Genomic DNA, 115343 nt, shown 5'->3' with positions numbered 1-115343 from the left:
CAGCCTGAGGCTGGACGGCGCGATCGTCGCCCCGCCCATCTGCGATTCTGCGGAACTGATCGACCTGTTCCGCGAATCCGGCGTGCCCCATGTGCTGATCGCTCCTTCCGCCGAGCCGCCCGATTCGGGCGCGGTGCGCATGGACGATTGCGGCGCGGCGCGGGAGATGACGGACTATCTGATCGGCCTGGGCCATCGCCATATCGGCCTGGTCCAGGGGCCGATCAGCCACAGCGCGTCCGCCCGGCGGGAGAAGGGCTTTCGCGCGGCGATGGCGCAGGCGGGGATTGCGGTCGATGAAGATGCGGTGCTGCGCGGCGACTTCAGTTTCCGTTCGGGGCTGGAACTGGGGGAAGCGTTGCTGGACCGCGCCGACCGCCCGAGCGCGATCTTCGCCTGCAATGACGACATGGCGCTGGGCGTCCTCATCACCGCGATGAAACTGGGCATTGCCGTGCCGCAATCGCTGTCCGTCGCTGGCTTCGACGATTCGGCCTCTTCGCGCGCGGCCTGGCCGCAGATCACGACCATCCGCCAGCCCAAGGCGGAAATGGCCGCCGCCGCGGTCGACATATTGGTCGACCCATCCTTCCGAAAGAAAAGCGCCGGGCCGGAATCCCGCCTGATGCTGCCCCACGCCCTGGTCGTGCGCGGCAGCACCGGGCCGGCATGACATCGGATCGCCCAGCTTAACCTTTGATAACAAAGCGGTTCAGCATTGGCGCATGCGCGGCATGGAATAAGGCGGTCAACGACAAGGCAAGAGGAGACCAGTCATGACCATTCGCAAGACCATGCTCGCCATCGCCGCCGCCGCCGCGACCCTTTCCGCGGCGGTTCCGGCCACTTCCTTCGCCCGCGACGGCGGCTGGCACCGCTATGACCGGCATGACCGGGTTCGCTATTCCGACCGCCGCGACTATCGCGACTATCGTTCCTATCGCGACGACCGGGGCTATCGCTGCCGCAAGTCGGGCGGCACGACCGGCCTGCTGCTGGGCGGCGTCGCCGGGGCTCTGCTGGGCCGCGCGATCGATACCCGCGGAGACCGGGCGCCCGGCACCATCATCGGCGCGGGCGCCGGCGCCCTGGCCGGCCGCGCCATCGACCGCAATTCCAGTTGCTGAACCAGCCCGAGGAAGGGACGGCGGCGCCATGGCGCTGCCGTCCCTTTCATTTCCTCGCCGCAATCTGAAGCCCTTATCGAGATTGCGCCTTGACGACCTGCAAATGGCGTTTATTCGCGCTTCCGGTGCTCACCTGCTTCCAATGCTCACGAAGAACCGCCAGCTTCGGTTTGTCATCTTCCCAATGTGGATACATGTCGGGGAGCCGGGCGACGAACGCTGAAGGAAAAGGCGGCCGGACTTGAGTTCGCAGATGCGGGCCTATGCCATGCTGGGCATGACCATGGCGCTGTGGGCGGGCAATGCGATAGTCGGCCGGGCCATGCGGGGAGAGATTCCGCCGCTGACCCTGGCCTTCAGCCGCTGGATGCTGGCTCTGCTGATCATCGCCCCCTTCGCATGGCGCCGCGTCATGGCGCAGCGCGCGTTGATCCGCCGCCATTGGGGCGCGATCCTGTTCCTGGGGCTGGCGGGCGTCGCCGCGTTCAACGGCTTCCTCTATTCGGGCCTGCGCCATACGACGGCGGCCAACGGCCTGCTGCTGCAGGGGCTGATCCCGACATTCGTCGTCATCATCAGCCGCATCGCCTTCGGCGACAGGGCGCCATTGCGCCAGGTCGCGGGCATAGCGCTGTCGACGCTGGGGGTGACGTTCATCGTGTTCAAGGGCGAGTTGGCGGAAATCCTGCGGCTGCGCCTGGGCATGGGGGATCTGCTGGTGCTGTGCGGCTGCGGCGCATGGGCGGTCTATACCGCCTGCCTGCGCCTGCGTCCGGCGATCGACCCCCTGGCCTTCCTATTCGTGACCTTCGCCATCGGTGCGCTGACGATGGGCATCGGCGCCCTGGGCGAGGCGCAGGCGATTGCGCGGATGCACTGGAGCGGAAGCGTGGCGTCCGCCATCGCCTATGTCGCGATCTTCCCCTCGATCATCGCCTATATGTCGTTCAACGCCGCGGTCAGCCATGCGGGCGCCGGCGCGGCCGGGCAGACGATCAGCCTGTTGCCGCTGTTCGGCGCCGTGCTGGCCGCCCTGATCCTGGGGGAACCGCTGTTCGGCTATCATCTGGCCGGCATGGCCCTGATCCTGGGCGGCGTGTTGCTGAGTTGGGGAGCGCGGGCGCAGGCAGGGGATCAGCGCCTCTCCGCCAGCGCCACCGCATCGGCTCCGGCCGGGAAGCGGAGCTGATCCGTCCTGTCGTGGACGGCGTTCCAGACGGCTTCGGCGACGTCGCTCTCCCTGGTCGTCAGCGCAGGCGCGGCGAAGGCCGCGAGGATCGGTTGCGCGAAATCGGCGTAGCGGCCGGGCAGCAGGTCGGTCACGGGAATGATGGCGTTCGCCCCGAAGCGGGTGGTCGGCGCATAGCCCGGCTCGACCAGTTTCACCCGGACGCCGAAATAGGCGAGTTCATGCGCAAGGGAGGCCGTGAATCCCTCCACGGCATGCTTGGTCGCGCTATAGGCCGCCGCGAGCGGGAAGGCGCCCAGCGCGACGGTGGAGGTCACGTTGACGATCGCGCCCGCCCCGCGCTCGCGCATCTGCGGTATGAATGCGCGGCACATTGCCATGGCGCCGATGCTGTTGGTTTCGAAAAGCTGGCGGATCAGGCTCATCGGCATGGCTTCGAAAGCGCCGACGCCGCCTATCCCCGCATTGTTGACCACAATGTCGACGGGTCCGGCGGCCTCCACCAGCGCGGCTATGCTGTCCTCGCTGGTGACGTCCAGCGGCAGCAGCCGCAGGCGTTCGGCATGCTGGCCGAACAGGGCGGGATCGGGCCGTCGCATGGTTGCGATGACATTCCATCCGCGAGAAAGGAAATGAAGCGCCGTGGCCTTGCCATAGCCCGACGAAGTGCCGGTGATCAGGATCGTCTTGCTCATTTGCCTGCTTCCTTGATGTCGATGCGCGTTTCATAGACAGCCGGGATCAGACGATCTATAATTCCTGATCCATATCTAATTACGGATCATCCAGAACATGGATCCCCTGAGCGACATCATCGCCCTGCTTCAGCCCAGCGCCGCCATCTCCAAGCCGATCACGGCGCGCGGGCAATGGGGCGTCCGCTATGACGCGCATGACGCGCCCGGCTTCACGATCATCCTTGCGGGGGAAGCATGGGTCGCTTTCGAAGGGCGCGCACCGCTTCGGCTCGCGCAGGGCGACTTCCTGCTGATGCCGAGCACCCCGCCCTTTTCCTTGAGCAGCGAACCGGGTCTTCCCTGCATTTTGGTGGAACCCCGCAGCGAAGCGGTGCGGCACGGGGATCGGTCAGGCGATCCGGACTTCGTCGCGCTGGGCGGCAGTTTCGCCTTCGAGCGGGCCAACGCCCCGCTCCTGCTGTCGCTGCTTCCCGATCTGATCCATATCCCCGCCGCGCAAGGCCGCGCCACGCGTTTCGGCCAGTTGGTCGACATGCTGTCCGACGAGTGCCTGTCCAGCCATCCCGGCAAGGAACTGATCACCCGCCGCCTGCTGGAGATGTTGCTGGTGGAGGCGCTTCGCTGGCGGCGCGTCGGTGGGGAATCAGGCCTGCTCGGCGCGATGCGCGATCCCGCGCTGGCCCGTGCCCTGCAGGCGATGCATCAGGATGTTCCCGCCCCCTGGACCGTGGCGCGGCTCGCAAGCGTGGCGGGCATGTCGCGTTCGGCCTTTGCCGCGCGCTTCGGCGAGGCGCTGGGTTGCGGGCCGATCGAATATCTTGCGCGATGGCGCATGGCGGTCGCCAAACAGGCCTTGCTGCGGGGCGACAAGTCCCTCGGCCGGATCGCGGAGGAAATCGGCTATGACTCCGCCAGCGCCTTCAGCACTGCCTTCCGCAAGCGAATGGGCTGTCCGCCCGGCAGCTTTGCGCGGCTCCACGGGCGCGGCGCACCGGACCCTGTCCCCCACATCCCGGCTTCACCGCATATAGGCCATGGCGCGACGGGATGAGGAGGAACCACCGCCGCCGCTAACGCCGCCCCTCCTCTCCCCCAATGGCGGGAAAGTATCGCATTTTGCTTGAAGCTGTCCGACCGATTCCGATATGTTAGCGCTATCGACTCCAACATGACGGTCGCCCCTTACCCGTTGCCGCGACCGCCGATGTTAATCCGCATTCACCCTCCAAAGGAAATGGGAGAGCCGCGTGACCACTTCCCGTCGTGAAATTCTGAGCGGCCTTGGCGCCGGAATGGTCCTGGCCGGCGTGGGAACGCGTGCCGGCGCCGCGCCGACGCGCAGGATCGGCTATGCCATTGTCGGGCTGGGCTCCTACGCCACGCGCCAGATCATGCCGAACTTCGCCGGTTGCGAGCATGCGAGGCTGGTGGCGCTGGTCAGCGGCACTCCGGCCAAGCTGGACCAATATGGCGCGCAATATGGCATCGCGGCGACCCACCGCTACAGCTATGCCGATTTCGACCGCATCCGGGACAATCCGGACATCGACGTCGTCTATGTGGTGCTGCCCAACAGCATGCATGCCGAATACAGCATCCGCGCCGCGCAGGCGGGCAAGCATGTGATGTGCGAGAAGCCGATGGCCGTGTCCGTCGCGGAGTGCGAGGCGATGATCGCCGCATGCCGCAAGGCGGGGACGAAGCTGATGATCGGCTATCGTTCGCGCTTCGAACCCTATAACCGGCTGGCCATCGAGCTGGCGCGCAGCGGCCATGTCGGCCCCACCCGCCTGATCACCGCCGAACATGGTTTCCCGGCCCGGCCGGGCCAGTGGCGGCTGGACCGGCCACTGTCGGGCGGCGGATCGTTGATGGACATCGGCATCTACAGCCTGAACGCGGCCCGTTACCTGACCGGGGAAGATCCGGTTTCGGTCAGCGCCGTCGAAACCACCGACAGATCCGATCCCCGCTTCAAGACCGTGGAGGACCGCATCGGCTTCCTGCTGCGCTTTCCTTCCGGCATCGTCGCCAACTGCATCTCCAGCTACAGCTCCTCCCATAACGGCTATCGCGTCATCGGCACGCAGGGCTGGATCGACATGGAACCGGCGACGCCCTATGAGGGGCAGCGCATGTCGATCCGCAAGGACGGCGTCACGACCCCGCGCACGCTGCCGGCCGCGGCCAAGAACCAGTTTGCCGGGCAGCTCGACCATATGGCCGAATGCATCGTCAGCGGCACGACCCCCATCGTGCCGGGCGAGGAAGGCCTGGCCGACATGCGCGTGATCGAAGCGATCTATCGCTCGGCGGCCGAGCGGAGAGAAGTCGTCATAAGGGCATGACTTCGCGGCACGTCGGATGGATTCCGGCGATGAGCGACGGGACTATCAGGTCGCGGCGCCTAGCCGCCCCAATTCTCCCTCCGCGCGCGCGCGTCTTCCATAGACTATCTCGAACAGCGGCCCGGCCATCATGGTGGTGACGATTGCCATCAACACCAACATGGAGAACAGGGCGGGTTCGATAATGCCCTTCTGGATGCCGATATTGATGATGATGAGTTCCATCAGCCCCCGCGAATTCATCAGCGCGCCGATTCCCAGGGCCGTCCGATTGTCCTCCCCCGACAGGCGCGCCGCGGCGTAGCAGGCGCCGAACTTGGCGAGGATGGACGCGACCAATATGCCGATCGCAATGAGCAGGAACGGAAGCGAGTTCACCATGTCGAGCCGCGTGTTCAACCCGGAATAGGTGAAGAACATCGGCAGCAATATGACGACGGCGAGCGGTTCGACCTTCCTCTTCAATTCCTCCACGAACAAGCCGCGCGGCATGAACACGCCCAGGATGAAGCCGCCGAATATGCCGTGAATGCCGATCGCGTCCATGATGAAGGCGGACAGGCAGAACAGGGCCAGCGTGATCGCCAGCACGGTCGCGCTCATCTCGCCCTGCATTTCCACCGCTCGGCCCAGCGGCGCGAACAGGCGCCGTCCGAACAGCAGCAGGAAACTGACATAGAGGAAGGCGCCGACGATCGCCAGCACCGCCACACCGCTGCCGCCGCCGAACAGGGCGAGGACCACGGCCAGCACGCACCAGGATGCCGCGTCGTCGAACGCCCCGGCCGTCAGCGAAAGCGTGCCGAGCGGACTGTCGGCAAGGCCGCGTTCGTTGATGATGCGCGCCAGCATCGGAAAGGCGGTCAGGGCAATGCATGCGCCCATGAAGAGGGTCGCGCCGCCACGGCCCAGGCCCTCCGCGAAAAGACCGGGCACGGTCAGGAGCCAGGGCGTGATCAGGATCGCCATGACGAAGGGGGCGAACAGTCCCGCGCCCGACACCATCGCCGCGTTCCGGACCTTCGACTGGAAATGATCCAGGCGCAGGGTCAGGCCCACGAGGAACATGTAGAGCGCCACGCCGAATTGCGCCCCGGCGTAAAGCACATTGCCGGTTTCCCTGGGGAAGACCATCGCCTGCAGGCCCGGCGCGAGGAGGCCGAAGAGCGAGGGCCCCAGGATCACGCCGGCGATCATTTCCCCGACCACCTGGGGTTGCGCCAGGAACTTGCGGCAGAACCAGCCCACCCCCCTGCACGCGACGACGATCAGCGCGAGTTGCAGGAAGAAATGAATGCTGTAGTCGCCCGGCGCGTAGCTCGACAATTTCGCGCCGACCGGCGGCCCGTGGGGCGCCAATATGCTCGTCAGCGAAGAAAGCACCTCCCCAACCATCCAACCCTCTCGCCTTTTGTTTTGGGAGCGCTACCACATTCTGCCCACGGAAGGAAGAGGCTGCCCGCCGTGGCGCCTCGCCCCCGCCGGATCGCAACAAAGACTCGACTGTTCGTTAGTTAGCGCTAACAATGCCGACATCGCGTCACCAATAACCCTGCAAGATTATCGGGAGAGGATGTTGCCTTCGAACCATGGACGCCGGCATTGCGCGGTGTCGAACGATGACCGTTCGGCCTTGCCTGCCCGAAAAACGCGGCGATTCCGTGACTTGCTGAGAAGCAGGGCGCCATGTTGACGCTGATCGGCAAATTCCGCTGGACGATTATCGGCCTGTTCGTGGGCGCGATGGTGATCAACTATCTCTCGCGTTCCGTGCTGGGCGTCGCCGCCCCCGTGATCCTTGCCGAACAGAAGATCAGCAGCGTCGAATATGGCTGGATCACCGGCGCGTTCCAGTTGGGCGTGATGCTCCAGCCGGCGGCCGGCTATTTCCTCGACAGCATTGGGCTGCGCGTCGGGTTCGCGATCTGCGTCGCGGCCTGGTCGATCATCACCATGGCGCACGGCCTGGTGAACGGCTGGTTCGGCTTCGCCGCGTTGCGCGGGCTGTTGGGCCTGGCGGAAGGATCGGCCCAGCCCGCCGGGCAGAAGCTGGTGGCGGAATGGTTCCCCGCCAGGGAGCGCGGCGTCGCGGGCGGCATCTACAATATCGGCGCTTCCTTCGGCGCGGTCTTCGCTCCGCCCCTCGTCGCCTGGGCGGTGATGGTGCATAGCTGGCGGCTGGCCTTCGTCGTGGCGGGCGGCATCGGACTCATCTGGGCGGTCCTCTGGTTCGTCCATTACAACAGCCCGACGCGGCACCGTCGCCTGGGCCAAGCGGAACGCGACTATATCCTGAACAATCAGGAAGCGCGCCTGGCCGCGCGCCCGGAGAAACCCTCCGTGCTTGCCCTTGCGCGGCGGCGCGACCTTTGGGGCATAGCGCTTCCCCGCCTGCTGGCCGATCCGGTCTGGGGCATGCTGTCCTTCTGGATGCCGCTCTACCTTGCCCGCGTGCGCGGCTTCGATCTGGGGCAGATCGCATTGTTCGCCTGGCTCCCCTTCCTGGCCGCGGACCTTGGATGCCTGTTCGGCCCGGCCGTCGTCGCCTTCCTCCAGCGCAGGGGGATCGACCTTGTCGATGCGCGCCGCGCGGCCTTCACGCTGGGCGCCGTGCTGATGACGGGCATGGCCTTTGTCGGCCTGGCCACCAATCCCTATGCCGCGATCGCCCTGCTCTGCCTTGGCGGCTTCGCCCATCAGACGCTGTCGGTGACCGTCATCACCATGGCGTCCGACCTGTTCGCCCGGAACGAGGTGGCGACCGCGGCGGGCATGGCCGGGCTGGCGGGAAATCTGGGCGTGCTGATCTTTTCCCTTTCGCTGGGGCAGATGGTCGACCGGGTCGGCTATGAACCCTTTTTCATCCTGCTCGGCGTGCTCGACCTGGTCGGCGCCGCCATTTTGTGGACAATGGTGCGCAAGCCGCGATGACGAACATTTCCAACCCCATTTTGCGGGGCTTCAATCCCGATCCCTCGATCCTGCGCGTGGGCGAGGATTTCTACATCGCGACGTCCACCTTCGAATGGTATCCGGGCGTGCAGATCCACCACAGCCGCGACCTGGTGAACTGGCGGCTCGTCGCCCGCCCGCTGGAACGCGCCGGGCAACTCGACATGCGCGGCGATCCCGACGGCTGCGGCGTCTGGGCCCCGGACCTCAGCCATGCCGATGGCCGGTTCTGGCTGGTCTTCACCGACGTCAAGCGTTACGGCGCAACCACGGTCCATGGGGCGAAGGGCATGTCGCTGCGCGACTTCCCCAATCATGTGGTCACCTGCGAGACGATCGACGGCATATGGTCGGACGCGGCGCACATCAACAGCAGCGGTTTCGACCCGGCGCTCTTTCACGACGATGACGGGCGTAGCTGGATGCTCAACATGCTGTGGGACCACCGGCCCGGCCGTGGCCGGTTCGCCGGCATCCAGGCGCAGCAACTGGACCGCGCCACTCTGAAACTGGTCGGCGAGCCGACGCTGATCTTCAAGGGCACGGAGCGCGGCTTTACCGAAGGACCGCATATCTACAAGCGGGGCGGCTTCTATCATCTGCTCGTCGCCGAAGGGGGAACGGGCTGGGACCATGCCGTGGTCATGGCCCGCTCGCCCGACCTGCTCGGCCCCTATGAAGTGCATCCGGACGGGGCGGTGCTGACCAGCGCGGGCCGCAGGGACGTGCCCATCGCCCGCGCCGGCCATGGCGATCTGGTGGAACTGGCGGACGGCAGCACCTGGCTCGCCTATCTGTGCGGCCGTCCCTTGCCGGGGCGCGAACGCTGCATCATGGGGCGCGAAACCGCGATACAGCCGATGCTGTGGGGCGAGGATGGCTGGTTGCGCACCGTTGCCGGGGACGCGCGGCCCGATCCGTCGCCGCCCGCGCCGAATCTGCCGCCCGCCCCCTGGAACGCCCCGCCCTGGGACGGCCGCTTCGACGATCCCCACCTGCCTCAGGATCTGCAATGGCTGCGCAGCCCGGCCCCCGAAAGGCTTTTCAGCCTGACGGAGCGGCCCGGCTTCCTGCGCCTCTATGGCCGCGAAACGGTGGGCAGCCTGTTCGAACAGGCGCTTGTGGCGCGACGGCAGACCGCTTTCCGCTTCACCGCGACGACTTCTCTCTCCTTCGCGCCGCGCAGCTTCCAGCAGGCGGCTGGCCTCATCCATTACTACAACAGCACCAAATTCTATTATCTGTGCGTCAGCGCGGAAGACGGCCGGCGGCAGCTTCAGCTCGTGAGCGCCTCGCCGGAAAATCCGGCCGGCAACAGCCTGGACATCATGGTGGACGCGTTGCCCCCCGGTCCGATCGATCTGCGCGCCGACGTGGACGGCGACCGGCTGACCTTCGCCTGGCGGGCCGATGGAGAGGCCGACTGGCATAGGCTTCCGGATGTCCACGACGCCAGCATCCTGTCGGACGAAGTGACCCTGCCCGGCCTGCCCAATTTCACCGGCGCGTTCATCGGCATGGCGTGCCAGGATCTGTCGGGCGGGGGCACTCCGGCGGACTTCGCCAGCTTCGTCTATCGGGAGGAGGAGTTCGACGCCCCGCCGGACTGAGGCTCCGCGATCCGACGGATTAGCGGGAAGGACGCGCGCCTTGGAAATTATTTGTGGGAGTTATTGACGAGCTGCCCGGATCGTATAGGATTTTGCCGCCGGTCAGAAAAATGCCGGCATCATAATCGACAAGGGGATGCAGGATGACCGGACGGGCCATGCTTTTCGATCGACGTCAGGCGCTGTTGGCGTCGTCGCTGGGCGGCACGGCCGCGCTGCTGGCCGGGGAAGCCGCTGCCGCCACGCGCGCGGCCGGCGCTTCGGGCAGTTCCGGAAGCTGCGCCACGCCGCGCAATGCCATTGCAAGGACGCGATACGGGCCGGTGCGCGGCTATGTCGCCGGGGACGTCTTCACCTTCAAGGGGATACCCTATGGCGATGATACCGGGGGCGAGAACCGCTGGCTGCCCGCCAGGCCGCCCAAGGCGTGGACCGATCCCTATCCCGCGCTCGCCTATGGCGCGAACTGTCCCCAGACGCTGCACAGCTTTCGCGCGAAGGAACACACCTTCCTCCAGCAATGGACGGACGGCTTCCTGGGCGAGGACATGCTGAAGCTCAATATCTGGACGCCCTCCTTGTCGGGCAATCGGCCCGTCATGGTCTATTTCCACGGCGGCGGCTTCGCCTTCGGTTCCTCCTACGAACTGGCATCGCATGACGGCGCGCAGATGGCGCGACACCATGATGTGGTGCAGGTGTCGATCAACCATCGCCTCAACGTGCTGGGCTTCCTCGACCTCACCGAAGTCGGGGGCGATCCCTATGCGGAGTCCGTCAATGTCAGCATGACCGACTGCATCGCCGCGCTGCGCTGGGTGCAGGAAAATATCGCGGCCTTCGGCGGCAATCCCGACCGGATCATGATCTATGGCCAGTCGGGCGGCGCGTCGAAGGTGACGACGCTGATGGGCATGCCGTCGGGCAAGGGCCTGATCCACCGCGCCGCGGCGCAGTCGGGCGGCGGCGGCAATATCCCCACGCTGGAACAATCGCGCGAATTCTCCCGCCGCGTCGTCAAGGAACTGGGGGTCGGCCCCCGCGACATCGGCGCCTTGCAGAAGATGGACTGGGCGACGCTGTTCGCCGCAGGCAACAAGGCGGCGGACCAGATCAACGGTCCCCGCGCGGCCGGCGGCCCTTCCGCCAGCCCCCGCGTCGGCTGGAACCCGACCCTGGACGGCCGGGTCATAACCGTCCGTTCCTTCTTCGACGCCGCGCCGGACGCGTCGCGCGACGTGCCGATGCTGATCGGCAACACCAGCGAGGAAGGCATGCGCTTCGGCCAGAACCCGACCGAGGCCGAATGGCGCGCCGAACTGGCCGGCCAATATGGTCCGCAAAGGGCCGACGCCCTCATCGCCCAGATGAAGCGCGACCATCCTGAGAAAGCGATCCGCACCCTGTCCTACGGCGTGGCTTCGCTCGGCTATCGCAACCGCATCCAGTCCATGGTCGCCCTGCGCGACAAGCAGCCGGGCAGCGCGCCCATGTTCCAATATCTGTTCCAGTGGCAATCGCCCCAACTGGACGGCGTCGCGGGCGCGTGGCACACCGCCGATCTCGCCTTCGTGTTCGACAATAGCGCGCTGTGCGACCAGGGCACGGGCAACACGCCCGAAGCGCGGAAGCTGGCCCGCACCATGGCCACCGCCTGGGCCAATTTCGCCCGAACCGGCAATCCCAGCCAGCCCGGACTTGCCTGGACGCCCACCGACGCCGTCCGGTGCCGGACGATGATCTTCGACAATCAATGCCGCATGGTCGACGATCCCGAAGGGACGGCGCGGCGCATCATCCTGGGCTGACGAAGGCGCGGCATGATGCAAGCGGCGATGCGCGAAGGCCGGCATTCCGCTCGACACATGTGTATGGTAGCGTTATCATAACTGGATGCACGCGACCGTGCCCCATGGCCGGCGCTTCGAGGAGAGATTGATCGTGACGCACCGGACCTCGCGCTTTTCGGCCCTGCCCTTCGCGCTGCTGTCCCTTTTCCCGGCCGCGCCCGCCGCCACCGCCGCCATGGCCGCCCCCGCCCGGTTCGACCGCTTCACCTATGAGGGGACATCGATGGAGCAGGTCGCGGTCAGGCCCGGCGAATATCGCAATCCGATCCTGACCGGCTATTATCCGGACCCTTCGGTCATGCGGGTGGGCGATGATTATTATCTCGTGAATTCGTCCTTCGCCCATTATCCGGGCCTGCCGATCTTCAAGTCGAAAGACCTGGTGAACTGGACGCAGATCGGCAACGCCATCGACCGGCCGGAACAATTGGACTTCAACGGCCGCCGCATTTCCCAGGCGGTGTTCGCGCCGGACATCAGCCATCATGACGGCACCTTCTACATCGTCAACACCTGCGTCGAATGCGGCGGCAATTTCGTCATCACGGCGAAAGACCCGGCGGGGCCCTGGTCTAACCCGGTCTGGCTGCCGTTCGAGGGCATAGACCCGTCCATCTACTGGGAAGGGGACAAGGCCTATATCGTCAACAACCGCGCCCCTGACGAGCCGCCCCGCTATGACGGGCATCGCGCCATCTGGATCCAGGAATTCGACTGGCGCGCCGGCAGGATGGTTGGGGAGAGCACGCAGATCGTCAACGGCGGCGTCGACATCGGCAAACAGCCCGTCTGGATCGAGGGGCCGCATATCTTCCGCAAGGACGGCTATTATTACCTGACCGCCGCCGAAGGCGGCACCAGCGTCAACCATTCTCAGGTCGTGTTCCGTGCAAAGGAACTTCGCGGCCCCTACATCCCCTATGAGGGCAACCCTATCCTGACCCAGCGCGACCTGGACCCCGCCCGGCCGGACATGATCGGATCGGCCGGCCATGCCGAACTGGTGCAAACGCAGAAGGGCGACTGGTGGGCGACGTTCCTTGCCGTGCGTCCCTATGACGCCGACGATCATTACAATATCGGGCGGGAGACTTTCCTGCTGCCGGTCGAATGGAAGGACGGCTGGCCGATCATCCTGCCCAGGGGCCAGGCGATCCCGCATGCGCTCAAGGCCCCCGCCCTGCCCGCCCAGCCGAAACCGCCGCTGCCCACCAGCGGCGACTTTTCCTATGTCGAGGAATTCGACGGCCAGTCGCTGCCCATGCAATGGATCGGCATTCGCACGCCGCGAAAGCCCTTCTACCGGCTAAGGGGCGGCGCGCTGGAACTGGAGAGCGGCGCGGCCATCGGCGACCTTGGCGGCATCCCCGCCTTCATCGGCCGCCGCCAGCAGCATTCCAACGCCACTTTTTCGACCACGCTGCGCTACAGGCCGACAAAGGACGGCGACCGCGCTGGCCTCGCCGCGGTGCAGAGCGACCGCAGCAACCTCTTCTTCGGCCTGACCCGCATCGCCGGCAAGCCGGCGGTCGCGCTCTACACCCGCGACGCCGCCGACGCCGACACGCTGGTCGCCTCCGCCCCCGTCGCCCCGAACGGACCCATCACCCTCACCATGCGCGTGACCGGCGGGACGATGGCGTTCGACTATGCCGTCGGCGGGCGGACGGCGACGCTCAAGGAGGGTCTCGACGCGACGCTGCTCAGCACCAGGAAAGCCGGCGGTTTCGTCGGAACGGTGGTCGGCCCCTATCGCTACACGCCGGCGTCGTGAGAGGGCCGGTCATGTTCCGTGCCGCCGCCCTGGCCCTTGCCGCCAGCCTCGCCGCCGCCGCGCCCGCGCAGGTCTGGCGGTCGGACCAGGGTGACGGCACCTATCGAAACCCGGTCCTCTTCGCCGATTATCCCGACCCCGACATCATCCGCGTGGGGGAGGATTTCTACTTCGTCTCGACGACGTTCGCCAATGCGCCGGGCGTCACCATCCTGCACTCGAAGGATCTGGTGAACTGGCGGATCGCCAGCCATGTCGTGGACCGGCTCGACGGCGACCCGCGCTATGACCTGAAGGATGGCGGCGACTATCGCCGCGGCTTCTATGCGGCGAGCCTGCGTCGCCACAACGGCATGTTCTACCTCGCGGTGACGCCTGTCGGGCACAGGACGCGGATCTACCGCTCGGCGAAGATCGAGGGCCCGTGGACCTACAGCGAACTCAACCGGGAGGCCTTCGATCCCGCCTTGTTCATCGACGCGGACGGCACCGCGTATCTCGGCACCTCCATCGGCAGCGACGGCACGGTGACGCTGCTGACGCTGAACGACGACCTGACGGCCGTTACCGCCGCGAAGGTCGCCTATTACAACAAGGGCGCGGAAGGATCGAAGATCGTCCGCCACGATGGCTGGTACTATCTGTTCAACGCCATTCCCGGCAAGCTGGCGATGACCGTATCGCGCTCGCGCAGCCTCTGGGGACCATGGGAGACCAAGGCCTCCATCGACGACAGGACCGGCGGCCACCAGGGGGCGATCGTGGATATGCCCGACGGCGGCTGGTACGGCTTCGTCATGGTGGACGCCGGCGCCATCGGCCGCATGACGAACATCAGCCCGATCTTCTGGAAGGACGGCTGGCCCTGGTGGGGCACGCCCGACCGGCCCGATCATGTCCCGGAACGCTCGCCCAAGCCGATCGCCGGCTACCCCTTCGCCGAACCGCCCTCTTCCGACGATTTCTCGTCCCGCAAGCTCGGCCTGCAGTGGCAGTGGAACCATAACCCCGACGACGGCAAATGGTCGTTGAAGGAACGTCCCGGCTTCCTGCGCCTCCACGCTACGCAGGCCGACGGCATCTGGACCGCGCGCAACACGCTGACGCAAAAGGCGCAGGGGCCCAAGATGCGCGCCGTCGCGAAGCTGGACACGGCCGGCATCAGGCCGGGCGACATTTGCGGCCTTGGCAGCTTCGGCAAATATAGCGCCCAGCTCTCCGTCGTCGGCGGCGCGAAAGGCGCTCGGTCGCTCCGCATGATGCTGACCGAAAGCACGACGGACGGTCCCCGGACGGAGGTGCGCGTTCCCTCCACATCCATCGCCGGCCGCATGCTCTGGCTGCGCACCGACATGGATTTCGACGCGAAAGTCGGCCGCGTCGCCTACAGCCTCGACAACCGGAAATGGACGGAGGTGGGCGGCAGCTTCCCGCTGGCCTTCGACTGGCGCACCGGCACCTTCCAGGGGCAGCAGATCGCGCTTTCCTGCTACAATCCCGCGCCGGCTGGCGGCTATCTCGATGTCGACAGCTTCACCCTCATGCCGCTTCCGCAGGGCGTGCGGCCATGAGCCTCAGCCGCCGCGAAACCATGATGGCGATGGCCGCCGGCACCGCCGCGCTTGCCGCCGCCCGACGGGCAGACGCCGAACCCGCAGCGCCGCATCCGCTGACGCTCTGGTATCGGCAGCCCGCCGCGGCGTGGACGGAGGCGCTCCCGATCGGGAACGGACGCCTTGGCGCGATGCTGTTCGGCGGAGTGGCGCGGGAAAGGCTGCAACTCAACGAAGGCACGCTCTGGGCTGGCCAACCCTATGATCCGGTCAATCCAGAGGCGAAGGCGAACCTGCCCCAGGTGCGCGAACTCATCTTCGCGGGCAGGATCGCGGAGGCCGAAGCGCTGGCCGACAAGACGCTGATGGCAAAGCCGCTGGCGCAAATGCCCTATCAGACGCTGGGCGACCTGATCCTCGACTTTCCGGGCGTTGGGCAGGCGACCGCCTATCACCGCGAACTCGATCTGGACAGCGCGACGGCGACCACCCGCTTCACCGCCGGCGGCGTCGCGCATGTCCGTCAGGCGATCGCCTCTCCCGCCGACAATGTGATTGCTGTCCACTTGTCCTCGACCGGCCGGCTCGACGTCGATATTTCCCTCCGCTCGTCCCAGATCGGCGTTCAGGTCGCGGCGGACGGCCCCAACGGCCTGCTGCTCACCGGCCGCAACGGCGCCTCCAGGGGGATAGATGGCAATCTCCGCTTCGCTGCCCGCCTGGCCGCCCGCGTGGAGGGCGGCCACGCCACCCACAGCGCCGACGGAAGCCTCAGCATCCGGGGTGCGAAGTCGGTCACTCTCCTCCTCGCGATGGCGACCGGCTTCAGGCGGTTCGACGATGTCGGCGGCGATCCCGTCGCCGGCACCGCCGCGACCCTGGCCAGGGCGAGGGACCGTTCCTTCGCAACCATTGCAACCGACGCCGCCGACGCGCACCGGCGCCTCTTCCGCCGCGTCACCCTCGACCTCGGCAGCACGCCGGCGGCGCAGCTTCCCACAGACAGGCGCATCGCCGATTCACAGACCAGCGACGATCCCGCGCTGGCCGCTCTCTATTTCCACTATGCCCGCTATCTGCTGATCTGCTCGTCGCGTCCCGGCGGCCAGCCGGCCAACCTGCAAGGGCTATGGAACGACAGCCTCGACCCGCCCTGGGGCTCCAAATATACGATCAACATCAACACCCAGATGAACTATTGGCCCGCCGAACCGGCCGCGCTCGGCGAATGCGTGGCCCCCTTGGTGGAAATGGTGCGCGACCTTGCCGTCACGGGCGCACGCACCGCGCGGAGCATGTATGGCGCGCGCGGCTGGGTCGCCCATCACAATACCGACCTGTGGCGCGCCACAGCGCCCATCGACGGCGCGCAATTCGGCCTGTGGCCCACCGGCGGCGCGTGGCTGTGCATGCATCTCTGGGACCATTATGACTATCATCGCGACCGCGCCTATCTCGCCTCCGTCTACCCGCTGATGGCGGGCGCGGCGCGCTTCTTCCTCGACACGCTCCAGCGCGACCCGGCCAGCGGCTTCCTCGTCACCAATCCGTCGATGAGTCCGGAAAACCCGCATGGCCATGGCGGCACGATCTGCGCCGGGCCGACGATGGACATGGCGATATTGCGCGATCTTTTCACCCGGACGATGGAAGCCGCGGCGATCCTGGACCGGGACGCTTCGCTCGTCGCCGAAATGCGGGCGGCGCGCGACCGGCTGGCCCCATACAGGATCGGGCGGCAGGGCCAGCTTCAGGAATGGCAGCAGGATTGGGACGCGGACGCGCCGGAGCAGAACCATCGGCACGTCTCCCACCTATACGGCCTCCACCCCTCGCGCCAGATCACGCCGGACGGCACGCCAGCCCTGGCCGCCGCGGCCCGCCGCACGCTGGAGATACGCGGCGACCGCGCCACCGGCTGGGCGACGGCCTGGCGCATCAACCTCTGGGCGCGGCTGCGCGAGGGGGACCGCGCGCATGACATATTGCGCTTCCTCCTGGGACCGGAACGCACCTATCCCAACATGTTCGACGCCCATCCGCCCTTCCAGATCGACGGCAATTTCGGCGGCGCGGCGGGGATCGTCGAAATACTGATGGACAGCCATGGCGACATCATCGACCTGCTCCCCGCGCTGCCCAGGGCCTGGCCTGCCGGCCGCGTCACCGGCCTGCGCGCGCGGGGCCGCTGCGCCGTCGACCTCCACTGGCGCGAAGGGCGGCTCGACCGCGCCATTCTTCGCCCCGAACTTGGCGGCCCCCGCACCCTTCGCCTCGGCGCCGGGAGCCGCACCCTTGTCCTGAAGGCCGGAACGCCGGTCACGCTGACGCCCAAGGATTTCGCATGACCCTGCACCGCTTCCTCCTGCCGCTCGCCGCGCTCTGCGCCGGCACCTCCCTCTCCGCCCAAATGGCGGACCCGCTCGCCCCCACCGGCCGCTGGAGCGCCTATCAGGCCGGCAGCGCGCAACTGCCGCCCATGGGCTGGAACAGTTGGAACGCCTTTTTCACCCATGTGGACGAGGAAAAGCTGATGGGATCGGCGCAGCGCATCCGCGACGCCGGACTCGCGCGCAAGGGCTATCGCTACATCAACATCGACGATGGATGGTGGATCAGGCGCCGGGCGAGCGACGGCAGGCTGATGATCCGCACCGACAAATTCCCCTCCGCGCGGGTCAAGGGCGACCCCAGTTTCCGCCCGCTGACAGACCGCCTGCACGCCATGGGGTTCAAGGCCGGCATCTATTCCGACCTCGGCCGCAACATCTGTTCACAGGCCTATGCCGACGGCAGCGAGCAGCTTCCCGAAGGCAGCGTGGCCGAGCGCGAAGTCGGCCTCTACGGCCATGCCGACCAGGACATCCGCCTCTTCTTCGCCGACTGGGGCTTCGACGCGATCAAGGTCGACGGTTGCGGCATCCGCGCCTATGCGCCAGACGCCGAACGGGTGCGCAGCGGGCAATATCGCGCCCTCGCGCCGCTGATCGACCAGCACAGCATCAGCCGTTCGAACATCCCGGCGGTCAAGGCGCTGTTCGCCGAGATCAACCAGTCGCTCGCCAGGCATAATCCCGATGGCGACTATATGCTCTCGCTCTGCATCTGGGGCAGCGCCAATGTTCGGAGCTGGGGCAAGGATGTCGGCAACATCTCGCGCACCAGCGACGACATTTCGCCGGACTGGGGACGAATGCTCACCAACTACGACAGCGCCGCCCGCCGTGCGCTGTACGCGCATCCGGGAAGCTGGAACGATCCCGACATGCTGTTCATCGGCAAGGGCGATTTCGACGCGAACCACCTGATCGAGGCGAAGTCCCATTTCTCGCTATGGGCGATGATGAACGCGCCGCTGCTGATCGGCGCGGACCTGCGCACCACGCCCCAGCCGCTGATCGACATTTTCGGCAATGCCGACATCATCGCGCTCAACCAGGACCAGGCCGGCAACCAGGCGGTCATGGCTTTCGACGCGGACGGCTTCCAGATCCTGGTCAAGACGCTGGCCAAGGGCGAAAAGGCGGTCGCCCTGTTCAATCGCGGCCTTGCGCCGGTGGACGCGATCCTGACCGCCGATCACCTGAAGTTCCGCGCCGACCGCCCCATCGCGCTCGCCAATCTCTGGACCGGGGAAAGGAGCAGCTTCATGCGCGACATGAAGCTGCGCGTCGCTCCCCGCGAAACGGTCGTGTTCCGGGCAAGGGGCGACCGGACGCTTGCCGACGGCCTCTACCTGTCCGAACAGCCCGGCATGGTGAATCCGGCGGTCGACGGCGTGGTCCAGCCCGAACCCGATCCCACCATCTATCATTCGATCCCCAACTGGCGCGGCACGCGCGGGATCGGGGAGCGGCCGATGTACGCCGGATGGGGCGGCGCGATGGCGGACTTCACCCCCTATAACCAGCCGCTGGTCATCGCGGGCAAGACCTATGGCTCCGGCATCGGCATTCTCGCCAACAGCCGGCTTGAAGTGCACAACGCCGGTTTCGCCCGTTTCGCGGCGCAGGTGGGCGTGGACGACAGCGCGCTCGACGGGGATCAGGCGGTGCGCTTCTTCCTCTATGGCGACGGCAGGCCGCTGGCCAGCACGCCGCCCATGCGCCGGGGCGCGCCGGCCCAGGCCATCGCCGCGGACGTGAAGGGGATCAAGCTGCTGGAACTGGTCGCCCGCGCCGACGGCGTGAGGGGCAATGCCGTGCCGGTGAGCTGGGGGGACGCGGCGTTGCTGCGCTGATCCCCCCTTCGCCCGTCACCGCGTGATCGGCAGCTCGAACGATCCGACCGGCAGCGGCGCTTCGTCATAGAGGTTGACGACCGGCGATTCCGCCCAGGCATGGCGGACCCGCGTCGCCGGACGGCCATCGCCCGCCAGCATGACGCGCTTCCCTTCCACCCGGCCGGGCACGAAGCGGCAGCTTCCCGCCTCCGTTCCGCACAGTTCGAAGCCGATCGCCTGACTCGCGCTGCGCATGTGCAGCCCGCCCGTCAGCCCGGTGAACTCCACCGCCGCGCCGCCGTCCGTCGTCGCCATTGCCCGCGCCGCCTGCGGGCCGGTGCGCGACACCGGATCGCCATAGGCGACGGCGCGCATTGCGCGGGCCAGGCGGCGGCCGACCTCCTGTTTCTCGCCCGGATGGATGTCGAACGGATCGCCCAGGTCGATGGCTGTGGCAAGGCCACCATGCGCATCCCGCGCCATCGCCTGATATTGCACCTGGCGCATCGCCGCCCAACCGCTTTCCACCGGCTGCGTCGCCGGCGGGCCGTAAGCGGCGAGCTGGACGGCGACGAAGGCAAGGTCCGGCGCGCCGAACTGCCGCCGCCAATCCTCCATCATCGCCTTCATGCGCTCGGCATAGCCGGGCAGGTCGACATCCGATTCGCCCTGGTACCAGGCGACGCCCTTCAGCCCTATCGACCCCAGCGGCGCGATCATGCCGTTATAGAGCGTGCCGGAGCCGGTCGTGTCGCCCCAGGGCACGCGCGGCGCGCCCGCGGGCGAACTCGCCGGGACCGCATAGCGCCATCCCCCGCCCAGCGGCAGTTCGCCGCCCTGCCCCAGCCCCAGTTTCATGGCCTCCGCCGGGCCGGACAGGCCGCCATTGGCATAATTGTCCTGCACATTGACGATCAGCACGTTGCGCCCTGCCTTCAGCACGCCGGGCGGCACGTCGAAGCTGCTCGGCTGCCAGCTTCGCGCGCTCATCGCCACCGGCTTGCCGTTGATCCACACCCGCCCTACATCGTCCAGCAGCCCCAGGGAAAGCGTGGCAGGCTGCTTCGCCTGCGCCGCCGTCAGTTCGATCTCCCGGCGGAACCAGACCATGCCATTATAGTCCGCCAGCGCTGGGACGCCCCATTCCTCCCAAGGGCCGATGCGGGGCACGTCCTGCCAGGCGATGGCGCTGCCGGGCTGCCAGGGTTCCTTGCCGACGGCATCGCCGGTCGCCCCGCGCCACCATTTTTCCCATTCGGCGCTCGCCGCCCGCTCCGCCGCGAAGGGATCGCGCCCGTGCAGCGATACCAGCGCGGACTGCGCCGCCTGGCCGACGGCTGCCTGCGCCCGCGCCCCCATCCACGGGCTGATCCGCGATCCGCCCCAACTGCTGGCGATGGCGCCGATGGGCACGCCCGCCGTCTTGCGCAATTCCCGCGCCATATAATAGCAGGCCGCCGAAAAATCAGCGACGCTGTCGGGTCCGGCCGGGCGCCAGGACGGCGCCTGCCGGAAATCGCGCAACGGATCGTCGGCGACGGCGCGCGGCACCAGCATCATGCGCAACTGATCGTCGGCCGAAGCGCGGATCTGGCCCACCGCGTCCTGCGCGTTGCGGACCTCCAGTTCCATGTTCGACTGGCCCGAACAGAGGAAGACATCGCCCACGGCGACATCCTGCGCAACCACGCTGCCTGAGGGAGCACGGGCGTCCAGCGTCACCGGCCCTGCGGTGGCGAGCGGGCCGAACTGCGCGGTGAAGCGGCCTTCCCTGTCGGCGCGGACCTGACGGACCTCACCGGCCAGCGTGACCGAAACGGCTTCGCCGGGATCGGACCTGCCCGTCACCGTCACCGGATGATCGCGCTGGATCACCGCATGATCGCCGAACATCGGGTCGAAACGCGGCGCTGCCGACGCCGGAACCGCGCCCAGCGCGGCCAGGCTGACGGTCAAGCCCAAATCGCGGATGATATGGCGGGAAAACATAGGCCGTTCGCTCCTCCCTGTCGCGGCCCTGTGCCGGACCGTTGGACGCAGGGATAATCCATTTTCCCGCGGCAGCAACCTATTTTGTTATCGCTACCATCATAAGGCCGTTCATTTCGCCGCTCCGGAAATCGAGACGGACGGGAAAGGGCGGGATCAGGTTCAGCCGCCGCGCAGCATCCGCATGACCAATGTGCGGATGCGGCCGTAATTGCCCTTCGCCAGCGGCCCCAGCACGCCATGGCGTTCCTCCGGCAGATGCGCCAGCGGATGCCCGCCCGGGCGGAAGACATAATGGTCGAAATAGGCCCGCCAGGCGGCGCGTTCGGGCCCTGGCCGCTCGGCAATGGCGATCATCGCCAGCAGCATCGCCGCATAGGGGGCGTCCGGCCCCGCCGCAAATCCATCCCACCAATAATTGGCGAGGATGTTGACATGATCCAGCGCCTCGACCTGATGCCACCAGAGCTTGGGCAGATAGAGCGCGTCGCCCGGCGCGAGATCGATGACGACGGCCCTCGCCCGCGCGGCCGCGAAACGGGGATAGGCGGTCGCCGCGTCGGACGCGCCGGCCGCCATGGAAACGGGCTGGCCGGACAGTGTATGGTCCACCGGCCCGACATAGAGATCGCCGATGGCGTCCGGCGGATAGAGGGTGAAGCGCCGCCGTCCAGCCACCACGCAGGCAAGATTGTCGTAACCGTCATAATGGCAGGCGACCGTCGATCGGTTGCCGATCCACAGGCGCGGATGGACGCCCGCGCCCAGCAGGCCGCAGGGATTCTCCTCCGCGAAACCGGGGAAATGGGAATCCGCCGGCAGCGATCCCAGATAGGCGGTTTCGCCGCCGCTTTCCGCATTGGCGGCGATCCGCGCCAGCGCGTCGCCGATGCTTGCCGTCTCCCGCGTGAAGTTGAATCCGCCCGGCCCCTCGCCATAATGATAACGCCCGCCAAGCTCGGCGCCGGCGATGAAATATTCGGCGCTCGATCCCGCGGCGAACCGGGCGATATGGGACAGCGCGGCCGTCCCGCCCTGCCGGCCCGCCGCCACCGCCGGCCAGTCGCTGAACCTGCCCCGGATCACGGCCGGCCTGCACAGCGCGGCGAACGCGCGAAGATCGTCCGCCGACCCCATGTCCTCCGAGGCGAACTCTTCGACCGATGGCGCCGCGTCGCCCATGTTCAGGCCGGCACGGCCAGCCGCTCGTTGCGGCGGCGGGCCATCAGCGCGATATGCCGCAGCGACCCGATCATCGCATAGGCGCTTTGCATATGGCCGGCGCGGAACAGCTTGAGCGCCGCCGCGTCGTCGAGATCGCCGAGCGCGTCGAGGCTGATCGTATAGAGCCCGTCGAGTCGCAGCCGCTCCCCGTCGTCGAAGTTGAGCGAGATGTCGATCGGCTCGATCAGGCGATGGGTCAGCATCTCCGCGATGAAGGCGTCAGTCTCCTCCGCGTTCGCCATCAGGCGGCCGAGCGCGCTCTGCACCGCCTTGAGCGATGCGGTCGGCGCCCCCTGCGCATCGAACAGCGATTCGCCCTCCTGCCCGGCGAAACGGGCCGCGAAACGGTCATGGCCGGGGTCGAAGGCGATGCTCTCCCCCAAGGCGAAGAAACCCTCCCGGTCCGCCTCCAGCGGCCGGAATGCCGGCCGACCGTCGGGCGAATCGATCAGCCATTCCCCCTTCCTGAAGCCCATGAGCGCGCCGGCATAGAAGGCGCCTGTCTCCGCATGCTTGGAAAACAGCAGCGGGCAGGCGACGGCCGCCGCCGGAAATTCGCCTACCACGATCCTGACGAAGGGATCGCCCCCCTGATGCGCGGGCCGCATCCGCAGGGCCGCGTGAAGCTCGCTGTTCAGCAATTCCACCGTTTCCATATCCTCTCCCATCCTGTCGCTCGTGCCCGGCCTGTCGCTTCGGACGGCTTTTTCCCCATGCGGACGCCGCATCCTGGCCTATTATGATTACGCATACAATTCCGCTTGATCACGCGTTTAGATAGCGCTACCATTTTCCTCGGACAAAAAGAAGACCTGGGTGAGGATGATCGAATCCGCTTAGAAAAGCGGGGCAAATCACCCTGATCAAGAAAACATGATCGCCGCGGCAATAGTGCTGCGGCGTTTGGGCGAGATTGTCTGAACAAGGGGAGGATCATGACGTATAGAATGAACAAAGCCGAGCAGGGGCGTGGCCGTGCCGCGCTGGCCGCGACGGCAAGCCTGCTGGTCCTGGCCATCGCGACGCCGGTCCATGCGCAGGAGGCAGCGCAGGATGCCGCTGCCCCGTCGGCGAGCGAGGCCGACATCATCGTCACGGGCATTCGCGGCTCGTTGCAGCGCAACCTCGACATCAAGCGCGAATCATCGGGCGTCGTCGACGTCATCTCGGCCGAGGACATCGGCAAATTCCCGGATTCGAACGTCGCAGCGTCGCTCCAGCGCCTGCCGGGCGTGTCGATCAATCGCGCCGGTTCGCGCGGCGAGCCGGACGGCATCACCGTTCGCGGTTTCGCGGGAGACTTCAACGAAACCCTGATCGATGGCCGCAGGATTTCGACGGCTACCGGCGGCCGCTCGGTCGACTTCACCACTGTCGGATCGGACTTCGTGGGTCAGCTGGCAGTCCTCAAGACGCCCGACGTTTCCTTGTCGAGCAGTTCGATCGGCGCCACCGTCAATATTTCCTACCCCAAGCCTTTCGATCGCCCCGGCACTCGCGTCGCGATGAGTGCGGCCGGATCGGTGCAGGATGATGCCGGCAAGATCGTGCCGACGATCGGCGGCCTGTTCAGCACCACCTTTGCCGACGACACCATGGGCATCCTTGTCGACGCGGTCTATACCCGTCGCGACACCCAGGTGAACCGCGTCTATGTTTCGGGTTGGCAGGGCGGCCGGTTCGCGCCGTGCCAGCTTGCAGGCAGCACCGCCGCAAGCTGTTCGCCGACGTCGGATACTGAATCCGCCGCCTGGGCGACCCCGACCAACCGGCAGAATGTCGTCGGCTGGTATCAGCAGCAATATGGCGCCGACCAGCGTTATACCAAGGATGAACGCATCGACGGCCGCATCGCCTTCCAGTGGCAGCCTTCGGACGACGTGCTGCTGACCATCGACGACAATTATTCGCGCCAGAAGATCGTGACCGACATTTCCGGTTTCGGCATGTGGTTCAACCAGGGCGACCTGCGCAATGTGGAGCAGGACGAGAACGGCACGACGATCAATTTCATCCAGGCGGGCACGCCGACCGACTTCACGGCCGGTCGCGACAGCCGTCTGCTGGAAACCAATCAGGTGGGCGTCAACCTGAAGTGGGATGCGACCGACAATCTGAAGTTCGAAGCCGACGCCTCCTACGCCAAGAGCCGGCAGAACCCCGGCAACCGCATCGGCAGCGAGAATGGCGACATCGGCTATGGCGGCCTGCTCGGCACGGCGCTGGGTGTCCGCGTGACCGGCGACAGCAAGAACAGCTTTCCCGAACTGACGACCTATGGCCCGGCCGGCGATCAGTCGCGCTGGAGCGATCCCACCATCATCGGTTCGCACGTCACCGTGCGGTCGGTCCAGAAGAACTCCGATGAGATCAAGCAATTCCGTCTCGGCGGCACCTGGGAGGACGGCAGCTTCCGCGTGAAGTTCGGCGGCCGCTATATGGAGGACCGCTTCAGGCTGGAGAACCGCAACACCTTCGCCAATAATTTCTGGCAGGCCTATGCAGGCTACGGCACACCTTCGGGCCGGAATACGGGCGTGCCGATCCCGACCAGCCTCTATGGTCGTCCGATCAGCCTGAACAACTGGATTCCGGGCTTCTCCGGCAATCTGCCGCCGGAACTGCTGGCCTATGACCCCCGCGCCTATCAGGAATATCTGGAAGGGCTGGGCAATCCGCAGACGACGAACATCCCGGGCTTCAACTATGCCGACCCCACGGTCGGGCCGAATTTCACGGGAGCCTTCGACCTCGCGCTCGATCCCGGCAGCGTCCAGGACATCAGGGAACGAACCTGGTCCGCCTATGTCAGCGTGAATTTCGAACATGAGATTGCGGGGATGCCGTTCCGCTTCAATGCGGGCGTTCGCGAGGAGATCACCAACCTGACGTCCAGCGGCGTCGGTCGCCTGCCCATTGCCCTTACGGGCAGCGCCGCCGACCCGACGCTCCTCAACGTCACCTTCTCCGAAAGTCAGCCGATCTCGACCAAGAGCAGCTATTCCTATCTGCTTCCCAGTCTGGACCTGAAGCTGGAGGTGACGGACAATTTCCACCTTCGCTTCGACGCATCGCGCACATTGACCCGTCCTTCGCTCAACACCCTGACGCCCGTGCTGAACGTCGGCGTGGGCCAACGCGTCGGCGCGCTGACCGCGACCGGCGGCAATCCAAGATTGCAGCCTTTCCTTGCGGACAATTTCGACTTCGCGGCGGAATGGTATTATCAGCGCAACTCCTATGCGGCGGTCAACTTCTTCATCAAGGACGTGTCGAACTTCATCGTTGCCGGTACGCAGCGCCAGACCATCAACGGCGTGGTCGATCCGACGACGGGCCAGCCGGCCGTCTTCACCGTGTCGCAGCGCGTCAACGGCCCGTCCGCGACGATCAAGGGCGTGGAACTGGCATGGCAGCATGTCTTCGGCGACAGCGGCTTCGGTTTCAATGCCAACGCCACCTTCGTCGACACGAACAAGCCCTATGACAGGACCGACCTGTCGCAGAGCGGTTTCGCGGTGACCGGCCTTGCCAACAGCGCGAACTTCGTGGGTTTCTACGACAAGAACGGCTTTCAGATCCGTGCCGCCGTCAACTGGCGCGACAAGTATCTGCAGGCCTTCGGCCAGGCGCAGAACAATTCTGCCTTCGGCGCCGAACCGACCTTCGTGAACGAGGCGCTGCAGGTCGACCTCAGCACCAGCTTCGACATCACGAAGCAACTGACCATCTTCGGCGAGGCGCTGAACCTCACCAATGAGACGGTCAGCACCCATGGCCGCTTCAGCAACCAGTTGCTGGACGTCTATGCCTATGGCCGGCGGTACACCGCAGGGGTTCGTTACCGCTTCTAACCTGTCTCGCCCTGGAGGGGATGTCGGTTGACATCCCCTCCCTTTTCATGGGTAATTTCGACATGATCCATCCCGTCCGCAACATCGTGATCGTCGGCGGCGGGACCGCCGGATGGCTGACCGCCGGCGTGATCGCCGCCCGCCATCGCAGCCGCATCGGCAACGGCTTCACCGTGACCCTGGTCGAATCCCCCAACACCCCGATCATCGGCGTGGGCGAAGGGACATGGCCGACGCTGCGCACCACCCTGTCGCGCATGGGCATTTCCGAAACCGACCTGTTCCGCGAGTGCGACGCCGCGTTCAAGCAGGGGGCGCGCTTCGCCCGATGGACGACGGGAACGCCCGACGACGGCTATTACCACCCGCTGATGCTGCCCCAGAATTTCGGGCAGGTGAACCTGGCGCCCCATTGGCTGGCGGGCGAGGGGGACGAAAGTTTCTGCGACAGCGTCTGTTCGCAGGGCCGCATCTGCGACGACGGCCTGGCGCCCAAGACGATCGCCACCGCCGAATATGACGCGCTGGCCAACTATGCCTATCATCTCGACGCGGGCAAGTTCGCGCCCTTCCTGCAGCGCCATTGCACCGAAAAGCTGGGCGTGCGCCATGTCCTGGCCGATGTGGAGCAGGTGCTGATGAAGGAGGATGGCGACATCCGCGCCATCCGCACCACCCAGGCCGGCGAGATCGAGGGCGACCTGTTCGTCGACTGCACCGGATTCAAGGCGCTGCTGATCGAAGGCGCGATGAAGGTGCCGTTCAGGGACTGCAACGACGTGCTGTTCTGCGACACCGCGCTCGCGATGCAGGTGCCCTATGATCGGCCCGACAGCCCCATGGCGTCCCACACCATTTCCACCGCGCAGAGCGCGGGCTGGATCTGGGACATCGGCCTGCCGACCCGGCGCGGCATCGGCCATGTCTATTCCAGCAACCATATCTCGGACGAAGAGGCGGAACGGGAACTGCGCGCTTATATCGGCCCGCCGGCCGAAGGGCTGAGCGCGCGGAAGATCGCGATCCGTTCGGGCCATCGCGAAACCTTCTGGAAGGGCAATTGCGTCGCCGTCGGGCTGGCGGCCGGCTTCCTCGAACCGCTGGAGGCGTCGGCCATCGTCCTCATCGAACTGTCGGCCAAGATCATCGCCGAACAGATGCCCGCCTGCCGCGAGGTGATGGACATCGTCGCGTCCCGCTTCAACGCGACGACCCATTATCGCTGGGGCCGGATCATCGATTTCCTGAAGCTGCATTATGTGCTGACGAAGCGCACAGACAGCGATTTCTGGCGCGACAATGTCCGGGAGGAGACGATTCCCGACCGTTTGCAGGAACTGATGCTGCTGTGGCGCTATCAATCGCCCTGGTTCCTCGACGAGTTCGACCGGGTGGAGGAGGTCTTCCCGGCGGCGAGCTACCAATATGTGCTCTACGGCATGGGCTTCCGCACGGAGGTCGACCGGCCCGCCCTGGCGCGCGACGCCCATCTGGCGGATCGCGCGCGGCGGGAAAACGCCGCCATGACGGCGAAGCTGCGCGCCGGCCTGCCGCGCCATCGCGACCTGATCGACAAGATCGTGACCCATGGGTTGCAGCCGGTCTGACCGGCCCGCCTGCTGGACGTCGGCATGGCCATTGGCCATATAATTTGTCGTACAAGATTGCCTTCACAAAATGGTAGCGCTATCGTAATAGCAATAACCGGAGAGGATCAGCATGCCCATCAAGTTGCGCCCATTGGAAGTCCTGCCGCTCGCCGCCCTGTTGCTCGCCGCCGGATGCCAGCAGCCGCGGACGGCGAACGAGGCCGAGCCGAAGGCCGCAGCGAAGCGCGACGCGTCCGAATATCTGTCGCAGCCGCTTGTCACGGACATCTACACCGCCGACCCCTCCGCCCATGTGTGGAACGGGAAGATCTACGTCTATCCCAGCCACGACATCGACGGGCCGACGCCGGAGGACGATCTGGGCGGCCATTTCGAGATGCGCGACTATCGCATCCTGTCGATGGACAGGATCGGCGGCCCCGTGACGGTCGGCCCGGTGGCGCTGGACGTGAAGGACGTGCCCTGGGCCGACAAGCAGATGTGGGCGCCGGACGCCGCGTACAAGAACGGCACCTATTATCTCTACTTCCCCGCCAAGGACAAGGCGGGCGCCTTCCGCATCGGCGTCGCCACGTCGAAGGACCCGATGGGTCCGTTCAAGGCGCAGCCGCAGCCGATCAAGGGCAGCTATTCGATCGATCCCGCCGTCTTCACCGATGACGACGGATCGAGCTACATCTATTTCGGCGGCATCTGGGGCGGGCAGCTTCAGCGCAATGTCGACGGCAAATATGATCCCAACGGGTCGAAGACCGACCTGGGGCAGGACGACAAGCCCGCGCTGGCGCCCCGCGTCGCGAAGCTGACCGGCGACATGCTGGAATTCAGCGAAACGCCCCGCGCGATCCAGATCCTGGACGACAAGGGCAAGCCGCTGCTGGGCGGCGACCATGACCGCCGCTTCTTCGAGGCGTCGTGGATGCACAAATATAAGGGCAAATATTATTTCAGCTATTCGACCGGCGACACCCACTATCTGGTCTATGCCGTCGGCGATTCGCCCTATGGCCCCTTCACCTACAAGGGCCGCATCCTGGAGCCGGTGGAAGGATGGACCACCCATCATTCCATCGTCGAATGGAACGGGAAATGGTGGCTGTTCTACGCCGACAGCCAGTTGTCGGGCCAGACCCGCCTGCGCAACGTGAAGGTGACCGAACTGCATTACAATCCCGACGGCACGATCCGGACCATCAATCCCTTCGTCGCCAAGGCGGCGAAGGACGGCGCGGCCCATTGAGCGCGCCGGGCGCGGGGGAAGTGCCATCCCCCGCGCCCTACCGACCAGGGCAAGAACTACCAGGCGACGCTGAAAACGGCGCGCTCCTTGGGGAGACGATCATGAAGACCGCTTTCGCGTTGCGCGCGGCCGGCGCAATATTGTGCCTTGCGACCTCGGCAATTGCCCATGCCCAGGCCAGCGACATATGGGCGGAGGCCGACGGCAAGGCGCGGGCCATCGTCGACAGGCTGACGCTGGACGAGAAGGTCGCGCAGCTCCTGAACGTCGCGCCCGCCATTCCGCGCCTGGGCATCCCGGCCTATAACTGGTGGACCGAGTCCCTGCACGGCGCGATCGGCGCGGTGCCCACGACCAATTTCCCTGAACCCATCGGCCTCGCCGCGACTTTCGACGCGCCCTTGATCCAGCAGGTCGCCGCCGCCATCGGCACGGAGGTCCGCGCGCTGCATACGCTGGGGCGGCGGACCGGGCATCTCGGCCGGATCGGCACGGGCCTCGACACATGGTCGCCCAACATCAACATCTTCCGCGATCCGCGCTGGGGCCGGGGGCAGGAAACCTATGGCGAAGACCCCTATCTGACGGCGCGGATCGGCGTCGCCTTCGTCCAGGGGATGCAGGGGAACGATCCGGACCTGCCCCTGGTCGTCGCCACGCCCAAGCATTTCGCGGTCCATAGCGGCCCGGAACCCAGCCGCCATACCGACAATATCTTCGCCACGCCGCGCGATCTGGAGGACACCTACCTCCCCGCCTTCCGCGCTGCGATTGTCGAGGGCAAGGCCGGGTCGATCATGTGCGCCTATAATCGCGTCGACGGGCAGCCCGCCTGCGGCAGCCACATGCTGCTCAAGGATTATCTGCGCGGCGCATGGGGCTTCAAGGGCTATGTCGTGTCCGACTGCGACGCCGTGGTCGACATTTACGAACATCACAAATATGCGCCCGACGCTGCCACCGGCGTCGCCGTCGCGCTGCGCCACGGGGTCGACAGCGAATGCAACAACGCCACGCTGGGCGGGCGCCCCGACCTGGGCGATCGGTACAAGGAATCGCTGGCGCGGGGCCATATCGCCATGGGCGACATCGACGCCGCCCTTGTCCGGCTCTTTTCCGCGCGATACCGCAATGGCGACCTGCCGGGCCTGTCCTCCCGCAAGCCCAACGCGATCCCGCCAAGCGCGATCGGTACGCCGGATCATCAGGCGCTGGCGCTGAGCACCGCGGAAAAGAGCCTGGTGCTGCTCAAGAATGACGGCATCCTGCCGCTCAGGCCCGGCGCGAGGATCGCGCTGGCCGGGCCTTTGGCGGATGCGACCCGCGTGCTGCGCGGCAATTATTCCTCCGCCAAGAGCGCGCCGCCCATTTCGGTCGCGGAGGGCCTGAAGCAGGTCATGGGCGCGGGTGCCGTGACCGTGATCCCCTTCAGCCCATCGATCACGGACGGCGACCTCGTCCCCGGCACCGCGCTGCTGACGCCGGACGGCAAGCCGGGGATCAAGGCCGAATATTTCAACGCCGCGGGCAAGGACCAGTTTGCTGCCCGGCCGGTGCTGACGCGGACCGAAACCAGCATCGTGTCGCGGGCGGCCGAGTTCAAACAGGTGTCGGACCAGCATCGGGTCCGCTGGAGCGGCTATCTGGTCGCGCCCGAAACCGGCCTCTATCGGCTGGCCCTGACCGGAGTGAAGGGCGACGTCTCGCTGAACGGCAAGCCCGTCGTCTCCGCCAGCGACTATTCGCGCTGGGCGGAACCGCTCAAGCTGGTCGACGTGCGCATGACCAAGGGCGAGCGCTACGCCATCCGCCTGCAGGGCGAGAGCGGCGTCGCCGCCAGCCCGGCGATCTTCTGGAAACGCGTCACCGACGATCTCGACCGTGATCTGACGGCCGGCGTGAAGGATGCCGATGTCGTCGTCGCCGTGGTCGGCCTCACCTCCGACCTGGAGGGCGAGGAGATGCCCGTCAAGGTGGAGGGTTTCGACGGCGGCGACAGGACGACGCTGGACCTGCCCGCGGACCAGCGCGCCTTCCTGGAAAAGGCCAGGGCGCTGGGCAAGCCGCTGGTGATCGTCGCCATGAACGGCAGCGCCATCGACCTGTCCTGGGCGAAGGAGAACGCCGCCGCCATCGTCGAAGCCTGGTATCCGGGCCAGTCGGGCGGGCTTGCGGTCGGCAATGTCCTGTCGGGCAGGGCCGATCCGGGCGGACGGCTGCCCGTCACCTTCTACAGGAACGTCAATGACCTGCCGCCCTTCACCGACTATGGGATGGAAGGCCGCACCTATCGCTATTTCAGGGGGACGCCCGTCTATCCCTTCGGCCACGGCCTCAGCTATACCAGCTTCCGCTATGCGCCGCTGACGGTCGAGCCGGTGGACGGTTCGGTCGAGAAAGGCCTCAAGGTCCGCACCGCCATCACGAACACGGGCGCAAGGGCGGGCGACGATGTCGCGCAACTCTACATCACGCCGCCACGGTTCGAGGGCGCCCCCCGCCTTGCCCTGCGCGGCTTCCAGCGCGTGACGCTGAAGCCCGGCGAGACCCGGAATGTGGAATTCACCTTGAGCCCCCGCGACCTCAGCTTCGTCACCATGGCGGGGGAGCGCGGGCTGATACCGGGCGATTATGGCCTCAGCATCGGCAGCGGCCAGCCGGACGACGGCGCGCAGGTCCAGCAGGCCCGCTACAGCATCGCCCGGATGATCCCGCTGCCCAAATAGGTTTCGCCCACCCGCCGCCATTTTCCGAAGAGGACGACCATGATCAAGACCCTGCGCCGCACGACCGCCGCCTTGCTTCTCTGCGCCAGCGCATTGGCGGCGACGACCGCCAGCGCCGATACCGACGGCAGGCCGACCACCGCCACCATCCATGCCGACCGGCCCGGCCCGGTCTATGACCGCCGCATCTTCACGCAATTCGCCGAGCATCTGGGCCATGGCATCTATGGCGGCCTGTGGGTCGGCAATGATCGGTCGATCCCCAACACCAACGGTTTCCGCAACGACGTGGTGGCGGCGCTGCGCAACCTGTCCGTCCCGGTGATCCGCTGGCCGGGCGGCTGCTTCGCCGACGAATATCACTGGCGGGAGGGGATCGGCCCGAAGGGCAAGCGCCCGGTCAAGGTCAACACCAATTGGGGCGGCGTGACCGAACCCAACAGCGTTGGCACGCATGAATATTTCGAACTGCTGCGGCAGGTCGGCGCGGAAGCCTATATTTCCGGCAATGTCGGCAACGGCACGCCGCAGGAAATGGCGGAGTGGGTCGAATATATCACCGCGCCCGCCGGCAGCCTGGCCGATGAGCGCGCGAAGAACGGGCACAAGCAGCCCTGGGCGCTGCCCGCCTTCGGCATCGGCAACGAACTGTGGGGCTGCGGCGGCAACATGCGCGCCGAATATGCCGCCGACGTGACGAAGCGCTATTCGACCTTCCTGAAGGTTCCTGCGGGCAAGACGCTGGTGCGGATCGCGTCGGGCGCGAACGGCGGCGACTATAACTGGACCGAAGTGATGATGCGGGACGCGGCCAAGCAACTGGATGCGCTGTCGCTCCATTACTACACTTTGCCTCAGGGCGGCTGGCCGCCCAAGGCCGACCCGGTCGATTTCGACGAGACCGGCTGGGCCGACACGCTGGCCGCCACCTGGAAGATGGACGAGCTGATCGCCGGGCACAGCAAGGTGATGGACAAATATGACCCGCAGAAGCGCGTCTTCCTGGCGGTGGACGAATGGGGCACATGGTATGCGCCCGATCCCGGCACCAATCCCGGCTTCCTGCGGCAGCAGAACACGCTGCGCGACGCGCTGGTCGCCTCCGTCAACCTCGACATCTTCGCCAAACATGCCGACCGGGTGCGCATGACCGCCATCGCGCAGATGGTGAACGTCCTGCAGGCGATGATCCTGACCGAAGGCAGGAAGATGGTGCTCACCCCCACCTATCATGTCTTCGAAATGTACAAGCCCTGGCAGGATGCGACGGTGCTGCCGATCGACATCGACACGCCCTGGTACAACAAGGACAGGTTCGTCATGCCGGCGGTCAGCGGATCGGCGGTCAGGGCCAGGGACGGCAAGGTCCATGTCGGCCTGTCCAATCTCGATCCCAACCAGACGAATACAGTGACGGTGAAGCTGGACGGGCTGAACGCCGCGAACGTGTCGGGCCGCATCCTGACCGCCCCCGCGATCAATTCGCATAACAGCTTCGACGCGCCGGAGGTGGTGAAGCCTGCAGCCTTCACCGGCGCGCAGGTGAGCGGCGGCACGCTGACGGTGGCGCTGCCGCCCAGGTCGGTGGTCGTGCTCGACCTGCAATAGGAAATGATGATCAGAGGAGGATGAGATGAAGCATCTATCGGCCCGCAAGGCATCGCGCCGCCCGTTCCGCTTCCCGGCGGCCCGCGCCCTCGCCATCGGCATCGCCGCCTGCGCGCTTGCCGCCCCGGCGCTGGGTCAGGCGCAGGACGACAGGATGACGCCCATCGCCGCCCCGGCCCAGCCCGACGCGATCGAACTGGGCACCGGCGCACTTCCCGGCGCCACGGCGAAGGAAAGCTGGCACCGCCAATATGGCAGCCGTTTTGCCCGCAACGTCACCGTCGCGACGCTGACCCCCTTCCTGCCCGATCCCGCCAAGGCGTCGGGCGCGGCGGTCGTCGTCGCGCCGGGCGGCGGCTTCCGCACGCTTTCCATGGACAATGAGGGCTATGACGTCGCGCGGGCGCTGGCGGCCAAGGGAGTGGCCGCCTTCGTGCTGAAATATCGGCTGCGCCAGACGCCCGCCGACATGGCGGGTTTCGAACGGTCGATGCAGGAGATGTTCTCCGGCGCGGCCAGGGCGCCGCTGCCCGCCCCCGCATCGGCGGCGACAGACCTTGCCCCGCAACTGGCGGATTCCACCGCCGCCTTCCGCCTGATCCGCGCCCGCGCTGCGCAATGGCATGTCGACCCCGACCGGATCGGCATGATCGGTTTTTCCGCCGGCGCGATGCTGACCATGGCGACGACGCTGTCGGCCACGGAGGCCAAGCCCGCCTTCATCGGCAATATCTACGGGCCCCTGGGCAGCATGACCGTGCCGCAGGACGCGCCGCCGATGTTCGCCGCCATCGCCGCCGACGACCCGCTGTTCGGCAATCGCGACTTCAAGCTGATCGACGACTGGCGGGCGGCGCGTCGGCCGGTGGAATTCCACCTTTACGAGCAGGGCGGCCACGGCTTCGGCATGTATCCCAAGGCGACCACCAGCACCGGCTGGTTCGACGCCTTCGTGCGGTGGATCGACATGCACGGCATGCTCAAGAAGGTGCGGTAACATAGTGGAGTGGAGGAGTTGATCTCATGCCGTCGGATCAGCCCCTCCATTCCTAGCGTGGACAAATTCAAGACTTGCCGGATTGAGTGATTTGGGTGGGGATCGGACATCCCCCCTCCCGCAAGCGGGAGGGGGTTAGGGGGTGGGCTGGCGCAACATCAGCGTTGTTTTGCAACGGCCAAGTCAGAAGCTCCCCCGGATCAAGTCCGGGGTCGCGCCCACCCCTAGCCCCTCCCGCCTGCGGGAGGGGAATGTCTTGGGATGGCCATTTCACAACATTTTCTAATTTGTTCACGCTGCCTAGGAATGGAGGGGCTGATCCGCCGATCAAGTAGCCGCGGAAAACAAGAAATCCGGAGCGGCAATCTGATTCAATCAGATCGAACATGGTCGAGCCTTCATTGCAGATGCTCCGTCGCCCCGTCCCGCACCGCGATGCGCCGAGGCCAGCCGCGCCTTGTCCCAGTTCCGGCTAATGAGGGATATTGATCTGAAATGCAGTCTTGCCAAGGGATCAGAAGGCGTTTCTGTGCACCAGAATCTGGATGGTGCCGAACAGGATCACGATGTCGCGCATCAGGCTCCATCCATTCATATATTCAAGATCGGCTTCCACCCTCTGCAAAATATCCGCCCTGGTTTCGGTGGCGCCCCTGAAACCGCGAATCTGCGCAAGACCCGTTATTCCGGGTTTCAGCGCATGCCGTTTCCAATATTGGCGGTCGACGCGCCAGAACAATATGTCCTCCGCCGTCGATCCGATGGCATGAGGTCTTGGTCCGACAAGGCTCATCTCCCCCAGAAGGACATTGATAAGCTGCGGCAATTCATCGATGCTGGTCCGGCGGATGAACCGGCCGACCCGCGTGATCCTGTCGTCCGTCCGGCTGGCCGAGCGTATGCCGTCCATGTCGCATCGCTCCACCTTCATGCTGCGGAATTTGAGGATGCTGAACAGGGTGTTGCCCCGCCCGATCCGCTGCTGACGGAAAAAGACGGGGCCGGGCGAATCCAGCTTGATCGCAACGGCAACGGCGATCATCAGCGGCATCAGCCCGATCAGCAGAGGCACGGTGACGAACAGGTCCAGAAGCCGCTTCGTCGCCCGGTTCGCCAGGTTCAGCGGCCCTCGCGCCACCACCAGCGTGGCCATGTCCTGCCAGCGCCCGACCGTCAGCGGCGCCATGGATTCGACTTCGGGAGAGACGATCTCGCCCAATATGTTGCCGCCCTTCAGCATCTGCGCCCAGGTCACCCGCCGCTCGGCAGGGCATGCGACGACCACCCTGTCGTGATCGCGCAGCAACATGCCCAGCCGGTGCAGCATATAGGGGTCGTCCAGATCGGCGCGAAGGCCGATGGCCTGCGCGTCCACCAGGGCCATATGGCCCGGATTTTCCGGGATCGGACAGTCGTCCACGATCAACAGTTCGGCAAACAGCCGCTCCCCGAAATAACGTTCGATAAGGCGGCTCAGCAACAGCCGTTGCGCCAGCAGCAACCCGCCCGCGCAACCCAGACCCGCCAGCACCGCGCTGCGCGAGAAGGTCGAGGTCGATTTCACCGCGAACAGCACGAGGAAGAAGATCAGCACCGTGCCGGCAAAGGCCCTTGCGGCATTGCGGCAACTGGTCGTCGCATTGGTCAGGCCGCGGGGATCATAGGCCTGATTGTGAAAGGCGATGATGAGATAGGCCATGAGCAGCGCCGCGACGGAGGCGCCGCTGTCGCGAAGCCCCGCATCCACCGGCGCGAGCGCCAGCCCGACGCTCAGCCCGCATGTCAACGCCACCATGTCCCACAGCGCCAGGGCAAGGCAAAGACAGATCCGCACGGCGCGATGCGCCGCGGCAGGGCCCCGTCCGCCGGCAGGACGGGTCGCCATCGCCAGGTCAATTCTCGACATGCACACCTCATTTTGCGCGCCTGGAGGATGCTCCGTGCCGTTGCACGCATTCGATCGAAACGCAGTTGTTGCAGAATATCTGTTCCGGCGACCTGATCCTTATCCGCGCCAAATCAGACATATTGTCGCTTTACGTGCAATCCGGGAGAATACAGAGGGTTGCGGGATGGCCCGAAATACCGGCCGGTGCGTATTCCTGCGTAGATGACAGATGACGCCTTTCATCTATAGTTCATCCAGGACAGCTTCGCGACGCAGCCGAAAGAGTTGCGATTGGATGATGGAACAGGATGGCAATGATTATCGCGATGGCGGTCGTCTCCGGGATATGGGTGCTTGGGTCCTGTAATCTCTGGCGATTGCAGGACAAGTCGCGGAATATTGTAAGGATCGGGTGGCGGGATCGGCTATTCGCGCTCCTGTGGTTGCCGGTATCGCTTTATCTTCTGGTCATTTCGCTGCCCTATCTCACCTGGGATCTTATCAGGCGAAAGCGGAGAGGACGCACATGGCGCCGGTCGACGCAGGGCGCGAAACGGGCATCGCTGCGGCTGGTGAAATCATCCGCCCGGATGGAGGGCCAGGACAGGCAAGCGGGCCTGCCGCGCCCCCCCTATGGCGGATCGCAATTGCAGGTCGTCAAGAGCAGGGCGGCGCCCGAGGATGCCCTGTTCAAGATCAGATCGCCGGCAGGACGGCGGCGCTGAAGTTTCAGGAGAGAGTGAGAAAGGCGTCGACGCGCCAGGGATCGGAGGACGAAGGCTTCGCATCCAGGCGCGGTGGAGCGGTTCGACCGGGACTATTGCCGGTCGGACCGCTCCAATGACTCATCCGACCAAAGAATGCGGCTGAAGGCGATCCATTCAGGGGATTGCCCGATCCGCGCCGGAAGCAACGGCCCGCCAATCGCCGGCCGGCGTTTCTCAGCAATCCAGTTGCCTGCCGATCCCGGCGGCAAAGGCCACGCGCAAGGCATCGGACAGGCTTCGCGTCTCCAGCTTGGACATCAGATTGGCGCGGTGGATTTCCACGGTGCGCGGGCTGATGCCCAATTGCAGCGCGATATGCTTGTTCGGCAGGCCCATGGTCAGCCCCGACAGCACGTCGCGCTCCCTGGGGGTGAGCTTTTCCACCATGGCCCCCGCGCGCACCGCCCGCTGGCGGCGCGCCCCGGTATCCTGGAACAGCATCCAGCAATTTTCGACCGCGCGCAGCAGCGTCTCCCGCTCAAACGGCTTCACCAGGAAATCGACCGCGCCCATCTTCATCGCCGTCACGGTGGAGGCAATGTCCCCATGGCCGGTCAGCATGATGATGGGGAAATAGAGTTCCGCCTCGTTCAGTCGCCGCTGCACCTCTATCCCGTCCATTTCCGGCATGCGCAGGTCCATGATCACGCAACCCAGCGGCTCGTTCGCGGCGGCCGCCAGAAAATGCGTGCCGCGCTGCCAGGTGCGGACCGTATAGCCCTCCAATTCCAGCAGGAAGGCCGTCGCGGCGCGGACCGAATCCTCGTCATCCACGATGTGGATCAGCTTAGTGGGTTCCAATGGCGTTTCCCTTCTTGCGTCTGAGACTGAAACCGAAGCAGCTTCCCGTGACGCTCGGCTCCAGCCAGATCCGTCCGCCATGGGCTTCGACAATGGTGCGACAGATGGAAAGGCCGACGCCGGTTCCCTCTTCCTTGCTGCTGACAAAGGCATCGAAAATCCGGTCCCTGATCGCGGGCGGAATGCCCGATCCGGTATCGGAAACCAGAAAATGCGTGGTGAGTTCGTCCGCCGCCGCGACCCGCACGGTCAGCCGCCGTTCCGGCTCCTCGCGCATGGCGTCGATGGCATTGCGGCAGAGATTGCCGATCACCTGCTGAATCTGGATCGGATCGGCAAAGATCGATCCGGTGCCCGGCGCGACGTCCATGTCCACGGTGACGTCCGCCGCCTCCGCCATCGCGGCGATCAGCGCCAGGCTGCTGCGCACCACATCCTGCGCGTCGTGGATTTCCAGCTGCGCCTCGCCGTCGCTGGCGAAATCGCGCAGGCGGCGCATGATCGCGCCGGCGCGCACCGCCTCCTGCGCGGCGGAGCGGAAGATGCGGTTCAGCTTCTGTCGATCCGCCTCCTGCCCACGCATCAGCAGGATCGAACTGCCCTCCATATAGGCTGCGAGCGCGGTCAGCGGCTGGTTCAGCTCATGCGCCAGCATCGACGCCATCGCGCCCATCGCGCTGTAGCGGGTGCCGTGCAGCATCTCTGTCTGGAGCAGTTCCAGCCGCGCCTTGGTCGCATCCTGTTCGGTGAGGTCGCGGATGAAGGCGGTATAGTGCGTCTCATGCGCGCCCTCCATCTTCACGAAGCTCATCTCGATGGGAAAGTTGGAGCCGTTGCGGCGCCGTCCGATCAGCCTGCGCGGATAGGATAGCGGCCTGTCGCTCTCTACATGGAGAGGCTCGTCGCGAACCTCTCGCGGCGGCTGCGCTCCGGTCAGCAGATGGTCGAACTCCGCGCCTTCCAGTTCGCACAGGCTATAGCCGAACATGCGGCGGGCGGTGCTGTTCATATAGTCGATCCGCCCTGAAATATCGACGACGAACACCGCGTCCGGCGCGGTTTCCAGGATGGACCGCAATTCCGCTTCGCGTTCCTGCAGGGCGACTTCCTGCGCCCGTTCCGCCGTCACGTCGCGCACCAGCTTGGCGAAGCCCTGAAGCCGGCCCTTGCTGTCGCGCAGCGCCGTCACCACGCAGTTCTGCATGAAGCCGGTGCGGTCGTTCCTGATGAAATGGCAGTCGAATTCGCAACTGCCATGCTCCTTGGCCAGGGCGAAGGCTTCGGCCATATTGTCTTCCATGTCGGGATGCTGGGAATAGAGCAGCGATACCGGGCGATTCAGGATGTCGCGGCTGTCCCAGCCGGTGAAGCGTTCGGCGCCCCGGTTCCAGTGGACGACCCGCCCCTCCACGTCGGTCATGTAGAGGGCATAGTTGACCGATCCGTCCGTGAGCAGCTTCAACTGCTCGGTCAGGCGGTTGACATAGGCGCCCTGCCGCTCCGCCCGCGCACGCCAGAAGGTGGATTTCAGCGCCACCCCATTGGCCGCCACCATGACCAGCAGGAAGGCCAGGCCGTCCTCGCCGCTTCCGCCCCTGATATTCACGTCGACAATGGCGTAGATGACCGTCAGCAGGCCGGTGGTGGTGACCGCGCCCGGGCCGATCCCCATCAGGGTCGCGACGAAAATCACGATCAGGGTCAGGACGGCATAGTCCCCGGCAGTCAGCGACGCGACGCCGTTGCGGAAAATCCACGAGGAGGCGAGGAAGACAATGAGCAGCGATGCGATATATTTGCCGACGCCGCTCCAGCGCACTTCGCCCATCCACGCGGCGGGGGCAATCCACGCGGCGGGGGCGAACCGCCGCGACGCATTACGCAGGAATGCCAGCGAGAAGCGCCGTTGAAGGCGCTCCCCGGCATCGGTTGCAAGCATAGCTTTTGACTCCGCGCTTATAGCCCAGAACTATTTCTTGCGACCCTGACTTACCCTATTTTATTGGAGCCGCCGGGATCAGCCCGACTGAACTCATGCTTTATCCCCCTAAGCCAGCCCTTCCTAAGGGAAATAGCTTAAGGGGAATTGCTGCGTTGCAACAGTGGTAACAGCATGGTCACGGATTGCCTAGTAGGTATTGCTACGGAATTTTACATCATTACGGCAATAAAATCGCGCAAGAGCAATATATTAACATAGATTATGCCGCGCCATAGCGCCCCCTGGCGAACATCAGGAGCTGCGCCAGGGCGTTTCGCCCAAGCAACAGGAGCGCAACGCCATAGGCCAGCGCTCCGGTAAGGATGGTGACGGTCAGGACTTCCGCCGGGGCCATCTGAACGAGAAAGGGCCGCGCGCCCAGAACGCATCCCGCCATGGCCGCGGAAGCGAAAAATCCCAGCCGAACGGCGCGCCAATAGTCGGCCCAGCCGATCGGCAGCAGCAGGATCACGCCCAGGACGGAGAGCGGATAGAGCAGCCAGGCGCGCAGGGTGAAGGCGGCGGCGATCGCGCCCGGCCCCTGATCCGCCGTCGCGAAGAAGAGGGTGCAGTTCACCACGGCATAGAGCGCGGCGAGCCACGTCTGCCATTGCGGCTTGCCAAGGGCGAGCATGAGCGACTGGTTATAGATGCCGATCGCCTGGAGCGCGCCGAAGAGGCTGAGATATTGCATCACCGGCACCGCCCCCGCCCAGCGCGATCCGAAGACGAGATGGATGAAGGGATCGGCCACCAGCGCCATGCCGACAAAGGCCGGGGTGGTGATCAGCGATGTCGCGGATACGAGCTTGAGGAAGGCCGCCGCCAGTCGCGGCGGATCATGCTTGAGCTGGGAGAAGGCCGGGAAGGCCACGCGGGAGAGGGCCCGCGCCAGCAGCAGGTTGGCGGCCAGCAGCGCGCGCTTGCCGACCGTATAGACGCCCGCCGCCGCCGCGCCCAGCACGACGCCCACGATCAGCACGTCGGAGTTGGAATTGAAGAAATTGGCGATGCCCGTCAGCGTCACATGACGGCTGTAGAAGAAGATTTCCCGTCCCTTCTGCCGCGCGAAGCGGAAGCGCGGCCGCCGGGGGCACGCCGCCCAGAGGATCGCGGCGCCGACCAGCGCGGTCGCCAGATTCTGCATCACCAGCGCCGTCAGCCCATAGCCTGCCATCGCCATGGGAATGCCGACCAGCGCGCCCGCCATGGTCGACAGGGTGGATCGCACCGCCAGCGGCCGCATCATCAGCGCCCGCGTCAGCCAGGCCTGCGGCACGACGTTCAGCGCGGAAAGGAAATTGGCGATGCTGAGCCAGCGCAGCACCCATGCCAGGCCCGGCTGCCCCAGCGCCCGCTCCGCAACGCCGGCGCAGGCCAGGGTGAGCAGCAGCATCAGCGCGCCCAGGGCGAAGGCGATCCAGAAGGCGGTATCGTCCAGGTCGGGATCGTCGCGCCCGGCGCTGACCATCGGGGCGCTGATGCCCGACAGCACGGTCATCTGGAAGAACTGCCCCGCCAGCAGCGCCATGGCGACCACCCCCAGCGCCGCGGCGTCGACATAGCGGGCGACGATCATGAAGGCGAGGAACTGAAGCGCCTGCACGCTCCAGCTTTCGACCAGCGACCAGGCCATGCCCGATCGGATTTTCCCGGCTATGCCGCCAGCGGTTGCGGACATGATGCTTCCCTTATTGTCTTATGAAATCGTCGCCCGCGCGGACATGCTTGACGAAACTGGCCGGATTGCCGCGCCAGAGCTGGCGGGAGGGAACATCCTGGAACACCACGGCGCCCGCGGCGATGACGCTGTGATCCCCGATCGACACGCCCGGCAGGATCGTGGCGTTGCGCCCGATCCAGACATTGCGGCCGATGCGGATCGGCCGGGGCCGGGCGGCATGCCCTTCATGCACGGCATGGAAGCTGGTGTCGAACAGGCTGGCATGATCCCCGATCCGGCTGAAGGCGCCGATCTCCACGCTGGCGGCGCTGAAGATGGTGACGCCGCTGTTGAGCGACACCTGATCGCCCAGGACGATCCGGCCGCTTCCGGCGGTCTTCAGCCTGATGCGGACGGGCTCGTTGCGCAGGCGCACAGCCTCCCCCAGGATCAGTTGCCCGGCGAGATAGGGCACGCCGCCGCGCACCCGCAAGGCCCGGCCCGCCTTGCCGCCCGCCGCCCGCAGGCGCCAGCGGGTCCACCGTGCATAAAGGTCGTCGAGCCGGGCGGTGACGAACAGTCTCATCGGCGCGTGAACACCAGCTTGGCGGGATTGCCCGACATGATCGACATGGCGGGCACCCGGCCCGATACCACCGCATTGGGCGCGATGATCGCGCCATCCTCTATCTGGCTGTTGTCCAGGATCACCGCGCCCGCGCCGATCCAGACATTGTTGCCGATGCTGGTCGGGCCGCCCGACTGCAACCCCTGTTCGCGGATCAGCTGGTCGGCGCGGTCATAGCGGTAATTGACGCCGATGATGGAAACGTTCGGGCTGATCAGGCAGTCGTCGCCGATGACGATGCCATGGATGTGCCCGGCGATGAACACGCCGCAGCCTATGTCGGTCCGCTCCCCGATCCGCACCGGCCCTTCGCTCGCCTTGATCTTCACGAAGGAACTGATCTGAGACTTGCGGCCGATCTTCAGCAGCCTGCTCCATTCCACTTCCGCGCGCGGGCTGACGATCGCGCGCCCGGCGAACAGATGGTAGAGGCTGTGCACGAAGCCCGGAATGGCGAAGCGGCGTATGGCGACACCCATGCGCATGGCGTCACGCCTCGCCCAATGTCCGCGACAATTGTTCCACCGTGCGGATCTCGGCGATCTGGTCCATGCTGAGGCGCACGCCATATTGCGCCTCGAACGCCGTGATGATCCGCAGATGGGCCAGCGAATCCCAGCCCGGAACCTCGTCCCGGTCGAGGCGCAGGCCGATCCGGGACGGATCGACTTCGATGATGTCGCCGACAAGGTTCAGCAGGTCGTCCATGTTCACAGCCATTATTCCGTCTCCAGCATGATCCAGTCGCAATCCTTGAACGCGACATCCGCCCGGCAAAGCGCATAGTCGGTGCGGTCGCCGCCATCGCTGGCGGCAAAGCCCTGATCGTCGAAAAAGCCGCGCACCGGGCCATTCTTGGCCGTCGGAACATGGGTGCCGTGCAGGGATGCGGCGTCGCTTTCCAGAAAGCGGCGCTTGACCTCGTTCATCATGGCATGCTCCAGGCCCCGGCCCATGGCGCGGCAACTCATCAGGAAATGCCCGATATGGAGCGCCGCGCCCTCCCGCCTCAGGGCGCAGATCGCAACCGTGCCCAATTGCCCGAAGCGGTCGCGCAGATTCGCCACGATAAGCTGCCATGCCGGATCGGTCATCATCGCCTCCACCTCCCCCATGGTCGGGCGGCCGGTGGTCAGGTTGAACTGGTTGGTCTTGTTGAAAAGCTGATGCACCCTCAACAGGTCGGCCGGCCCCGCATCGCGGACCGCCGCGCGCATGTCGAGGTCGCGCAGATAGTCCATCGGATCGCAGGAAGCGCACAGCCCATCCCGCCTGGCGGCCAGCGCATAATGTTCGGTCCTGGCCCTGTCCTCCGCCGTCAACCGGCTTTTCTCGAACCAGGGCAGCGCGTCCAATATGTCGACATAGTCGGATGGGTCGGGCGGCAGCAGCACGGCATGGACTTCCGGGCAATATTGCCGCACGGCTGCAATCTCCGCCGCGTTGTCGTCTAGGAACACCAGCGCGTCCAGACCGATGTTGAGCTGCCTCGCGATCTTCCCGATACCCGTATATTTGCTGTCCCAGCCTATCGCCGTCGCCGCCATGTCCGACAATTGCAGCGGCATGTCGTCACGCAGGCGGAACACTTCCTCGACATCTTCCGGATTGTTCTTGCTGCATAATGCGAGCAGGATGCCGCGTTCCTTCAGCGCCTTGATCCTGAGTTGGAAGGCGCGGAACGCCTCCCCCACCATGTCGCCGCGCCCGACGCGGATGCCATGGGGGCCGTCCTCGCCCGCCACCCCGCCCCACAGGCTGTTGTCGAGGTCCAGCACCAGGCATTTGCGCGCGGCGCCGAGCGCGCCCACCAGCGCATGGGCGAAGACCGCCCCGAATTCCCGCATCATCGCGTCCGTCCAGCCCAGTCCGGCGACATAGTGCATCCGGCGGTCCACCGCCTGGCGCGTGCCGACCCGGCCCATCGCTGCGACCACGTCGAGCATCATGGCCCTGGGGCGCGCCCGCACCGCGCGGAGCAGCGCCAGGTTCAGGTCCAGGAAGAATTCGCGCTCGCCATAATCGCTGCTGAGGTCCGCGACGCCCAGCGCACTGGAAGGACAGGGGAAATTGGCGACCATCAGCGTCGCCGCGGTGCGCATGACCGCGCTGTCGATCCAGCCCTCGACCTCCGCCATCATATCGTCGCGCAGGCGATGACGGTCCTCGACGGAAAGCTGGTGGAACCGTTCGAAGGCGTCGGGCCGCATCGCCTCCGCCGACAGCAGCAGGACGATGACGTGGGGGTCGAAGCGCTGGAGCGCCTCGCCATGCAGGGCCTGCATATATTGGCCGAACGGGCTGACATGGAATGCGGACATCTGGCCGACCTTCGCCGCCTCCACGCGCAGGAAGGGGGTGAGAAGGTCCAGCGTGACATTGCCCATCAACGCAACGTGCACGCCGGCCTGCGCCTCCATCTCGCGCAGCAGCCGGCCGGTCTTGCGGTAGTCGAGCGCCGCCGATCCGGCGTGCAGCGACTGCATCATCTCAGCAAAGCCCATCTGGGTGGTCATTTCTCAATCCTTTCCAAGCCGACGCCAGGCGAGGTGCAGGGTGAACAGCGTCGGGATCGCGCCGCCCAGCGTCGCGCCCCATAGAAGCCCGGTGATTCCGCAGGCGGCCCCGGCCAGCGCGCCGCAGACCGTCAGCGCCAGACCCACCACGCCCCATCCGTTGAGCAGCACCAGATCGGCGGGCGATCCCGCCGCCGTGAGCATCGCCCGGGGGAAGGCCATGGCGACCTTCCCCACGCCGTTGGCGCAGGCGGCGAGGATCAGGGCCGGACCGATGGCGTAGAGGCCGCCGGTCACCATGGCGGCGATCCACGGGCCGCAGGCGACAAGGCCCGCCGTCGCCGCGACGATCACCGCCAGCAGCGGCCTGGCCTCCGCCAGCACGACGGCCTGTCGGCGCGCCCGCTGCGCACCGATCAGGCGCGGGGCGAGGGTGAAGCCGACGCCGGACGCGAGCAGGCGAAAGGGGAAGATCGCGACCGACGCCAGCACGCCGAACAGCGCCAGCTCCTTCAGGTCCAGCGGGATCGGGATGATGATCCGCTCGACCTGCAGCGACACCGTGCCGAGGGCGACGAGGCCCAGCATCGATCCCGCCTCGCGCCAGCGGCGGGCGGGGTGGACGGCATCGCCGTCCTTCGCCCTGCGGCGCAGAAGGCCCCAGCCGATCGCGCCGAAGACGATGTTTCCGGCGGCGAATATGGCAAGGGGCGCGGTCCCGTCCTTCAGGCCGAAGGCGACGGCCGCGGTCCCGGCCAGCAACAGGACGAAACTGGCCGAAATCGCGAGCAGCATGGATGCGCCGGGCACGGCCCGCGCGCGAAGGCCGGTGCTGGTCGCCGCGACCAGCCCGCCGCCGGCAATCGCCAGCGCGGTCAGCCATGCCTCCACCGGATGCAGTCCGCCCAGCAGGCCTGCGGCCACGCCCACCAGTCCGCCCACCACAAGGCCGGAGAGGATCAGGAAAGCCAGCAATCCTTTACCAGCGCGCATCGGTCCGCGCAGGAACAACTGGTCGACGCCCAGCGGCGTCAGCAGGCCGAAGATATTGAACAGGGCGACGGCCAGGGTGAAGCGGCCATAAGCCTCCACCGGCAGCTCCCGCGCCAGCAGCAGCATGCCCAGGGTGAAGCCCGCGCCCGACAGGCCGAAGCCCAGCGCGGCGAACAGGCTGGAGGCGGCCTTGTTCGTCGCCCGCGCGCTGGCTCCGACCGCCGTCATGCGGCCTCCAGCGCGGTGGGCGAAGGGGGCGTGCCCGCATCCGGCGAAAGCACGGCATAGGCGCGCCGCAGCCGGTCGACAAAGGCGGCATGGCCATAGTCGAGCCGCGCCCTTGCGGCAGCCGCCTCCCCCAGCCTCGCCCTCAGCGCGCCATCGGCACAGAGCCGCCGCAACCCTTGCGCCAAGTCCTGCGCCGTCGCTGGCGTCAACATGGCGCAACGCGCGTCCAGAACCTGGGAATGGCTTTCGATGTCGGTCGCCAGCAGCGCCTTGCCCGACGCCATGTAGGAAAAGATCTTCATCGGCGTGTTCCGACCCTTCAGCCGCGGCGAACAGAGGATGTCGGCCTGCGCCAGATAGCGGCTGAGGCCGTCGAGCGAGCGCGGGCCAAGCAGGCGCACGTCGCCTTCCAGCCCGCATTGCAGGGCGAGTTGCCGATGCTGCGCGACATGATCCGCCTTGCCGCCGATCACGACCAGCGCGGGGCGCTCGGCAGGCGCAAGCGCCGCCATCGCCTGGATCAGCAGATGGACGCCCTGATAGGATTCGAGGTTGCCGACATAAAGCGCGAGCGGGCGATCCTTTGCGTTCAGGCGCAGGTCTTCGACCGGCGCCGCCGTGGCAGGCCCTTCCATCGCCACGTCGGGCAGCAGGTGGATGCGATCGGCGGCTGCGGAGCGGCTGGCGCTCTGCTGGATGGCGGGGCAGACGGCGATCACCAGGTCGCTGCGGCGGAAGGCGAATTGCTCGCACCGTTCGACGATCCAGGCGATGGCGCGGGCCTTGGGCCATTTCTCGACGATCTGCTCGCTCAGGATCGAGTCCGCGTCATAGACGAGGCGCGTTCCGAACAGCCGGGACAAGGGCAGCGCGAAGAAGGCCGCTTCCTCGACGGCATGGATGACGTCAGGGCGATAACGCCGAAGCAGGCCGATCGCGGCAAAGAACATCCAGAGGTCGCAGACCAGCTTCCCCAGCGAAAACCCGATGGGGACATTGCGAACGCCCGGCGGGGCGGCGATGCGGTGATGCCGCACGCCGGGCATGGGCACGTCGCGCCCTTCATGGAAGCTCAGCAGAGCGACCTCATGCCCCTGCGCCGCCAGAGCTTCGGCCGCCATGCGCACGGCAATGGGCGTGCCGCGTTCCTCGTAAAAGGGCTGGGGCGCCAGCATCAATATCTTCATGAGGCCATCCTCAAGCGAAGCTGGTTGCCCAGGAAATGCAGCGGGCTTGCGGGAGCGCCATAATGCCGCGCCTGCCGCCCGGCCGAACGGATGAGCGCGCGCAGGTCGCGTCCGGGCCGGTCGGCCGAAAGCCCGCCATGCAGGATGGTCCCGAAAGTCCCGATCCGCCGCGCATCGCCACGCAATGGCAAGGGGTCCGATCCGCGCAGCACCGTCCGATGGCGGAAACGGCGTTCCGGCCAGAAGGCGGGACGCCCGCCATTGTCGCCCAACAGCAACCGGCCTTCCGGATCGCCGGCCAGCAGCCTGTCGACCAGCCGTCCTCGCGCGCCGGCCCATTTGCCGACGCCCCAGGGAAGGATGGTCAGCGCGTCCGCCGCGATCATCGCCCCGACCAACTGTTCGGCCGGCGCGCCGTCGGCGAAACCGGCGGCGGTGGCCAGCGCCAATATCTCCAGCCGCTCGGCGCTGACGACCTGCCGGCCGGCCAGCACCAACATGTCGGCAGACCCAGTTTCCAGCCACAGGCTTTCCGGTTCCGCGGTCGACCGCGCCGATGCCTTCAGCATTCCGAACGCGTCGCACCCCTGCTGCTCCGCCAGCATGAAGACGGGCAGGCAGTCCTTCATGCCCGCCGCCATCATGCGCCCATGCGCCTGCATCAGCCGGTCCCGCGGATCGTCGCCGGGATGCAGATGGACATGCGCGTCGATCATCAGCTCAGGCATGGCGCGGCCGCCATCCGCCGGCGCGCGGCAAGGGCGCGGCGGGCCACAGGCGGCGCGCCACCTGTTCGCTCAGCAGCGGAGCGGTGGTCAGCTTGCCGCTGACCAGCATATGATAGCCCTCCGGCCCCGGACGCAGATGCCGGTCGCCCGGATGAAGCGCCCGGCCGCTGCCGTCGCGGTCCGGCAGCAGGCCGGCATAGGTGGCCAGCACCGATCCTTCGTCCAGTTCGACATTGGGCAGGCATTGGCGGATGGATGCCAGGGCGGACCGGACATCCTCCGCCGTGGGTTCGGGCGAAAGGCCGCCGGGCGCGGGACGATAGAAAGTGCCGACGAGCGTCGCGGCGCCATAGCGGCGAAAGAAGAAGCTGCGCCCGCGCCCCGGCGTGGGCGACAGGGCGTAGGCGTCGCTGGCGGGGGGCGCGGGAATGTCCATCAGCAGGTTGAAGGCGAGGACCGCCGCGCTCGGCACCCGGCGCGCCGGACCGATGCAGCGTCCCGCCTGCGCGCCGCCGCAATCGAACAGCCGGTCGGCGGCGATCCTCTGCTCGCGCCCGTCCTTTACGTTGCGCAACTGGACGGCCTGAAGGCGGCCGCCCTGCTCGATCAGGCCGGTGACTTCGGTGTAGCGGAGCACGACGCCGCCGCGCTGCTCCACTTCGGCCAGCATTTCCCTCAACAGCGCGGGTGGGTTCAGCAACTGCGCATCATACCAGACCGCGCCGCCCAGCAGGCCATGGGACGCGACGTCATAGGCCTGCAAGACCTCCTGCCGCGAACAGGCGCCATCTTCGGGAAGCGGCACATGCTGGCCAAGCGCCGTTCGCAGCATCCGGTCAAGGCCTCGCGCAAGGGCGAACAGCCGGGGCGAGCGGGGGGCGCCGGCATAGAGCGGCATCACGCAGCGCAAGGGCCGCACCTGATGCGGATAGCGGTCGATATACCAGTTCTGCGCGCGGCGGCTGCGCACCCAGCGGGGGATGTTCATCGACTGGAGATAGCGCAGCCCGCCATGGACGATGCCATAGCTGTTGACGGACGCGCCGGAGGGCCGGTCGTCCCGATCGACGAGGATCGGGCACACGCCCCGTTCGAGCGCGGCGAGCGCCAGCGTGGCGCCCTGAATGCCCGCCCCTATGATGACGGTTTCAGGCATCGGCGGACACATGCTCCACGATCTTCTCGATCCGATAATGCTGCTTGCCGTCGCCGCGGGTGAAGATGACGATCTCCGCGATCAGGCCGATCGCCGCGATCTGGATGCCCAGCACCAGCAGCAGCACGACCAGCACCAGCAGCGGGCGGTCGCCCAGCGGAATGTTGCTGACCTCCCGTTGGAACAGCAGGAAAGCCATCAGGACCAGGCTGCTCAGGATCGACGCCGCGCCCACCGTGCCGAAGAAGCGGAAGGGGCGCTGCATGAAGCGGACCAGGAAGCCGACCGCCATCAGGTCCATCATCACGTCGAAATAGACGCCCGGCTTGTGTTGCGGCCGGCCAGCGTCGCTCTCGGCCTGCGGCAGGGTGAGCTGGACGACCTTGAAGCCATGCACCTCCGCCAGCAGGGGCAGGAATCGCTGCTTCTCATCCTGGAGCGGGATCTCGTCGAAGACGCTGCGGTGGACGGCGCGGACGAGGCATCCGGGGTCGTCATATTTGGCCCCGGCAAATCGCGCCATCTTCTGGAAGCCCCAGCCGCGCAGCCGGTTGAACATGGCGTCCGCCCGCCTGTCGCGGCGGGCGGCGACGACGTCGGCTTCGTCAAGATGATCCAGAAGTTCGGAGATCGCCGCGCCGCCGATCTGGAAATAAGCGGGCAGGAACAGCAGGTGCCGCCCGGTCGACTGGCGGATGCCTTCGCGCAGGCAGGCGGATTCCCCGAACTCCCGGCCGAAGCGGATGATCTCTATGGGTTCGCCGTCGCGTTGCAGTTGTTCCAGCGTGGCGACCGGATAGTCCGGCTGTCCGTCGATGACGAAGATGAACTCGTAACTTTTCCCCGATGATGCAACCCTGTCCCGATATTCGGCATAGACGCGGGCGGCATCGTCGAAACGCTTGAGGACCGGGACGATGACGGAAATGTCCATGACTTCGACCAGGTCCAGCTTTGCCGTGGCAACCATTGTTCAATCCCCCAATTTGATTTGGGCCGACAGTTTCGCGCCCAGCGACGCGAAACCGGAAACATTGCCGGTCAGGCTGGCGAGCATCTGCCCGATCACCGCCCATCCCAGCAGGAACAGCGCCAGCGACAGCCAGAGCACGCCGATGGCCAGCATCGGCAGCGCCAGCCCCCCGCCCCAGACCGCCGCCGCGACGGACAGCAGGCCAAGCAGGGTGATGCCGACGATCATATGGCGCGGCCATGCCATGGGCCGCCGCACGAAGCTCAGCAGGATGCGGATCGACACGATGTCCAGCATCACCTTGTAGATGCGCGAGAAGCCATATTTGGAGACGCCGAACTGGCGCGGATGATGCCGCACCTCGATCTGCGCCAGCCGCGCCCCGGCCAGGCGGGAGAGGGCCGGAATGAAGCGGTGCATTTCTCCATACATGGGCAATTGCTTGATGAGCATGCTGCGGAAGGCCTTTAGCGAACAGCCGCTGTCCCGCACCGCCACGCCCATCAGCCGGGCCATGATGCGGTTGGCGCATTTCGACACGAAGACGCGCAGCCCGCCATCCTGCCGCTTCCTGCGCCAGCCGACGACGATGTCGTGCCCGGCGTGGATCAGTTCGACCATGCGGGGTATGTCCAGCGGATCGTTCTGCAGATCGCCGTCCATGGTGACGATGATGTCGCCGCGGGCATTCTGGATGCCGGCCGCCATCGCGGCGGTCTGGCCGTAATTGCCGCGGAACTTGACGATGCGCACGCGCCCGTCCCGCTCAGCGACTTCCGCCGCGCGGACGAAGGTCGCGTCCCTGCTGCCGTCATCGACCAGCACGACTTCATAGCTGGGCCGGAAGTCCGCCAATGCATTGCTGATGGCTTCATGCAAGAGCTGTACATTGTCCTCTTCATTATAAAGAGGAACGACAATCGAAACATCGACCATGCGTCCATTCCTACAATATTATATAATATTGCCGGGCGATGCCCCTTATGATTTCCATAAATGGGTTCAACGCCAATCGATTCAGCGACCTTGGAAACACATTCACATAAATTTCAGAAACATACCATTATGTAGTCATACCTACGGCTAGGCGTTCTCCCTTATATTGACTTAAATTCGGTTAGATCGAATTCTTGCGCCATCGAACATCCTGTCGGCTTTTGCCGGATATGAGATCATATTCATGGCCACCACATCGGAGCATCTGGGACCGCCCGTCGTCCTGCCGTCGCAGGATGGCCGGCGCGCGTTCATGGCCCTGCCGGGAGCGGCCCCTGCCCTGGCCGCGGGGTTGCTGGCCTGCCTGGTCTATGGGCTGACCATTCAGACGCGCCCCGCCCATATCGACGAATTCTACCATCTGCTGGCGGGGCGCAGCTGGGCGGCGGACGGCAGCTTCGCGATCCTGGACGGCCGTTACGAACGGGCGCGGCTGTTCACCGCCATCGTCGGCGGCAGTTTCGATCTGTTCGGGCGGTCCGACCTCTGGGTGGCGCGCATTCCCTCGCTGCTCTTTTCGGGCATCAGCGTCGGACTGGTCTTCCAGTGGCTGCGGCAGAGCGGCGGCATATGGAGCGCGATGGCCGGCGCCGCGCTGTTCGGCCTTGCCGGCTACACGCTCGACATCGCGCATTTCGCCCGCTTCTACGCGCTGCACGCGCTGATGATACTGGCCGCGGCGGGAAGCCTTTTCCTCGCCACGCGGCCTGCGGGCCGGTTCAGGCCGGGCTGGCTGGCCGCCACTGCGCTCTGCCTTGCCATAGCCGCCCATCTGCAACCAGTGACGGCGATTGCCGCGCTGGCCCTGGGCTGCTGGCTGCTGTTCGACCAGCGCGCGACGATAGCGGCGATGCGCCCGCTGCACCTGATCGTGCTGGGGGCAATCGCGCTGGCCTGCGCAACCATCGCCCTGTCGCAGGCCGGGCCAGCGCTGGAAAGCTATCGCCATGCCGAGCGCTGGGCGACCGGATCGCAGGACGACGCCTTCTATTATCTGCGCGAATTCCGGGCGCAGATGCCCGCCATGCTGCTGCTCTGGCCAGTTGCGCTGGCGGCGGCCTGGCGGCGCAATCCCTCGCTGGCCAGCCTGTGCGCGATCATGGTGATGCTGTGCCTGGCGCTCCACAGTTTCGCGGGGATGAAGGCGTGGCGCTACAGCTATTATGTCTTTCCCTTCATCTGCATGGCCTATGGCCTGGCCATCGGCGCGCTGGTCGAACGGTTCGGCGGCGGGGGAACGATGCGTCCAGCCCTGCTGGCGGGCGCGGCGATGCTGCTGCTGATGGGCGGCGACGTCGCCTACCGCCATTCCGCCCGGCTGATGGCGTCGACCCTTGCGCAAGGGCCCGCCGCCCTTGCCGCGCCGGTGCCCGACGGCGAATGGGACAGGGCGGCGCCCGAATTGCGGCGGATCGCGCAAGGCAGCAGCCTGCTCGTCACCGGCGACGACCTGCGCACCCTGGCGCATATCGGGCCGTTCGACCTGTTCATCAGCCACAGCCGGCTGGGCGAGCTCAAGCCGCCGACCGACTTCAACAGCGATTTCCGCACCGGCCGTCCGCTGATCGACAGCCGGGCCGCCCTGTCCGAAGTCATCGACTGCACCGACAACGGCGTCGTCATCGTGTCCGATTATCAGTGGCGCAATCCCATGGGCGTGCGTCCCGAAATCGCCCGTGAGATCGAGCGGCGCCTGACCCCCGTCCCCACGCACAGCAGCTTCCACGTCTACAGCTGGCGGCACCCAACCGTGCGGCGTGCCTGCCCCCATGTCGGGAAGCAGGCCCTTCCCGGCACGAAAGGTGCGTCCGTGGTCAGGCCCCTGCCGCCCCGCGGGCGGTGCGTGCCGTCAGGCCAGTCATGTCCGCCTGCGTTCTTTGGCATCGCGGCAACCGCAGGTGCGGCATGACTGGTTTGCTTCCTCCCCCCGATCTGGAAACGGGGTCGGTCCAATATGCCCGCCGCTTTGCGGGGCCTTCGGGCGCCTATCTGCTTAACATCCAGGACCGCGGCCTGCGCGATCTGGTCGACGATGGGCCGCCCCTCCACCAGAGCGCGCTGGATGTCGGCGGCGGCCATGGGCAGCTTGTCGGCGGACTGCTGGACATGGGAATCAAGACCACGGTCCTGGGCTCGACGGCCGATTGCGCCGAACAATTGTTGCAAGGCGCCGATGCCGGCCGGGTGGATTATGTGACCGGCGACCTGCTGGCCCTGCCTTTCCCGGACGGCCGTTTCGACCTTGTCACCAGCATCAGGCTGCTGGCGCATATCGATGATCCGGACAGGCTGATCGACGAACTTTGTCGCGTCGCCCGCTACAGCGTCATCGTCGATTATCCGACATTGATGGGCGCCAATGCGCTGTCGGCGGCGACCTTCCCGATCAAGCGGCTGATCGAGAAGGACACGCGCACCTATCGCAGCTTCTGGCCGGCCCGGATCGAGCAGGCCTTCCGCCGCAACGGCTTCGCGCCCCGCCGCCGCTTCAAGCAGTTCAGCGCGCCCATGGGCCTCCACCGCCTGGCGGGGAAGCCGGTGCGTATGGTGGAGGAAGGATTGCGCCGCATCGGCGTCACCAGCCTGATCGGCAATCCGGTGCTCCAGCGCTTCGACCGGGAGAGGAAGGCATGAGCGCGGACGGACCCCCCATCGTCGCCGTCACCGGCGCGACCGGCTTCACCGGCGGCGCGCTGGCGCGGCGGCTGATCGGCATGGGCTATCATGTCCGGTCCATGACGCGCCGCCCGCCCAGCGCCGCCGAAAGGGAGAGCGGCATCGAATGGATCGGCGGATCGCTGACCGACACCGATGCCTTCGCCCAGTTGGTGGAGGGTGCGACGGCCTGTTTCCACATCGCGGCCATGTATCGGTCGGAAGGCGCGCGGGAGGAGTTCCTGAGCGCCAATCGCGACAGCACGGCAGCGTTGCTGGCGGAATCGCGCAAGGCGGGGGTGGCGCGCTTCGTCTATTGCTCGTCCATCGGCGTGCATGGCGATGTGGCGGAAACGCCGGCCGACGAAAACGCGCCCTTCGACCCGCGCGATCCCTATCAGGAAAGCAAGCTGCTGGCGGAAGACCTGTGTCGCGACGCGATGATGCGGCCGGGCATGGACGTCGTCATCATCCGCCCCTGCGCCATTTACGGGCCGGGCGACACGCGCATGCTTAAGATGTTCCGCATGGTGCAGCAGGGCCGTTTCCTGTTCATCGGATCGCGGCGGCCGAATTTCCACCCGGTCTATATCGACGATCTGGTCGACGGATTCCTGCTGGCGATGACGAGCGACGCGGCGCCGGGCGGCACGTTCATCATCGGCGGCAAGACTTATCTGCCGTTGCGCGACTATGTCGCGACCGCCGCCAATGTGCTGAACGTGCCCGCACCCCGGCGCACCGTGCCCTATGGGCTGGTCAATCTGGCCGCGCATGGCTGCGAACTGCTCTGCGCGCCGCTGGGGGTGCAGCCGCCATTGCACCGCCGCCGCCTGACCTTCTTCAAGCATAACCGCGCCTTTTCCATCGCGCGGGCGGAACAGGCGCTGGGCTTCCGGCCCGCCGTTGGGCTGGAGGAGGGCTTCCGCCGCACCGTCGCCTGGTATCGCAATGAAGGGCTGCTGGTATGAGCGCTTCAGCCGATCAGGCGCCTGACGCGGCCCCGGTCGCGCCGGTGCCGGCGATGGAGGCCGAGCGCCGCGACGCCCGCGACCATGCCCGCCAGCGCCGTGACGGGCGCCGCGACCCCGCACAGCGCGGCAATGCCGCAGGCGGCGCCCGCCCCGGCGCTCCATCGGACGAAGCGGGACGCGCCCGCGCCATAGTGTCCCAATATGCCCTCCAGATCGGCTATGGCGATCCAGTCCGGGCTGGCCGGCGGGCGCACCGCGACCGGCCGCACCGCGCCGTCGGGGCAGGTCAGCGACTTCACCAGCAGGAAATCGCCCGCCGCGATGGTCATGGAAAGCGGGACGGAAATCGACAGCAGGGCGCCGGACGACCGCCGGTAATGGATCGGCCGCGTGCCGCCCGGCTGAGGCGCGCCGAGATCCACGACCATCCCCTTTTCCTGGAGCAGTCCCACCATGCCGAAATGGGTCGGCACGCTGTCGCCGCCCTGAAACCAGGGCAGGGCATCCGCCGCCGCCATGTCGGGGGCGTCGCCGGCCGGGGCCTTTGCGAGCAGGTCGCCTTTCGCGCTCATCATGTCTCCTTCCCTTCAGCACCTAGCGGGGAAGCAGGCGCATCGCCATGGCGACAAAGGGGCTTCATCCGATGAGGGTGGCGACTCGCCTCGCCATGGCGCCGCTGCTGATGCTCCTGGCCCTGCCGCTGACCGCCGAGCAGCCTGCCGCCGGGCAACCGCCCCTGTCGGGCGTCAACATAGCAGGCGGGGAATTCAATTCCGCGCGCAAGCCCGGCGTCTTCGGCAAGGATTATATCTATCCCGACGCAAGGACGGCCCAGCCCTTCATCGACATGGGGATGCGGATCGTCCGCGTGCCGATCCTCTGGGAACGGGTGCAGCCGGCGCCGCTGAAGCCGCTCTCCACGACGGAGATGGCCCTGATCGACAAGTCGCTCGCCAGTCTGGCGCCGTTCCGGACCATCGTGCTCGACGTGCATAATTACGGCCGGTACAACGGCCAGCGGCTGGACCAGATTTCCAATGGGTCGGCGATGCTGGCCGATCTGTGGCAGCGGCTGGCGGAACATTACAAGGGCAATGGCGCCGTCGCCTTCGGCCTGATGAACGAGCCCTATGGCATGACGCCAGCCGCCTGGCGGTCGCTGGCGGACGGCAGCGTCGCGGCGATCCGGCGGACGGGGGCCGCCAATCTCATCCTCGTGCCGGGTTCCAAATATAGCGGCGCGCATAGCTGGACCACGGGCGGATCGAACTCCAACGCGCTCGCCTTCGCCGATTTTCGCGATCCCGGCGGCAATTATGCGTTCGAGATGCACCAATATCTGGATGCCGACAGTTCCGGCACGGCGACGAGCTGCGTCAGCCCGGACCTGATCGACGCGCGGCTGACGGGCGCGACGACATGGCTGCGGACCAATGGCCATCGCGGCTTCCTGGGCGAATTCGGTGCACCGCCCGACGACAATTGCCTGCGCGCGCTGGACGTTCTGCTCGCCCATTTGCGCGCCAATGGCGATGTCTGGATGGGATGGACCTATTGGGCGGGCGGCGCCTGGTGGGGCGCCCGCTATCCGATGAGCGTTCAGCCGACCGGCGGCCCCCGTCCGCAGGCCGCGGTGCTCAGCAAGCATATCGTTGCAAGGGAGCCAAGATGAAGCAGTTTTCCGTCATGAGCGCAGCCGCCACGGCGGCCCTCATGATCCCGCAGGCGGCCTTGTCCCAGACCGAGGTGGAGGTTCCGCCCGACGGTTTGCGGGTCCGGCCGACCGTGCGCCTGCTCTACGACAGCAACATCCTGCGGCAGAATGACGACCTGGTCACCGCAGAGCAGGACGACCTGCGCATCACGCCCAGCGTCGACGTGACCTACCGCCGGCAATTCGGTCTTCACCGGCTGACGGTGATCGGGTCGGCCGGCTATGATTTCCACCAGCGTTTCGAATTTCTCGATCGGGAAAGGGTCAGTCTTCAGGCCGATGCCGATCTGTCCGTATCCGGTTACTGCCATGTGCAGCCCAGGGCGCGGCTGAATTTCGCGCAATCGAACCTTTCCGATCAGGGCGTGGTCGTCGGCAACACGCAGCGGACGCAGGATTACAGGGTCGCGGTCGACTGCGAGAAGCCCTATGGCTTCTTCCCCGTGGCCGCCATGGGCTATCTGAATACCAGCAACAGCGCCTCTTCGCGGCGGATATTCGACATCGACACGTCCACGGCGATGGCGGGCATCGGCTATTCCAAGGCCAGCCTGGGCGAAATCCGCGCGACGTTCCAATATGAGCGTTTCCGCCGCCCCAATGCCGACGAGGCCATAGCCGGCCTGCGCGACGGCGCGGAAAATTACCGCGCGGGCATCCTCTTCCGCCGGGCCGTGGCGCCGCGCCTGAGCTGGCAATTGGGCGCCAATTATTTCAAGACCAAGCCGCGCGCGCCCGGCATTGCCGACTTCTCCGGCCTGGGGGTGGAGGCGCAGGCGGTCTATACCCCCTCCAACCGGCTGTCGATCCTGTTGGATGTCGACCGCAGCTCCCGCAATCAGAGCAATACGGGCGCGACCTATATCGTGCAGACCGACTTCAGCCTGCGCGGCAATCTGAAGCTGGGGGCGCGCTCCGGCCTGTCGATCGGCGGAAGCTACAGCCGCCGGTCGTTCAAGGGAGAATTGCAGCTCGACACGCCGCTGCTGCGCCGGTCGGACCGCACCCGCGCGGTCTTCGCCGGCTATCGTTACCAGTTGCGCAGCCGCCTCAATGCCGGGGCGGAGATACGCCATGAGTGGCGAACAACGGCCGTCGACCAGTTCCGTTACAAAAGCACGTCGGGACTGCTGTTCGTCGGACTGGATCTATGAGGTACTGGCCATGAAACCGATCTTCCCCGCCCTTTCCATCCTGATCCTTGCATCCCTTTCCGCCGCCGTTCCGGCGATGACGGCCGATGCCGCGCCGGGCGCGGCGCTGGCGTCCAGCTACATATTGGGCGCCAATGACGAGATAAGGGTGTCCGTCTTCGGCGCCTATCCGTTCGACGTCAAAACCCGGATCAAGGAGGACGGCAGCGTCACCCTGCCCAGCGTCGGGGAAGTCGTGGCGCAGGGCGTGACCGCCAATGCGCTGGCGACCAAGGTGCGCGATCAGCTGAAGGCGGGCGGATATTTCGTCAATCCGATCGTCAATGTGGAGGTGGTGAGCTATGTCAGCCGGGCCGTGACCGTCTTCGGCAATCTCCAGAATCCCGGCATCTATCCGCTGGACCGGCCGCAGACGATCGCGATGATGCTGGCCCGCACCGGCGGCGCGCGGACCGATGCCGCCGATTACGCCATATTGCAGCGCCAGGGCGAGGAAGACCGCCGCATCCCGCTTGAAGACCTGAACAGCGCGACGGGAACCGGGCAGATGCTGCGCCCCGGAGATTCCCTGTTCGTGCCCAAGGCGGAGGACGTCTTCATCTACGGCCAGGTCAACAAGCCCGGCAAGATCACCTATGAAAGCGGCATGACGCTGCGCCAGATGCTGGCGCAGGCAGGGGGGCCGACATTGGGCGGATCCGAAAAGAAGATCAGCCTCAACCGCGGCAACCAGAGGATCAAGCGCGCCGACCTGGACATGCTGGTGAAGCCGGGCGACGTCTTCACCGTCCAGGAACGCATCTTCTGATCAGGCTGGGAAGGAACCCGAAATGCCCCTGTTTTCCTGGATAGCGCGGTGGCTGAGGCCAAGGCGCAAGCCCAAGCCCCAGAGCGAGGAGCTGGCGCGCCGCATGGCGGCCATCCGCGCCGCCGCCGCCGCCGAGCCCGCCACGCCGCCCCCCCCGACGGCCGACATGTTGCGGTCGGCCATCCGCAAGGGGTTCAACTCGACCCAACCCGTCACCAGTTCCAGCCATCTTCACGGCCGGCAGGAGCAGTTGGAACTGCTGGTCGAGGGCGTTCTGGACCGGGGAAATCACGCCCTGATCTACGGTGCGCGGGGGTCCGGCAAGACGTCGCTGGCGCGGGTCTTCGCCAATATGGCCGACGACCGGGGCTTCGTCGTCCTCTATTCGGCTTGCGAGCCGGATCAGGATTTCGGGGCGCTGATCAGGCCCTATGTCGATGCCCTGGCCGGGGCGCCGGTCGACTGGCTCGGGGACCGTCCGGTCAATCCGCGGGACGTGATCGAACAGATCGCGCCCCGCGCCCGTCGCCGCTTCGTCCTGATCCTGGACGAATTCGACCGCATCACCGACGGCGCCGTGCAACATGATGTCGCAAGGCTGATGAAGATGCTGTCCGACGCGGCCATGCCGGTTCATATCGTCGCGGTGGGCATCGCGGCGGGGGTCGATGCCCTGATCGCGGGCCACGCCTCCCTGCGGCGGCACATGTCGGTGATCCCGATTGCGCGGATCGAATCCCAGGCCGTGTTCGACATCATCGCCAAGGGCGCGGTGTCGACCGGCATGGGCTTCACCGATGCCAGCCGGGAGACCATCGCCCATCTCGCCTGCGGATCGCCCTATCATGTCCGGCTGTTCTGCGCCCTCGCCTGTTTCGAGGTGATCAAGCGGCAGGAACGGAAGGTCGACCTGCCCGCCACGCTGGCCGGGGTGGCGCGGGCCGTCAACGACTGGGCGCTCACCAATGCGGAGGATGCGGCGCTGTTCCGCAAGGTGATCGCGACGAACAGCCCCCACTGGAGCATGATCGAGACCATCGCCCGCACCGCCGCCGCCCACGGCTTCATCACCCGGCGCGCGCTGGCGGATGAACGGGGCGAGCGCATCCTGTCCCAGTTGCGGGACGCGCTGATCATCGATGCGGCAGAGGATCGCATCGCCTTCCAGGACAGCCTGGCGCCGCAATTCATGCTGGCCATGCTGTTCGCCGCGCAGAACAGCGAGAAGATCGATGAGAACATCATCAGCATGAACGATCTTCATCGCCCGATCGCCGCCGAATAGGCCGGATCGCCATCGAATAGGATAGTGACTATGCTGATATTGGACATATTCCGCGCGATATTGCAGCGCTGGCGGCTGGTGGCGGGGATATTCTGCGGCGTCATGCTGCTGACCGCGATCTGGATATTGATGACGCCGCGCGAATATGTGGCGTCGGCCACGCTGCTGTTCGACACGCGCGCGCCCGACCCGCTGCCGGGCGAGACCCGCGCGGCGGGCGAACCCGCCGCCATGCTGGCGACCGAGGCGCAGATATTGCGCGGGGAGGCGATCACCGGCCATGTCACCCGCGCCCTCGGCCTCGACAAGCAACCCGAACTGCGCAGGCAGTGGTTCGACCAGACCAACGGAACCCAGACCTTCCAGGGCTGGCTGAACCGGCGGGTCCAGAGCGGGCTGGAGGTCACGCCCAGCCCGGCGGGCAGCACCATCGACATCGCCTATCGCAGCAGCAATGCGGCCAGATCGGCGGAGATGGCGAATGCCTTTGCCGATGCGTTCAACAAGACCCGCCTGTCGATGAGCAATGATTTCGCCAAGCGCTACGCCGACTGGTTCAAGACCCGCCTCAGCGAATCCGAGGCGCGGATGGAAAGCGCGCAGAGCGAACTGGCGAAGTTCCAGCGCGAGCACGGCATCGTCTCCACCGGCGCGATCGATGCGGAAAGCACGCGGCTGAGCGAATTGTCGTCCAAATTGTCCACCGCCGAAGCGTCCGCCGCCGATGCGGGCGCCCGCGCCGCCGCGGGGGCGAGCATGCCCGAAGTGCAGTCGAGCGGGGTGGTCCAGGGATTGCGCGCGCAGATCGCGACCAAGTCGGCCGAAATCCGCCAGATGTCGGCGGAACTGGGGCCAAGCCATGAGTTGATGCGGGCGGCCAATTCCCAGCTTGCCCAGTTGCGGGCGGCATTGGCGCAGGAAACGGCCAAGACATCGGGCAGCCTGTCCGCGGCCAGTTCCGCCGCCGCGGCAAACCGGGGCGCCATGCAGTCGCTGCTGAACCAGCACCGCGCCCGCATGCTGTCGCTGGCGGGCGACCGGGGCAAGCTCAACGTGCTGGAAAGCAATGTGGAATCGGCCAAGAAGCAATATGAGACCGAGACGCAGCAAATGGCCGAACTGCGCGCGAAGAGCAGCATCCCTTCGCTGAACGTGCTGCACCTGAACGCCGCCGAGGCGCCCTTGCTGCCGAACGCGCCGAACATTCCCGTGCGGCTGCTGATGATGACGATATTGGGCCTGATGCTCGCCATTGGCACGGCGGTCCTGCTGGAATGGCTACAACCCCGCGTCCGCAGCCGCGATGCCATGACATATCTGACCGGCGTGCCCGTGCTGGGGCAGGCCGACCTCCGTCACATCGGACAGCAACTCCGCCTTGAAGGAGCCAAATGGTCATGAGACTCCGATCCACAGAGAGAAGCGAGCAGCCCGGCGCGATCTTCATCGCCGCCGGCCCGGGCGAAAAGCCCGAGATAAATGCCGCGGGGCCGATCCAGGTCGATCCGCTGGTCGTGGCGGTCAGCGACCCGGAAGACCGGCTGGCGGTGCAGGCGCGCGACATACAGTCGACGCTGGCCGCGCTCCGCCTGGCGGACGGGCGGGCGCCCTCCTCCATCGCGGTCCTCACGGTCGGCGCGGTCGACGAGGCCGCGATCCTGACCGCCAATGTCGCGGTGTCGGCGGCGCTGAGCGGGCTGCGGACGCTGCTGGTCGACATGAAGCAGTCGGACTTCGTCCAGCACCGGCTGCTCGGCCAGGCGCCGGTCACGCCCACCGATCCGGAGGATGACCTCCACGCCTTCATCCGGCCTGCCTCGATCCCCAGACTGTCCCTGCTGGCGGCCGCATCCGACAGCCGGGGCCTGGCCGACATGATGGCCGATTTCGACCTCTGCCTGGTCGACGCCAGCCATGTCGAGGATCTCGCCCTGGCAGCGGCCGGCGCGGAGGTGGCGATACTGGCCGTCAGCCGCGACGCCACCACCACGGCGGACCTCAAATCCACGATCAACAAGCTGTCGATGCTGGGCATGCCGTTGATCGGCACGGTCATGATCGTGTGACGGCATGAAGCGTGGAACAGGCATGAAGATCGTCCATATCTCCCGCCAATATCATCCGGGCATCGGCGGGCTGGAGAATTTCACCCGCAACCTCTGCGAGGAGCAGGCGCGGGCGGGCCATGAGGTGCGCATGGTCACGCTGAACCGCATCTTCGACGGCGATGGCGCCGAACTGCCAGCGCGGGAGACGATCGGCGGGGTGGAGGTCGTCCGCCTGCCCTTCCGCGGCGGACGGCGCTATCCCATTGCGCCGGCGGTGCTGCGCCATGTGCGCGATTGCGACCTGATCCACGTCCATGCCATGGATTTCTTCGTCGATTTCCTGGCCCTCACGCGCTTTCTGCACCAGAAGCCGATGGTGCTCAGCACCCATGGCGGCTTCTTCCACACGGATTATGCGCAGCGGCTGAAGCAGGTCTATTTCCACAGCATATCCCGCCTGTCGCTGAGCCGCTTCCACGCGACGATCGCCTGCAGCGAGGCGGATCAGGAGAGTTTTGCGCGCATCTGCCGTCAAAGGCTGACGCTGGTGGAAAATGGCGTCGACATCGACAAGTTCGCGGCCGCCGCCGACCCGGATGCGCGGGCGATCCTCTATTTCGGCCGCATCGCCCCCAACAAGCGGATCGACCGGCTGATCCGCTGGTTCGCCGCGGTGAAGGCGCTGGACCCGGCCTGGTCGCTGATCGTCGCGGGCAAGCCGATGGGCGTCGCCCTGTCCGACCTGCGCCGGATCGCCGACGAACAGGGCGTATCCCGGAAGGTGGAATTCCACGACAGCCCCAGCGACGAGGCGCTTCGCGCGCTGATCGGGCGCAGCAGCATCTTCGCGTCCGCCAGCGCCTATGAAGGGTTCGGCATATCGTTGATCGAGGCGGTTTCCGCCGGCCTCTATCCCGCCGCCAGCGACATTCCGGCGCATCGCCGGTCCTGCGAGAAGCTGGGCGTCGGCACGCTCCTGCATTTCGACGATCCCCTGTCCGCGGCGCGGCTGCTCAAGGATTTCCGGGCGGCGAGGGCCAGGGGAGCCCTTAAGGACGCGGCCGAACCGCTGCGCAGCTATAGCTGGCCGCAGGTCTCGGCGCGCATCGTGCATATCTACGACCAGATATTGGGCCATCGCCAACGGGCCATCGGTCCGGTGAAGGTCGCCGTCCTCTCCCAGACGGAGGCGCTGGCGGAAATCCGGTCCCATGTCCGCGCGCAAAGGCCGAAGGTCATCGCCTTCTGCAACGCCCATATGGCCAATCTGGCGCGGAAGGACGACCGGCTGGCCGGGGCGCTGGGCAATGCGCTGGTGCTGAACGACGGCATCGGCGTCGATCTGGCGAGCCGGTTGCGCTATGGCCGCTCCTTTCCCGTCAACCTCAACGGCACGGACTTCATCCCCGCGCTGCTGAAGGACCATCCCGAAGGGCTCCGGCTGTTCCTGGTCGGCGCGGCGCCGGGCGTGGCGGAGCGCGCGGCGGTGACGCTGCGCCGCCTGTGCCCGCGGCTATCGATCGTGGGAATGCAGCATGGCTTCTTCGACCCGCAGGAGGAAGCGGGCCTCAGCGACCGCATCGGGGCGAGCAAGGCCGATCTGGTGCTCGCCTGCATGGGCAATCCCCGGCAGGAGATCTGGGCGGCGCGCTGGGCGCCGGAGTTCGGACGGCCCGTGCTGTGCGGCGGCGCTTTGCTCGACTTCCTCGCCGGACGGGTGCGGCGCGCCCCGGCCTGGGTGCAGCGGGCGCGGTTCGAATGGGCATGGCGGCTGCTGCAGGAGCCGACCCGGCTCGCGGACCGCTATCTGCGCGGCAATCTGAGCTTCATCGTCCATGCGCTGAAGGATGCCTGGCGCGGGCAGGATTGGGAGGATACGCCCCCGCCAGCCCCGACCACAGCCCTGCGGGGGGCCGATGCGGCCTGACGCCAGCATGGCCCGGCGCCGGACGACCATGCCGAAGCGCATTTCGGTCGTCATCCCGTTCTTCCAGCGCAAGCGCGGGCTGCTGCGCGAAGCCGTGCGGTCGGTCGCCTGCCAATATCTTCCCTGGCCCGCCGAAGTCGAACTGATCGTCGTCGACGACGGTTCGCCGGTCGCGGCCCAGCTGGACCTCGATAATCTCGCCTTGCCCGACTGGATCAGGCTGCGCATCCTTCGCCAGGCCAATGCCGGCCCGGCGGCGGCGCGCAACCATGGCCTGGACGCCCTATCGCCGGATTCCGGCTATATCGCCTTTCTGGACTCCGACGATCAATGGTCGACGCACCATCTGGCCTGGGGGATCGACACCCTGGGCACGGCGCATGATTTCTACTTCTGCGACAGCGCCATGCCGCCGACGACCATGTTCGCGGCCATGGCGTTTTTCCAGGCGCTGCCGACGCAGCAGGGGGTCGAACTGCTCGACGGGACGCGCGGCACCTATCGCTTCGTCGGGACGAGCGGCGGATCGTCGATGGTGCGCGACTATCTGTGCCAGACATCGTCCGTGATCCTGCGCAGGTCGGCGGTGGGATCGCTCCGGTTCGAGGAGAGCCTGCGCTATGCCGGGGAAGACTGGCTGATGTGGGCGCGGATCGCGCATCGGGCGCGGGGCATCTGCTTCTCGCTTTCCGCCAACAGCCTGCGCGGCGAAGGCATCAACCTGTATCGCGACGCGCATGAGCGGCTGGGCGGGCGCAATCTGCGGCGCATCCTTTCCATGATCCGCGCGAACGAGTTGATGGGCGCGATCGACGGCATCGACGAGCAAAGCCTGATGCTGACGCAGCAGCGGCGACGCAGCTTCCAGATGGAACTGGCGGCGATCCTGATGCATCCGCGGCTCTATCTGGGCCTGATGGACCGGCTCCAGCGGGCGATGATAGCAAGGGCCTATCGGCACCTCTGGCGTGACCTGCCCGGCTATTGGACGGAAATCCTGCGCCGCAAGCTGCGCCCGGCCGGGATGCCGGAGGTGCCCGCGTGAAGCTCTATTATTATCGGGCGCCGCAGGGGAATTTCGGCGACGACCTGAACGGCTGGCTCTGGGAAGAACTCGCGCCGGGCCGCTGGTCGGACGAGGATGATGGCGATCTGTTCTGCGGCATCGGCACGATCATCGGCAACGACATGCCGCAGGCGAAACGGATCAGGGTGTTTTCCAGCGGCATCGGCTATCGTCCCGTGCCCGCCGATTTCGACAGCGGACGGTGGAAGGTGACGGCGCTGCGCGGGCCGCTGACCGCGCAGGTGGTCGGGCGGCCGGAACGGGCGGTCGCGGACGGCGCGCTGCTGCTGTCGACCCTGCCGCGGCTGAAGCCCCTGGCCGAGGAAGAACGGCACGGGACGATCTTCATTCCCCATTATGAGGCGATGGACGAAGGCCCCTGGGAAAGGGCGTGCGGGCTGGCGGGCGTGGAACTGGTCGATCCCCGGCAATGCGCGCATCGGGTGATAGAGCGCATCCGATCGGCGCGGCTGGTGATCGCGGATTCCATGCATGCCGCGATCATCGCGGATACGATGCGGGTGCCCTGGGTGCCCGTTGCGTCGTCCCGGCGGATCAACAGCTTCAAATGGCTGGACTGGACCCTGTCGCTGGACCTGCCCTATGAGCCTGTGGCGCTGCCCTCGATCAGCCTGCGGGCCTATTATGAGGGGCAGGTGCAGCGCTGCATCGGACAGGATTTCCGCCTGCCGCGGCCGGACAGGGAGAGCGCCATGGCGCATTACCGGCGGATGATGCGGCGGGAGGGCAATGGGCTATGGCAATCGGTGCGGCCCAAGGTGAAGCATCATCTGCGCGCGCTGCCGGGGCGCCTGCCGGCGCAGCGCGTCGCGCGGGGCGCGATGGCGCGGTGGGACAGGCGGCGGACGGAACGCATGGCGACGGTTTTGCATCGGCTGGTCGGCGCGCCCGCTTTCCTGAGCGGCGATGCGATTTTCGCGCAGAGGGTCGAACAATTGAGCAGTGCGCTGGACGGTTGCTGGGGGCGGTGAAGGCTGAATATTGCCCGTGGCTGGCCTCCTCCCTTTACCGCGCCAGCATCCGCGCCCTGTGCCGCCGGACCAGGTGACGGGCCAGCATCGGCCAACTGCGCCGGTCGCGTAGCATTTCCATCAGCAGCGCCCCCGGCCGGCGGGCGCGCAGGTGCGGATAGGCGCGGTTCCAGATCGCCTGGTCGCGGATCGCGTCCGCCCGTTTCGACAACAGCCCCGCCAATGCCCTGTCCGCCCGGATGCGCGGGCGGGCGAGCAGGCCCAGCGTGTGGTCGCGCATCGCCTGGAGGTTGAGGATGGTGCGCGACTGGCCGGAACTGTCGGAGGAGATCGAACCGATGCGCTGGGTGAAGAGGTAAAGCCCCTCCCCCATCAGCATGAAGCGCGCGCCGGCCAGCAGCCAGTCCAGAACGAAGGCGAAGTCCTCGCCATGGCGCAGGTGGGGCGGATAGCGCAGTCCGCGTGCATGGAGGAATCGGCGGCGGAAGATCGGCTTTAGCTGGCCATAGTCGAAGGGGGAACGGCCGGTCATGCACTGGCCGACGAAATCCGCCGCGCCGACCTGCTGCACATGATCGTCCGCCAGCCTGAGCGCCCGGCCCGCCACGGCCTGCGCCTGCCAGTCGAAAAACAGCAGATTGTCGGCCACCAGATCGGCCTCATGCCGCCTCGCCACCCCGGTCATGCGCTGCAACCGCCCCGGCAGGAACGCATCGTCGGCGTCGAGTATCGCGATCCACTCGCCCTGCGCTTCGGCCAGCCCCCTGTTGCGCGCAACCGAAGGTCCGCCATTTTCCGCGCTGACGATCAGGCGGACATTGTCGTGTAGCCGCGTCAGGCCCTCCGCCACGCGCGGCGTGTCGTCGCTCGATGCATCGTCGATGATCAGCACTTCGACCGGCACCTGCTGCCCCAGCGCCGAATTGACGGCGCGAACCAGCGTATCCTGCGCGTTATAGGCGGCAATTATCACAGATACACAAGGGGTTAGGTTCCGCTGCATAGGTGTTATGCCTTACTCGAAACAGGGGTGGGCTTTGGATATAACAGCCGCACAAGCAGCAGCGAATTGAGGGAATACCCCTAGGACATGTCCCAAGGGTTCGAACCCGATCTTCCCAATGCGGACAGATAACATGCCGATGGTCGCCATTTACAGACGCGGTTTCCTGCCCCTGTCGGAAACCTTCATTGCTGACCACATCCGCTCGCTGCGTCGTTACCGGCCCTTCGTCATGGCGGACGATATTGTTGGCGGCCATTATCGGGACGGACAGCAACTGCATCTGCTTCATGAACCCGGCGCCGGAAAGTGGAAAAGGATCAGCAGTCGACTGACCGGACATTACGACCATCTCGACGGACAACTGTCCTCACGCTCCGCCGGCCTGATCCACGCGCATTTCCTTCAGGACGGCGCGGGCATCCTGCCGCTTGCCCTGCGGCGGCGCATGCCGCTGGTGGTGACGGCCCATGGCTATGACGCGACCGTCACCGCGCGCGAACATGCGCGGCGGACAGAGGGGCTGTGGTACCTGATGCTGAAGCCCGTCCTGATGCGCTATGTCGACGGCATCATCTGCGTGTCGAACTGGATCAGGCAGTGCCTGCTGGAGGCCGGCTATCCCGAAAGCAAGCTGCGGGTCATCCGCCTGGGCATCGACCCCGCCGCATTGCCGCAAGTGGATTCCCCCTCGCTGCGCCGCGGCGCGCTGTTCGTGGGCAGGCTGGTCGAGAAGAAGGGCGTCAACTTCCTGCTCGACGCCTGGGCGAAGCTGCCGCCTCGCCTGCGCGAGGAGCCGCTGACCATCATCGGGGACGGCCCGATGAAGCCGGCGCTGATGGATCAGGCACGAAAACTGGGCATCCAGCCGGTATTTGCCGGCCCGCAGCCGCGAGAGGCGGTGTTCGCCGCCATGGCCCGGCACAGGATCTTCGCCATGCCCAGCATCCGCGCCGCGAATGGCGACAGCGAAGGGCTGCCCATCGTGCTGATGGAGGCGCAGGCCCTGGGCATGGCGGTGGTCGCCTTCGACGACGGGCCGATGCGCGAAGCCATCCGGCCGGGGCAGAGCGGCCTGCTGGCGGAACGGCGCGACACCGGCAGCTATGCCGCGCATCTGGAACGGCTGCTGCTGTCGGCGGACCTGTGCGAAAGCTTCGGCCGGGCAGGACGGGAATGGGTCAACAACAGTTTCCACATCCGGTCCAACATGGCGGAACTGGAAGATTATTACGACGAAATCATCGGCCGCAGGGAGAGACGCCATTGAACATCCCCATTTCGGCCGCCCTCGCACCCCATGGCGTCACCAACGCCCGCATCCTCATCCTGTCGCGCCACGATTATCGCACGGCGCGCCGCGCCAGCGTGCATTTCATCGCCCAGAAACTGGCCGAACGGGGCCATGACGTCGCCTTCCTGTCCATCGGCTACAGCTGGCTGTCGCGGCTGCGCGGCGACAGCCGGGCGGGGCTGGACCCGCGCGCCAACCGCTGGGAAACGGTGGACGGCCTGCGCGCCTATCTGTGGCGGACACGCTGGCATCCGGTCAAGATGCCGGTGCCCGATGCGCTGACCGGCTGGCTGTTCCACCGCTGGGCCGGCATGGCCTGCCCCGCCCTGGACGATGCGGCGGCGACGGCGGACCTCATCCTCATCGAATCCGGCATCGCCCCCGCGCTGATCCGGCGGGTGCGCGCCATCGCCCCGCATGCGCGGATCGTCTATCGCGCGACCGACCTGCTGGCGACCGCCGGCGTGCCGCAATGCATCGAAACGACGCTGCAAAGGCAGGCGCGCAACATCGACATGGTCGTGGTCGTCGCCCGCAGCATGCTGCCGCATTTCGACAGCTTCGACTGTCCGCGCATCTTCATTCCCCATGGCGTCGACCTGCGAAACCTGCGCCGGCCGACTGTCAGCCCCTATGACGGGCCGCATAATGCGGTGGCGGTCGGATCGATGCTGTTCGACGAGGGCGCGATCCGCACGCTGGCGCAGGCGGTTCCCCATTTCACCTTCCACATGATCGGAACGCCCAAGCACGCCTTCCCGTCCAATGTGGTGCTGCACGACGAGATGCCCTTCGAACGGACGCTGCCCTATATCCAGCATGCCGATGTCGGGATCGCGGCCTATCTGCCGGCGGAAGCATCGGCCTATCTGGCGGATTCCAGCCTGAAGCTGATGCAATATGGCGCCATCGGCCTGCCTGCCATCTGCCCGGATTTCGCGGTGGGCGAACATGGGCTGCGTTTCGGCTACCGGCCGGGCGACGCCGATGGGATGGTGCAGGCCTTCGCCAGGGCCGCCCAGACGCGCAGGCGGCCAGCGCCGACGCAGGATTGGGGCGATGTGGCCGACCGGCTGGTGGAGGTCGCCCTTGGCTGAGCTTGTCCTGCAAAGAGACGTCAGGATGCAAGGCGCCGGGGACATGCTGCGCGCGGTCGTGCCGGTGGCGGCCGTCGCGCTGCTGGCGGCGACGGTCCTGTTCAACCCGTTCCTCGCCTGGGTGAACAGCCATGTCGCGCCGATGAGCGGGTCGATCGTGTCCGTGATGCAGGGCGGCATCGTCATCTCTGCGTTGCTGCTGGGCCTGTTCCAGCCGGTCGCGCTGGCGGCGCGATGGTGGACGCTGGCCGCGCTGCTGGTGATGGCCGTGCTGCTGACCAGCGCGATCCGGGCGCAGTTCAATCCGAAGATATTGGGCGACGTGCTGCTGATCCCGGCCTTCATCCTGCTGGGCACGGCGCTGCGCGCCGACCTGTTCCGCCGGTCGGTCCTCGTCATGCAGGCGTGCATCCTGCTGGTTGGCATGTGGGAACTGGCGCGGCCGGACCAATATGGCGCCTTCTTCAACGTGGTCGATTATTATGTGAACACGCGCGGCTACGACGCCGACGCCTTCTGGGCGGGCGGATCGCTGTTCCTGAGTTCGGAGCGGCCGGGCGGCCGGCTGTTTCTCAACGGCTTCGGTTTCCATCGCGGGTCGTCGCTCTTCCTGGAGCCGGTGTCGCTCGGCAACTGGGCGGTCGTCGTCACGATCTTCACGGCGGCCTGCTGGCGCGAACTGTCGCGCCGGGGCCGGGCCTTCATGGTGGCGTCCACCTTCGCGCTGCTGGTGATCTGCGACGGGCGGCTCGCAATGACGGTCATCCTGCTCTTCTGCCTCTATCTGCCGCTCTGCCGCTATCTGCCCGACCGCTGGAGCGCGATCTACCTGCCCGTCATGCTGGGCCTGCTTTGGCTGGGGGACGCATTCGGCCTGCTGATGCCCAATGGCGACAATTTCGCCGGGCGGCTGGGCATCGGCCTGCATGCGCTGGGGACGATGGATGCCGCCGCGTTGCTGGGTGTCAGACCCGAATTTGCGCGGCTGGACGATGCAGGATGGGCCGATTTCATCCAGTCCCAATCGGTGCTCATCGCGCTCGGCCTCTGGCTTGCGCTGTCGCTCGCCGGGTTCGGCAGGGCGCCGGGAGACCGCATGGCGAAACATGGCATCATGCTGTTCCTCATCCTGTGCCTGCCGATCAGCAATTCGCTGCTTTCGATCAAGACGGCGGCGTTGATGTGGGCGCTCTACGGCTTCTGCTTCGCACGCGGGCGGAGGGCAGCGGACAGCACGACCCCGGCATGAGCGGGCGGCATATTCCAGCGCTGGACGGGCTGCGCGGCTTTGCGGCGCTGATCGTGATGCTGTCGCATTTTCCCGATGTCGGGCTGCCGTCCTGGGTCAATCACCGCCTGGGCGATTATGGCGTGATGCTGTTCTTCGTGCTCAGCGGTTTCCTGATGGGCCATCTCTATCTGGGGCAAAAGCCCGACGTCGCGGCGCTGCTGCGCTATGGCGTGGCGCGGGCGGGGCGGATCCTGCCGCTCTATCTGGCAGTATCGCTGCTGTCCTTCTTCCTCTTCAGCTATGCCGATCCGGCGTTCATCTATCGCATAGACGGCCAGCAGCTCCTGCGGTTGCTCAGCTTCACCAGCGCGCAGCCGATCTTCTGGTCCATCGGCCCGGAATTCCAATTCTATTTCCTCTTTCCGCTGATCTGGATGGCGTTCCACAGCAGCCGCCCGAACAGGCCTGTCGTCTTCCTGGCGCTGACGACCGCGATCTGCCTGAGCTATGCGATCAGCAGTTGGACGCCGGGCTTCTCCGTCTTCGCAAAGCTGCACATCTTCATCGCCGGGATCGGCACGGCGTTGCTGATGAAGGCGGCGCCGCTGCGCCCGCCGCTCGCCATGCTCGTGCTGGGAGGCGCCCTGGCCTTCCTGGCCGCCATCCTGCTGTCGCCGGCGTGGGCCGAGCCCTTCCTCTTCCCATCGACACGCGGCGATCCCAAGCATATCGGCTATTATGGCGATCTGGCGAAGGTTCTGCTCTGCGCCTGCGTCATCCATAGCGCGACCATCGACCACCGGCTGAACGACTGGCTGTGGGGCAATGGCGCGATGCGGCGGCTGGGGGCATGGAGCTTCTCGCTCTATCTGCTGCACATGCCCGCTTTCTATCTGGCGGGATATGTGCCGATGCCGCCGGTTCCGCGCGCCGTGGCATCGCTGCTGCTGGCGGTCGGCATCGCGGCGCTGTCCCATCGCTTCATCGAAGGGCCGGCCAACCATTATTTGCGCCGCCTGCTTGCAAGGCTGTTCGACCGGCAGCCCAAGGTCATCCTATTGCCCGATCTCAGCCGGGCGGAGGTTCGAAGGTGAGACGATAAGGAAAGACTGGATGCGCAAGGAAAACAGGGTCGCGCACGGGTCGGTGAAGGACGATGAGGGACGTATAGGCTGGCTGGACGTGGCCAAGGGCCTGTCGATCCTGCTGGTCGTCTTCCATCATGCCGCGCAGACGGGTGCTTCCATCGGCCATGGCTGGGCGGTCTTTTCCACGCTCGATGCGCTGGCGAAGCCGATCCGCATGCCGCTGTTCTTCGCCATAGCGGGGCTGTTCGCCGCCGGGGCGCTCAGCCGGTCGTGGGTGCGGCTGCTGACCGGCCGGGTGGCCAATCTCGTCTGGCTCTACAGCCTGTGGACCGTGATCTACTGGCTGTTCTTCCGCTATTTCGACCCGACCGACGGGCTGAAGCCGCTGGGCCTTTCCAAATGGCAGCTCATCTATATGTGGATCATCCCGCCCAGCGGACAATGGTTCCTGTGGCTGATGGCGATCTATCTGGTCCTTGCCAAGGCGATTGCCCGCTTCCGAAGTCCGGTCCATCTGTCGGCAATCTTCCTGCTTTGCGCCCTGTCGGCCGAGGCGGCGGCGGACCTGCCCCATTATCCGTGGCGCAACGGCCTGCTCTATGTGCCCTTCTTCATCGGCGGGGCATGGTATGGTCGGGCGCTGGCGGAATGGGCGCCGCGCCATGCCGCGATGCTGATCGTCGGCGGAGCGGCAGGCTTTGCGGCCCTCTGGATGCTGACGCGCCATCCCGGCGCGCATATCGGCCTGTCCATGGCGGGCCTGATGGCGGCAGTCGGCGTCGCCCCGTTGCTCAACCGGATTTCGTGGCTGAAGCGGCCGCTGCTTTTTTTCGGGCGGCGAACGCTCAGCATCTACCTCGGCCATGGGCTGGTCATCGCCGCGCTGTCCATGCCGCTGTCGGTCCTGCCGCTGGGGGATCATGCCTTTCTATGGGTCACGCCCTTCCTGATGCTGTTCTCCCTGTTCGGATCGCTGGTCCTTCATGACCGGGTGGGAAATCTGGGCCGGATGTGGCTCTATAGCGAAGAGGGCATGCGGCAGTCCTTGCCGAAGCGGCTCAGAATCTGACTCAGATGCCGGATGCGCGGCCATGCTGCTTGTCCAGGGCAATCTGGTTGGAAAGCTTCGCCGCGGTCAGAAACTGCCGCTCATTATGGATGGAACCCACGACGATGAAGAGGACCAGCGCGCCGACGACTGTCTTGCGATAGGGGGAGAACCATCCCAGCGCCGCGAAAGCCAGCGCCGCAGCCGCGATGTCCGCCGCGTAGAGGAAGGTGATTTCCCCATAGACGCTGTGGAAGAGGATCTTCGAAGCCAGGAACAGCCCCAGCGCCAGGCCGATGGGCCGCCTCTGCCGATCGGCCAGCGTTCCTGCAACGCCTCCGGCCAGCAGGACCAGCCAGGCGGCGGCGGCAACGGTACCTGCCACGCCCCACCGGCCGAGCGGCGCGAACTGGTTGGTGACGACCGTCGAAGCGCCGATCTCCGTCTCCATCCTGTCCCGCTGCGGCGACGGCACGACGCCCGGCATCAGCAGGGCGTTGCGTGCGCTGATGAACGGGCGCCATTCTATGCCGGCGGCATGCATCTTCGGCCCGGCATAGGTCTTTTCCTTGGCGATGATGCGCGGGTCGAGCCAGAAGGCGGCGCGGTGCAACAGCTTCATCTGGACCGCCGAGACCGCCGACACCAGCAGGAAGGCGCCCCCGCTGACCAGCAGAAACTGGCGGAACGGCAGGCGGAAGAAGGCAGCCGCCAGCCCCAGGCCCCAATTGGTGATCAGCATCGCGACGCTTGCCGCCGAAGCGACGATCCAGCCGGCGCGGGGCAGGCTCCGCATCGAACAGGTGAAGATCAGCATCAGCACGATGCCGGTCGCGCTGAATGCATAGGTTTCGATAAAGGCATACCAGTGGAGGAAACCGGCGCTGGCGAGCAATGCGAGGGTGAAGCCGGCCGCCGCCGCGGGGGCAAGGCCCATCAGCCGCATCGCCACATGGAATCCGCCCGCGCTGACCGCGGCGGCGATCAGCAGCAGCAGGCCGATCGCCTGCATCGGCGGCAGGCCCAGCAAGGCGAGCGCCTTGACCGATGACAATGCGGTTATGGAAAAGAGCGGATGGGCGACGGTGCGGTTCTGCCATGGACTCCAGCGCTCCGTCATGTTGGAGATGACGCGGGGCGGATCGGCCTGGAAATAGATGTTGAACGTGTCATAGACCTGCGGCGACAGCGCCTTGCCGTTGAACAGGCAGGTCGCCATGGCCGTCATGCTGAGCAGGATGACCAGCACCAGGTCGACGCGGCTGACGCCGATCGGCCAGGTGCGGCGGGCGGGCGCGCCAAGCGCGGTCGCCGCCATCTCAGTTCAGCCCCGTAACGAGCACGCCCGCCACGATCAGCCCGATGCCGCCCAGGCGTGCCGGCGAAATCGCCTCCCCCAGCAGCCAGAAGCCGCAAATGGCGGTGACTACTATGCCGAGCGCGACGCAGGGATAGGCCTGCGACAGGTTCATGCGGGACAGGACCATCAGCCACGCCCCGGCGCTGAGGCCGAACATCGCCATGCCGACGATCACCAGGGGGGTGGTCGCGATGGTGGCAGCGATCTCGATCGCCGATCCGCGCGCCAACGCATTCTGCACCGGGGCGCCGTTCATGCCGATCTTCATCAGCACCTGCGATCCGGAGGACAGCAGCACGCAGGTCAGGACCAGAAGCGGCCACAGCAGGCCGGCGGCGGCGCGATGTTCAGCCAGGGCTTGGGCAGGCAAGGTTTTCCTCCGGGAATGGGATCAGTGCGCCGCGAACATGATGAGCAGGACCAGGCAGACCATGCCCGAACTCATGCGATCGCGCAGGGCGAAGACGACCGGATCGTCGTGGATCAGGCGGCGATGCGCCAGCATCAGCATCCGCCCCACCCAGTAGAGCATGATCGGGCAGATGATCCACAACAGGTCGGGATGGCGATAGGAGCCGTTGACGGCCGGCGAGGTGAAATAAAGCGCCAGCACGGTGATCGAGACATAGGCGGAAGCCACCGCCATCGACATGACCATGGTCATGTCGCTGACCTTGTAATTGCGGTTGCTGGCGTCGCCCAGATCGGCGTCCTTGCGCTTGGCGAGTTCGGTGTAGCGCTTGATCAGCGCCAGGCTGGTGAAGAACATGACGGCGAAGGCGAGCAGCCAGTCGGACATGACGATCCCCGTCGCCGCGCTGCCGCCGATCACCCGCACGGCGTAGAGCAGGGATAGCGCCAGGACATCGATCAGGAATTTCCGCTTGAGCACGAAGCTGTAGGCGCTGGTAAGCGCGAAATAGCCGAACAGCACGCCCAGCAGCGGCAGCGACACCATCGCCCCCGTCAGCAGGCCGAGAGCCAGCAGCAGGCCGGACACGATCAGCGAAGCCCCGATCGGCAACTGCCCGCTGGCGAGCGGACGGCCGCGCTTGCTGGGGTGCCGCCGGTCGGCATGCAGGTCGACGATGTCGTTGACGATATAGATGGACGACGCGATCAGGGAGAAGGCGACGAAGGCGCAAAGGCTTTGCAGCAGGGCCAGCCGGGTGACCTCATTGCCGATCAGCGGCGGCACGAAGACCAGCGCATTCTTCACATATTGGTGGACGCGCAACTGACGCAGCCAGAGCCTGGGGCCGCCCCCCTCCTCCGCCAGGGCCTTGAGCGGGCGTCCCCTGCGCTGCATATGGCGGAAGGCGGCAGTCGGCGCGCGCACGGCATAGCCTTGCGCGGCATGCTCCCAGACCGGCACGTCGGCCATGGCGTTGCCGATATAGTCGAAGCCGCCCTCCCCGAATTCCGCGACCAGCCGGTCGCGCTTGGCCCTGCCCGACAGGTTGGTCGTCCCGTCGGACGCGAACCAGCCGTCGAACAGGCAGAGATGATCCGCGATCTGCGACACCAGCCGGGCGTCGGCCGCGGAGGCGAGGTAGGTCCGTCGTCCCTCCGCCCGGGCCGCTCGGACCAGCGAGAGCACCTGATCGTCATAGGGCAGGTAATGGGGATCGAAATCGGAGCTGTCCGCCAGTTCCGCCTTGACCGCCGCCTTGTTCCATCCAGTGCGCAGAAAGGACGAGAGGATGGTGCGGGGTCTGTCGTTGAAGGCCGAGATCAGGCATTCGACCAGCAAGTCCCCCTTGATCAGCGTGCCGTCCAGATCGACGACAAGCGGACAGGATTGAGTATTCACCTGCGGCTTCGACTGGACAGCGACTTGCATGGCTTCCCCTTCACTTCATCGAAACCGATTAGATGTGAGGCGAGGAAGCGAATCAATTAAGGGGAAATTGCTAAGGGTTTTCGCGGTGAAGACGTCGCTGCTCGGCAGGCCGGCCCGCGCATCGGCATGCGCGGGAAAGAACAGGGTTTTCTGTCATTCCATGCTTCGGCCGGGCTTGGCGATGCGTTTGACGTCCGCTTCCGTGACGGGTTGGGGATAGGCGTTGCCGAAATTCGTGCGGACATAGGCGATGACCGCCGCTACCTGCGCGGGGGACAGCATGTCGTTCATCGGGGGCATCGCGCCCTTGCCCTTCATCAGGATGCCGATGGGATAGGCGGGGTCGGCCATTTTCCGGTTCTTCGCCAGTGCCGGGATGGCGCCGCCGCCGCTGCCCATGGCGTTGGGCATGTGGCAGGCGGCGCAGATCTGCTTGTAGACCTTCTCCCCATCGACCGTCTTGTTCTTCGCCTGCACGCCGCCGGGCGTGTCGCCATGGGCCGGAGCGGCGAGCAGAGCCAACAGGGACGGGATCAGGATGAGGGCGCGGCGCGGGGTCATGCCGCCTGCGTCCGCTGGTGGATGCGCGTGATGGCGTCGAGGCCGGAGAGCAGCGATCCTTCCATCCAGCCACCATAATAGCTGGCATGTTCGCCCGCCAGCACAACCCGGCCGTCCAGCGCGACGAGATTGTCGTAATGGGCCGCCCTGTTCTCCTCGCTCCAGCGGGAGGTGCAGCCCAATATCCAGGGGACGCGGCTCCACGGCACGGATACGCCGTTGAGGAATTCCTTGCGATATTGGGGGTGGAAGATTTCGCCCTGGGCCAGCGCCGCCTCTATCCGTTCCTGCGGGGTCATGCCGGTCAGTTCGAAGGCACCCGCGTCGCGGGCGAAGGCGCCCAGCAGCACCGCCGGGCCGCTGGAGAAGAAGCGGTCGTTGGGATAGGAAAGCTGGGCTATGGACTGGTCGGTGAAGCTGTGGCCGCCATAGATATTGTCGTCCTCCTCCCAGAAGCGGCGCTTGAATTCCAGGCCCATCTTGAGCTGGCCCGCATAGGGGACCGCCTTCATCGCCGCCGCCAGTTTCGGGCCGACCTGCATTTCCACCTGGCTGATGATCGACAGGGGGATGGTGCAGACGCACCAGTCGGCGCTGACCTTGTTCACCTGGCCGCTGGGCACGTCGCGATAGCTGACGGTCACGCCCTTGCCGTTCTGGGCGACTTTCATAACCTTTGCGTTATAGGTGATGAGCTTGCCGACCTGCTGGGCGAAGGCCTTGCCGATCATGTCCATGCCGCCGACCGGCTGGAACATCGTGGTCTGCATCACATAGTTGAAATAGAAGCTCATCGCCGTCCAGACCTGCGGGTCCAGCACGTCGCCGAGTTTTGCGATCTGGGAGGGCGTGGGCGCGCCGCCTACGCCGCCGCCGGGCGGGCGGTCGTAGCCGCGCTGGGCGGAGACGGCGACGCTGCTGGTGTAGGCCATGTTCGCGTCCAGCACGCCCCAATGGCGCAGCGCCTCCAGCAGTTTTTCCTTGTCCTCCGCGCTGATGCTGGCGTCCAGCGCCTTGGCGTTCGCGGCCTTGGCCAGCAGTTCGGAGGTGTGGCCGCGAAAGTCGGTCGCCACCGCCTTGTAGCGTTGGGGCTTGCCGCCAAAGGCTTCGCTGGAATGGATGAAGCCATTATGGTTGAGCTGGATGAAGGGTTCCATCGCCACGCCGAATTTGCGGCAATAATGGAGCAGGCAATTATGGTGGTGGGGGATGCGCCAGGGGCCGGGATTGATGTAGTTGCCGGGGGCGAACTGCACCTTCTGGACGGTGCCGTCGCTTTCGGTGAAGCTGTCGCCGCCGCGCAGCGTATAGTTGCGGCCGCCGGGGCGGTCCTGGAACTCCAGTATCTTGACCTGATAGCCCGCCTTTTCCAGTTCATAGGCAGCCACCATGCCCGCCAGGCCCGCGCCCAGCACGACGACCGACGCGCCCGGCTTCGCGCCGGAGAGGACGGGCGGGCCGTCGAACCGGGTTTCTGCGGCATGGCCCAGCGCGGTCATCGCCTGGTACATGGCCGCCGCGCCGCCCACGCGGCCGATCAGGCCCAGAAGCTGGCGGCGACTGGGCTGCGTGCTGTTGTCCATGGATACCCCCTGTGCGCCGTGCGGGAAAAGTCAGTTGCCCTTCGCGGCGATTGCCTCGATCTCGATCAACTGTTGCGGGCGGGCCAGGCCCGCGATCTGGAAGGCCGAGCGGGTCGGCAGGTTGGGCTGTTCGGGCGTGCCGAAAAACTTCTTGTAGGCGCGGGTCATGCCGTCGCGGTCCATCTTTCCGCCCAGCTTGGGATCGCCGACCAGGAAGACGGTCAGCTTCACCACGTCGCCCATGGTGAGGCCAAGGTCCGCGAGTTGCGCCTTCATCTTGGTGAAGATGGACAGGGCCTGCGCTTCGGTGTCGCCGAAGGCGTCGGGGCTTTCCATGTCCTTGGGGTCGATGGGCGATCCGGTCGCGCCGGAGAGGAAATAGAGGCTGCTGCCGGGCGGGACCACGGCGGCGCTGGCGATCATTGCGCCGGGGGCCTGTTTATGTTCGACCGGCGCGGCATGGGCCGTCGAGGACAGGATGGCGGCGGCCATGATGCCCGCGAGAGAAAGCCTGAACGATGACGAATTGGCCATGAACGCTCCCTGTTTTGGAGCCTGGCCTGTCGAGTTGAGCGTGTTCCTGCGCAGGCAGGAACCCAGTTCCGACGGTCGACCTGGGCTCCTGCCTGCGCAGGAGCACGTTGAGCTTCAACAGGGCAAACTCTGGCAATGTCGATGCTTATGTTCGGGAGAACGAGGCGGAGGGGAAAATCCGCCATGTCTTTGTTGCTCTCTTATTTCCCGCTTTCCTGTCCGGCGGCCACCAGTTCCGCCACGTCATAATATTGGCCGTTGGCGATCACTTTCCTGACGTTGAAGGTGTTGGCGATATTTTCGCGGGGGTCGCCCTCCAGCAGGGTGATGTCGGCCAGCTTGCCGGCCTCCAGCGTGCCTGCGTCCAGATTGAGCGATTTGGCCGAGTTGACCGTCGCGGTCTGGAGCGCCTGGAAGGGGGTCAGCCCGGCGTCGACATAGGAGGAAATCTCCGCATGCAGGTTGGTGGCGATCATCGTGTCGGTGCCCGCCGCGACCAGCGTGCCTGCGTCATAGAGTTTCTTGAGGCTTGTCAGGCTGCCCGCGATCAGGGGGCGCAGCAGGGCGGCCAGGGGATCGCTCTCCGTCACGGTCTTGCGCGCCCAGATCGGATAGAGGTTGAGGCGCGGATCGTCGCGATAGGAGGGGTTCTTTTCCAGATAGCCGGTCAGCGCGCCGAAATTGGTGGGCGTCAGCGTCCGGCCGCTCCTGCCGAAAAGCTGGATGACATCCTCATAGGCCATGCCCATCGGACCCTGCTTGGGCGAATAGCCGCGGCGGCTGGTCGCGCCGAGATGTTCGGTCGCGTCGACGCCGGTGTAGGCGGCGGGGAAGATTTCATGGCCGGTGACGGGCACGCCCATCTGGTGCGCCGCCTCCACGATGCGGCGCTGGTAGATGTCGGGCATGCGGACATAGCTTTTCAATATGTCATATTTGAGCAGGCGGGCGCGCTCCAGTTCCCGCTCCAGATGGGCGGGGCCGGAAACGGCGACGCCCATCTTGTAATAGACGCGCTGCCATTCCAGCAGCGGGCCGTTGATGTAGAGGCGCGGGGATGGGCGGACGCCCGCTTCGGCGGCCTCCCTGTCCTCCACCGCGTCATAGACCTGGTTGCCCGGATCGCGGACGGTGGTGATGCCATAGGCCAGCCAGGCGCGCTCCAGATTGGCGCCGAAATCCTTTTGCAGATGGGCGTGATGTTCGATCAGGCCCGGAATGGCGGTGAGGCCGGTGCCGTCGATGAAGCGGTCCGCTTTGTGCAGCGCCGGGTCGTGGTCGCGGATCGCGGCGATGCGATTGCCCTCTATCACGATGTCCTTGTCATGCTGGGTCTCGTCGCGGACGGAGTCGATGAGATTGCTGACATGGATCACCGTCCGGCCGGTCGGAATGGCGAGGCGGTAGCTGAGGTCGACGGGGATTTCGCGGATGACGCCGGTTTCGGTATCGATGGTCTTCAGTCTGTCCGACGACTGGTAGAGGATGGTGCGGCTGTCGGCTGTCCAGGTCGGGAAATAGGCGATTTCGGAGGTGTAGCTGCGCGGCGGGCCCATCGGCTTGCCGTCCGCCTCCACCGGCCAGATCTTCAGCAGGCCTTCGTAGATCGCGGCCATCTTCGTGCCGTCGGGCGACCAGGCGGGGCCGCCGCCGCCGCGCGTGTCGGTGCCGGCGTTGGCCTGCGGTATCTGCCAGAAGGGTTCGCCCTTGCCGTCGGCGGGGATGACGTAGATCTGGTTAGTGCCCTCCCGGAAGCTGTTGGAATATTTGTAGGAGAGCGCGATGGCGACATATTTGCCGTCGGGCGACCAGGTGGGGCTGCCGGGCTGGCCGAGGGAGGCCTGGAGGCGCGTTATCTTTCCGGTCGCGACATCGACGACGCAGACGCCCGCCACGCCCCAGCGGCCGTCGACGTCGAGAAAGGCGATGCGGCTGCCGTCAGGGGACCATGCGGCGCCGAGCGGCTGGGTGTCTATGCTGGTGAGCTTGCGGTCCTTCCCCGTCTTGAGGTCGCGCATCCACAGTTGCGGCAGGCCGCCGCCCTTGTCGGAGGTGTAGGCGATGCTCTGGCCATCCGGGGACCATGCCGGGTCGGCGTCCAGCGCGGCGTCCCTGGTCAGGTTTTCGGGCGCGCCGCCCTTCGAGGACATGAGGTAGAGATCGCCCAAGGCGACGAAGGCGATGCGGCTGCCGTCGGGCGAGATGGTGGGGTGGACGATGCCCAATGCCTTGCGCGGGGCGGTGCTATCCCAGTCGCGTTTGGCGCGGGCATAGCTGGGCTTCACCGCCTCCAGCGTGGCGGCGAAGTCGATGGTGGAGAGGCGCGCGCCGCTGCGGTATCGGATCTTGCCGTCGGAGACGTAATAATAGCCGCCCTTCCCCCAGCTAATGCGGAAGGGGAAGACATTTTCGGCGGCGCTGACGGATTTGCCGTCGACTTCGAGATGGCTGCCCTTGGCGTCCTGAACGACATAGGCGAGTTGGCCGGTGGGGCCGTAGGAGGGGGCGTCGACCCTGCCCGCCACCTGCTTCAGCAGGCTTTCCTTGCCGTCGGCCACGGTCGTTGCATAGAGCGCGGTCTTTCCGCCGTCGATCCCGGCATAGGCGATGCTCGCGCCGTCGGGGGACCAGCTTGGCATGCGGTCTTCGCGGGGGTTGCTGCTGACCTGCTTCACCGCGCCGCTGGCGACGTCCAGCGTCCAGATGTCGTAATTGCCGCTGCGGTCGGAGGAGAAGGCGATGGTCCTGCCGTCCGGCGACCAGGCGGGTTCGCGGTCGTCCCACGCGCCCTGCGTCAGCTTGCGCATGTCGCTGCCGTCGGGCTTGATCGTCCAGAGGTCGTAGCCGCCGTCGCGATAGGCGAAATAGGCGAGGCGCGATCCGTCGGGCGACCAGACCGGCTGGCGGGCGTCGTTGAAATAGTCGGTGATGCGCTTCGCCTTGCCGCCCTTGGCCGGGATGATCCACAGGCTGCCCTGAAGGTCGACCGCCAGCCATTTGCCGTCGGGGGAGACGGAGACGGCCATGGACGTGCCCTCATGCACGTCGAAGGCTATCGGCTTTTCGCCGCCGGGCGGGGGCAGGTTGGCGGGCTGGGCCAGATTGGCGGGCTGGGCAAGGGCCTGCGCGGCGCAGGCGGACAGCAGGGCGACGGACAACAGCTTCATATGGGAGATCATCGAAATGCCCTTTTACCAACCGAATACATAGCGTTCGCGGCGAACGTCCGCGCCGCCGCGCAAGGTGAAGCTGCCGGGCACGACGCCCGCGGCGACGATGCCGGTGGAGACGGCGAACGGCCCCAGCACGTCGAGCTTGTGCCCGCGCGCGGCGAGATCGTCGCGGACCGCCTGCGGCACGCGATCTTCTATTTCGAGCACGCCCGGCTCGTCCTTCTTGATCGCGAAGGAGGCGTGGAAATGGTTGCTGTTGATGCGGGGCGCCTCGATCGCGGCCTGGAGCGGCTGGTCGAAGGCCAGCACGCGCAGCAGCACGTTCATGATCTGCTGGTCCTGATTGTCGCCGCCCGGCGTGCCGATGGCCAGATAGGGCGCGCCGTCCTTCAGCACCATGGAGGGGGAGAGCGTCGTGCGCGGCCGCTTGCCCGGCGCGAGGACATTGGGGCTTTCCGGGTCGAGGTCGAAGACGGTCAGGCGATTGCTCATCGGCACGCCGGTGTCGCCCGCAATATAGGCCCCGCCGAGCAGCCAGCCGGAACTGGGCGTGGCGCTGAACAGATTGCCGTCCTTGTCCACCACTTCGATGGCGGTGGTGTCGGCGGTGGGGCGCGGGGGAGCCTTCAGCATATGGGGGGTGAAGGCGGGGGTGGTGCGCGCCCTCCCCTCGAACGCCCAGGGGTCGCCATAGCGATGCTCCAGCGACGCTTTCGGGCCGATCTGCTTCGCCCGTTGCGCCGCATAGTCCTTCGACAGCAGGCCCTTCATCGGCACGGTCGCGAAGTCGGGGTCGCCGAAATAGGCGTTGCGGTCGTCGAAGGCGAGCTTGATCGATTCCGCGACGGTGTGGAGATAGGGGGCGGACCCCGGCTCCATCTGCGCGATGCCCGCCGCCTCCGCGATGTTGAGCGCCATCAGCATAGCCGGACCCTGGCTCCAGAAACCGGCCTTGTAGACTTCATAACCGAAGACGCTGGTCATGGCGGGGGTTTCCACCCTGCCCTTGTAACCGGCCAGGTCTTCGTAGCGCATCAGGCCGCCGTCGCGCTCCATCGCCGCGCCGATGCGGCGGGCGATGTCGCCCCGGTAGAAGGCGTCGCGCCCGGCCTGGATCGCGGCCTTGCGGTCCTTTGTTTTCTTATATGCGGCGCGGTCCGCTTCGGCGATGATGCGGATGGTCTTGGCAAGATTGGGCTGGCGGAAGATTTCGCCGACCTTCGGCAATGTTCCGCCCGGATAATAAGTGTCGTAGGCGTCCTTCCACTTGGACGTCGCCTTTTTCTGGCTGGCGAAGACTTCGGCCAGGAAATTATACATGACGAAACCGTCCGCCAATTCGATGGCGGGTTGCAGAACCTGGTCCAGCGTCATCGTGCCGTTGAGTTGCAGCGCGAGGGCCATGGCATCGACCATGGCGGGGACGGTGCCGCCATTGGGACCGTTGCCGGGGATGACGCCAGCGCTGGCGAACTTGTCCGGCGTGGCGAGCGCGGGAGCGACCCCCTGCCCGTTCACCGCCGAGACCTTCTTCGTCTTCGCGTCGTAGATGATGGTGGGGGCTTCGCCGCCGAAGCCGAAATGGGAGATTTCCGTCACCGCCGCTGCGAACACCGCCGCCACGCCCGCGTCGGTGGCGTTGCCGCCCGCCATCAGCATGCGCGTCCCCGCCGCCACCGCATAATGGCGTCCGGCGGCGACGATGCCGAAATTGCCGACGATTTCGGGCCGCAGCGTTTCCCCCGCGCTGACCAGCCGGGTCGGTTCCAGCGGCGCCTTGGCGGCGGGAGCGGCATCCTGCGCGGAAGCGGGCGACTGGGCGAGGACGACGCCCCCGACGGCCAATGCCGCAAAGTCGCGGCGGCTCAATCCCTGCCTTGCAGTCTCGGTCATGAACGAAGATCCCCTGTAATCGGCATAGTCAGCGCTACCCGAGGGAAAGCAAGCATCTGCCCTGCCGGTCTTTTTCCCTGTAACGAGAGTGATCCCGCTTTCCACTATCCTTGACGAGATTTCATGGATTTAAAAAAATATTCATCCCAACATGGCGGAAATCATGATCTCATCAGTTCTACCAAGTTGAACGGGCGCAGGAGTGGGCGCTTCGCCCGTCGACCCATGCTGCCGGCGGGGAGCCGGAGGCGATATAGGCCCATGCGGGGATGATGCCGGAACTCCAGTTGTCGGGGGATCCGCGAATGCACAGTCTGGGCCAATACCCAATTTCCAAGAACAAACGCCAGTCGTGCACGGGATTCATCGGCGCGCACCTGCCCGATAACTGACATCGCGCAAAGTCCTTCGGCCGGGGAGATCGGCGACAAGGGATTTCTTCACAGGGGAACAGCAAGATGAGGGTGAGAAGAAACAGCATATCGATACTGGCAGGAGCCAGTATCTGGGCGATGACGACCGGCGCGCTCTATGCGCAGACCGACGCCGCACCGCAGGACGAAGCGGACAAAGGCGCCGAGATCGTCGTCATCGGTTCCCAGATCAGGGGCGCTAACACGACCGGCGCCCTGCCTGTCAACGTCGTGGGCGAACAGCAGATCGAGGCGGTGGCCGCGGTTTCCGGCGCGGACCTGTTCCGGTCCATCCCGCAACTGGGCGGCGTCACCTTCAACGAGCAGGTGCTGGGCGGCGGCAACGCCAACGCCGCGCGCGGCGACGTTTCCACCGTGTCGCTGCGCGGCCTGGGCCAGGGCAACACGCTGCTGCTGATCAACGGCCGCCGCACCGTGCTGCACCCGACGTCGCAGGCGATTTCGGGCGTCATCGATTCCGGCGTCCCCACCTTCGGCTATAACGCCAACACCATTCCCGTCGGCAACATCGCCCGCGTGGAAGTGCTGCGCGACGGCGCGGCGGCGCTTTACGGGTCCGACGCAGTCGCGGGCGTCGTCAACAATGTCCTCAATTCAGATTTCGACGGCGCGAAGTTCGACGCCCAATATGGCGGAGCGGAAGGCACCAATCTTCGTGAGTTCACGGTCAACGGCTTGATCGGCAAGGACTTTAGCGAAGGGCGCGGCAACATAACCCTGTTCGCCGGATATGCGCAGAAATCGAAACTTTACCTGAGCGATCAGGACTATACCGCCAATGTCGACAGGCGCGGCTATGTCGCGGGCACGCCCTTCGCCAATGTCTCGGCGTTCAACGGCACCAGCACCAGCACGCCCTGGGGCACGTTCCGCGCGCTGAGCCCCGCCGCCAACGGCACTTTCCTCAACCGGACCATCACCAGCAACGGCACCGCCTTCACCAACAGTTCCAGCCAGTTCCACATCCAGCCCAGCACCAACAGCGGATGCCGCATCCCGTCGGGCACCACGGGCACTTGCTATGACGATGGCAACGGCGCGACGGAGATGGCGACGGTCGACAGCAACCTTCGCTTCAATTCGCCGGCGACGTTCAGCGACCTGACCACCCAGCCTTCGGTCAAGCGCATCAACCTGTTCGCCAACGGTCATTTCGACCTGACCGACAGCCTGACCCTCTATGGCGAAGCCGGTTTCTATCGGGGCAAGACGCAGGCGATCATCGGCGCGCCGGGTTCGCTGGCGAACATTCCGATCACCGTCGCCGCCAATGCCTATTGGAACCCGCTCGGCCCGGTCGGCTCGCCCAACCGCCTGCCCGGCCTCAGCACCGCTGTCGTTCCGGCGTCGGGCCTGCCGGTGCAGATCACCTCGCTCAACTATGTCGACGTGGGATCGCGCAAGGTCGACGTGACCAACTATCAGTATCGCTTCCTGGGCGGCCTGAAGGGCCAGATCGGGGATTGGGACTGGGATACGGCCGGCCTTTACACCTGGGCGACCGCCGCGGACACGCAGGAGAACTTCTCCAACACCCTGTTGCAGGCCGCGATCAACCGTACCACGCCCGACGCCTACAACCCCTTCAACGGCGGCTGCGTCGACAGGCCGTCCATCGGGGATTGCACGCCCAACAGCGATGCGACCATTGACAGCTTCCGCATCAAGGCGACGCGCAAGACGCGCACGTCGCTGGCCCTGTGGGACTTCAAGGTCTCCAACGCCAATCTGCTGGGCCTGTGGGCGGACAACAGCATCGGCATCGCGGCGGGCGTCGAATATCGCCGCGAAACCTATCATGACAATCGTTCCCCCTATCAGGGCGGCATTCGCGGGGTCGACACGACCTATACGGACGCCGTCACCGGCATCTTCTACGGTTCCGACCTGGGCGGCGCCAGTCCCAGCCCGGACGTGCGCGGCAAGCGCAACGTGAAGTCGGCCTATGCGGAACTCGCCATCCCCATCTTCAGCCCGGAGATGGAGGTTCCCTTCTTCCGCAGCCTCGATTTCCAGATCGCCGGACGCTATGAAGACTATAGCGACGTCGGATCGGTCGCGAAGCCGAAGATCGCGGGAAGCTGGGAACTGCTGGAGGGCATGCGCCTGCGCGGTTCCTGGTCGCAGGGCTTCCGCGCCCCCAACCTGGAGGTCATCAACACCTCCACGCTGGACCGCGTGAACACCGGCATCGACTATGTGCTGTGCGAGGCGGACCTGCGCGCCGGGCGGATCGCCAACTTCTCCCAGTGCAACCGCAGCATCTCCGTCCTGCGGCGCAGCGGCGGCAATCCCAATCTGAAGCCGGAGGAATCGGAAAGCTGGAGCTTCGGCGCGGTCTTCTCCCCGCCGCTGGGCGACGGATGGGGCAAGGTGACGTTCACCGTCGACCGCTGGCGCATCAAGCAGAAGAATGTGGTCGGCCTGCTCGACTATCAGAACGGCCTCAACCTCGACTATCTGCGGCGGGTGCAGGGCAGCACCAACCCCAATGTCGTGCGCCGCGACCCGACGGCGGACGATGCCGCGCTGGTGGCGGGCACCGGCCTCGCCCCGGTGGGCGAGCTGCTCTATGTCGTCGCGAATTTCGAGAACCTTCTGCCGGTGACGGTGCAGGGCATCGATTTCAACCTCGACTATCTGCTGCCGACCGCGGCCATCGGCACCTTCTCGCTCAACGTCAACGCATCGCGCCTGATCAGCTATTATGTCGATGCCCCGGCCGGGGTGACGGCGGTGATCGACGGGCGCTCGGCGGGCTTGGTCAATGCGGGCGTGCCGATCCAGGGCGGTGGCGATGTCGTCGGCCGCGACGGCCAGCCCCGTTGGCGGATCGCCGCGACGCTGGACTGGACGCTGGGGCCGGTGAAGATCGGCGCCTTCACGCAGTTCATCGACAGCGTCTATGAAAATGCGGTACGCGATGCCTCGACCAATCCCTGGATCGTGAAGGGGCAGACGACCGTCAATCTCTATGCCCAATATACGTTCAAGAATGGCGGGCCGCTCAACGACACCAGCATCCAGATCGGCGCGCGCAACATCTTCGACAAGGATCCGCCGCTGGCATCGACCGGCTATCTGTCGAACCTCTACCAGCCGCAGGCGCGCTACTGGTACACCAGCATCAAGAAGTCCTTTTGATGCGTGGGGATGCGGCGTCCGGCTTTGGGCGCCGCATCCCCTTTTCCCTTGTCAGCAGGACCGAAGGTTGACCCATGGCCGCTCCCGATAAGCCCCGGCGCCCGGAAGCGCTCGACCGTCGGGAATTGCTTGCCGCCGGCCTTTCGGGCCTGGCCCTCGCCGGCATTGCGTCCACCGCCGGCGCGCAATCGGGCGCCCGCGCCCCGGATGCGCCCCGTTCCGGCGGAACGAGCGTCGCGGCGCATCGCGTCGAAGTGCCGATGCCGCATGGCGGCGTCACCGCCGGCCACCCTCTGGCCGCCATGGCCGGAACCCGCATGCTGATGCAGGGCGGCAGCGCGGCCGACGCGGTGGTCGCCGCCATGGCGGTGATGAACGTCGTCGAACCCTGGGCATCCAGCGCAGGCGGCAATGGCTTCGCCACCTGTCTGGACCGCAAGGCTGGCAAGGTCCATTCGCTCGCCTTCACCGGCGGCGCGCCGCGCCTGCTGGATCCTCAGGTCGATCCCAAGGCGCTCGACCATGGCCCCAGGGCGCTGACCGTGCCCGGCGCCTTCGGCGGCTGGATCGCTTTGGCCCGGCGCTTCGGCAGGCTGCCGCTCGCCACCTTGCTGGAACCGGCGATCGGCTATGCCCGCGACGGCCATCCGCTCGATCCGTCCATCGCCCTGTTCATCGGCCGGGCGCAAAAGACGATCAGCCTCTATCCGACCAGCGCCGCCCTGTTCCTGCCGGACGGACAGCCGCCGGCGCCCCGCTCCATCTTCCGCAACCCCGATCTCGCCCGCACCTTCCAGGCGCTGGCCGATGCCGAGACCGCGGCGCTGAAGGGCGGCGCCGACCGGGATCGCGCCCTGCAGGCCGCCTACGACTATTTCTACACCGGCCCCATTGCGCGGGAATTCGCGCGCTTTTCGACCGAAACCGGCGGCTGGCTGCGCCTCGACGATCTCAAGGCCTATCGGCCGCGCTGGAGCGACCCTGTCAGCACCCATTATCGAGGGCTGGACGTCTACAGCAGTCCGCTGACCTCCCGCACCGGGCTGGAGTTGTGCGAGCAGCTCAATCTGGTCGAGGGGTTCGACCTTGCCGCCCTGCCGGCGGACGGCCCGCAACTCGCCCATTTGCTGATCGAGGCGATCAAGGTGGCCAAGGCCGACGTCTATCGCTACGCCTCCGATCCCCGCTTCGCGCAGACGCCGGTCGAGGGCCTGCTTTCCAAGCGCTTCGCGGCGGAACGGCGCAAGCTGATCGATCCGGCCCGCGCAGGCCTCTATCCGGAGGGCGGCAATGCCGCAGCCTTCGACCAGGCGGCAGCGTTGGAACGGGCGCGGCCGCGCTTTGCGGCGCGGGGTGACGACCGCACGCGGGGCGGCGACACGACCAGCCTGTCCGCCGTCGATGCGGACGGCAACGCCATCGCCGTCACCACCACCATCGGCGGCGGATTCGGCACTTTCCTGGTGATGGGCAATACGGGCATCCTCTTCAACAACGGGCTGAGGCTGGGGTCCACCGCGCCCTATGACGGCCACCCCAACAAGGTCGCGCCCGGCAAGGTGGCGCTGTTGGGCAATGGCCCCACCATCCTGCTCGACAAGGGCCGGTTGCATCTGGTGTTCGGGTCGCCCGGCGGGGAGACGATCGGCCAGACGCAGTTCCAGTTCCTGGTCAACATCGTCGATCGCGGCATGCCGATCCAGGCAGCCATAGAGGCGCCGCGCTTCGCGCTGGATGCCGATCCGAATTTCTACCGGCCTGGCGCCGCCGTCACCGTGCAGGCGGAGGGCCGCTTCCCCGATCCCGTGCTGCAAGGGCTGGCCGCCATGGGCCACCGGATCGAGAAGGTGGGGCCCTATGCCATCGGCAGCGTCCAGGGCATATCGGTCGCCCCGTCGGGCGCGCGCATGGGCGGGGCGGACCCCCGCCGCATGGGCTATGCCGTCGGCTATTGAGGCGGCCTCATGGCGCGCTCACCGCTTCCTGAGCGCTTCGGGCTTGTGCGCGGCCCGCTTGCCCGCGTCGGTTTCCACGATGAACTGGGGATCGTCCGGGGTGGCGGCGACCTTGTGACCCTTGATCCGGGTCGTTCCGGTAACCTTCTTCACCACCTTGCCACGGGCCTCTCCGCCACGGCTTTTCCACGTCACGGCATCGCCTTTGCCGAGCGTCCCGGCCATCACGCGCCTCCCTGATCGCGGGAAAAGGCGATCCTGCGCCGGTCCATTTCCTCGACCACGGCCCGAAGGAAGGGAGACAGGTTCTCCGTCTCCTTGTCCGACGCCGTTTCCCAGCTATCGATGAGTTCCTCGTCGGTCATGTTCGCCACTTCGGCCCGATGGTCGCCGGGCGAATTTCCAGCCATGACGATTCTCCGTTGCTGCGGCCGGCGTCAGTCGTCATCGTCCATGATCGCCTGACCGCCTTCCTCTTCCTCCAGGAGGACCGCCGCGGCGCCCTCGGCGGAAAGCCGGACCTGATTGCCTTCCACCGCCGCCACCAGTCCACCGGCGATGAAATGATGATGGTCCCCATGCGATCCGCTGTCGGCCTTGACCATCTTGATCCGGTCGCCTTCCACCTTGTCGACCGTGCCGACATGCACGCCGTCGGCCCCGATAATGTCCATATGTTCCTTGATCGCGCTCAGGTCTGCCATGATTCTCTCCTTCTTCCGCCCTGAACGCATGGACCCTTGCAGAGATGCGCCGCCGGTCGCCGACTGCCGCGCAGGAGCCACGACTTCACGCAAACCGGGTGCAAAGCGGCGGATACGCCCATCGGAAGCGATTTTGGCGGTCGAGATGACGACGACGCGCGCGCCCGGCAGTCGCGGCTGCGCATCCTCTACGCATCGGGTTACGCCAAGGACGTGATCGTGCGCGACGGGGGGCTGGACAGCGGCGCGAACGGCTGGCCAAGCCCTTCACCAGCCTGGCGGAGCGGCTGCGCCAGGGCGTGTGGTGATTCAGCCCATGGCGGTCCGCGCCGCCGATACCGGAAAGACATTCGTCATTGGGCGTTCCCATCCTGAAAATCGAGATCCCCGAAGCGCCCGCCGGTGGCGGCGAGCCGCTCGATCAGCGGGGCGGGAGTCCATGCCCAACCGTTGCGGCCAGCGGCAAGGGCGCGAAGCCGATCCAGCACCGCGGGCAGGCCCATCAGGTCCGCCTGGAACATCGGCCCGCCCCGTTCGCGGCCGAAGCCATAGCCATGGAGGTAGATCATGTCGATGTCGACCGGGCGATAGGCAATCCCCTCTTCCAGGATATGGGCGCCTTCGTTGACCAGGGCGAGCAGGCAGCGGCCGACGATCTCCTCATCGCCGATCGCGCGCCGCTGAAGGCCGATCTCCGCCGAATAATCCTCGATCAGCCGGGTGATTTCCGGATCAGTCTGCGCAGTGCGGCCATCCGGATAGACGTAGATGCCCTTTCCACTCTTCTGCCCGAACCGGCCCAGTTCGCAGATGCGGTCGATCACTCCGGAATAGGGGCGGTCGGGCTGCTCCACAGCGCGGCGCTTGCGGATCGCCCAGCCAATATCGTGCCCGGCCAGATCCATGGTCCGGCATGGGCCCATCGCCATGCCCCAGCGCTCCATCGCAGCATCGATCTGCTGCGGCAGCGCGCCTTCCTCCAGCAAGAAATAGACCTGGCGCAGATATTCCTCGAACATGCGATTGCCGATGAAGCCGTCGCACACGCCCGACACCACGCCCACCTTGCCGATCCGCTTGCCCAGCGCCATCGCGGTCGCGAGCACGTCCGGCGCCGTGTCCCTGCCGCGCACCACCTCCAGCAGCCGCATGATATTGGCGGGCGAGAAGAAATGCAGGCCCACGACCCGCGAGGGATCGGCCACCAGCGCGGCGATGGCGTCCAGGTCCAGCGTCGAGGTGTTGCTCGCCAAAATCGCGTCCGGCCGGGTTATCGCGTCGAGCGCGGAGAAGACCTGCTTCTTGACGCCCATGTCCTCGAACACCGCCTCGATCACCAGGTCCGCTTCGGCGAGGGCCTCCAGCTCCGTGGCGGACGTGAAGGCGGCCATGCGCGCATCGGCCGCATCCTGGCCGATCCTGCCCTTCTCCACATCGCGCTGGATCGTCTTGCGAATGGCGGCCTCCGCCTTGGACAGCGCCTCGGCCCGCAGTTCGACCATCGTCACGGGCACGCCCGCATTCAGCAGCGCGAGCGCGATGCCGGTGCCCATCAGGCCGCCGCCCACGACGCCAACCCGGCGGACGTCGCGCGGTCGAACGTCCGCCGCCAGTCCGGGAATGCGCGCCACGGTTCGTTCCCCGAAAAAGGCGTGCCGCAGGCCACGGGATGCTTCGGATCGCATCAGTTCCCCGAACAGCCTCGCCTCCAGTGCCAAGCCGGCGGCCAGATCGTCCGACAGCGCCGCCACGCAATCGACGATCCGGGCAGGCGCCTGGCTCAATCCGGCGCGCAGCTTCGCCCGGCGCGCATCGACGGCTTCGGCAAGATCGACAGGCACCGGCAGAGCGCCCGTGCGGCGCAGCGGGGGCGCGCCACGCGCCACTTCCAGCGCCGCCTCCACCACGTCGTCGTCGACCAACCGATCGACCAGTCCGGATGAGGCCGCCTGCTCCGCCGTCACGGGCTTGCCCGACAGCATCATGTCAAGCGCCGCGCCAGCCCCGATCAGCCGAGGCAGGCGCTGCGTTCCCCCGGCGCCGGGCAACAGGCCCAGCGTCACCTCCGGCAGGCCAAGGCGACTGCCCGCCTGCGCGATGCGATAATGACCCGCCATGGCGAGTTCCAGGCCGCCGCCCAAAGCCATGCCATGGATCGCCATGATCACCGGCTTCTCGCAGGCCTCGACCGCCGCGATCACGTCCCGCACGCGGCTGACCTGCGTCGGAGCGCCATCGAAATCGCCGATGTCCGCGCCGCCGCAGAACATCCGGCCCGCGCCTGCGATGACGATGACGCGGCATGCGGGATCGCCTGCCGCCTCGTCGACCGCCGCCGCTATCTGGTCAACAAAGCCGTTGCCGGCGGAAAGGGCGTTTACCGGCCCGTTGGACAGGCGCAGGACGATGGTCTCGCCTTCCCGCCTCTTCTCTACAGCCATGTCGGTCCTTTCAGAAGGCTTCGGCGCCGAGCGCCATGATCGTGGCTTCGCCCGCGGCGATGCCGACCGCCAGCCCCTGGGCCTGCGGCAGCATCCGCTGGGCGAAATAGTCCGCCACGGCGCGCTTCGCGCCGTGCAGCGGCGCGTCGCCCTGCGCGGCGGCGGCCATCCGCGTCCACATCCAGCCCATGGACACCAGCGCGAAGAGGCGCAGATAATCGACCGCCGCAGCCCCGGCCGCTTCGGTCCCCGCGCCGCGCAACGAGGCCGTCACCCCGCGCAGCAAGGCAAGCGCCTCCCGCGTCTTCGCGGCGATGTTCAAGCCCTCGGCAGCGGCCAGATCCATTTCGACGAGGGCGAAAAAGCCCTCCACCACCGCGCCGCCCGCCATGGGGAGCTTGCGCCCGACCAGGTCCATCGCCTGCACGCCGTTGGTGCCCTCGTAGATCTGGGCGATGCGGGCGTCGCGGACATATTGCTCCATGCCCCATTCGCGGATGTAGCCGTGCCCGCCGAACACCTGTTGCGCCTGCACCGCGCTTTCGAAGCCGAAATCGGTGAAGGCCGCCTTCACCACCGGGGTCAGCAGCGCGACGAGCGCGTCCGCCCTGGCTCGTTCGGCCGCGTCGGGATGGTGATGCGCCCGGTCGAGCTGCAACGCGGTCCACCCGGCCAGCGCGCGCCCGGCCTCCACGAAGGCGCGGATATTGAGCAGCATGCGCCGCACATCAGCATGCTCGATGATCGTGACGGGGCCTCGCGCTCCGTCGGCGCTGCGTCCCTGGAGCCGCTCCTTCGCATAGCCGGCCGCCTGCTGGTAGGATGCCCCGGCGATGCCCAGGCCCTGGATGCCGACCATCAGCCGCTCGGCGTTCATCATGGTGAACATCGCGGCCAGCCCCTTGTGCGGCTCCCCCACCAGCCAGCCGGTCGCGCCGTCATAATTCATCACGCAGGTCGGCTGGGCATGGATGCCCATCTTCTTCTCCAGCGCGCCGACCGACATGCTGTTGCGGATCGTGAAGCCGCCATCGGCATCGGGCAGATATTTAGGCACCAGGAACAGGCTGATGCCTTTCACCCCCGCAGGCGCATCGGGCAGGCGCGCCAGCACCAGATGGACGATATTGCCGCCGAAATCATGATCGCCCGAGGAAATGAAGATCTTTTGCCCCGTTATGGCATAGCTGCCGTCGGCATCGGGCGCCGCCTTGGTCTTCAGCAGGGCAAGGTCGGTGCCCGCGCCGCTTTCCGTGAGCGCCATGGCGCCGGTCCATTCGCCGCTCACCATCGGCGGCAGATAGGTGGCCTTCAGGAAATCGCTGGCATGGGCCATGATCGCCTCGCACGCGCCGCGCGTCAGGCCGGGAAACAGGCCGAAGGACAGGTTGGTAGCGGCGAGCATCTCGTCCAGCCAAAGCTGGAGGATGAACGGCAATCCCTGCCCGCCATATGCCGGATCCGCCGACAGCGACGCCCAGCCCGCCGCCGCGAAATCGCGCCAGGCGTCGGCAAAGCCCTCCGGCGTCTTCACCAGCCCGTCGACGAGACGGCTCCCCTCCTCATCGCCATGACGGTTGAGCGGGTGCAGCCGGTCGGCGCACATGCGCCCCGCTTCCTCCAGCACGGCCGCCGCCAGATCGGCATCGACCTCCTTCCCCATCTCCGCCATCGCCCGGTCGAAGCCGAGCACCTCCGTCAGCAGGAAGCGATAATCGTCGATCGGCGGTACATAGCTGAACATGGGGCTCTCCTGAAAGCGTCGCCAGGGTCTATACCAAACATCTGTTACAGTCAACGGCGGCTGGGGCCATCGCGTGGCGCCCGAAGCGGTCGGGACCATCCTGTTAACGTTCCGGAAACCCGCCCATGCGAATAGTCGATCGATGCCCATTTCAGCGATCGTCGATCAGCCACCGGAAACCGACAACAGGCGCGGCGCCGCGCGATGGCGCATTCGCCTGGAACTGCCCGGCACGTCCGGCGATGCCGACGCGAACCTGGTGATCCACGACATCTCGACGGCGGGCATGCTCATCGAGACCAGGTCGACGCTGGAGATCGGACAGGGAGTCATGCTGTCCCTGCCCGATGCGGACGAGGTCGTGGCGCGCGTCGTCTGGCAGAACGACACCCTTTTCGGCTGCCGTTTCGAAACCGCGCTGCCCCAGGGAGTGGTGAGCGCGATCAGGCTGCGCCATCCGGGCCGCGACGCGATGCAGACGGCCGGCGATCGGCCCGAGGGCGCTGCTGACGAGGGTCTGGGCGAACGCCTGCTTCGACTGCGGCACGAAAAGGGGATGAGCCGCACGGCGCTGTCGGAACGGACGGGATTCAGCAAGCCCACCATTTGGGGCTGGGAAACCGGCCGGACCACGCCGCGAAGGGAAAATCTGCGCATTCTTTCCGCCGTTTTCGGCCTGACCGAACAGCAATTGCTTTACGGCAAGGGGCGTTCGACGCTTCGGGAAACGGACGGATCGGGACCGGAATCCTACACCCGATCATTGAAGGAGGTCATCGATCAGTCGAAGACCCGCATCGCCGAGGCCGCGGGCGTCAGCAAGCTCAAGGTCAACATTTCCATCGAATTTTAAGACATTTTTCCAGCCGGGCGAAATCGTCCGGAAGATGCGGAAAATGACAGAAAAGGAGCCGGCGGATCATTCATGCCGGAAGATGGCGGCAATCTGCGCGGCGATCTGCGCAGGGGTGAGCTTGCCGGGCCGATACCAGTCGGCGGTGGCATTCAACTGGGCCAGAAGCAGATTGCGATAGATAGATCGGTCGATCCGGGGCGGCAGCGGCAATTCATCCACCAGGGAACGGAACAGCCCCTCGAACCGATCGCGCCGGGCGATCAATTGCTCGCGCACATCATCGGACACTTCCCTAAAATCGTTCATCATCGGCGTGGTCAGGGAATCGGGGGCGAGCTGGATGTCCAGCAGGGTCGCGCAGGCCGCATTCAGCTTTGCCCATGGATCGGATTGCGCCCGCACGGCTTCGTCTATGCGCGCCTCCGCCTCGTCCAGCGCGGCATTGTGCAGTTCGACGAACAGCGCGTCCTTGGACCTGATATGGTGGTAGAGCGACCCCCCCAACACGCCCGCCTGCTCCCCGATGTCCCGCATCGACGTGCCGCGATAGCCCTTTTTGGCGAATAGCTGGGCGGCGATCTCCAATATCTGGCGACGGCGCGCCGACGGCTCGTCATTCGGTCCGGAGGGTAGGACAGGCTTTGTCATTGCCGGGGCGCTAGCACATACTGAATGGCCCGCGAAGCCTCTGTTCGGAGGGGGAACGGCCGCTTCGCCTTCCGCTCCCGCGCCTTGTTCAGATGGCCGCGTCGAGTTGGCGCATGATCTCGCGGCGGCGGCGTTGCGCCTCGAAGCGGGCGCGCTCCGGATCGCCGTCCAGGATCGCGGCGATGATGGCGCGCCGCTCGCGCTTCCAGCGCTGCTTGCCCTCGCTCCCGCCATAGACCGGCCCGCGCGGATATTCGGCATAATGGTGCACGGCCACGCGAGAGAGAAGTTCCATCAGCGGCCGGTCGACCATCAGGTAGAGAATGTCCAGCATGCTTTGGTCGAAGGCCCCGCGCTGCCGCGCCGTGTTGCGCCCGTCGATCGACTTGACCAGCGCCGCAAGCCTCTGCCGCAGCGCCTCATCCGTCGCCCGCGCCGCCGCCGCCATCAGTTCGCAGTCGAGCAAGGTGATGATGTCGATGGCCTCCGGATGTGCCGAATGATGCAGGGCCAGGAAGCCGGAAATCGCCTGGCTCAGCCCCTCCGCATCGGGCCGGGTCCCGTAATAGCCGCCGCCCGGCCCGCGACGGACCTTCAAAAATCCTTCATGCTCCAGAACGCGCGCGGCCTGTTGCACGGTGACGATGCCGACCCCCAGCGCCTTCGCCAGATCGGGCAAGGATCCGATCTGCGCTTCGGGCGGCTGCGCGACGATCATGTCGCGCAGTTTCGCCACCGCCGCCGTCACCAATCCTTCGCGGGAATTCTGCTTGCGAATGCTCATCTTGCTCCTCGTCTGGCGTCCGGTCGCCAATAGCGAATTTGCGCGCAAAAGGGCACTCCCCGCGCTCTCTTTCCAATAACACGCATATTATTTGTTTGATTCTTCCAGATTTACCACTATGGCGAGTCAACAGGGTTGATAATGGGCATATTAACAGAAGCATTGGACGCAGCCGGTTTCGGCCGCGCCAAAAGACCTGCCAGCACGGGATGAGGTGAAAGCAGTGAAGATCGGCATAGTGAAAGAGACGGCGCCCGATGAGCGCCGCGTTTCCGGCACGCCGGAGACGGTCAAGAAATTCAGGGCGCTCGGCGCCGATGTCGCGGTGGAATCGGGCGCGGGGCTGTCCGCCGCCATATCGGACGCCGACTATGCCGCCATGGGCGCCACGGTGGCGGATCGCGCCGCGACGGTGGCGGATGCCGACATCATCCTGGGCGTGCAGGGTCCGGACCCGGCCAGCATCGCGGGCGCCAGGCCCGGCGCATGGATCGTCGCGGGCCTCAACCCCTATGTCGAACGCGCGCGGATCGACGCCTATGCGGCGGCGGGTTTCGAGGCGCTGGCGATGGAATTCATGCCGCGCATCACCCGCGCCCAGTCGATGGATATATTGTCGTCCCAGTCCAACCTGGCCGGTTACAAGGCGGTGCTGGACGCGGCGGCCGAATATGGCCGGTCCTTCCCGATGATGATGACGGCGGCGGGCACGGTCTCGCCGGCCAAGGCCTTCATCATGGGCGTCGGCGTCGCCGGTTTGCAGGCCATCGCGACCGCGAAGCGGCTGGGCGCGCAGGTTTCCGCCACCGACGTGCGCTCCGCGACCAGGGAGCAGATCGAGAGCCTGGGCGCCAAGGCGATCTTCGTGGAGAGCGTCGCGGGCATCGAGGGCGAGGGCAAGGGCGGTTATGCCACTGAAATGTCGGATGATTACAGACAAGCGCAGGCCGAACTGGTGTCCAGCCATATCGCCAAGCAGGACATCGTCATCACCACGGCGCTGATTCCGGGCAAGGCCGCGCCGCGCCTGATTTCCGACGCGCAGATCGCGACGATGAAGCCGGGCAGCGTGATCGTCGACCTAGCCGTCGAGCAGGGCGGCAATGTCGAGGGCGCGGTGCCGGGCCAGGTGGTCGAGCGGCACGGCGTCAAGATCGTGGGGCACAAGAATGTGCCGTCGCGCCTGGCCGCCGACGCGTCCGCGCTGTTTGCGCGCAACCTCTATAATTTCCTCTCCGCCTTCTGGAACAAGGACCGGAACGCGCCGGTGCTGGACGAGGAAATCGGCAACGCCATCCGCGTGACGCAGGGTGGGAAAGTCGTCAGCGAAAGGCTGCTTCAATTGGCGGGGATACTGTCATGAGTTCGCTTAATCCCGATTATCTGTTCGTCTTCATCCTGGCGGCCTTCGTCGGTTTCCAGTTGATCAAGAAGGTGTCGCCGCTGCTGCACTCGCCCTTGATGTCGCTGACCAACGCCATCGCGGCGGTGGTGATCGTCGGCGCCATCACCATCACCGGCGAGGAAGGCGCGACGCCGCTGGCGAAGACTTTGGGCTTCATCGCGGTGTTCTGCGCCACGGTCAATCTGGTCAGCGGTTTCATGATCACCGACCGCATGCTCAAGATGTTCAAGCCGCGGGGGAAGTGAGATGAACGCATTGGTACCCTTTGCGGCGATCGTCGCATCGTCGCTGTTCATCCTGGCGCTGATGTGGATGAGCCATCCCTCGACAGCCCGCCGGGGCGTTCGCGCGGGCGAGGTCGGCATGCTGGTCGCCATCGTCGGCGCGCTGGTCCAGCATGAGGTGGTCGACTACAACCTGATCCTGATCGCCATGGTCGCGGGCGCGGCCGCCGGCATTCCCATGGCGCTGCTGATGCCGATGACCGCCATCCCGCAGCGGACGGCGATCAGCCACGCCTTCGGCGCGCTGGCCGTGGGCCTGATCGGCGCGGCGGAATATTATAAGCACGCCCATGCCGAATATGCGGGCAGCTTCATCCTGTGGGCGCTGATGTTCGAGATGCTGCTGGGTTTCCTGACCTGCACCGCATCGGTCATCGCCTTCGCCAAGTTGCAGGAATTGATGGGCAGCCGCCCCGTCTCCTTCGTCGGGCAGCGGGTGCTGAACGGCGGCGTGGCGCTGGCGACGGTGGTGATCGGCGCGATGCTGGCCATCGATCCGACGCAGACCTGGCTGTTCCCGGCCTTCGTGGCGCTGGCGCTGCTGTTCGGCATATTGCTGGTGATCCCCATCGGCGGCGCGGACATGCCGACCGTCATCGCGCTGCTGAACAGCTATGCCGGTCTGGCGGCGAGCGCCATGGGCTTTGCCCTGGGCAACAAGCTGCTGATCGTGGCGGGCGCGCTGGACGGGGCCTCCGGCTTCATCCTGGCGGTCATCATGTGCAAGGCGATGAACCGCAGCTTCGCCAACGTCATGTTCGGCGGTTTCGGCGCGGTCGTGGCGGGCGCGGCGGGCGGCAAGGACGACCGGGTGGTGCGTTCCGCCTCCGCCGAGGAAGCCGCGTTGCAGCTTGAAAATGCCAGCAGCGTGGTCATCATCCCCGGCTATGGCATGGCGGTGGCGCAGGCGCAGCACAAGGTCAGCGAACTGTATCAGGCGCTGACCAAGAAGGGCGTGGACGTGAAGTTCGCGATCCATCCGGTGGCGGGGCGCATGCCGGGCCATATGAACGTGCTGCTTGCCGAGGCGAACGTGCCCTATGAGCAGTTGGTCGAGCTGGACGACATCAACCCGGAGCTGCCGCAGGCGGACGTGGCGCTGATCATCGGCGCGAACGACACGATCAACCCGTCGGCCCGCGACGATCCGCAAAGCGCCATCGCGGGCATGCCGATCATCGAGGCGGATCGGGCCAAGTCGGTATTCGTCATCAAGCGCTCCATGAATGCGGGCTTCGCCGGGATCGACAATCCGATCTACTACAACAGCAACACCCAGATGCTGTTCGGCGACGCCAAGGACATGGTCGGAACCATCGCCAAGGAACTGGCGGGCGGCGGTTCGGGGCTGCACTGAGCGACAGGGCGGCGCCCTTCCCCATATTGGGAGGAGGAAGGGCGCCATTCCCGCCCGCCCCGCGGAACCGTTACGCTTCCCGCTGATCGAGACCCGACGTCCCTTCCCCGTACAACAGGATGGAGTCGGGGCGCGCCAGCACCGCCAGAGCCAGCCCCGCCCCGGCCGCCCGTTCGGCCGCAAGGCGCGTCGGCGCGGAAATCGTCGCCAGCAAGGGGCAGTCCGCCAGCACCGCCTTTTCCACCAACTCATAGGAACAGCGGGAGGAGAGCAGCGCAAAGCCGCCGTCCCACGCCCATCCGCGCCGCCACATCGCGCCGATCAGCTTGTCGAACGCATTATGCCGCCCGACATCCTCGCGGGCGAGGCGGATGGCGCCGTCCGCCGCCGCCAGCGCCGCCGCATGGGCAGCGCCGGTCCGCGCATTGAGCGGCTGGCGCCCTTTCAGTTCCTCCAACGCCCGGAAAACCGCCTGACTGCCGGTCAATGTCGAGGGCGTGACGGGCGGCAAGGGCCGGATCGCCTGTTCCAGATTTTCCACCCCGCAGATCCCGCAGGAAGATTCCGAGGCGCGATGCCGCACCCGGCTCAGCAATGCCTCCGTCCGCTCCTGCGGCAGGGTCGCCCGGGCGACGATCCCTTGCGCGGTCGCATGCACGTCCACCTCGAACGGCGCATCCTCCCGGCCGATCAGCCGTTCCGCCAGCGCGAAGCCCAGCACCAGTTCCTCCACATCGGCGGGCGTGGCCATCAGCACGGCGTAGCCGATGCCGTTGAATTCGATGGCAATCGGCACTTCTTCCGCCAGTTCCCGCGTCACCGGCGCGACGCGGCCTTCCGGCGTCACTTGCCTGAAGGTGAAGGACCGATCTTCCGGCCCGGCGCTCAAGGCGCCACGATCCGGCCCACCGCGGCGGCGGCTATCGGGGACAAGGCGCCGGGACGCGCGGCGGCCAGCATGCCGATGCGCCGCCGCATCGCCGGATCCCAGAAGGCGCGGATGTGATCCGCCGTCATGGCCACGGCCTCCGCTTCGCCCAACGCCTCGACATTGCGGGCGATCTGGTTCGCCATGTAGATCAGGCGGTCCTCGGTCGACATGACCTCATTTTCGTCGCTCATGCGGCCGATCCTATTCGGCCGCTTCCGCAGGCGCAATGCGTCGGCTGCGGCGCGCCTGTTCGACATAGTCGCGCTGCCAGTCGCTCGGCCCGTTGGATCGCATGACCTGCACCGCCGTCACCTTATATTCCGGGCAGTTGGTGGCCCAGTCCGAATAGTCGGTGGTGATGACGTTAGCCTGCGTGTCGGGGTGGTGGAAGGTGGTGTAGACGACGCCGGGCGCGACCCGCTCCGTGATCAGGGCGCGCAGGCTGGTTTCCCCGGCGCGGCTCTTGAGCGAGACCCAGTCGCCGTCGTTGATCCCGCGATTTTCCGCGTCGGCCGGGTGGATTTCCAGCCGGTCCTCCGGATGCCAGGCCTCGTTCGCCGTACGCCGGGTCTGCGCGCCGACATTATATTGGCTGAGGATGCGCCCGGTGGTCAGCAGCAGCGGGAAGCGCGGCCCGGTCTTCTCGTCGGTGGGTACATAGTCGGTGACGACGAACTTGCCCTTCCCCCGCACGAAGCCGCCGACATGCATGGTCGGCGTGCCGTCCGGCGCGGCGTCGTTGGCGGGCCATTGCAGCGATCCTTCCGCCTCCAGCCGATCATAATGCACGCCCGCGAAGGTGGGGGTCAGGGCGGCGATCTCGTCCATGATTTCGGAGGGATGATCATAGGTCCAGTTGAGGCCCATGGCGTTCGCGACCAACTGGACGATTTCCCAGTCGGCATAGCCGTTCAAGGGCGCCATCACCTTGCGCACGCGCTGGATGCGGCGTTCGGCGTTGGTGAACGTCCCGTCCTTTTCCAGGAAGGTCGATCCCGGCAGGAAGACATGGGCGTAATTGGCGGTTTCGTTGAGGAACAGATCCTGCACCACCACGCATTCCATCACCGCGAGGCACGCCGCGACATGATGGGTGTTGGGGTCGGACTGGAGGATGTCCTCGCCCTGGATGAAGATGCCCTTGAACGTCCCGTCGGTCGCCGCGTCGAGCATGTTGGGGATGCGCAGGCCCGGCTCGGCGTCCAGCGCCACGCCCCAGGCCTGTTCGAACTGGCCGCGCACCGCATCGTCCGACACATGGCGATAGCCCGAAAATTCATGCGGGAAGCTGCCCATGTCGCAGGCGCCCTGCACATTATTCTGCCCGCGCAGGGGGTTCACGCCCACGCCCTCCCGCCCGACATTGCCGGTCGCCATGGCGAGATTGGCGATGGCCATGACGGTGGAACTGCCCTGGCTATGTTCCGTGACGCCCAGCCCGTAATAGATCGCGGCGTTCCCGCCCGTCGCGTAGAGCCGCGCCGCCGCGCGCACTTCCTCCGCCTCGACGCCGGTCAGCGGTTCGACGGCTTCGGGCGAGCGCTGCGGTTCGGAGACGAAATCGGCCCATTCGGCGAACTCGTCCCAATCGCAGCGGTCGCGGATGAAGGCCTCGTCATAGAGTTTCTCCGTCACGATCACATGCGCCAGCGCCGTCAGCATGGCGACATTGGTGCCGGGCCGCAGCGGCAGGTGATGCGCCGCCTCGACATGGGGGGACTTCACCAGATCGATCCGCCGGGGGTCGATGACGATCAGCTTCGCGCCCTGCCTGAGCCGTTTCTTCATGCGGCTGGCGAAGACCGGGTGGCCGTCGGTCGGATTGGCGCCGATGACGAGCATCACATCGGCCTGCATGACGCTGTCGAAATCCTGCGTGCCCGCGGAGGTGCCGAACGTCGTCTTCAAGCCGTAGCCGGTCGGGGAATGGCAGACCCTGGCGCAGGTATCGACATTATTGTTGCCGAAGCCCTGGCGGATCAGCTTCTGGACGAGAAACGTCTCCTCATTGGTGCAGCGGCTGGAGGTGATGCCGCCGATGCTGCGGGTGCCATATTTCGCCTGGATGCGCCGGAACTCGCCGGCGGTGTGGGCGATGGCCTCCTCCCACGACACTTCGCGCCAGGGTTCGTTCACGGAGGCGCGGATCATGGGATTGAGGATGCGGTCGCGATGCTGGGCATAGCCCCAGGCGAAGCGGCCCTTGACGCAGCTATGCCCGCGATTGGCCTTGCCGTCCTTCCACGGCACCATGCGGACCAGTTCCTCGCCCCGCATCTCGGCGCGGAAGGTGCAGCCGACGCCGCAATAGGCGCAGGTGGTGACGACCGAGCGGTCGGGCGTGCCGACCTCCACCACCTTCTTCTCGGTCAGGGTGGCGGTGGGGCAGGCCTGGACGCAGGCGCCGCAGGACACGCATTCGGACGACAGGAAATCCTGGCCCTGCGAGGGCGAGACCTTGGAATCGAAGCCCCGCCCTTCGATGGTCAGGGCGAACGTGCCCTGCACCTCGTCGCAGGCGCGGACGCAGCGGGAGCAGAGGATGCATTTGCTGGGATCGAAGTCGAAATAGGGGTTCGACTGGTCCTTCGCCTGCCCCATATTGGTGGCGCCGTCATAGCCGTAGCGCACGTCGCGCAGGCCCACCGCGCCCGCCTGGTCCTGCAATTCGCAATCGCCATTGGCGGGGCAGGTCAGGCAATCGAGCGGATGGTCGGAGATGTACAGTTCCATCACCCCGCGCCGAAGCTGTTTCAGCCGTTCGGTCTGGGTGCGCACCACCATGCCCTCGGCGACCGGCGTGGTGCAGGAGGCGGGATAGCCGTTCCGTCCCTCGACCTCGACCAGGCAGAGGCGGCAGGAACCGAAACTCTCCACATTGTCGGTCGCGCAGAGTTTGGGGATGGAGCAGCCGGTAAGCGACGCCGCCCGCATGATCGACGTGCCCTCCGGCATCGTCACCGTCTCGCCGTCGATGGTCAGGGTGACGCGCTTGCCCGTCGCGATGGCGGGGGGCGTTCCATGATCGGTTTCGCGTGCGTAGCTCATTCCGCGGCTTCCTTGATCGGGGCCGGAGCGCCGAAATCCTGAGGGAAATGGTCGAGCGCGCTCAGCACCGGATAGGGCGTGAAGCCCCCCAGGGCGCAGAGCGAACCATGTTTCATCGTGTCGCACAAGTCGCGCAGCAGGGCGGTCTGCGCCTCCAGTCCGGTATCGATCCGGTCGGGGGTGCGGGAGTTGAGCGCCTTCTGGAGATAGCCCTCCCATTGCCGCCCGGCGGGGACGGCAGGCGCGCTGTCCCGCGCCGCGATGATCCGGTCCATCACCTCGACGCCCCGCGTCGACCCGATGCGGCAGGGGGTGCATTTGCCGCAGCTTTCGACCGCGCAGAATTCCATGGCGAAGCGCGCCATATGCGCCATGTCCACCATATCGTCGAACAGGGTGATCCCGGCATGGCCGATCAGCCCGCCCGCCTGCGCGAAAGCCTCATAGTCGAAGGGCAGGTCGAACATGCTCGGCGGAAAATAAGCGCCCAATGGTCCGCCCACCTGCACGGCGCGCACCGGCCGTCCGCTCGCAGTGCCGCCGCCGATGCCGTTCACCAGTTCGCCAAGGGTGATGCCGAAGCCGATCTCATAGAGTCCGCCATGCTTCACATTGCCCGCAAGCTGCACCGGCATGGTGCCGCGAGACCGGCCGAAGCCCACCGCCGCATAGGCCTCCGCCCCTTCCGCCAGGATGAAGGGCACCGCCGCGAGGCTCAGCACATTGTTGATCACCGTCGGCTGGCCGAACAGACCGGACAGCGCGGGAAGGGGCGGCTTTGCGCGCACCTGCCCCCGCTTGCCCTCTATGCTGTCGAGCAGCGCCGTCTCCTCGCCGCAGACATAGGCGCCCGCGCCGACCCGGACCTCCAGCGTGAAGGGCGCGATCCGTTCGGCGGAAAGCGCGATAGCCTCCCGCATGGCGGCGATGGCGAAGGGATATTCGCTGCGGATATAGATATAGCCATGGCCCGCCCCCACGGCGTGACCGGCAATCGCCATCCCCTCGATCAGGCAGAAGGGGTCGCCCTCCATCAGCATGCGGTCGGCGAAGGTGCCGCTGTCGCCTTCATCGGCGTTGCAGACGATGAACTTGGCGTCGGAAACCGCATCCAGCACGGTCTGCCATTTGATGCCGGTGGGGAAGCCCGCCCCTCCCCGCCCGCGCAGGCCGGACGCCTTGACCGCGTCGACCACCGCCTGGGGCGCCATCGCCCGCGCCGCGTCCAGTCCGCGCCAGCCGCCATGATCGGCATAATCCTGGAGGCTGAGCGGGTCGATGATCCCGCAGCGGGCGAAGGTGAAGCGCTGCTGCCCGGCGAAGAAGGGCAACTCCGCCACGTCGCCGAGGCGAGCTTTGTGGCTGCCGTCCAGCACCGCCGCGACGTCTTCCGGGCCCACCGGACCGAAGCCGATCCTTTTTCCCTCGCTTTCGACCTCCACCAGCGGTTCGATGGAGAAGAGACCCCGGCTGCCGGTGCGCACCACTTCGCATCCGGCGGCCTCGAAGGCGCGGGCGACATCGTCCGCGCCCAGGGCGACCGAGGCCATGTCCCGGCTGATATAGATGCGCGTCATGCCGCGACCTCCTGCGCGATCCGGTCGAGCGCGGCGGCGTCGATCCTTGCGACGGGGCGGCCGTCGACCAGGGCGTTGGGGCCGACGGCGCAGAGGCCCAGGCAATAAATGGGTTCCAGCGTCACCTGGCCGTCGGGGCGGGTTTCGCCCATCGGGACGCCGAGCCGTTCGGCGGCGGCCTTTTCCATGGCGGCGGCGCCTCTCGCCTGGCAGCTTTCGGCGCGGCAGAGTTTTACGACATGGCGGCCGGCAGGGGCGCGGCGGAAATCATGGTAGAAGGTCACGACTCCATGAACGTCTGCGCGAGTGAGGTTGAGTTTTTCGGCTATGATCTTGATAGCGTTACCATCGATAAAGCCGATCTCCTCCTGGAGCATGTGGAGGAGGGGGAGCAGGCGGTCGCGGGTGCGGCCGTGGGTTTGGGTCCAGTCCTCTATCAGCCGGGCTGTTTCTTCTTGCTGCATCTTCCCTCGCCTTTTCGCCCATGGTGCGCCCTGGAGAGGGAGGCGTCAAATCGAAGCGCATCATGTTTGATAGAAATTCCCTATCAATCGGCGTCGGGCTGGGCGGAGGGATGGGCCGCGGCGAAGGCGTCGAGCGCCCGCGCCCTTTCCCCCGCCGCGACGAGGGCGGGAAAGGGCGAGAGGTCGACATGGAAACGCTCCGCCGAATAAAGCTGCGGCACCAGATAGCAGTCCGCCAGCCCCGGCCGTTCGCCAAAGGCGAAGCCCCGGCCATGGCGCGCCACCAATGTCTCCAGCGCGGCGAAGCCGTCCGTGATCCAGCGGGCGATCCAGCGGTCGAGCGCGGGCTGGTCCGCGCCGAAATCGGCCTTCAGCGCCTGCAACACGCGCAGATTGTTGAGCGGGTGGATGTCGCAGCCGATCAGCGCCGCCATGGAGCGGACCAGCGCCCTGCCCTCCGCATCCGGGGGCAGCAAGGGCGGCTGGGGCCAGCGTTCCTCTATCCATTCCATGATGGCCGGGCTTTGCGTGAGGGTGAAATCGTCCGCCTCCACCGCCGGGACGAGTCCCTGCGGCGCGATGGCGCGATAGTCCGGCTCCCGCTGCGCGCCGGTGCGCAGGTCGTGCGTGACCTGATCATAGGCGACGCCCTTCAGGTTCAGCGCGATCCGCACGCGATAGGCGCTGGTCGAGCGCCAATAGCCGTGGAGCGTGAGCGCGCTCATCGGGCCGGGGCGATCATGGCGCGGCATTCGCCGAAGCCGATGGACACATAGCCGTCCGCCCGCGCCACCGCGCTCAGCGCCAGTTCGTCGCCATCCTCCAGGAAAGCGCGCTCCTCGCCGGTGGGCAGGACGATCTTCGCCTGGCCGCCCCCGGTCAGTTCCATGAGGCTGCCGAAACTGTCCGGCGTCGGGCCGGAGAGGGTGCCCGTGCCGAGCAGGTCGCCGGGATTGAGGTTGCAGCCGTTGGAGGCGTGATGGGCGACGATCTGCTGCGCGGTCCAGTACATGGAGAAGGCCGGGCCACGAGAGAGGCGCATCGGCGGCATGGCTTCGGCCCGCATTTTCGCGCTCGACAGATGGACCTCCAGGTCGATAGCCAGCGCGCCCTGGGCCTGATCCGCTTCATCCCATAAATAGGGCAAGGGTTGCGGGTCGCCCTGCGGCCGCGGAGGCTGGGCGATGCGGAAGGGGGCCATCGCCTCCGCCGTCACGACCCAGGGGGAGATGGTGGACTGGAAATTCTTGGCGAGAAAGGGGCCAAGGGGGACATATTCCCAGGCCTGGAAGTCCCGCGCCGACCAGTCGTTGAGCAGGCAGAAGCCCGCTATATGGTCCGCCGCATCGGCAATCGGCACGGTTTCGCCCAGCGCATTGCCCGCGCCGATCCAGATGCCGAGTTCCAGTTCATAGTCCAGCCGCTGGCTTGGCCCGACCACCGGCGCGTCGGCTTCGGGGGGTTTTCGCTGGCCCCTGGGACGGACGACCGGGACGCCGGACGGGCGGATGGAGGAGGCCCGGCCATGATAGCCGATGGGGACATATTTATAATTGGGCAGCAGTGGATTGTCGGGGCGGAACAGCCTGCCGATGTTGGTGGCGTGGTGAATGCCGACATAGAAGTCGCTATAGTCGCCGATGGTCGCGGGCAGGTGCAGCGCGCAGTCCGCCGCCCGGTGCAGCAGGGGTTCGGTGGCGGGGCGTTGGGCTTCGTCGCTGAAAAGGGCGCTCAGCCAGCGGCGCAGCGCCAGACGGTCCGCCGCCGGGAGCGCCATCAGGGCGTTGAGGGTCGGTTCGCCGAAGACGGCGGATGCTGCGGCGGGGAGCAGGCCCGTCTGCGCGGCGGCGCGCAGGTCGAATATCCGCTCCCCTATCGCCACCCCTGCCCGCGCCGCGCCGCCGGGGGGCGAGAAAATGCCGTAGGGCAGGTTCTGGATCGGGAAGGCGGGATGGCCGTCGGCTCCCTCCACCCAGCTCGACCGGGCGGGATCGTGGGTTTCGTCGATCCGGGGGAAGCTCATGCCCGTTCCTCTCGCGGCAGTCGCGCCTTGGCGAAGCCGGACCAGCAATCGTCATAATCCAACTGGCCAAGCGGCGTTTCCATTGCGAAGCGGGTCGGGCGGAAAGGGTAGCGGCTTTCGAACATGAAGGCCATGCTGTCGGCGATCCGGTGCGGCTTCAGTTCGGCGGCCAGCGCGCCTTCGTAGCTCGCCCTGTCCGGGCCGTGGCCCGCCATGCAATTGTGCAGCGACGCGCCGCCGGGGGCGAAGCCGCCCGCCTTCGCGTCATAACTGCCGTGGATCAGGCCCATGAATTCGCTCATCACATTGCGGTGAAACCATGGCGGGCGGAATGTATCCTCCGCCACCATCCAGCGCGGCGGGAAGATCACGAAGTCGCAATTGGCGGTGCCCGGCCGGTCGCTGGGGGCGGTCAGCACGGTGAAGATCGACGGGTCGGGATGGTCGTAGCTGACCGTGTTCATCGTGTTGAAGCGGCGCAGATCATAGCAGCAGGGCGCGAGATTGCCGTGCCAGGCGGCTACGTCGAAGGGGGAATGGTCCTGCGTCGTCGCCCATAGTTGACCGCCATATTTCTGGACGATTTCATGGGGCGTGTCGTCATCTTCATATCGTGCGGCGGGGGTTTCGAAGTCGCGGGGGTTGGCGAGGCCGTTGGAGCCTATAGGGCCAAGGTCGGGCAGGCGGAACGAGGCTCCGTAATTTTCGCAGACATAGCCGCGCGCTGTTCCGTCGGGCAGGTCGACCTTAAACCGGACGCCGCGGGGGATGAGCGCGATCTGGTGCGGGGCGATGTCCATCACGCCCATTTCGGTGGTGAGGCGCAGCCTGCCCTGTTGCGGCACGATCAGCATTTCGCCGTCGGCATTGGCGAAGGCGCGCTGTTCCATCGGGCGGTTAGCGGCATAGAGGTGGACGGCCAGCCCCTCCCCCGCCGCCGGGTCGCCCGCGCCGCAATAGCTGACCAGACCGTCGATGAAGTCCACCGGCCGTTCGGGGATCGGCAGGGGATCCCAGCGCAGGCGGTTGGGGGTGGGCGGGACTTCATCGAACGGGCCGCTGCACAGGAGCGTATCGGCTTCATAGGGGCGGTAGGGCGGATGATTGGCCGCCGGGCGCAGGCGGTAGAGCCAGCTTCGCCGGTTTTCCGCCCGTGGCGCGGTGAAGGCGGTGCCGGACAATTGTTCGGCATAGAGGCCATAGGGGGCGTGCTGGGGGGAGTTGCGGCCAACGGGCAGCGCGCCGGGCACGGCCTCCGTCGCGAAATGATTGCCGAAGCCTGTCATCATGGGGGCCTGGGGTGGCCTGCTCTCTCCCATTTCGGCGACTCCCGATGGCATCAATTGCAACCATCATAGCGCTTTGCGGATAAAGTATCAAATGTTACCAGTTGGGGATGACCGACAAGATGCTGCGCCTGGATGCGTTCATTCCCTATCGCCTGTCCTTCACGGCGGCGTTGCTGAGCGACGCCATTGCGCAAAGTTATGAGGATTTGTTCGGCATCGGCATCGCGGAGTGGCGGGTGATTGCCTGGGTGGCGGAACGGGGGAGCATCACCCAGCAGCAGATTTGCGCGATGAGCCGCATGGACAAGGTGACGGTGAGCCGGGCGGCGATTGCCCTGACCGGGCGGGGAGTGCTGCGGCGCTTGCCCAATGCGGAGGACAGGCGGTCGCATCTGCTGGCGCTGACGGAGGAAGGGGAGCGGCTGCATGCGGCCATCGCGCCCAAGGCTCTGGAAATGGAGAGCGGGGTGTTTTCGCATTTCAGCGCGGAGGAGGTGGAGGCCTTTGTGGGGATGTTGCGGCGGATCGATGCGGTGGTTTTGGGGGGGTGATCTGTCCTTTTCCTCCCTGCGCGTAGCGTGGGGAGGGGGACCATGCGAAGCATGGTGGAGGGGAATGGGGCGCGACCTGCGTATTTCCCCTCCACCACCGCCTTCGGCGGCGGTCCCCCTCCCCATCTTTGATGGGGAGGAATTGATGGTGGCTTAGGTTATGTTTGGGATTTCGCGGGCGATGTTCAGGACGGCTTGGGCTAGGGGGCCTAGGGGGGCGCGGTCGGAGACTATGACGCCGATGCGGCTGCCTTCGTCCGCTTCGGGGAGGGCGAAGGTGCGGACCCAGTCCAGGCCGTCCAGCAGCATGGCGTGGCTGTCCGGCACGATGGAGCAGAGGCGGCCCTGCCGCACCAGCGCGAACAGGGCGACATAGCTGTCCGCCGTCACCACCGGGCGCAGCGCCAGGCCGCGTTCGCCCAGGCGGGCGTCCAATATGCGGCGGTTCTGCATCCCCTGGTGCAGCAGGCAGAGCGGCAGGGCGGCGACATCCTCCCAGCTTGGCGTCCGGCCTTCGTCCAGCACGCCCTTCGCCGCCGCCAGCATGTAGCGTTCGACGTAGAGCGGCGCGGCGAGCATGTGGGAGGGCGGCTCGAAATCCAGATAGGTGAGGCCCGCGTCCAGTTCGAACGCGGTCAGTTCCCGCTCGATCTGGCGGGAGGTCAGCGCCCGGACGGAGATGTTGAGGCCGGGGTGCCGTTCCAGCAGCGCCTCCACCAGCGGGCCGACCGCGGGCATCGCCGCCGGGATCGCGCCCAGCCGCAATTCGCCCTGCAACGGTCCCTTGGCGACCGCCGCCGCCTGCATCAGATTGTCGGCCGCCGCGACCAGTTGCTGCGCCCAGGGCAGGATCGCCCTCCCCTCCTCCGTCAGTCCGGCATAGCGGCGGTTGCGCAGGATCAGGCGCTTGCCAAGCTGCGCCTCCAGCGCGGAGATGCCCGCCGACAGCGTGGGTTGCGACACGTTGCAGGCCGTCGCGGCGCGGGCGAAATGCCCCTCCCTCTCCAGCGCCAGGAAATATTGGAGTAGCCGGGTCTGCATGCGCCTTGCCTATTTTCCCGGTTGATAGGGTAAAGTGTCGCGACATGTAAGCCGGGTCTGGACGATGGGCGCAAGGCCTACTATATACCGCCCGGTATGGAAACACAGACTCAGGCAGCGCGGGGCCGCCCGCGCGAGTTCGATCCGGAAGAAGCGCTCGGCGCCGCGCTGAACGTGTTCTGGCGGCGCGGCTATGAAGGCGCGTCCATGGCGGAACTGACCGAGGCGATGGGCATCACCAAGCCCAGCCTCTATGCCTGTTTCGGCAACAAGGAATCCTTGTTCCGCAAGGCGCTGGATCTCTATGAGCGGGACAAGCTGTGCTACATGAAATCCGCGCTGGAGGCGCCGACGGCGAAGGGCGTGGCCGAACGGCTGCTGCGCGGGTCGCTGGCGATCCAGACCGGGACCACCGATCCCCATGGCTGCCTGGGCGTCATCAGCACGGTGGGGTGCACCATCCAGGCGGACTCGATCCGCGAAGATGTGATGGCCCGCCGCACCTCTTCGGACGCGGCGCTGCTGGCCCGGCTGGAGCGGGCGCGGGACGAGGGCGACTTTCCCGATACGATCGAGCCGCAGGCGCTGGCCACCTATCTGACGACGGTGATGCAGGGCATGGCGGTGCATGCGGGCGCGGGCATGTCCCGCGAACTGCTGGAGCAACTGGTGGACACGACGCTGGCTGTGTGGCCAGGCAAGTGACGGGAATCCGGGGCTTTCCGGATTAAATACCAAAAAATTACCGACCGGTATAAAAAGATCGTTGACCCCGCTGCCGTCGTTCATTATATACTGTTCAGTATTGAATGGACCTGCGATCAAAAGGGGTCGTGAAATGCGGATATTTATCGAAACCTGTCGTCGCTGACGGCTTGAGCGGCCAGCCCAACAGGGGGCCGTGACCAGACAAACATAGCACGCCTGATGCGCGGCCGCCGGTCGCGTGGCGGGGAGATTTTTTTTCACGTTCGGCCGGGAAGGCTCGCAGCGGACGATCCTGCATCGGCCCGATCCCCCCGGTTTTGCGTCATTCACAGGGGAATAGTCATGGCATTTCTGCAACTTGCCGCGCTGGCCGACGATGGCGGGACTATTGGCGTCAAGAAGGCGGCGGCGAACCCCGGTTTCGCGCCGGTCGAATGGCAGATCATCCAGCTTGCGCGGCGGGACGGGCTGGATTCGCTGCGCGCGCCCGATCTGTGGGACCGGGTGAAGGGCTGGATCTTCGGGCAGCGGGCCAATCCGCGCCTCGCCAATATGCGGCTGGAGAGCCTGCGGCGGCTGGCGGTCGACGCCTGGCATCGCGGCTATGCGGTGCGTCCGTCCTATCTCAAGGCCTTTTTGAAGGCCGGTTTCAACGAGGGCCAGCTTGAAACGCTGCTGGCCAGCATCAGCGCGCAACGGCGCTTTCGCGCTTCCCGGAGCAGATAAATCATGAACATGCATGCACCCATCGACGTCGACACCCGGTCGGCGACTCCCCTCTCCCGCTGGCGCAAGCGCCATGTTTCGCTGGCCGCGATGGCCCTGGTCATCCTGGGCGGCGTGGGGTGGAAGATCGTCGACAGGCCGGAGGCGCAGGCGGCGGCCACGCCGCTGGTGACCGTGGGCATCGCCGCTCCGCTGAGCCGGGCGGTGACGCAGTGGGACGATTATGTCGGCCGCTTCGCGCCCAGCCAGACGGTGGAGATCCGTCCCCGCGTGTCGGGGTCGGTGACGGCGATCCATTTCCGGGACGGCGACTATGTGAAGGCGGGGCAATTGCTGTTCACCATCGACCAGCGGCCCTTCCTGGCGGCTCTGGCCGAGGCGCGGGCCAGTACGGCAAGTGCGCGGAGCGCGCTGCTGCTGGCGCAGAATGATTATGGCCGCGTGCAGCGGCTGACCGGGGACGAGGCGGTTTCGGCGAGCGAGGTGGATTCGCTGCGGTCGCGGTTGCAGGCGGCTCAGGCCGCGCTGGCGGGCGCGCAGGCGCGGGAGCGGCAGCGGGCGCTGGAGGTGGAGTTCACGCAGGTGCGCGCGCCGATTTCGGGGCGGGTTTCGGACCGGCGGGTCGATATCGGCAATCTCGTCTCGGCCGGTGAGGGCGCCGGGGCGACGTTGCTGACCACGGTCAACAAGATCGATCCCATCTACTTCAACTTCGACGCTTCCGAGGCGCTGTACCTGAAGTCGCAGCGCGACAGGGGCGCCGGCGGGACGGTCGAGGTCCGGTTGCAGGATGAGGCGGATTACCGGCACAAGGGGCGGCTGGACTTCACCGACAACGGGCTGGACCCGCGTTCGGGGACGATCCGGGTGCGCGCCGTGTTCGACAATCCGGACATGTTCCTGACGCCGGGGCTGTTCGGCAACATGCGGCTGGCCAATGGGGGCAAGGTCAATGCCCTGCTGGTGCCGGACGAGGCGATCCAGTCCGACCAGGCGCGCAAGACCGTGCTGGTGGTGGCCCAGGATGACAGCGTCGTGGCGAAGCCGGTGGAACTGGGGCCGGTGGTGGACGGGCTGCGCATCATTCGCGCCGGGCTGGCGCCTGGGGATCGGGTGATCGTTTCGAACATCCAGGCGGCCATGCCTGGGGCGAAGGTCGCGACGCGGGCGGTGGCGGTCAAGGCGGCTCCGGCGCCGGTTGCGGCGGTGGGTGCGGCTGTTCCGGCGGCGGCTCAGGCTACCTTTGCGCGCTGACCAAAGCCCATAGGACGGCGCGCTCCTGCGAAGGCAGGAGCCTGGTTCTACCGTTTGATCTGGGCTCCTGCCTTCGCAGGAGCACGGAATGATATAGCCGGTCCGTTTCCCCGGATCGCGAACCCCTTTTCACGCCATCGAGGAATTCGTCCGATGCGCCTTTCCCGTTTCTTCATCGACCGGCCGATCTTCGCCGCCGTGATCGCGGTGATCATCACCGTGGTCGGCGCGCTGGCCTTTGTCGGCCTGCCTGTTTCGCAATATCCCGACATCGTGCCGCCCACGGTCACGGTTTCCGCCCAATATCCCGGCGCTTCGGCGGAGACCGTCGCGTCGACCGTCGCCGCGCCCATCGAGCAGGAGATCAACGGCGTCGACAACATGCTCTACCAGAGCAGCCAGTCGACCGGCGACGGCAAGGTGACGATCACCGTCACCTTCAAGGTCGGGACCGACCTGGACGCGGCGCAGGTGCTGGTGCAGAACCGCGTGGCCGTGGCCGTCCCGCGCCTGCCGGAGGAGGTGCAGCGGCTGGGCGTCGTCACGCGCAAGACGACCCCGGAATTCCTGATGGTCGTCAACCTCCAGTCGCCCGACGGCACGTTCGACCGCAACTATATCTCCAACTATGCGCTGACGCAGGTCCGCGACCGGCTGGCGCGGCTGGACGGCGTGGGCGACGTGCAGTTGTTCGGATCGCGCGACTATGCGATGCGCATCTGGATCGACCCCGACCGCGCCGCCGCGCTGGACCTGACGGCGGGCGAGATCGTGCAGGCCCTGCGCGCCCAGAATGTGCAGGTGTCCGCCGGTTCCATCGGCCAGCCCCCCTACGATCGCGGCGAAGCCTTCCAGCTAGGCGTCGAGATGCAGGGCCGCCTGACCGAACCGCAGCAGTTCGCCGACATCGTCGTCCGCACCGATGCGGACGGCCGTCAGGTCCGGGTGGGCGACGTCGCCCGCGTCGAGCTGGGCGCGCAGGATTACGGCATCAACACCTATCTGTCGAACAAGCCGACCGTCGTCATCGCGACGATGCAGCGCCCCGGATCCAACGCGCTGGACGCGGCGGAGAAGGTGAAGGCGGAGATGGAGCAGCTTTCCAGGCGCTTCCCCAAGGGGCTGGAATATAGCGTCATCTACAACCCGACCGAATTCATCAGCCAGTCCATCGACGCCGTCTACCAGACGCTGTTCGAAGCGGTGATCCTGGTCGTCATCGTCATCCTGGTCTTCCTCCAGAACTGGCGCGCGGCGGTCATCCCGATCATCGCCATCCCGGTGTCGCTGATCGGCACGGCGGCGATCCTGGCCGGGCTGGGCTATTCGCTGAACAACCTGTCGCTGTTCGGGCTGGTGCTGGCCATCGGCATCGTCGTCGACGACGCCATCGTCGTGGTCGAAAATGTCGAGCGCAATATCGAGCATGGCATGACGCCGCTGGAGGCCGCCCGCACGTCCATGGACGAAGTGTCGACCGCGCTGGTCGCCATCGTCCTGGTGCTGTGCGCGGTGTTCGTGCCGACTTTGTTCATCACCGGCATTTCGGGCGCCTTCTACCAGCAGTTCGCCGTCACCATCTCCACCGCGACGATCATTTCGCTGATCCTGTCGCTGACCTTGTCTCCGGCGGCGGCGGCCCTGCTGCTGAAGTCCAGGCATGACGGGCATGCCCTCCGCAACGCGCCTCGCTGGCGCCGGATCGCGGCGCAGGCGGCCGACCGCTTCAATCGCGGCTTCGACCGTCTGAGCGCAGGCTATGCCCGCCTCACCCGCTTCCTGGTGGCCCGGCCGAAGAAGATGCTGCTGACCTATTCGGGGCTGATCGCCGCCACCATCGCCCTGTTCTGGGTGACGCCCGGCGGCTTCATCCCCGCGCAGGACCAGGGCTATTTCCTGGCCGTGGTGCAACTCCCCTCCGGCGCGTCGCTGGAGCGCACCGACAAGGTGACGCGGGAGGTCGCGGCGAAGATCCTGCCCATCAAGGGCCTGCGCGGCGCGGTGATGTTCGCCGGCTTCCATGGCCCTTCCCAGACGCAGGCGCCCAACAGCGCCGCCATCTACTTCCCGTTCAAGACCTTCGCCGAGCGTCGGCAAGAAGGCGTCACCTATGCCGGGATCATGGAGCAGGCGAACCAGGCCGTCGCCGGTTATGACAAGGCCCGCATCCTGATCGTGCCGCCGCCGCTGATCCAGGGCATCGGTTCGGCGGGCGGATACCGCCTGATGGTGCAGGACCGCGAGGATCATGGCTATGCCGAGCTGAACAGGGTTGCCCAGGACTTCATCGCCAAGGCGAACCAGACGCCCGGACTCAACATGGTCTACACCCTGTTCGATGTCGGCACGCCCCGCGTCTATGCCGATGTGGACCGGCGCAAGGCCGACCTGCTGGGCGTTCCGCCGGAGCGCGTGTTCGAAGCGATGCAGGTCTATCTGGGCTCCGCCTTCGTCAACGACTTCAACCTGCTGGGCCGCACCTATCGCGTCACCGCGCAGGCCGATGCCGACCATCGCGGCACGGTGGCGGACATCGCCAACCTCAAGACCCGGTCGAACAGCGGCCAG

At 66.3% G+C, this 115343-nt stretch carries 93 protein-coding genes (2 of these 93 only partly in view); 48 read left to right on the top strand and 45 right to left on the bottom strand.

Going from position 1 to position 115343, the window contains the following annotated elements:
* The 4 genes from Sj15T_RS18575 to Sj15T_RS18560 form a co-directional block, all read left to right on the top strand.
* On the top strand, nucleotides 1-673 hold the 3' portion of the coding sequence (locus Sj15T_RS18575) for a LacI family DNA-binding transcriptional regulator (RefSeq protein WP_013053833.1). It extends 344 nt beyond the left edge of the window; 673 of the gene's 1017 nt are visible here — the last part of the coding sequence; the start codon falls outside the window, past its left edge; it ends in the stop codon at nucleotides 671-673.
* Between the two features lie 103 nt (nucleotides 674-776).
* The gene (locus Sj15T_RS18570; RefSeq protein ID WP_013053832.1) at nucleotides 777-1127 is read left to right on the top strand and encodes a glycine zipper 2TM domain-containing protein; all 351 of its coding nucleotides are present in this window, start codon (nucleotides 777-779) and stop codon (nucleotides 1125-1127) included.
* A 28-nt stretch (nucleotides 1128-1155) separates the two neighbouring features.
* Entirely contained in the window at nucleotides 1156-1350 is a 195-nt protein-coding gene (locus Sj15T_RS18565; protein ID WP_148225611.1) for a hypothetical protein, read from the top strand.
* Between the two features lie 18 nt (nucleotides 1351-1368).
* Nucleotides 1369-2316 (top strand): DMT family transporter, encoded by a 948-nt coding sequence (locus tag Sj15T_RS18560; RefSeq protein WP_253720764.1) that lies wholly within the window; start codon nucleotides 1369-1371, stop codon nucleotides 2314-2316.
* Here the strand turns inward: Sj15T_RS18560 and Sj15T_RS18555 are convergent.
* On the bottom strand, nucleotides 2262-3011 hold the full coding sequence (locus Sj15T_RS18555) for an SDR family oxidoreductase (RefSeq protein WP_013053830.1): 750 nt from the start codon (nucleotides 3009-3011) through the stop codon (nucleotides 2262-2264). The genes Sj15T_RS18560 and Sj15T_RS18555 overlap by 55 nt on opposite strands.
* 97 nt (nucleotides 3012-3108) lie before the next feature.
* Between Sj15T_RS18555 and Sj15T_RS18550 the strand changes: the two genes are divergently transcribed.
* Together Sj15T_RS18550 and Sj15T_RS18545 are read left to right on the top strand one after the other, a co-directional pair.
* Complete coding sequence (locus tag Sj15T_RS18550) at nucleotides 3109-4065, top strand: AraC family transcriptional regulator (RefSeq protein WP_013053829.1); 957 nt, start codon at nucleotides 3109-3111, stop codon at nucleotides 4063-4065.
* A 196-nt stretch (nucleotides 4066-4261) separates the two neighbouring features.
* Entirely contained in the window at nucleotides 4262-5362 is a 1101-nt protein-coding gene (locus Sj15T_RS18545) for a Gfo/Idh/MocA family oxidoreductase (RefSeq protein ID WP_013053828.1), read from the top strand.
* A 45-nt stretch (nucleotides 5363-5407) separates the two neighbouring features.
* On the opposite strand, the gene Sj15T_RS18540 is transcribed toward Sj15T_RS18545, so the two are convergent.
* Nucleotides 5408-6757, bottom strand: a complete 1350-nt coding sequence (locus tag Sj15T_RS18540) for a cation:proton antiporter (protein ID WP_013053827.1) — start codon at nucleotides 6755-6757, stop codon at nucleotides 5408-5410.
* A gap of 291 nt (nucleotides 6758-7048) precedes the next feature.
* Between Sj15T_RS18540 and Sj15T_RS18535 the strand changes: the two genes are divergently transcribed.
* The 7 genes from Sj15T_RS18535 (at nucleotide 7049) to Sj15T_RS18505 (ending at nucleotide 19341) form a co-directional block, all read left to right on the top strand.
* The gene (locus tag Sj15T_RS18535) at nucleotides 7049-8293 is read left to right on the top strand and encodes an MFS transporter (protein ID WP_013053826.1); all 1245 of its coding nucleotides are present in this window, start codon (nucleotides 7049-7051) and stop codon (nucleotides 8291-8293) included.
* Nucleotides 8290-9924: a glycoside hydrolase family 43 protein gene (locus Sj15T_RS18530; protein ID WP_013053825.1), complete on the top strand. Its 1635-nt coding sequence runs from the start codon at nucleotides 8290-8292 to the stop codon at nucleotides 9922-9924. Before Sj15T_RS18535 ends, Sj15T_RS18530 begins: the two co-directional genes overlap by 4 nt.
* Before the next feature lie 143 nt (nucleotides 9925-10067).
* Complete coding sequence (locus tag Sj15T_RS18525; RefSeq protein ID WP_013053824.1) at nucleotides 10068-11732, top strand: carboxylesterase family protein; 1665 nt, start codon at nucleotides 10068-10070, stop codon at nucleotides 11730-11732.
* A gap of 217 nt (nucleotides 11733-11949) precedes the next feature.
* Nucleotides 11950-13548: a glycoside hydrolase family 43 protein gene (locus Sj15T_RS18520; protein ID WP_148225622.1), complete on the top strand. Its 1599-nt coding sequence runs from the start codon at nucleotides 11950-11952 to the stop codon at nucleotides 13546-13548.
* A gap of 11 nt (nucleotides 13549-13559) precedes the next feature.
* Nucleotides 13560-15119 (top strand): glycoside hydrolase 43 family protein, encoded by a 1560-nt coding sequence (locus Sj15T_RS18515; RefSeq protein ID WP_013053822.1) that lies wholly within the window; start codon nucleotides 13560-13562, stop codon nucleotides 15117-15119.
* Nucleotides 15116-17449 (top strand): glycoside hydrolase family 95 protein, encoded by a 2334-nt coding sequence (locus Sj15T_RS18510; protein WP_013053821.1) that lies wholly within the window; start codon nucleotides 15116-15118, stop codon nucleotides 17447-17449. Before Sj15T_RS18515 ends, Sj15T_RS18510 begins: the two co-directional genes overlap by 4 nt.
* The gene (locus Sj15T_RS18505) at nucleotides 17446-19341 is read left to right on the top strand and encodes an NPCBM/NEW2 domain-containing protein (protein ID WP_013053820.1); all 1896 of its coding nucleotides are present in this window, start codon (nucleotides 17446-17448) and stop codon (nucleotides 19339-19341) included. Before Sj15T_RS18510 ends, Sj15T_RS18505 begins: the two co-directional genes overlap by 4 nt.
* Before the next feature lie 15 nt (nucleotides 19342-19356).
* On the opposite strand, the gene Sj15T_RS18500 is transcribed toward Sj15T_RS18505, so the two are convergent.
* The 3 genes from Sj15T_RS18500 to Sj15T_RS18490 form a co-directional block, all read right to left on the bottom strand.
* Nucleotides 19357-21312: a sialate O-acetylesterase gene (locus tag Sj15T_RS18500; protein WP_013053819.1), complete on the bottom strand. Its 1956-nt coding sequence runs from the start codon at nucleotides 21310-21312 to the stop codon at nucleotides 19357-19359.
* Between the two features lie 162 nt (nucleotides 21313-21474).
* Nucleotides 21475-22494, bottom strand: coding sequence for a cupin-like domain-containing protein (locus Sj15T_RS18495; RefSeq protein WP_013053818.1), 1020 nt, complete (start codon nucleotides 22492-22494; stop codon nucleotides 21475-21477).
* Between the two features lie 2 nt (nucleotides 22495-22496).
* On the bottom strand, nucleotides 22497-23192 hold the full coding sequence (locus Sj15T_RS18490; protein WP_041386907.1) for a SapC family protein: 696 nt from the start codon (nucleotides 23190-23192) through the stop codon (nucleotides 22497-22499).
* Nucleotides 23193-23483: 291 nt separating this feature from the next.
* Here Sj15T_RS18490 and Sj15T_RS18485 point away from each other — a divergent pair, with 291 nt between their 5' ends.
* From Sj15T_RS18485 to Sj15T_RS18460, 6 genes are all read left to right on the top strand, one after another.
* Entirely contained in the window at nucleotides 23484-26390 is a 2907-nt protein-coding gene (locus Sj15T_RS18485) for a TonB-dependent receptor (protein WP_013053816.1), read from the top strand.
* Nucleotides 26391-26452: 62 nt separating this feature from the next.
* The gene (locus Sj15T_RS18480; protein WP_041386905.1) at nucleotides 26453-27997 is read left to right on the top strand and encodes a tryptophan halogenase family protein; all 1545 of its coding nucleotides are present in this window, start codon (nucleotides 26453-26455) and stop codon (nucleotides 27995-27997) included.
* Between the two features lie 112 nt (nucleotides 27998-28109).
* Complete coding sequence (locus Sj15T_RS18475) at nucleotides 28110-29240, top strand: glycoside hydrolase family 43 protein (RefSeq protein ID WP_013053814.1); 1131 nt, start codon at nucleotides 28110-28112, stop codon at nucleotides 29238-29240.
* A 101-nt stretch (nucleotides 29241-29341) separates the two neighbouring features.
* The gene (locus tag Sj15T_RS18470) at nucleotides 29342-31966 is read left to right on the top strand and encodes a glycoside hydrolase family 3 C-terminal domain-containing protein (protein ID WP_013053813.1); all 2625 of its coding nucleotides are present in this window, start codon (nucleotides 29342-29344) and stop codon (nucleotides 31964-31966) included.
* A gap of 39 nt (nucleotides 31967-32005) precedes the next feature.
* Nucleotides 32006-33574 carry an alpha-L-arabinofuranosidase C-terminal domain-containing protein gene (locus tag Sj15T_RS18465; protein ID WP_013053812.1) on the top strand — a complete coding sequence of 523 codons (1569 nt, stop codon included), beginning with the start codon at nucleotides 32006-32008 and terminating at the stop codon, nucleotides 33572-33574.
* A 25-nt stretch (nucleotides 33575-33599) separates the two neighbouring features.
* Nucleotides 33600-34571, top strand: a complete 972-nt coding sequence (locus tag Sj15T_RS18460) for an alpha/beta hydrolase (RefSeq protein ID WP_013053811.1) — start codon at nucleotides 33600-33602, stop codon at nucleotides 34569-34571.
* Nucleotides 34572-35085: 514 nt separating this feature from the next.
* Here Sj15T_RS18460 and Sj15T_RS18455 read toward each other — a convergent pair.
* On the bottom strand, nucleotides 35086-36477 hold the full coding sequence (locus tag Sj15T_RS18455; protein WP_041386812.1) for a sugar transferase: 1392 nt from the start codon (nucleotides 36475-36477) through the stop codon (nucleotides 35086-35088).
* A gap of 290 nt (nucleotides 36478-36767) precedes the next feature.
* Between Sj15T_RS18455 and Sj15T_RS18450 the strand changes: the two genes are divergently transcribed.
* Nucleotides 36768-37184 (top strand): hypothetical protein, encoded by a 417-nt coding sequence (locus Sj15T_RS18450; RefSeq protein ID WP_148225610.1) that lies wholly within the window; start codon nucleotides 36768-36770, stop codon nucleotides 37182-37184.
* A gap of 216 nt (nucleotides 37185-37400) precedes the next feature.
* Here the strand turns inward: Sj15T_RS18450 and Sj15T_RS18445 are convergent, their stop codons facing one another.
* The 13 genes from Sj15T_RS18445 to Sj15T_RS18385 all read right to left on the bottom strand — a co-directional run bounded on the left by Sj15T_RS18445 (nucleotide 37401) and on the right by Sj15T_RS18385 (nucleotide 51016).
* Nucleotides 37401-38027 (bottom strand): response regulator, encoded by a 627-nt coding sequence (locus tag Sj15T_RS18445; RefSeq protein WP_020819742.1) that lies wholly within the window; start codon nucleotides 38025-38027, stop codon nucleotides 37401-37403.
* Nucleotides 38014-39966: a PAS domain-containing sensor histidine kinase gene (locus Sj15T_RS18440; RefSeq protein WP_013053805.1), complete on the bottom strand. Its 1953-nt coding sequence runs from the start codon at nucleotides 39964-39966 to the stop codon at nucleotides 38014-38016. Before Sj15T_RS18440 ends, Sj15T_RS18445 begins: the two co-directional genes overlap by 14 nt.
* A 262-nt stretch (nucleotides 39967-40228) precedes the next feature.
* Nucleotides 40229-41689 carry a lipopolysaccharide biosynthesis protein gene (locus tag Sj15T_RS18435; RefSeq protein WP_013053804.1) on the bottom strand — a complete coding sequence of 487 codons (1461 nt, stop codon included), beginning with the start codon at nucleotides 41687-41689 and terminating at the stop codon, nucleotides 40229-40231.
* 10 nt (nucleotides 41690-41699) lie between these two features.
* Nucleotides 41700-42257, bottom strand: coding sequence for an acyltransferase (locus Sj15T_RS18430; RefSeq protein WP_013053803.1), 558 nt, complete (start codon nucleotides 42255-42257; stop codon nucleotides 41700-41702).
* Nucleotides 42254-42784 (bottom strand): acyltransferase, encoded by a 531-nt coding sequence (locus Sj15T_RS18425; RefSeq protein WP_013053802.1) that lies wholly within the window; start codon nucleotides 42782-42784, stop codon nucleotides 42254-42256. Before Sj15T_RS18425 ends, Sj15T_RS18430 begins: the two co-directional genes overlap by 4 nt.
* Nucleotides 42785-42788: 4 nt before the next feature.
* On the bottom strand, nucleotides 42789-43019 hold the full coding sequence (locus tag Sj15T_RS18420) for an acyl carrier protein (RefSeq protein WP_013053801.1): 231 nt from the start codon (nucleotides 43017-43019) through the stop codon (nucleotides 42789-42791).
* Entirely contained in the window at nucleotides 43019-44815 is a 1797-nt protein-coding gene (locus Sj15T_RS18415) for an HAD-IIIC family phosphatase (RefSeq protein ID WP_013053800.1), read from the bottom strand. Before Sj15T_RS18415 ends, Sj15T_RS18420 begins: the two co-directional genes overlap by 1 nt.
* Before the next feature lie 3 nt (nucleotides 44816-44818).
* Nucleotides 44819-46036, bottom strand: a complete 1218-nt coding sequence (locus Sj15T_RS18410; protein ID WP_013053799.1) for a polysaccharide biosynthesis protein — start codon at nucleotides 46034-46036, stop codon at nucleotides 44819-44821.
* Nucleotides 46033-47223, bottom strand: a complete 1191-nt coding sequence (locus Sj15T_RS18405) for a glycosyltransferase family 4 protein (RefSeq protein ID WP_013053798.1) — start codon at nucleotides 47221-47223, stop codon at nucleotides 46033-46035. The genes Sj15T_RS18410 and Sj15T_RS18405 overlap by 4 nt, the downstream gene beginning before the upstream one ends.
* Entirely contained in the window at nucleotides 47220-47951 is a 732-nt protein-coding gene (locus Sj15T_RS18400) for a hypothetical protein (RefSeq protein WP_013053797.1), read from the bottom strand. Before Sj15T_RS18400 ends, Sj15T_RS18405 begins: the two co-directional genes overlap by 4 nt.
* Entirely contained in the window at nucleotides 47944-49107 is a 1164-nt protein-coding gene (locus Sj15T_RS18395) for an FAD-dependent oxidoreductase (protein WP_013053796.1), read from the bottom strand. The genes Sj15T_RS18400 and Sj15T_RS18395 overlap by 8 nt, the downstream gene beginning before the upstream one ends.
* Complete coding sequence (locus tag Sj15T_RS18390; protein WP_013053795.1) at nucleotides 49100-50077, bottom strand: glycosyltransferase; 978 nt, start codon at nucleotides 50075-50077, stop codon at nucleotides 49100-49102. The genes Sj15T_RS18395 and Sj15T_RS18390 overlap by 8 nt, the downstream gene beginning before the upstream one ends.
* Before the next feature lie 3 nt (nucleotides 50078-50080).
* Nucleotides 50081-51016 carry a glycosyltransferase family 2 protein gene (locus Sj15T_RS18385; RefSeq protein ID WP_013053794.1) on the bottom strand — a complete coding sequence of 312 codons (936 nt, stop codon included), beginning with the start codon at nucleotides 51014-51016 and terminating at the stop codon, nucleotides 50081-50083.
* Between the two features lie 244 nt (nucleotides 51017-51260).
* On the opposite strand from Sj15T_RS18385, the gene Sj15T_RS18380 reads away from it, so the two are divergent.
* From Sj15T_RS18380 to Sj15T_RS18370, 3 genes are read left to right on the top strand one after another with little or no spacing between them, the layout of a single operon-like run.
* On the top strand, nucleotides 51261-52985 hold the full coding sequence (locus Sj15T_RS18380; RefSeq protein ID WP_013053793.1) for a glycosyltransferase family 39 protein: 1725 nt from the start codon (nucleotides 51261-51263) through the stop codon (nucleotides 52983-52985).
* The gene (locus Sj15T_RS18375; protein WP_013053792.1) at nucleotides 52982-53710 is read left to right on the top strand and encodes a methyltransferase domain-containing protein; all 729 of its coding nucleotides are present in this window, start codon (nucleotides 52982-52984) and stop codon (nucleotides 53708-53710) included. Before Sj15T_RS18380 ends, Sj15T_RS18375 begins: the two co-directional genes overlap by 4 nt.
* Entirely contained in the window at nucleotides 53707-54702 is a 996-nt protein-coding gene (locus Sj15T_RS18370; protein ID WP_013053791.1) for an NAD-dependent epimerase/dehydratase family protein, read from the top strand. Before Sj15T_RS18375 ends, Sj15T_RS18370 begins: the two co-directional genes overlap by 4 nt.
* A 5-nt stretch (nucleotides 54703-54707) precedes the next feature.
* Here the strand turns inward: Sj15T_RS18370 and Sj15T_RS18365 are convergent, their stop codons facing one another.
* Entirely contained in the window at nucleotides 54708-55277 is a 570-nt protein-coding gene (locus Sj15T_RS18365; RefSeq protein ID WP_338756243.1) for a hypothetical protein, read from the bottom strand.
* A 47-nt stretch (nucleotides 55278-55324) separates the two neighbouring features.
* On the opposite strand from Sj15T_RS18365, the gene Sj15T_RS18360 reads away from it, so the two are divergent.
* From Sj15T_RS18360 to Sj15T_RS18320, 9 genes are read left to right on the top strand one after another with little or no spacing between them, the layout of a single operon-like run.
* Nucleotides 55325-56377: a glycoside hydrolase family 5 protein gene (locus Sj15T_RS18360; RefSeq protein WP_253720762.1), complete on the top strand. Its 1053-nt coding sequence runs from the start codon at nucleotides 55325-55327 to the stop codon at nucleotides 56375-56377.
* Entirely contained in the window at nucleotides 56374-57573 is a 1200-nt protein-coding gene (locus Sj15T_RS18355) for an outer membrane beta-barrel protein (protein ID WP_013053788.1), read from the top strand. Before Sj15T_RS18360 ends, Sj15T_RS18355 begins: the two co-directional genes overlap by 4 nt.
* Nucleotides 57574-57583: 10 nt before the next feature.
* Nucleotides 57584-58381, top strand: coding sequence for an SLBB domain-containing protein (locus tag Sj15T_RS18350; RefSeq protein WP_013053787.1), 798 nt, complete (start codon nucleotides 57584-57586; stop codon nucleotides 58379-58381).
* Nucleotides 58382-58403: 22 nt separating this feature from the next.
* Nucleotides 58404-59666 (top strand): ATP-binding protein, encoded by a 1263-nt coding sequence (locus Sj15T_RS18345; protein ID WP_013053786.1) that lies wholly within the window; start codon nucleotides 58404-58406, stop codon nucleotides 59664-59666.
* A gap of 30 nt (nucleotides 59667-59696) precedes the next feature.
* Entirely contained in the window at nucleotides 59697-61067 is a 1371-nt protein-coding gene (locus Sj15T_RS18340; protein WP_013053785.1) for an exopolysaccharide biosynthesis protein, read from the top strand.
* Nucleotides 61064-61732: a tyrosine-protein kinase family protein gene (locus tag Sj15T_RS18335; RefSeq protein ID WP_041386901.1), complete on the top strand. Its 669-nt coding sequence runs from the start codon at nucleotides 61064-61066 to the stop codon at nucleotides 61730-61732. Before Sj15T_RS18340 ends, Sj15T_RS18335 begins: the two co-directional genes overlap by 4 nt.
* Before the next feature lie 4 nt (nucleotides 61733-61736).
* Nucleotides 61737-63641, top strand: a complete 1905-nt coding sequence (locus Sj15T_RS18330) for a WecB/TagA/CpsF family glycosyltransferase (RefSeq protein ID WP_253720760.1) — start codon at nucleotides 61737-61739, stop codon at nucleotides 63639-63641.
* Nucleotides 63631-64686 (top strand): glycosyltransferase family 2 protein, encoded by a 1056-nt coding sequence (locus Sj15T_RS18325; protein ID WP_253720758.1) that lies wholly within the window; start codon nucleotides 63631-63633, stop codon nucleotides 64684-64686. The genes Sj15T_RS18330 and Sj15T_RS18325 overlap by 11 nt, the downstream gene beginning before the upstream one ends.
* Nucleotides 64683-65699 (top strand): polysaccharide pyruvyl transferase family protein, encoded by a 1017-nt coding sequence (locus Sj15T_RS18320; protein WP_013053781.1) that lies wholly within the window; start codon nucleotides 64683-64685, stop codon nucleotides 65697-65699. The genes Sj15T_RS18325 and Sj15T_RS18320 overlap by 4 nt, the downstream gene beginning before the upstream one ends.
* A 34-nt stretch (nucleotides 65700-65733) precedes the next feature.
* Here Sj15T_RS18320 and Sj15T_RS18315 read toward each other — a convergent pair whose 3' ends face one another.
* Nucleotides 65734-66672: a glycosyltransferase family 2 protein gene (locus Sj15T_RS18315; protein WP_013053780.1), complete on the bottom strand. Its 939-nt coding sequence runs from the start codon at nucleotides 66670-66672 to the stop codon at nucleotides 65734-65736.
* A 163-nt stretch (nucleotides 66673-66835) separates the two neighbouring features.
* On the opposite strand from Sj15T_RS18315, the gene Sj15T_RS18310 reads away from it, so the two are divergent.
* The 5 genes from Sj15T_RS18310 to Sj15T_RS18290 are packed head-to-tail and all read left to right on the top strand — an operon-like array spanning nucleotide 66836 to nucleotide 72481.
* Complete coding sequence (locus Sj15T_RS18310; RefSeq protein WP_193377942.1) at nucleotides 66836-67972, top strand: glycosyltransferase; 1137 nt, start codon at nucleotides 66836-66838, stop codon at nucleotides 67970-67972.
* A complete protein-coding gene (locus Sj15T_RS18305) occupies nucleotides 67969-69093 on the top strand; it encodes a xanthan biosynthesis glucuronosyltransferase GumK (protein ID WP_013053778.1) in 1125 nt (374 codons plus the stop codon). Before Sj15T_RS18310 ends, Sj15T_RS18305 begins: the two co-directional genes overlap by 4 nt.
* Nucleotides 69094-69118: 25 nt before the next feature.
* Nucleotides 69119-70342 carry a hypothetical protein gene (locus tag Sj15T_RS18300; RefSeq protein WP_013053777.1) on the top strand — a complete coding sequence of 408 codons (1224 nt, stop codon included), beginning with the start codon at nucleotides 69119-69121 and terminating at the stop codon, nucleotides 70340-70342.
* On the top strand, nucleotides 70339-71418 hold the full coding sequence (locus tag Sj15T_RS18295; protein ID WP_013053776.1) for an acyltransferase: 1080 nt from the start codon (nucleotides 70339-70341) through the stop codon (nucleotides 71416-71418). The genes Sj15T_RS18300 and Sj15T_RS18295 overlap by 4 nt, the downstream gene beginning before the upstream one ends.
* A 19-nt stretch (nucleotides 71419-71437) precedes the next feature.
* Nucleotides 71438-72481 (top strand): acyltransferase, encoded by a 1044-nt coding sequence (locus tag Sj15T_RS18290; RefSeq protein ID WP_013053775.1) that lies wholly within the window; start codon nucleotides 71438-71440, stop codon nucleotides 72479-72481.
* 1 nt (nucleotide 72482) lies between these two features.
* Here Sj15T_RS18290 and Sj15T_RS18285 read toward each other — a convergent pair whose 3' ends face one another.
* The 8 genes from Sj15T_RS18285 to Sj15T_RS18250 all read right to left on the bottom strand — a co-directional run bounded on the left by Sj15T_RS18285 (nucleotide 72483) and on the right by Sj15T_RS18250 (nucleotide 83407).
* The gene (locus tag Sj15T_RS18285) at nucleotides 72483-73778 is read right to left on the bottom strand and encodes a hypothetical protein (RefSeq protein ID WP_013053774.1); all 1296 of its coding nucleotides are present in this window, start codon (nucleotides 73776-73778) and stop codon (nucleotides 72483-72485) included.
* A 1-nt stretch (nucleotide 73779) separates the two neighbouring features.
* Complete coding sequence (locus Sj15T_RS18280) at nucleotides 73780-74190, bottom strand: EamA family transporter (RefSeq protein ID WP_013053773.1); 411 nt, start codon at nucleotides 74188-74190, stop codon at nucleotides 73780-73782.
* 21 nt (nucleotides 74191-74211) lie between these two features.
* Nucleotides 74212-75663: a UbiA family prenyltransferase gene (locus Sj15T_RS18275; protein ID WP_013053772.1), complete on the bottom strand. Its 1452-nt coding sequence runs from the start codon at nucleotides 75661-75663 to the stop codon at nucleotides 74212-74214.
* 153 nt (nucleotides 75664-75816) lie between these two features.
* Nucleotides 75817-76224 (bottom strand): cytochrome c, encoded by a 408-nt coding sequence (locus Sj15T_RS18270; protein WP_013053771.1) that lies wholly within the window; start codon nucleotides 76222-76224, stop codon nucleotides 75817-75819.
* A complete protein-coding gene (locus Sj15T_RS18265) occupies nucleotides 76221-77807 on the bottom strand; it encodes a flavin monoamine oxidase family protein (RefSeq protein ID WP_013053770.1) in 1587 nt (528 codons plus the stop codon). The genes Sj15T_RS18270 and Sj15T_RS18265 overlap by 4 nt, the downstream gene beginning before the upstream one ends.
* A gap of 30 nt (nucleotides 77808-77837) precedes the next feature.
* A complete protein-coding gene (locus Sj15T_RS18260) occupies nucleotides 77838-78341 on the bottom strand; it encodes a RidA family protein (protein WP_013053769.1) in 504 nt (167 codons plus the stop codon).
* 200 nt (nucleotides 78342-78541) lie between these two features.
* A complete protein-coding gene (locus tag Sj15T_RS18255) occupies nucleotides 78542-81520 on the bottom strand; it encodes an amidohydrolase family protein (protein ID WP_013053768.1) in 2979 nt (992 codons plus the stop codon).
* Between the two features lie 12 nt (nucleotides 81521-81532).
* The gene (locus tag Sj15T_RS18250; RefSeq protein ID WP_013053767.1) at nucleotides 81533-83407 is read right to left on the bottom strand and encodes a gamma-glutamyltransferase family protein; all 1875 of its coding nucleotides are present in this window, start codon (nucleotides 83405-83407) and stop codon (nucleotides 81533-81535) included.
* Between the two features lie 512 nt (nucleotides 83408-83919).
* Here Sj15T_RS18250 and Sj15T_RS18245 point away from each other — a divergent pair.
* Together Sj15T_RS18245 and Sj15T_RS18240 are read left to right on the top strand one after the other, a co-directional pair.
* Nucleotides 83920-86985, top strand: coding sequence for a TonB-dependent receptor (locus Sj15T_RS18245; RefSeq protein ID WP_041386805.1), 3066 nt, complete (start codon nucleotides 83920-83922; stop codon nucleotides 86983-86985).
* Between the two features lie 74 nt (nucleotides 86986-87059).
* Entirely contained in the window at nucleotides 87060-88940 is a 1881-nt protein-coding gene (locus Sj15T_RS18240) for a gamma-glutamyltransferase (protein ID WP_013053765.1), read from the top strand.
* An 18-nt stretch (nucleotides 88941-88958) separates the two neighbouring features.
* Here Sj15T_RS18240 and Sj15T_RS18235 read toward each other — a convergent pair whose 3' ends face one another.
* The 5 genes from Sj15T_RS18235 to Sj15T_RS18215 form a co-directional block, all read right to left on the bottom strand.
* Complete coding sequence (locus Sj15T_RS18235) at nucleotides 88959-89165, bottom strand: DUF2945 domain-containing protein (RefSeq protein WP_013053764.1); 207 nt, start codon at nucleotides 89163-89165, stop codon at nucleotides 88959-88961.
* Entirely contained in the window at nucleotides 89165-89350 is a 186-nt protein-coding gene (locus Sj15T_RS18230; RefSeq protein ID WP_013053763.1) for a hypothetical protein, read from the bottom strand. Before Sj15T_RS18230 ends, Sj15T_RS18235 begins: the two co-directional genes overlap by 1 nt.
* A 27-nt stretch (nucleotides 89351-89377) precedes the next feature.
* The gene (locus Sj15T_RS18225) at nucleotides 89378-89644 is read right to left on the bottom strand and encodes a DUF2171 domain-containing protein (protein ID WP_013053762.1); all 267 of its coding nucleotides are present in this window, start codon (nucleotides 89642-89644) and stop codon (nucleotides 89378-89380) included.
* A 353-nt stretch (nucleotides 89645-89997) separates the two neighbouring features.
* Entirely contained in the window at nucleotides 89998-92085 is a 2088-nt protein-coding gene (locus tag Sj15T_RS18220) for a 3-hydroxyacyl-CoA dehydrogenase NAD-binding domain-containing protein (RefSeq protein WP_013053760.1), read from the bottom strand.
* Nucleotides 92086-92095: 10 nt separating this feature from the next.
* Nucleotides 92096-93829, bottom strand: a complete 1734-nt coding sequence (locus Sj15T_RS18215; protein ID WP_013053759.1) for an acyl-CoA dehydrogenase family protein — start codon at nucleotides 93827-93829, stop codon at nucleotides 92096-92098.
* Nucleotides 93830-93971: 142 nt separating this feature from the next.
* Here Sj15T_RS18215 and Sj15T_RS18210 point away from each other — a divergent pair, with 142 nt between their 5' ends.
* Entirely contained in the window at nucleotides 93972-94682 is a 711-nt protein-coding gene (locus Sj15T_RS18210) for a helix-turn-helix domain-containing protein (RefSeq protein WP_013053758.1), read from the top strand.
* Nucleotides 94683-94748: 66 nt separating this feature from the next.
* On the opposite strand, the gene Sj15T_RS18205 is transcribed toward Sj15T_RS18210, so the two are convergent.
* Both Sj15T_RS18205 and Sj15T_RS18200 read right to left on the bottom strand, forming a co-directional pair.
* On the bottom strand, nucleotides 94749-95333 hold the full coding sequence (locus Sj15T_RS18205) for a TetR/AcrR family transcriptional regulator (RefSeq protein ID WP_013053757.1): 585 nt from the start codon (nucleotides 95331-95333) through the stop codon (nucleotides 94749-94751).
* Between the two features lie 88 nt (nucleotides 95334-95421).
* The gene (locus Sj15T_RS18200; RefSeq protein ID WP_013053756.1) at nucleotides 95422-96117 is read right to left on the bottom strand and encodes an FCD domain-containing protein; all 696 of its coding nucleotides are present in this window, start codon (nucleotides 96115-96117) and stop codon (nucleotides 95422-95424) included.
* A gap of 223 nt (nucleotides 96118-96340) precedes the next feature.
* Between Sj15T_RS18200 and Sj15T_RS18195 the strand changes: the two genes are divergently transcribed.
* Genes Sj15T_RS18195 through Sj15T_RS18185 form a run of 3 tightly spaced genes read left to right on the top strand, consistent with a single transcriptional unit; the run spans nucleotide 96341 to nucleotide 99163 of the window.
* Entirely contained in the window at nucleotides 96341-97480 is a 1140-nt protein-coding gene (locus Sj15T_RS18195) for an NAD(P) transhydrogenase subunit alpha (RefSeq protein WP_013053755.1), read from the top strand.
* On the top strand, nucleotides 97477-97767 hold the full coding sequence (locus Sj15T_RS18190) for an NAD(P) transhydrogenase subunit alpha (protein ID WP_013053754.1): 291 nt from the start codon (nucleotides 97477-97479) through the stop codon (nucleotides 97765-97767). Before Sj15T_RS18195 ends, Sj15T_RS18190 begins: the two co-directional genes overlap by 4 nt.
* A 1-nt stretch (nucleotide 97768) precedes the next feature.
* Nucleotides 97769-99163, top strand: coding sequence for an NAD(P)(+) transhydrogenase (Re/Si-specific) subunit beta (locus Sj15T_RS18185; RefSeq protein WP_013053753.1), 1395 nt, complete (start codon nucleotides 97769-97771; stop codon nucleotides 99161-99163).
* A gap of 70 nt (nucleotides 99164-99233) precedes the next feature.
* On the opposite strand, the gene fdhD is transcribed toward Sj15T_RS18185, so the two are convergent.
* The 8 genes from fdhD to hmgA all read right to left on the bottom strand — a co-directional run bounded on the left by fdhD (nucleotide 99234) and on the right by hmgA (nucleotide 108492).
* Complete coding sequence (fdhD, locus tag Sj15T_RS18180; RefSeq protein WP_013053752.1) at nucleotides 99234-100052, bottom strand: formate dehydrogenase accessory sulfurtransferase FdhD; 819 nt, start codon at nucleotides 100050-100052, stop codon at nucleotides 99234-99236.
* The gene (locus tag Sj15T_RS18175; protein ID WP_013053751.1) at nucleotides 100049-100285 is read right to left on the bottom strand and encodes a formate dehydrogenase subunit delta; all 237 of its coding nucleotides are present in this window, start codon (nucleotides 100283-100285) and stop codon (nucleotides 100049-100051) included. The genes fdhD and Sj15T_RS18175 overlap by 4 nt, the downstream gene beginning before the upstream one ends.
* Nucleotides 100286-100295: 10 nt before the next feature.
* The gene (gene fdhF / locus Sj15T_RS18170) at nucleotides 100296-103142 is read right to left on the bottom strand and encodes a formate dehydrogenase subunit alpha (RefSeq protein ID WP_013053750.1); all 2847 of its coding nucleotides are present in this window, start codon (nucleotides 103140-103142) and stop codon (nucleotides 100296-100298) included.
* Complete coding sequence (locus Sj15T_RS18165) at nucleotides 103139-104719, bottom strand: formate dehydrogenase beta subunit (RefSeq protein WP_013053749.1); 1581 nt, start codon at nucleotides 104717-104719, stop codon at nucleotides 103139-103141. The genes fdhF and Sj15T_RS18165 overlap by 4 nt, the downstream gene beginning before the upstream one ends.
* Complete coding sequence (locus tag Sj15T_RS18160) at nucleotides 104716-105183, bottom strand: NADH-quinone oxidoreductase subunit E (protein WP_013053748.1); 468 nt, start codon at nucleotides 105181-105183, stop codon at nucleotides 104716-104718. Before Sj15T_RS18160 ends, Sj15T_RS18165 begins: the two co-directional genes overlap by 4 nt.
* A gap of 83 nt (nucleotides 105184-105266) precedes the next feature.
* Complete coding sequence (maiA, locus tag Sj15T_RS18155; RefSeq protein WP_041386896.1) at nucleotides 105267-105908, bottom strand: maleylacetoacetate isomerase; 642 nt, start codon at nucleotides 105906-105908, stop codon at nucleotides 105267-105269.
* Complete coding sequence (gene fahA / locus Sj15T_RS18150) at nucleotides 105905-107206, bottom strand: fumarylacetoacetase (protein ID WP_013053746.1); 1302 nt, start codon at nucleotides 107204-107206, stop codon at nucleotides 105905-105907. Before fahA ends, maiA begins: the two co-directional genes overlap by 4 nt.
* Nucleotides 107203-108492 (bottom strand): homogentisate 1,2-dioxygenase, encoded by a 1290-nt coding sequence (gene hmgA, locus Sj15T_RS18145; RefSeq protein ID WP_013053745.1) that lies wholly within the window; start codon nucleotides 108490-108492, stop codon nucleotides 107203-107205. The genes fahA and hmgA overlap by 4 nt, the downstream gene beginning before the upstream one ends.
* Before the next feature lie 110 nt (nucleotides 108493-108602).
* On the opposite strand from hmgA, the gene Sj15T_RS18140 reads away from it, so the two are divergent.
* Nucleotides 108603-109046, top strand: a complete 444-nt coding sequence (locus Sj15T_RS18140; protein ID WP_013053744.1) for a MarR family transcriptional regulator — start codon at nucleotides 108603-108605, stop codon at nucleotides 109044-109046.
* A gap of 153 nt (nucleotides 109047-109199) precedes the next feature.
* On the opposite strand, the gene Sj15T_RS18135 is transcribed toward Sj15T_RS18140, so the two are convergent.
* A complete protein-coding gene (locus Sj15T_RS18135; RefSeq protein WP_013053743.1) occupies nucleotides 109200-110087 on the bottom strand; it encodes a LysR family transcriptional regulator in 888 nt (295 codons plus the stop codon).
* A gap of 96 nt (nucleotides 110088-110183) precedes the next feature.
* Between Sj15T_RS18135 and Sj15T_RS18130 the strand changes: the two genes are divergently transcribed.
* The 4 genes from Sj15T_RS18130 to Sj15T_RS18115 all read left to right on the top strand — a co-directional run.
* The gene (locus Sj15T_RS18130) at nucleotides 110184-110792 is read left to right on the top strand and encodes a TetR/AcrR family transcriptional regulator (RefSeq protein ID WP_013053742.1); all 609 of its coding nucleotides are present in this window, start codon (nucleotides 110184-110186) and stop codon (nucleotides 110790-110792) included.
* 345 nt (nucleotides 110793-111137) lie between these two features.
* Nucleotides 111138-111521: a hypothetical protein gene (locus Sj15T_RS18125; protein ID WP_013053741.1), complete on the top strand. Its 384-nt coding sequence runs from the start codon at nucleotides 111138-111140 to the stop codon at nucleotides 111519-111521.
* A gap of 3 nt (nucleotides 111522-111524) precedes the next feature.
* Entirely contained in the window at nucleotides 111525-112775 is a 1251-nt protein-coding gene (locus Sj15T_RS18120; RefSeq protein ID WP_013053740.1) for an efflux RND transporter periplasmic adaptor subunit, read from the top strand.
* A 153-nt stretch (nucleotides 112776-112928) separates the two neighbouring features.
* Nucleotides 112929-115343, top strand: the 5' portion of a protein-coding gene (locus Sj15T_RS18115; protein ID WP_013053739.1) for a multidrug efflux RND transporter permease subunit. The gene runs 771 nt beyond the window's last position; the window shows 2415 of its 3186 coding nt (coding positions 1-2415); the start codon lies at nucleotides 112929-112931; its stop codon lies beyond the right edge, outside the window.

It is taken from the genome of Sphingobium sp. TA15 (assembly GCF_037101235.1).
GTDB classification, from domain to species: Bacteria; Pseudomonadota; Alphaproteobacteria; order Sphingomonadales; family Sphingomonadaceae; genus Sphingobium; species Sphingobium indicum.
Note: the sequence above shows the minus strand (reverse complement) of the source record. Positions and strands in the feature narration are given on the sequence as shown.

Bases quoted from the DNA above. Each gene is read 5' to 3' on its own strand.
- Sj15T_RS18570 (WP_013053832.1), top strand. From the start codon at position 777: ATGACCATTCGCAAGACCATGCTCGCCATCGCCGCCGCCGCCGCGACC.
- Sj15T_RS18565 (WP_148225611.1), top strand. From the start codon at position 1,156: ATGGCGCTGCCGTCCCTTTCATTTCCTCGCCGCAATCTGAAGCCCTTA.
- Sj15T_RS18555 (WP_013053830.1), bottom strand. From the start codon at position 3,011: ATGAGCAAGACGATCCTGATCACCGGCACTTCGTCGGGCTATGGCAAG.
- Sj15T_RS18550 (WP_013053829.1), top strand. From the start codon at position 3,109: ATGGATCCCCTGAGCGACATCATCGCCCTGCTTCAGCCCAGCGCCGCC.
- Sj15T_RS18540 (WP_013053827.1), bottom strand. From the start codon at position 6,757: ATGGTTGGGGAGGTGCTTTCTTCGCTGACGAGCATATTGGCGCCCCAC.
- Sj15T_RS18535 (WP_013053826.1), top strand. From the start codon at position 7,049: ATGTTGACGCTGATCGGCAAATTCCGCTGGACGATTATCGGCCTGTTC.
- Sj15T_RS18530 (WP_013053825.1), top strand. From the start codon at position 8,290: ATGACGAACATTTCCAACCCCATTTTGCGGGGCTTCAATCCCGATCCC.
- Sj15T_RS18525 (WP_013053824.1), top strand. From the start codon at position 10,068: ATGACCGGACGGGCCATGCTTTTCGATCGACGTCAGGCGCTGTTGGCG.
- Sj15T_RS18520 (WP_148225622.1), top strand. From the start codon at position 11,950: ATGGCCGCCCCCGCCCGGTTCGACCGCTTCACCTATGAGGGGACATCG.
- Sj15T_RS18515 (WP_013053822.1), top strand. From the start codon at position 13,560: ATGTTCCGTGCCGCCGCCCTGGCCCTTGCCGCCAGCCTCGCCGCCGCC.
- Sj15T_RS18510 (WP_013053821.1), top strand. From the start codon at position 15,116: ATGAGCCTCAGCCGCCGCGAAACCATGATGGCGATGGCCGCCGGCACC.
- Sj15T_RS18505 (WP_013053820.1), top strand. From the start codon at position 17,446: ATGACCCTGCACCGCTTCCTCCTGCCGCTCGCCGCGCTCTGCGCCGGC.
- Sj15T_RS18500 (WP_013053819.1), bottom strand. From the start codon at position 21,312: ATGTTTTCCCGCCATATCATCCGCGATTTGGGCTTGACCGTCAGCCTG.
- Sj15T_RS18495 (WP_013053818.1), bottom strand. From the start codon at position 22,494: ATGGGCGACGCGGCGCCATCGGTCGAAGAGTTCGCCTCGGAGGACATG.
- Sj15T_RS18490 (WP_041386907.1), bottom strand. From the start codon at position 23,192: ATGGAAACGGTGGAATTGCTGAACAGCGAGCTTCACGCGGCCCTGCGG.
- Sj15T_RS18485 (WP_013053816.1), top strand. From the start codon at position 23,484: ATGAACAAAGCCGAGCAGGGGCGTGGCCGTGCCGCGCTGGCCGCGACG.
- Sj15T_RS18480 (WP_041386905.1), top strand. From the start codon at position 26,453: ATGATCCATCCCGTCCGCAACATCGTGATCGTCGGCGGCGGGACCGCC.
- Sj15T_RS18475 (WP_013053814.1), top strand. From the start codon at position 28,110: ATGCCCATCAAGTTGCGCCCATTGGAAGTCCTGCCGCTCGCCGCCCTG.
- Sj15T_RS18470 (WP_013053813.1), top strand. From the start codon at position 29,342: ATGAAGACCGCTTTCGCGTTGCGCGCGGCCGGCGCAATATTGTGCCTT.
- Sj15T_RS18465 (WP_013053812.1), top strand. From the start codon at position 32,006: ATGATCAAGACCCTGCGCCGCACGACCGCCGCCTTGCTTCTCTGCGCC.
- Sj15T_RS18460 (WP_013053811.1), top strand. From the start codon at position 33,600: ATGAAGCATCTATCGGCCCGCAAGGCATCGCGCCGCCCGTTCCGCTTC.
- Sj15T_RS18455 (WP_041386812.1), bottom strand. From the start codon at position 36,477: ATGTCGAGAATTGACCTGGCGATGGCGACCCGTCCTGCCGGCGGACGG.
- Sj15T_RS18450 (WP_148225610.1), top strand. From the start codon at position 36,768: ATGGCAATGATTATCGCGATGGCGGTCGTCTCCGGGATATGGGTGCTT.
- Sj15T_RS18440 (WP_013053805.1), bottom strand. From the start codon at position 39,966: ATGCTTGCAACCGATGCCGGGGAGCGCCTTCAACGGCGCTTCTCGCTG.
- Sj15T_RS18435 (WP_013053804.1), bottom strand. From the start codon at position 41,689: ATGTCCGCAACCGCTGGCGGCATAGCCGGGAAAATCCGATCGGGCATG.
- Sj15T_RS18430 (WP_013053803.1), bottom strand. From the start codon at position 42,257: ATGAGACTGTTCGTCACCGCCCGGCTCGACGACCTTTATGCACGGTGG.
- Sj15T_RS18425 (WP_013053802.1), bottom strand. From the start codon at position 42,784: ATGCGCATGGGTGTCGCCATACGCCGCTTCGCCATTCCGGGCTTCGTG.
- Sj15T_RS18420 (WP_013053801.1), bottom strand. From the start codon at position 43,019: ATGGCTGTGAACATGGACGACCTGCTGAACCTTGTCGGCGACATCATC.
- Sj15T_RS18415 (WP_013053800.1), bottom strand. From the start codon at position 44,815: ATGACCACCCAGATGGGCTTTGCTGAGATGATGCAGTCGCTGCACGCC.
- Sj15T_RS18410 (WP_013053799.1), bottom strand. From the start codon at position 46,036: ATGACGGCGGTCGGAGCCAGCGCGCGGGCGACGAACAAGGCCGCCTCC.
- Sj15T_RS18405 (WP_013053798.1), bottom strand. From the start codon at position 47,223: ATGAAGATATTGATGCTGGCGCCCCAGCCCTTTTACGAGGAACGCGGC.
- Sj15T_RS18400 (WP_013053797.1), bottom strand. From the start codon at position 47,951: ATGCCTGAGCTGATGATCGACGCGCATGTCCATCTGCATCCCGGCGAC.
- Sj15T_RS18395 (WP_013053796.1), bottom strand. From the start codon at position 49,107: ATGCCTGAAACCGTCATCATAGGGGCGGGCATTCAGGGCGCCACGCTG.
- Sj15T_RS18390 (WP_013053795.1), bottom strand. From the start codon at position 50,077: ATGGTTGCCACGGCAAAGCTGGACCTGGTCGAAGTCATGGACATTTCC.
- Sj15T_RS18385 (WP_013053794.1), bottom strand. From the start codon at position 51,016: ATGGTCGATGTTTCGATTGTCGTTCCTCTTTATAATGAAGAGGACAAT.
- Sj15T_RS18380 (WP_013053793.1), top strand. From the start codon at position 51,261: ATGGCCACCACATCGGAGCATCTGGGACCGCCCGTCGTCCTGCCGTCG.
- Sj15T_RS18375 (WP_013053792.1), top strand. From the start codon at position 52,982: ATGACTGGTTTGCTTCCTCCCCCCGATCTGGAAACGGGGTCGGTCCAA.
- Sj15T_RS18370 (WP_013053791.1), top strand. From the start codon at position 53,707: ATGAGCGCGGACGGACCCCCCATCGTCGCCGTCACCGGCGCGACCGGC.
- Sj15T_RS18365 (WP_338756243.1), bottom strand. From the start codon at position 55,277: ATGAGCGCGAAAGGCGACCTGCTCGCAAAGGCCCCGGCCGGCGACGCC.
- Sj15T_RS18360 (WP_253720762.1), top strand. From the start codon at position 55,325: ATGGCGACAAAGGGGCTTCATCCGATGAGGGTGGCGACTCGCCTCGCC.
- Sj15T_RS18355 (WP_013053788.1), top strand. From the start codon at position 56,374: ATGAAGCAGTTTTCCGTCATGAGCGCAGCCGCCACGGCGGCCCTCATG.
- Sj15T_RS18350 (WP_013053787.1), top strand. From the start codon at position 57,584: ATGAAACCGATCTTCCCCGCCCTTTCCATCCTGATCCTTGCATCCCTT.
- Sj15T_RS18345 (WP_013053786.1), top strand. From the start codon at position 58,404: ATGCCCCTGTTTTCCTGGATAGCGCGGTGGCTGAGGCCAAGGCGCAAG.
- Sj15T_RS18340 (WP_013053785.1), top strand. From the start codon at position 59,697: ATGCTGATATTGGACATATTCCGCGCGATATTGCAGCGCTGGCGGCTG.
- Sj15T_RS18335 (WP_041386901.1), top strand. From the start codon at position 61,064: ATGAGACTCCGATCCACAGAGAGAAGCGAGCAGCCCGGCGCGATCTTC.
- Sj15T_RS18330 (WP_253720760.1), top strand. From the start codon at position 61,737: ATGAAGCGTGGAACAGGCATGAAGATCGTCCATATCTCCCGCCAATAT.
- Sj15T_RS18325 (WP_253720758.1), top strand. From the start codon at position 63,631: ATGCGGCCTGACGCCAGCATGGCCCGGCGCCGGACGACCATGCCGAAG.
- Sj15T_RS18310 (WP_193377942.1), top strand. From the start codon at position 66,836: ATGCCGATGGTCGCCATTTACAGACGCGGTTTCCTGCCCCTGTCGGAA.
- Sj15T_RS18300 (WP_013053777.1), top strand. From the start codon at position 69,119: ATGCAAGGCGCCGGGGACATGCTGCGCGCGGTCGTGCCGGTGGCGGCC.
- Sj15T_RS18295 (WP_013053776.1), top strand. From the start codon at position 70,339: ATGAGCGGGCGGCATATTCCAGCGCTGGACGGGCTGCGCGGCTTTGCG.
- Sj15T_RS18290 (WP_013053775.1), top strand. From the start codon at position 71,438: ATGCGCAAGGAAAACAGGGTCGCGCACGGGTCGGTGAAGGACGATGAG.
- Sj15T_RS18285 (WP_013053774.1), bottom strand. From the start codon at position 73,778: ATGGCGGCGACCGCGCTTGGCGCGCCCGCCCGCCGCACCTGGCCGATC.
- Sj15T_RS18275 (WP_013053772.1), bottom strand. From the start codon at position 75,663: ATGCAAGTCGCTGTCCAGTCGAAGCCGCAGGTGAATACTCAATCCTGT.
- Sj15T_RS18270 (WP_013053771.1), bottom strand. From the start codon at position 76,224: ATGACCCCGCGCCGCGCCCTCATCCTGATCCCGTCCCTGTTGGCTCTG.
- Sj15T_RS18265 (WP_013053770.1), bottom strand. From the start codon at position 77,807: ATGGACAACAGCACGCAGCCCAGTCGCCGCCAGCTTCTGGGCCTGATC.
- Sj15T_RS18260 (WP_013053769.1), bottom strand. From the start codon at position 78,341: ATGGCCAATTCGTCATCGTTCAGGCTTTCTCTCGCGGGCATCATGGCC.
- Sj15T_RS18255 (WP_013053768.1), bottom strand. From the start codon at position 81,520: ATGATCTCCCATATGAAGCTGTTGTCCGTCGCCCTGCTGTCCGCCTGC.
- Sj15T_RS18250 (WP_013053767.1), bottom strand. From the start codon at position 83,407: ATGACCGAGACTGCAAGGCAGGGATTGAGCCGCCGCGACTTTGCGGCA.
- Sj15T_RS18245 (WP_041386805.1), top strand. From the start codon at position 83,920: ATGACGACCGGCGCGCTCTATGCGCAGACCGACGCCGCACCGCAGGAC.
- Sj15T_RS18240 (WP_013053765.1), top strand. From the start codon at position 87,060: ATGGCCGCTCCCGATAAGCCCCGGCGCCCGGAAGCGCTCGACCGTCGG.
- Sj15T_RS18235 (WP_013053764.1), bottom strand. From the start codon at position 89,165: ATGGCCGGGACGCTCGGCAAAGGCGATGCCGTGACGTGGAAAAGCCGT.
- Sj15T_RS18230 (WP_013053763.1), bottom strand. From the start codon at position 89,350: ATGGCTGGAAATTCGCCCGGCGACCATCGGGCCGAAGTGGCGAACATG.
- Sj15T_RS18225 (WP_013053762.1), bottom strand. From the start codon at position 89,644: ATGGCAGACCTGAGCGCGATCAAGGAACATATGGACATTATCGGGGCC.
- Sj15T_RS18220 (WP_013053760.1), bottom strand. From the start codon at position 92,085: ATGGCTGTAGAGAAGAGGCGGGAAGGCGAGACCATCGTCCTGCGCCTG.
- Sj15T_RS18215 (WP_013053759.1), bottom strand. From the start codon at position 93,829: ATGTTCAGCTATGTACCGCCGATCGACGATTATCGCTTCCTGCTGACG.
- Sj15T_RS18210 (WP_013053758.1), top strand. From the start codon at position 93,972: ATGCCCATTTCAGCGATCGTCGATCAGCCACCGGAAACCGACAACAGG.
- Sj15T_RS18205 (WP_013053757.1), bottom strand. From the start codon at position 95,333: ATGACAAAGCCTGTCCTACCCTCCGGACCGAATGACGAGCCGTCGGCG.
- Sj15T_RS18200 (WP_013053756.1), bottom strand. From the start codon at position 96,117: ATGAGCATTCGCAAGCAGAATTCCCGCGAAGGATTGGTGACGGCGGCG.
- Sj15T_RS18190 (WP_013053754.1), top strand. From the start codon at position 97,477: ATGAGTTCGCTTAATCCCGATTATCTGTTCGTCTTCATCCTGGCGGCC.
- Sj15T_RS18185 (WP_013053753.1), top strand. From the start codon at position 97,769: ATGAACGCATTGGTACCCTTTGCGGCGATCGTCGCATCGTCGCTGTTC.
- Sj15T_RS18175 (WP_013053751.1), bottom strand. From the start codon at position 100,285: ATGAGCGACGAAAATGAGGTCATGTCGACCGAGGACCGCCTGATCTAC.
- fdhF (WP_013053750.1), bottom strand. From the start codon at position 103,142: ATGAGCTACGCACGCGAAACCGATCATGGAACGCCCCCCGCCATCGCG.
- Sj15T_RS18165 (WP_013053749.1), bottom strand. From the start codon at position 104,719: ATGACGCGCATCTATATCAGCCGGGACATGGCCTCGGTCGCCCTGGGC.
- Sj15T_RS18160 (WP_013053748.1), bottom strand. From the start codon at position 105,183: ATGCAGCAAGAAGAAACAGCCCGGCTGATAGAGGACTGGACCCAAACC.
- maiA (WP_041386896.1), bottom strand. From the start codon at position 105,908: ATGAGCGCGCTCACGCTCCACGGCTATTGGCGCTCGACCAGCGCCTAT.
- fahA (WP_013053746.1), bottom strand. From the start codon at position 107,206: ATGAGCTTCCCCCGGATCGACGAAACCCACGATCCCGCCCGGTCGAGC.
- hmgA (WP_013053745.1), bottom strand. From the start codon at position 108,492: ATGACAGGCTTCGGCAATCATTTCGCGACGGAGGCCGTGCCCGGCGCG.
- Sj15T_RS18140 (WP_013053744.1), top strand. From the start codon at position 108,603: ATGACCGACAAGATGCTGCGCCTGGATGCGTTCATTCCCTATCGCCTG.
- Sj15T_RS18135 (WP_013053743.1), bottom strand. From the start codon at position 110,087: ATGCAGACCCGGCTACTCCAATATTTCCTGGCGCTGGAGAGGGAGGGG.
- Sj15T_RS18130 (WP_013053742.1), top strand. From the start codon at position 110,184: ATGGAAACACAGACTCAGGCAGCGCGGGGCCGCCCGCGCGAGTTCGAT.
- Sj15T_RS18125 (WP_013053741.1), top strand. From the start codon at position 111,138: ATGGCATTTCTGCAACTTGCCGCGCTGGCCGACGATGGCGGGACTATT.
- Sj15T_RS18120 (WP_013053740.1), top strand. From the start codon at position 111,525: ATGAACATGCATGCACCCATCGACGTCGACACCCGGTCGGCGACTCCC.